Genomic DNA, 115,343 nt, shown 5'->3' on the forward strand with positions numbered 1-115,343 from the left:
ACACCACCGCGTCCACGCGCTGCCGGGATCCGACGATGCGGTCGAGTGCGCGGGCGAGGTTGTCGAGGGTGTCGATCGTGCCGTGGACGAGGTCACCCTCGGCGCGGATGTGGGTGTCCGTCAGGTGAATCACCGTGACGTCGGCGGGGGTCACTGGGTGGGCAGAAGCGCGGTGGCCTGCTTCTGGGCGGCGTCGAGGGTGGATTTCGGGTCGGCGTCCTGGTAGACGACCGCCTCGACGGCGTCCATCATGCCGTCCCGGATCTGCAGGTAGTTGTTGCCGGGCATCGAGATCCACGGCTCCATCGAGCCGAGCTGCGCAAGGTTGGGGGTGAGAAGCGGGTTCTTCTGCGCCCACTCTTGCAATCCGGCGGGATCGTCGACGAGTCCGGTGCGCAGCGGGAGGTAGCCGATTCCCTGCGCGATCTTGGTGTAGGCCTGCTCGCTGGTGAGGAACTTGATCAGTTCCCACGAGGCGCGCTGCTTGGCGGGGTCGGATGCGAATGTGAAGAGGGAGGCGCCGGAGTTGGTGGGAACGGGGGCTGTGCCGTCGAAGGTGGGCATCGTGGTGGCGCGCAGGTCCCACTTGTCCTTGGCGCCCTTGACGAAGGTGCCCTGGATCGCGCTGGTTTCGAGGATCATGCCGATATCTCCGCGGGCGAAGGCCTCGTAGCCTTGCTGCTGGCTGAGCTTCGGGGTGGCACCGGACTGCACCAGGTTCTGAGCCATGTCCGCGACCTGCACCGCGGGGTCGTCAGCGAACGTGAGTGACGATCGGTCCTCGGCGATGACCCGTCCGCCGTTGGACCGGACGAGGCTCTGGAAGCACCAGTCCTTCGCGGTCTTGGTCAGGCAGTCCAGGTAGACGCCGCCCTTGCCGGTCTTCGTCGTGATCGCGGCCGCAGCGGCCGCGACCTCGTCCCACGTCTTCGGTGGTGCCGCCGGGTCGAGTCCGGCCTGCTCGAACAGTGATGCGTTGTAATAGAACACGGGAGTGGAAAAGACGAAGGGCACGCCGTAGGTGGCGCCTCCCCAGTCACCCAGAGTGCGGGCGGTCGGGGCGTACGAGTGCTTCGCGCCGTCGAAATTCTTCTGCACCGCATCTTTGCCGACGAGGTCGTCGAGCGACAGGGCGCCGAGCTGGTGGATCGTGAAGTCCAGGTCGCTGAACCCGAGCTGCGCGACGTCCGGGGGCGATCCGGCCACGGTCTGGCTCTGGATGCTCGAGATCGTGTCGGTGGCCGGGTTCGGGCTGTTGCCCTGCGGCTTCTGCGCTGTGACGTGGATGTTCGGATTCTGCTTGGTGAAGTCGTCGATCAGGGCGTTGAAGGTGTCGGTCCACGCTCCCGCCATACCGTAGTTGTAGCTTTCGAACACGATCGACGCATTCTGGTCCGGAGCGAGTTCCGGCACCGGATCGGTGCTGTTCGCCACGGGATCCGTGGTTGTGGTGCCGAGGCCGCCGCAGGCGGTCAGGACCAACGCGCTGGTCACCAGCACGCCCAGCCCGGGCAGGGTCTTCTTCACTGAGGTTCTCCTGTTGTTCGTGTGTGGGGGCTCGTGAACCGTGCCGGCGCTCATGCCACCGACAGCGGGGCATCGCGTGGCGATGCCCCGTGCTCGTGGGGAACGTGCCAGACCAGCCGGCGGCCGGTCCCGGAGTCGAACAGTTGAATGTCCTCGGGGCTGACACTCAACGCGGCGGCGTCGCCGACCTGCGCGGCAACCGGGCGTGGAGCGCGGACGCGAATGACGGTGCCGCCCACGGTGACGTGCAGGATCTCTTCGCTGCCCAGGTTCTCCGATGCGGTGACGACACCGCGGAGCTGGACATCGGTGCCGTTCAGCCGGATGCGTTCCGGCCGGATGCCGGCGGTCACCTTCTGCGGTCCGATCGCCGGCCCGGCGAACAACCCGAGTGGTGCATCGACGCGGTCGGCGACGAGGTGCAGTTTCCCGGCCCGCTCGATCACCGTTGCGTCGAACAGATTCATCGGTGGCGCGCCGAGGAAGGCGGCGACGAACGTCGAACGCGGAGTGTCGTACAGCTCGGTCGGTGTACCGACCTGCTCGATCGTCCCATTGTTCAGCAACGCGATTCGTGTCGCCATCGTCATCGCCTCGACCTGGTCGTGGGTGACGTACAGGAATGTCGATCTCAGCCGGTGGTGCAGGTCGATGAGCTCGGTGCGGGTCGCGCTACGCAACGCGGCATCGAGATTCGACAGCGGCTCGTCCATCAGGAACGCCCCGGGGTCGCGAACCATCGCCCGTGCGAGCGCCACCCGCTGGCGTTGTCCGCCGGAAAGCTGGGCGGGGCGCCGGTCCAGGTGGTCTTGCAGACCGAGCGCCGACGCCACGGTGGTGATCCGCTCCCGGATCTCGTCCTTCGACCGTCTGCGGGCACGCAAGGGGAAGCCGATGTTCTTCGCGACGGTCAAATGCGGGTATAAGGCATAGCTTTGGAACACCATCGCAACGTCCCGCTGTCGGGGTGGTGTCCTGGTGATGTCGTTCTCGCCCAATAGGATGCGGCCCGACGACGGGCTCTCGAGGCCGGCGATCAGACGCAGCAGCGTCGACTTCCCGCACCCGCTCGGTCCGAGGAGAACCATGAACTCTCCGTCGGCGATGTCGAGGTCGACCTCACGCACTACCTGCGCGGTGCCGAATTGTTTGGACACACCTTCGAGTCTTATTCGCGCCACCCGCATCTCCTCGGTTGTTCCGTGTTTCCCGGAGACACCTCAGCAGCCGGGGGTGGCGGTGCGGTGAACGCCGCGCCGCGAACTCCCGTCCCGGCCCGCGCCGGGGCGGTGGCATGCAGCGACGATAGGAGGAGTACGCCCGCGCGATAGGAAATTCCGCACGTCCGCTGTCGCGTGGCCGATGGGACAATCGCCAGCGCAGTGGAAATGATTGACGATTAGCTACTTTCGCTCAGCGAGCCTTCACCGACTCCGGCAGTTCTGTCGCGAGTCAAGGTGAGGGGTCGAAAGCGGCAGGCGACCCGGCACCGACATCGTGCGGCCTCCGTCGGCCGGTGCAAGTTGACCATTCTCGACGATCCGCTCCGGTGATGCCCTTCGTCACAGATTCGCGCACACCAGTTCTTGCATCCCACGTGATGCGCGCTTCTGACGGGAGCGGCAGGCCCTGGCTTGCGGTGCGTTTGCCCATGTCAGCGACCCGACCCGCGGTGTGAACAGCGTCTCGGCCAGAGCGGGACCCGCCGAGGACGAGGCGAACCGGTGACTTCGGTGCGGCTTGACCCCATCGCCGAATTCGGCGGAACGATGAAGAGCGCCTCCATCTCACCAGGGTCATCGACGGCCTCCAGTCTCGGTACCCGGACGTCTCCCGGGACACCATCGACGAGGTTGTACGCTCTGCGCACAGCCGGTTCGCGGACCGGACGGTACACGACTTCGTGCTCCTGCTCATCGAGCGGGCTGCCCGCGAAAAGATCCAGGAGCTAGTAGCGTGTCGCTGCTAGTGGCGCCATAGGCGCTGTCGCGCCAGGCGAACAACCGCGCCGGGTCGCCATCCACGATCGGGATGGCGACCCGTTGCGTTCCACGGAACCTGTTCCAGCACCGGTCAGTTGAGCTTCTGCGGCATACCGTAGGTCATGACGGTGTCACCGTTGGCTGTGACGGCCTTCGCATACGGTCGGATGGTGACCGGTCCGATCGCTCCGGAGATGGAACCGTGAACGCCCTGCAACCGCACCAGCGCCTCGGGTCCGTCGAACTCCTGACCCTCGAGCAGCGGGACCTCGGTGATACCTCCCGGCTCCAGGTCGATGTCCAGCTCCTGCGACGGGATGATGTCACCCGCCAGCTCCGCGTTGGTCCCCGCACTCAGATCCAGCGTGAAGTCGGGGACGAGCCCCAGGTCGATTCCGGTGTCCGACCCGATCGCGAACCCGAGGCCGGGCGAATTGAGGACGATGGTCGCACCGGCCAGCGCAACCGGGTAACCGATCTGGTATCCGACGGTGAGCTGTGTGCCCTCGAACTCCGCGGCGTCGGGACCGCTGATGTTCACCGCGGCGTATCCGTTGTGGAAGAACTCGACGCTGGTCGGTACGCCGTCGAGCGGCGGGACGACCTGATACTGCGTGTCGCCCTGCAGGACCTCGATGCGGTTGCCGTCCGCGTCGATGACGGAACTGGAGTTATCGACACCGGCCGAGGCGGTGCCGTTACCCATCACCATGGCAAGTACGGCGATACCTGCGACCGCCGCCAGGCGGGTGAAGGATCTGTATCCAGGCCGAGCTGTGCTGATGTTCGTCATGCCGATCCCCATTCAGTACGTACTGCAACCGATACGAAAAAGCATGCAGAGCGTAACCATTCGAGCCCCTCGACGTCTTCGTGTTGTTCAGAAGTTCACGAGCGTTTCGCGGAATCCACCACCGCCGACCTGGTATCCCGTGGCACGATGGGCCGGACGAGGGCGGTTCGACGGCGGCCAGCGCGGAGCGGGTCAGTCGTAGCCGCACCGGGAGTTCGACCACCGAGACGCCCGAAAACGTTCACCCAGACATCCCGGTCGCTTTCTCTCCGACACTTCGGGGCGACGCTTACGCTGAGGGAGTGTCGCGGCAACCGATGTCGACCCATCAGGATGCGACACCTCGACCCCGCCTCGCTGACGTCGGTGCCGAACCGACACCATCGGCTCGGCGGGGTCCCGTATGGCGGGACGTTGCGGCCGACCAGTGCATCCGCGTCGGGAGTGAGCCCAACACCGAACCCGTGCGCTAGGTGTCGTCAGTGAGGGACCTGAGAGCAGCGCGTTCGACGAGCAACGGAACGAAGTCACGTACTGGTCGTCCGTCGAACTGGTGGTGCGCGGTGTCGACCGCCTGGTCGATCACTCCGGAATCGATGGTCGGAAATCGTGCCGCCAGGCGTTGTCGCACCACGCTGATGTGCTGATCTTCGGTGGTGGAGTTCATCTTCGAATTGTCGTCCCAACGGTGGCGTGAATGCACTGTTTCGCCGAGTGCACCCGCCCGCGGGAATGTGGACACCGGCCCGCCCATTCCAGGTGCGCCGCGCACGGTCAGCGCGTTGCCGTCCTGCCAGAGCGGTGCGACCCGGCGTGTGCGAGCGCGTTGGGTGCAGGTGCCGCCCAACCAGCAGCTCAGGCGACACCTGCACTCCACCCCTCGCGTGAACCGACTCGTGTGCCCGAGACGTCCGCGTCGTCATGTGACCACCATGACGAAGCAGACGTTACCAGAAAACGGGCCAATCGGTTTGTTTCATTTCTCGGGGCGGACATGTCATCTGAGGTGAGCATCCGCCCGCCTGCTGCTACAAGTCACCTCGGCGGTAATCGACGCAGTGGGGTCCGCGCGATTGGACGCGACAGTCATGGCGGCCGCATCCTGGCCGAAGAATTACCAACTACCCGCGTGTCGGGGGGAGGACACAACCGCAGGGAAGCGCACTCGGTCCGCTGGGCGGGGTACCTGCGGACCGATCGCGCCGGTGCCGGCTGCTGCAGCCGACTGATCCAGTACTCCCACAGATGGCCGGCGGACCCCGCCATGACGGCATGCCGGCTCGGCGACAGGATTTGTCCTGTCACCGAGTCGGCGTGGTGCGCGGTGTCGCGTGGTCAGGAGGCGCGGGGCCGGGCCCGGTTGTGCGCCGGCAGCGGCTTTCGCTCCCAGTCGACCTGCCGGGGTGGAATGAATGTGGGGTGCCGGTCGGCTCCCATCTCTATCTCCCAGTCGCTGTGGTGCAGCAGCCGGTGGTGGAAGCCGCAGAGCAGCACCAGGTTACCCATGTCGGACGGCCCGCCTGCGGACCAGTGAACGATGTGGTGACCTTCGCACCAGGACGGCGGCGCACCACACCCGGGGAATGCGCATCCTCGATCCCTCGCCACCAACGCTTTTCGCTGCCTCTTCGTGACTGTCCGGGTGGAGAGGCCGAGGTCGAGTGGCGCCCCGTTGTCGTCGAGCACGATCGGCGTGTAGATCGAATCGCAGCTGAGGAGCCGGGCTGCCCTGAGACTCAGTGGCCCCATCCACTCGGTCCACGCCACCCCCTCGACGGCGAAGAGCGAGTCGTCCGGCGAGGCGGCGGCATCCTGCTGCGCTCGTGCACTGCAGTCGGTGTGGTCGGCGAGATCCTTGACGTTCACGTGGACGGAGACGTGCGGTCGTTCGCCGCCTTCTTCGCCGGCGACCCCGGAGTCGAGATAGCGGCGCAGGAGTTCGGTGAACCCATCGGCCCGCCGCTGCCCGGGAGTGCGGGGGTCCTTGGTTCCGTCCTGCGCGGGCCGCGGCTTGGACAGTCCGGAGAGCGCCGACAGCAGCATCTCACCGGTCACGGCATCCAGGTCGCCCTTGACGGCGACACGGCCGTTGAGCGTCTTGGACGCGTGGAACTCGTTGAGGTCGGCGTCTTCACTGGGCGGCGGATCGTCGGACTCGAAGGCGCGTTCCAACCTGGCGATCACGGCGCGCACCGCGTCCGTGTTCGCGGTGGGACCGGTTGCGGCGAACAGCAACGCGTTTCGGCAGTCATCCATCGCTTCGAGTGGCATGCCCTTGGGTGGCCTCTCGCAGAACTTCATGATCAGCGCTGCGTGCTCCGCCGAAATGTTGGTGTCGAAGTACTCGTCCGCGATCTCCGGCTGGAGACGCAAACCTCGGCCCAACAGCACGATTCGCCCCGCCGCGCCCACCTCGAGCAACGTCTTGGAAGCCAGCCACATCTTGGCGTTCGGAAACCCCAGCACATCGACCTTGCAGCGGTGGTCGACGGCCCCGACGAGCTTGACACGCAAGGCTTCGAGTCGCTGAATCTCCTCCGAGATACGCCCGACCGAATCGAGCAACTCCGCCTCGGCCAGACGCCACGCATCACCGACCGCGGTCGCCAGAATCTCGTCCGACAACGCCCCCTGGACATCTCCCCCGAGCCCCATCCTTGAATTTTAGTTCGAACACACTTTCGAGTCAATGGTTCGAGCCGACGACAGGATCGTCCAACAGGTGGCTTCCGCACCGTAAGCCGCCGTCGGGCGCAACCGACAGAATCCGGCGCTCACCGACGTCCGGAAGCCGCACTTCAACCGGGCGAGACGGGCGCCCAGCGCATTTCGGGCAGCAGCCGGCACCCGTCCCGAAACACGCTGGTCAGGAAGCAACCGTGGTCGCGTCGAGGACCAGCTTCCGACTTGTATAGCGGGGCGGCTTCGTGTTCGAACCGACGGGTTCGTAGCGTGCCGTAGGGAGACCGTGGGGATGGCTCGCTGGCTTCCTGCCGCCCGACCGGCCGGAGGGTTGGCTCACAGAGGGTCGTGCTCTTCCTGCGGTCTCCGTTCGCGGCTTGGCTCAACACAGGGACGTCACCCGCGCGGTGGCCGAAAGTCGGAATGCCAGCTGCGGATACCCCCGCCCACCAACAGGAAGGCACGCACCCAGTGTTCGTGATCGGTATCGACCCACACAAGTCGACGCATACCGCGACAGCGGTCGACTCCACCACCAACAAGGACCTCGGCTCGATTCGGATCAATGCCTCGTTCGACGACTACGCCCAACTGATGACCTGGTCCAAGCAGTGGCCCGACCGTATCTGGGCGGTGGAGAACACCTCCGGACTTGGCCACCACTTCACCCAATGGCTCGTCGGCAAAGGCGAGGCGGTCGTGGACATCCCCTCGACCGCCACCGCCCGGGTTCGTGAACTCTCCCGGGGTGGCCGGCGCAAGAACGATCGAATCGACGCCGCCGCGGCGGCCTGCGTCGCGTTCAGTCAGGGCGACTTCCGGCCCGTTGCCCCCGAAGGGCAGACCGACGTCCTGCGCCTCCTGGACGAACGCCGCATCGACCTGGTCAAGCACAACGGCCGCCTGGTCAACCAGCTCCACGCCCTTCTGCGGGAACTCCTGCCGGGCGGTGTCGAGCGGAAATTCGACACCGAAGACGCCGCCACCCAGCTCCGACGGTTCCAGGCCGCGAACCCGGCGGACGTGATGCGCAAGAACATCGGCCTCGAGTTAGTCGGGGATCTGCGCCGCGTCCGGTTTCAGATCGAGGAACTCACCACCCGGATCAAGTCCGAACTCGCTGCTTGCGGCACCCGATTGCCCACGATCCCCGGCGTGGGGCCCATCACCGCCTGCCGCATCCTCGCCCGCACCAGCACCCCGACCCGGTTCGCCAGCGAAGCCGCATTCGCCGCCTACATCGGCACCGCCCCCATCGAGGTGGCCATCGCCGACAAGCAACGACACCGACTCTCCCGCGCCGGCGACCGGAGCTTGAATTCCGCCATCCATGTCGTCGCCGTTACCCAGGCCCGCACCCCGAGCAGCCCGGGCCACGAGTACTACCGCCGCAAGATCGACGACGGCAAGACCCCACGGGAAGCGATGCGCTGCCTGAAACGGCAAGTGACGAAACGTATCTGGCGCGTCATGAGAGACGATCACCTCGACAAACTATCGGCCCTTGCCGCTGAACCCGGGTAGGTCGGTCGGACGGCGGTGGCACTCGCCGATGATTTCGGCGGTCCTTCCGGTCGGCCCGAATGTCGATCCTCGATCGGCCGACTATCGACCGAACGTGAAGCGCAGGTTCGCATTGACGAGTTCGTTCACTCGCTTGCGCATCCGGACGGTCGTCTCCCGGTCCGGGATCGGGTCGTCGACGATCAACGTCCAGGACAAAGTCGTGCTGCCGTGGGGAGGGCCCACTATGTCGAAGCGGATCCGTGCATCCGGACGCCACGGCCAGATTGAAGTCCAAACGACGAGGTTCGGTTCGACCGCTTCTGCGATCGTGGGACGTTGTTCGTCGTTGTGCAGGATCAGCCACCGACGAACTGGGTCACGATCAGGGTCGGTGAGGGCTTCGTAGACGATGTGAGGCGGCGGTGGTTGGGTGCGGCGCCGGCTGGCAATTTCGGGCACCACCGAACCATATCGGTGCCTCGCTTTGCGATTGCACGATCTGTGCCCGATCGGCGATCAGTGACCGGTCAATGCCATATCTGTCGGACTCGAAGCAGTGGATTTTCCAGAATCGGGGTGGCTCGCGCTCACAATGGAGTGGTGTCCGAGAGCCACATCACCACCAGCGGGGACAGACTGCTCGCCTGGTCCGAGTATTCCGAAATTGAGCCGTCTCAGTGGCTCGACCCGTTCGCATACCCGCACCTGTACGACGCGGCCGGGCAGCCATGGATGGGAAACGTCTTCGGCACAACTCTCCGGATGCTGCATCCTGCCCACTACGGTCCCGCTGCAGTTCGCTGGCATGAGGTCGCAACCTTTTACGGAACCTCGCTCTCCCGCCGATCCCGATTTGGCGACCTTGTCGGCGTCCGTCCTGCCAGTGTGCTCGACGATGTCTACGACAGAGAACCGATCCTGGGCGGCCCCCCACCTGAGGTCCTGCGGCCACTCGAAGAACTCCTCGCCAACCGCGCTCGGTTCGGACTCATCTGGGAAGGAAACGCCGAAGTCAGCGTCGAGTGGAAGCAGGCAGCTAGCGTGAAAGGCGTCGACTTCACGTATCGCACCGCCCAGGCCGAACGTGGGGTAGGAACCGAATACGCCGGAAAGGGGCCGCGGCCGGGTGTTGGTGCTGGTCAGGCGGGATGAGGGACTACGTGGGCGCGGCCCGCAGGTAGGCGTAGACGGTTTCGCGGCTGATCCCGAATTCCTTGGCTAGCACGGTCTTTGATTCCCCGCTGGCGGCGCGGTCGACCAGGGCGAGCACCTGGTCGGGGTTGAGGGACTTCTTGCGGCCCTTGTACACCCCGCGATCCTTCGCCTTGGCAATGCCTTCGGCCTTGCGTTCCCGGATCAGCGCGCGCTCGAATTCGGCGAACGCGCCCATCACCGACAGCAGCAGGTTCGCCATCGGTGAATCGTCGCCGGTGAACGTGAGCTGCTCGGTGATGAACTCGACCCGTACGCCCTTGTCGGTCAGGCTGCGCACGATTCGCCGCAGGTCGTCGAGGTTGCGGGCGAGTCGGTCCATCGAATGCATGAGTACGGTGTCGCCGGCGCGGACGAATCGGAGCAGTTCGTCGAGCTGGGGGCGGGCGACGTCCTTGCCCGAGGCTTGGTCGGTGAACTCGCGATCGACCTGGATGCCATTGAGCTGGCGGTCGGTGTGTTGGTCGACAGCGCTGACCCGGATGTACCCGACGCGCATCACCGACTCCTTCGGACGGACGAACATGTCAGGTTGGAATCTATGACCTGACTAACAGGTGTCAATCAATACGCGATCAGACTCTTTTCTGACGCAGTTCTCTGGCGGGTTCGGCGTGGTGTTGGGGTGCACCCCAACCCGACACACCGGGCGGACCGCCGGACGTACCGGTCGCCGCACAGCCTCCCCCAATTTGCTTCGCTCTCCCACACACCCCAGGCAGCCTCCAGGATCGACCACAACCGGCGCAACGACCACCCCGATAGGGAAGACCGACCCGGCGGCACCCGTCCCGGCCGACAACCGCAGGGAGCTACCGCCCCGACCCCGGGGTCGCAAACGAAAAGACGTGTTTGCAGCACCCCCGGACCCGGCACGGTCCAGACGCACCCAGCCGACGGGACGCCCACCACCTCCACACCCGCCCTTGCAGGCACCCTGCAAACCTGCAAAACGACCCGCAACCTGCAAACGCCCCCCGTCGGACCTAGGAGTTCGTCGTAGATACTGCGGCGCGGGGCCGGCTTTTTCGCGCTGAGTGCGACGAGGTTCGCCGTGGTTGCGACGAACTATGGATGCCGGCGAGCCGCCAGGGCAGTAATGGCTGCTATCGCGACCACAGGTGCACACCGGCGGGGCGGAGGCGTTCGGGGGTCTCGCCTTAATTGTGCACCGTGCACTACTGCTCCTATGAAGTTCGTCATCGCAGCCAATGTATTGCGCAGAAGCCCGCCGTAGTGTTCCAAGTCACATACATCCATCTACTGCACAGGAGTGCACATGGCACCGGCTTACCTCCCTTGGCTGCTGGCTGAGCCGTTCGGGTCTGCACCCGCGATCCGAGACGACCTCCGCGAGTTCTCATTCGAGCAACTCGACGCGAGGGTGGCCGCCGTTGCCGCCCAGTTCGCCGGACGAGATGTGGGTCGTGGCGACGTTGTGGCCGTGATGCTGCCCAACCGCAGCGAGCTTGTCGTCGCCATCTTTGCCGCCTGGCGCCTTGGCGCCGCCGTGACTCCGGTCAACCCAAATTTCACCGAACAGGAGGCCACCCATCAGATCGCCGATGCCGGCGCCACGCTGGTCGTGAACGCCGGTCCCGGCGCCCCCACCGGCGGCAAGCCAACAATCGCCGTGGACGACCTCGCCGAACATTCCACCGGGGAGGTGCCTGCACCGGTCGAACTCGCGGACAGCGACATGGCCCTGGTGATCTACACGAGCGGCTCCACCGGCCGACCCAAGGGCGTCATGATCACACATGGCAACGCCGATGCCATGACGGCTTCGATCGTCGAGGTGATGGCGCTCACCACCAGTGACCACTGCCTTCTCATCCTCCCGCTGTTCCACGCAAATGCGCTCATGGTGAGCCTCCTCGCGTCGCTGCGCGTGGGCGCCCAACTGACCGTGGTGGGCAAGTTTTCTCCAGACACCTTCTTCCACGCCGTCGAGAAGCACCGCCCCTCCTACTTCTCGGGCGTCCCCACCATCTTCGCGCTCCTGGTGACCAAGGCCGCCGAACGCGACACCGACCTGTCCTCGCTGCGCTTCGCCATCTGCGGCGCCGCCCCCGCCACCCGCGAACTGCTCCAGGCCTCCGAGGAGATGCTCGGAGCCCCGCTGCTGGAGGGCTACGGCCTCACCGAAGCCACCTGCGCGTCCGCCATCAACCCCCTCGTCGGCCTCCGCAAGATCGGCACGGTCGGCCCATCCCTTCCCGGTCAAAGCATCCGGGTGGTCGACGACGAGCTGCGCGACGTGCCCACCGGCGAGACCGGCGAGGTGCTGATCACCGGACCCGTCGTAATGGCCGGCTACCTCGGGAACCCCGAGGCTACCGAGAACACCATCGTCGACGGCTGGGTCCGCACCGGCGACGTGGGCGTGCTCGACTCCGACGGCTACCTGACCCTGGTGGACCGCATCAAGGACATGATCATCCGCGGGGGAGAGAACCTCTACCCCAAGGAGATCGAGAACGCGATCGGCAGTCTGCCCGGTGTGCTCGAAGTGGCCGTGATCGGCAGACCTGACAACGTGATGGGAGAAGTGCCTGTCGCGTTTGTGGTCCCGTACCCGGACGCCTCACTGACTCCCGAGACCGTGATCGAGCACTGTCGCAACCTGCTCACACGGGTCAAGGTGCCCGTCGCCGTGGACATCGTGACCGAACTCCCCAAGAACCCCGTGGGGAAGATCGACAAGCCCGGACTGCGCAAGGCGCTCGTCGGCTGACCTCGCGCGAGGGCGAGGCCACTCCGTCGTCGTACGACCTCCCCGTGTCCCTTCCGTCCCTTCTTTTCTCATATCGACAGTCGACGATCGTCGATTTTCGTTTCTTCGTGCCCAAACCAACCACTCAACTCGCCCCCAGGAGGAGTCATGGGTTTTCGCCAAGCCGACGTTCCCGACGTGGACCCGGCAGAATTCGAAAAGATACCGACCATGGAGCGGATGAAGCTGCTCTGCCTGCACTGGGTGGACTATGGCTTCGGCGCCCCCAAGATCATGCACTCGTTGTACCTGGTCAAGGGCCTGTTCTTCATCATCGCCGGCTGGCTTCTCATCGGCCTCACCGCTCCCGGCTTGCCGCTGCTCGACCTGGGCGCCTGGTGGGGCGAGATGATCGTCCTACAGAAGTCCATGCTGTGGGTGGTGCTCTGGTCTGCCACCGGCTTCAACGAATCGTGGGGCCCGCTGGCGTTCAAGTTCACACCCAACACTGCCGGGTACCGCTACTGGATCCGCACCGGTACCCTGCGGCTCCCGCCCTGGCCCGGCAAGATCCCGCTGACCGGCGGTGACGAGCGCAAGGCCATCGACGTGTGGCTGTACCTCGGGATGCTCGCCTCCCTCGTCGCGGGCCTGGTGTTGCCCGGCCAGCAGACCGCCGCCGCCTACAGTGAGCCCGGCCTCCTGCCGATGTGGCCCTTCATCGCTTTTATCGCCTTTCAGCTGGTCATGGGACTGCGGGACAAGGTCGCCTTCCTGGCCTCCCGCCCCGAGCAGTACTCCGTGATGCTGCTCGCCTTTGGTGTCCTGACCAACTACGCCGCCGGGCACGTGGACATGATCGTGGTAGCCAAGATCGCGATCTTCGCCGTCTGGTGGGGCGCGTTCCTGTCCAAGATCGGGCATCACTTCACGCCCACCGTGCAGACTATGCTCACCAATTCGCCGATCAACAAGTCCAAGACCCTGCGACGCGCGCTCTACCGCAACGTGCCCGAGGACCTGCTGCCCTCCCGTCTCGCCTGGTTCTGCGCACACGTCCTCGGCACGGTCGTCGAGTTCCTGGTGCCGATAATCCTGCTCTTCACCACCAACTGGGTGGTGGCAGTGCTCGCCGCAGCGTTCATGACGTGCTTCCACGCCTTCATCTACTCGATGTTCGCCGTGGCCATGCCGCAGGAATGGAACCTCTACTTCGGCTTCCTCTCCCCGTTCGTGTTCCTCGGCTTCTTCGCCGGCGACGGCTACGCCGTGTGGGACGCGAGCAATCCCTGGATCGTGATGGCGGCCGCGGTCTTGACCCTCACCCTGCCGATCGTAGGCAACTTCCGACCCGACCTGATCTCGTTCCTGCTGTCCATGCGTCAGTACGCCGGCAACTGGTCGTCCGCCACCATGGCGTTCCGGAACAACGGCTGCGAGGCCAAGCTGGACAGCCCCGACTTCATCACCGAGATCACCTCGCACAAGCACCAGCTGTCCAGCCTGTTCGGGCCTGAAGCCGCCGAGATCTTCCTCCAGAAGACCGCCGCCTTCCGGCTCTTGAATTCTCAAGGACGGGGCCATATGTCGCTGATGATGGATCACCTCGACGACCTGGACAATTACCGGTTTCGCGAGGGCGAGATGATGTGCACGTTCTTCGTGGGCTGGCAGTTCGGCGACGGGCACCTGTTCAACCCCTTCACCATCGCCGCCATCCAGAAGCGGTGCCACTTCGAGCCCGGCGAGTTCATCACCGTCTGGACCGAGTCGCAGCCACTGCACAAGAAAACCCTCGAGTACAAGGTGATCGACGCGGCGCTCGGTGTGGTCGAGACCGGCTACTACGTGGTGAAGGACGCGCTCGCAGAGCAGCCGTGGCTGCCCAACGGGCCGATCAACTACACCGTCACCTGGCGCGATCCCGACTATGTTCCCGCAGGGGCCAGTAGGGATCCCATACCAGAGGTGGCAGGCTGAACTGATGACCACCGCCCTCGTCGTCGGTAGCGGGCCCAACGGCCTAGCCGCCGCCCTGACACTCGCCGCCGAGGGAGTGGACGTGACCGTTCTGGAAGCGTCCGACTCCCCCGGCGGCGGCACCCGGTCCGGCGAGGTGACGTTGCCCGGACTCCTCCACGACCACTGCTCCGGCTTCCACCCGCTCGCGTTTGATACCGGATTCAGCCGACAGTTCGACCTCGCCGCGCACGGTCTCGAGTGGCTGTGGCCCGAGGTCCAGTACGCGCACCCGCTCCACGGCGGGCGGGGGGCCGCGGTGGTGCGGTCCGTCGAAGAGACCGCCGCGGGGCTCGGCGGTGACGGTTCCTCGTACCGCCGGATGTTCGGCCCCCTCTCCGCGCATTTCCACGACATCGTGGGCGAATTCCTCCAACCGATGGTGCACGTGCCGCGCCACCCCTTCGCCCTGGGCTGGTTCGGTGTCCATGCAGCGTTGCCGGCCACCGTGCTCGCGCGGCGCTGGCGGACCGATGGGGCGCGGGCCCTGTTCGGCGGGGTGGCAGCGCACGCGTTCCGGCCGTTCGGTTCGGTGATGTCGTCGGCGATCGGCGTGGCGCTGGGGACCGCGGCGCACCGCTACGGTTGGCCGGTCGCGCGCGGGGGCTCGGCTGCGATCTCGCGGGCGATGGTCTCGGCGCTCGAGTCGTACGGCGGACGGGTGGAGACCGGAGCCCTGGTGCGCGACCACCGCGAGCTGGGCCGGCCCGACATCCTCATGCTCAACACCGCGCCCGCCGCAGCTGCATCGGTGTTGGGCTCTGCGCAGCCCCCGCGGATCGCCCGCGCCTACAGCCGGTTCCGGCACGGGCCCGGCGCGTTCCAGGTGTCGTATGCCGTCGAGGGCGGCATCCCATGGGAGTACGAACCCTCCCGGCGTGCGGGGACCGTGCACGTGGGCGGGAACTTCGAAGAGATCGCCGCCGCCGAACGCGACGTGGTGCGCGGCGTGATGCCCGATCGGCCATTCGTGTTGGTGGGGCAGCAGTCCGTCGCGGACACTGGGCGTGCATCGGACGGGGTGCATCCCGTCGACGTCTACGCCCACGTGCCGTCGGGTTGGAGCGGCGACGCCACCGAGATCATCACCGCGCAGATCGAGCGGTACGCTCCGGGCTTCCGAGCGCGGATCCTGTCGACGCGTTCGCGGTCGGTGGCGCAGATCGAGCAAGCCAATCCCAACTACGTGGGCGGCGACATTATCACCGGTGCGAATACGGCCCGGCAGTTGGTGTTCCGTCCGCGCGTGACTCTGCAGCCGTATGCCACCGGCGTCCCCGGCGCCTACCTCTGCTCGGCCGCCGCCCCACCCGGAGCAGGCGCGCACGGCATGGCCGGCTGGAACGCCGCCCGCGCCGCGCTGGCAGACCTGGCGCGATGACTGAGTCTTGGAGCCTTCCAGGCAAGCTCAGCGTGGATCCGCAGAATCTCGAGCGGCTCCGTGAACTCACCAGGAAGATCGGGGAGCGCCTCCAGCGAGAGACCGATGCGATCAGTCACGGGATGACCGCCGAGATCGCGGCTGCGGTCGGTGAGCTCGACGACCGGGCGATGCGTGACGCTCTCCACTCCAGCGTCACGGACAATGTCGAGGTCATGATCGATCAGCTTGCGCACTCCAAAGAGGTGTCCGACCTGCCTTCGTTGCCGCATGCGCACCGGTACGCCGAGGAGCTCGCGCGGCAGGACGTTCCCGAGTCTTCATTGCGTCGTGCCTATCACGTGGGATCCCACTATTTGCTGGCTCGCATCTTCGACCAGGTGCAGGAGATTGACTGTCCGCCTCACGAGCAGCCGCCGCTCTACCGTCACCTGGCGGGCTGGCTGTACCAATACATCGACGCGATCACGCGCCAGGTGATTGCCACATATCAGGAGGAGCAGCGGTCCTCCCACGAGCGGGCTGCGCGTACCACTTTCACCTGGGTCAATCGTGTCCTCGAGGCCGAGGACGTGTCCCCTAGAGAGTTCTCCGCTGCCACCAAATACCGACTCGACCAGGTACACGTGGCATGCCGAGTGTGGGTCGACGATCGCGCCGACCAGCCCGCGCATACCCCCGCGCTCGCCCCTCTCATCGACCAGGTCCGCGCGATGCTTGGAGGTCGCGACGATCCACTCGTGGTAGTGACCGGTCGGCGCGAGGCGGACGTGTGGTTTGGTGGCGTGCACCGCGTCGACACCCGTGCTTTTGACTCGGTGGTAGCTTCTGCAGGTGGGTCCCGCCTCGCATTCGGTTCACCTGGGTTCGGACCGGACGGATTCCGCGCAAGCCGGTCCCAGGCGCACCAGGCGTCTCGGATCGCGCGCGTCGCAAGTGACCCGACCGCGCGCGTGACCTCCTATGCGGACGAGGGGATCCCGGTGATCTCCCGACTCATCGACGACCTCCCCGCCACCCGCGCCTGGGTTCACGAGGTGCTGGGGGAGTTGGCGGTCGACTCCGACGCCGCCGCTCGTCAGCGTGACACCGTACGCGTGTTCCTCGAGTCCGCGTTCAGCTACTCAGCGACGGCGTCGCAGCTCATGCTCCACCGCAACTCGATCCGCTACCGGCTGGAGAAAGCCTCGCTGCAACTGGGCCGCGGCGTCGCCGACAAGCCACTCGACACGCAACTCGCGCTGGCCCTGTGCCGCGTCCTCGGCTCAGTCGTACTCGTGCCCGAGAGCGGGCCCGGGACAGCCGGCGCATCATCTCCCGCGCGGGAATGAGAGCCACCGGTTATAGCGCATCCGGAAGGGATGGGGCTTGACCTGCGATGCCCTGCGGCGGGATTGCAGGACATCCCAGGTCAGGGAGGTCAGTCGAGCCTGAGTGCCGCCGGTCAGATCGAGTTGACGATTCCCCGCGGCCTGGTCCGCCGGCATGCCCAGCGCCTGGAGTGCGAGAGCGGCGAGGGTTTGCGGCATCTTGAGCGGAACGTTCTTGCTGGTGAAGCACGTTTCGGGCGTGACAAATTCAGGTACTTCGTGGTTCTGGCCATCTGACACCTGTCTCTGTGAGGGGACTTCGGTCAGCGGCGGGCCCGCTCGCTTCTTGTAACCTAACTCATGATGCTCAGGAACCTCACAGGAATCATTTGCCCCTCAAGTAACAAATAGCGAGTTGATTCTCGAACATCGATGACCTGCATGTTCAGCCGGAGGTTCACCCACCATTCCCATCTCCGGCGTGTCGGCGAAACCGGGAGATAGATTGTTATGCAAAGCTTTACGTCATTTAGATGTGGCTCGAGCGCTGATTATCAGGCAAGTATCCGGTCGGCCGTGGTTGCCGCAGTCGGCAGTGGCCTGCTGGACTTCAGGGTCTTCTCTCGGATGTAGTCGCCGTCGAGCTGGGCGGCGACGCCGAGCACGGCGAAGAGCATCGAACCCATGCCGTGCGGGTACTCTTCGCCCGTGCCGGCCTATATACAGACGCTGGGGCCGATCACGCGCGTGATCCGAACAGCACTCGCGGTTCCAGGTCGAGCCGGGTGACCGGCGCTTGTTCGGGTGGGGACAGATTGAGCACGAGGTCGCCCATGCGGCGGATGGTGTGCTGGATGTACGGGGTGATGGTGGCCAGATCGTCGGTGTCGACGGGATAGCCCTCGGCGGCGAGGCCGTTGGCGACGTCGGTGATGTCCAATGCGGTCGAGTAGATCGCGCAGTTGGCCAGCAACTCGTTGAACTTGACCACCCGTTCCTGGTGGTCGGGGTCGTTGTGGCCGATCAGCTTACCGCCGATCATCAGCCATTCCGAGTAGCCGTGCAACGCCTCGGCCTTGTTCGTGACCGCCGTGATCTGCTCCCGCAGAACAGGTTCGGAGAGGTAGCGCAGCAGCGTCACAGTCCGGATGACACGGCCCAGTTCGCGCAGCGCCCGGTACAGGCGGTTCTTGTGCGAGTGGTTGCCGAGGCGCCGCAGCAGCGTCACCGACGACACCCGGCCTTCGCGGATGGAGATCGCGGTGCGCAGCAGGTCGGTCCAATGCCGCTCGATCAGACCCCAGTCGATGGCGTTGTCACCGAACAGGCTGTCGATGTGGGAGTACCGGGTGGTCGGGGCGGGGCGGTAGAAGTTCAGGTCCTGCCAGTTGCGGATGCGCGGCAGCAGCTCGAACCCGAGCAACGCGGCGAGGCCGAACACCGGCAGCGACTGCCCCTGGGTGTCGGCGTGGATGGTGTCCGGTCGGACGTCGGACTCGTTGCGCAGCAACCCATCGACGATGTAGACGGCTTCCCACGCCCCGCACGGCACGAAATGGGAGAACAGCGCGATGTAGGAGTCGGACACGAACCGCATCGCCAGCCCGCCATAGCCGCCGTATCGAATGTGGGACTCGGCGAGCAGGTTGTTCTCCCAGGTGTCGATCTGCGATCCGTCGACGGCGACGATCTGCCCGTCGCCCCACATCCCGGCCACGTCCAGGCTGGTGAACGCGTTGATCACATCCGCCGAGCACCGGTGTACCTTGTCGGCGGTGGAGTGCTTGTTGCCCGCGGTGTAGAGCTCGTGGGCGGAGATCTGGCCGCGCATGTGCCGGGCCACCTCGGTCGCACCGAGGTTCGCGCCGTAGGCGTAGGCGGTGAGCACGTACCGGCCCAGAACATCGCCGCGGATCTTCGGGTCCGACCCGGACGCCGGTCCCAGATGCCGCGGCCACCCGGTCAAATAGGCGGCGCGGGTGAGGATGTCGAGCAGGCTGCGCTCGGGCAGCCGCTGGTGCACCGCCTGCTCCAGTGCCAGCGCGGACGGGCGCCGGTCGGCTCCCTTGCGGCGCTTGAGCACCGGTTTGCCGTCCTCGAGGACCAGATCGGTGTTGGCCGGGTAGCCCGCGTCGACCGCGGCCGCGGTGCCGGTGAGCTGGCGGCGGTAGAACTCGACCAGCGCCGGGGCCTCGGCCGGCCTGCTCGCAGAACTGCGCGGCCAGCGGCGCGCACTCGTCCCAGCTCATCAGCTGCGCGCCCAGGTCGGCGTAGGAATCCGACCCGACCACGGCGACATCGCCGGAGCGCAGTTCGGCGGCCAGGTGGGAGAACACGCACACCTCCAGGTGCCGCCGCGACAGCATCCCCGGCCGGTTCTTCCCGTCTCGCAGCACCTTGCGCCACATCACGCTCGCGAATGCGTCGACGTCCACGGTGACCGGGTGCTGCTGTCCGTCACGGCTGTGGGTGGTCGTCTCCTCGATCCAGTCACCGCGCCGGTGGCGGTTGGCACGAATGAACTCCACCGCGTCCAGCACGCTGCGATCCGCGGTCGCGGGCACCATGTCCAGGGCGTCGACCAGTGTGAACAGCGCCGGGCGGTGCGAGCGGTAAAACCGCTCCAGCAGCGGCAGGTAGTTGTTGCCGTGATACGCCGACACCGCCTCGTACGCCGAGGACAGCTGCTCCAGCCCACCGGCGGAGTCCAGTGTCTTGAGCAGCAACCGCCCGGCCCGTTCGGCCGCTCCGTCTCCGCGCGGTGCGCCTCGCGCAGCTCCTCCAGGCGCTCGCGGCCCTTCTTGTGCAGGGCGGCCATGCGTTTGCAGAACATGGTCACCACCTCGTCGCGGGCCTCCACCCGCTGCTGGTGCACCAGGGCGACCAGCAACGTCACCCGCTTGGCCTCGCCGGTCTTGCGCATGTCATCGACGCCCGCGACCCGCGCCTCACCGGCGAAGTGGGCGACCTTGCCCGGCGGAACACCGTCGAGCCACGCCTCGGTCGGCCCGATCGCGTCCAGTGCCTGCACATGCGCCAGGCGCGCCTTGAACTTGCCCACCGTCGCCGCTTGCACCGGGGTCTTGATCCGGTCGAATTCGCTGCGCCGCGTTGCCGGGTCCACCACCAGCAGCCGGTCCAGTCTGGCCCGCTCGGCCCACGCCGGGCGTCCCGATACCAGGGCGAAGAACTCGCCGTTGACTTCCGCGCGGATCGTCGCGGCCATTGCATCGAGCGTCGTGTACCCCGGTAGTTCGCAGCGGGCCCGGACCAGTTCCTCCAGTGCCACGTTGATCAGGTCGGCCGGGTTGTCCTTGGTCGCCGCCGCCGCCCGGATCGCCTGTTCGGCGACCGCCCGCACCTTCGCCGCCTCGTACCTCACACCCAGGTACTCGCGGACGAACTTACGGTGCCGTTTCGCGGTGCGGTCCGCGTCCGTCTCCGGGTTCACACCGCCGGGCAGGTCCAGCACGCCGCGCACGGTGTCGACGACCACGGCCGGGATGTCATACAGCTTCGGGAAGTACCCGAGCCGCTGATACGCCTTCAGCCGCACCGCCAGGGCAAGCAGGTGAGGATCGCTCTGTGTCTTCTCGCGTGCCCACGCGACCTCGTCAGGCGTCGGCGTGAACGCTTCTGCCAGCTCCTGCGCGGAGACCACCCGCTTGAACCGCGGGTAAGCGGTCCGATCGATCGACGCCAACCCGACACCCCAGCAAGATCACCACCCGGACCGCAAAACCTTATCCACACCCGAAGCGGCCACAGCAGACCGCACCTGACCAGGACCTACAGCGGGCCGCGGCCCCTTTCCGGCGTATTCGGTTCCTACCCCAACGTGAGCTCCCGCGGTTCCCTCACCCGTTCCTATGCCCAAATTTCTGGTGGCCGGACGATCGCACCTGGTGCGTCGCGACCGGAATTGATTCCGACAGCACCCTGTTAGCAACGAACGATGCGGCAGTAGTCGAGGTTGTTCTATCCGATCCTCGATTGGAGACACTCGACATGGAATCCGGGAACCCTGGCTAGGGAGCAATTCTCGCCGCAAGCGGAACCTTCAGCGGCGCGTCCCGCTGGGGGGCGTGGGCCGGTATGGCTCTGAGATGGCAGATTGCTGTTTAACCCGTCCGGTTGGGATGCCCGAATGGGTGCGTCAAGCCGGTGCAGAAATGGTGCGGGCCGACGCTTCCCTCGTCGACCCGCACCATGCTTCTCACCCGAGGTGTTCGAATCCCGTCGCCTTGACAAACACAGGGACCCTCGGACGTGTCCTGCCCGGCCCTCTTCGTGGGCAGCTCGAGCCTCGGCGAGGGATACACCGAGCTGACCGTGGTCCGCACTCTGCCGTTAGCGACGAGCCGGGAGATCTTGGTCAGCGTGTCAGCGTTCGGTTCGACGCTGAAGTATCGCGTCCGTATACCGCGTCGCTCGGCTTCGGCCTTGACCTCGTCCGGGACCTCCGCTGACAGGGCGACGAGAACCCCGTCTCGCTTCAACACGTCGAGGGACCGCTGTTGGACGGTGCCGCCGACCGTGTCGATCACGGCATGCACCCGGCGCCACCGACGTCTCGAACCTCTGCTCGCGGTAGTCGACGAACTCGTGCGCTCCGAGGGCCTTCGCACATTGCACGGCCAGATGGCCGACACCGCCCGCGGCGGCATGGATCAACACGCGCTGCCCGCGTTGTAGACCGGCCTCGTCGACGGGGGCCCGCCACGCCGTCAATCCGGTCATCGGCAACGCCGCCGCTTGTATGTGGTCCAGGAGGGGCGGCTTGGCGACGACCTGACCGGCGGGAACTGCCCGTATTCGGCGTAGGCGTTTCCGGGTTCGGGCAGCTGAACCATTCCATAGACGCTGTCGCCCTGCTGGAACCCGCTGACGCCGTCACCGACCACTTCCACTACTCCCGAGACGTCCCACCCCGGAATCCACGGCAGCGGAACATCGGGAAAGTGTTCGAACCCGCCTTCGCCCAGCAACCAGTCCAACACGTTGACCCCCGCAGCATGCACCCGCACCACGAGTTCGTCCCCGGCACAGTGACGACAGTGACGACAGAAGAGATGTCAGAAGTTTGACACAGGAATGCGGTGGCCAAACCGTAAGACAAACCAGAAACACCCACGTCGCAGCTTCTCCAAGATGCCACCCGTAGCGAGACCCTACGAGAGGGGGCAAGTCCGGCCGTCAGTACGCCTGCGGACAGTCGGTTCCGCAAGGGGATCGGCGTACGGACGGACGGCTACAGACGGGCATTCTGTAACGTTGTCGAGCTACCGCCGCGTCCATGGCGACGGATTGGGTAACGCTCGCGCGTCAGTCGATCTGCTCGAACAGGGACACGATGATCCCTTCGGGCCCACGCACGTAGGCCATTCGCACGCTGTTCTCGTACTCGCCGATGCCGCCGATGAGCCCGTACCCATCCGCCGCCACCGCGTCGACGGCCGCCTGGAGGTCGCCGACCTCGAAGGACACGTTGCGCAGCCCAAGCTCGTTGGCCATCGCCGTGGGCGATCCGGGCACGTGGTCGGGCGTGACGAAGGCCGCGAGCTCCAACCGGGACCCTCCGTCGGGCGGCCGCAGCATCACGATCTCACAGTGCGCGCCTGGGATGCCGCAGACGGTCTCCACGAACTCGCCCTCCACGGATCCGGTGCCCTCGACCTCGAGACCTAGTCCGACGAAGAACGCCGTTACCGGCTCGAGGTCCGCGACGGTAATGCCGATGTGGTCGAAACGTTGTACGTGTGCCATGGATCCATCCTCCAATTGTCGCCTTGCCGATTCGATGCTGGGACGGAGCCGGGGCTCGGATCTCGACATGCTATGCCGCAAAGCTGCGGTCAAACCCGGGTTTCGAAAGATCGTGCGGGACGACAACGAGATGGCTCGAGTAGCGGCCGCGTCGGGGCATGTTGCTGTCACCCGCCAGTACCCGTGCGTGCCGCTGGCCGTACCGCCGGAGCAGAAGGGTGAGTCCCCCGTGGTGGATCCCCGAGCGGCGAGGAACTGGCCTCCGCTGGGCCGTTCTGCTGAGGTCGGGAAGATGCCCATTCTGGGTAGGACGTCCGAATCCGGGAATCACGGCGAGCCACTGGCAGACAGACGCCTTCGATCGAAGTCCCTTACTCGAGCCGATCAGGCGACTGCAGGCTCATGCATCGGCGACGGTCCGCCACCACGCGAGAAGGTACACAACATTGCCAACTTTCCTATTTCCGAGTCACCCTGCAGCGCCAACGAACTGACGTGCCGCCGCGAGGACCTTCGGGCCGACATCGCTGAGGTCGCCTGCGCGCAGCAGCAGCGCCGGTGGTTGGTCGTCGAGGATCGGGTTCGGACCCTGGAACCAGGTCTGCACCACGGCAGGGGTGTCCGGTCGGCGATGAGCCGGGCGGCACGGTAGGCGATGTGGAGTCGTTCGACGTCGGTTTCGTTGTTGATGGCGCGTGTGCCGGCGGCCCACTGTCGTACGGCCCGGGTTTCCTTGACCTTCCCGAGATACGCGGGCACGAGAAGTCAGATCTCGATCTACCCGCGCTCGAATCGCAGTTCGGCACTCAGTGCCGCCGAAGTCGCTCGTCCGCTTCTCATCTAGCTCCGGAACCTACAGCAGCGCAGCAGCAGCAGCCTAACCCCGCGCCATGTCGACGAACTTGGACAGGTGAAGCTGGTGCGCCACAGTGATAGTCGCTGTGGGTCCGTTACGGTGCTTGCCGAGGATGAGGTCGGCCTCGCCGCCGCGCGGGTCGTCGCGTTCGGTGGCGTCGGGACGGTAGAGAAGGATGACCATGTCGGCATCCTGCTCGAGCGATCCCGACTCACGAAGGTCGGCCACCTGGGGACGCTTGTCCTGTCGCTGCTCGGGACCACGGTTCAACTGGCAGATCGCGACCACGGGAACTTCGAGTTCCTTCGCCAAAAGCTTGAGGCTACGGGAGAACTCGGAGACTTCCTGCTGACGTGACTCGACCTTCTTACCCGAGCTCATCAGCTGCAGGTAGTCGATCACGATGAGCTTGATGTCGTGTTTCTGCTTGAGCCGCCGGGCTTTTGCGCGGATCTCCATCATCGTCAGGTTGGGGGAGTCGTCGATGAACAGCGGCGCCTCACTGATCTCGCTCATACGGCGGGCGAGCTTCGTCCAGTCGTCGTCGGTCATCTTTCCGGAGCGCATGTCGCCGAGCTTGATCTTCGCCTCCGCCGACAGCAGACGCATGACGATCTCGGTCTTGCTCATCTCGAGCGAGAACATGACGCTGGCCATGCCGTGCTTCACGGAGCAGGAGCGCAGGAAGTCCATGCCGAGCGTGGAGTTGTGGGTCGGCACCATAGAACGGCCCGCGAGGTACATGTGGTCGGCGTTGTCGACCTCGACGCAACGCACGGGGACACTCGTGATCGGGCGCACCGCGACGATGAGGCGCGAACCGCTGATCTCGCCGCGAAGCTCCTTGTGCCGGATCGCCTTCCGATGAAGCTGGAACACGTCTTCATCTGCGCAGAAGTTGACGTCACCGTCGACACGACGGCAGTCGTATCCCAACCCGACGACAAGTTCGGCGACATCCTCCGACAACGGAAGGTTTGCGGTCTCGAACCGCACCGAGCCGTCGTCGACAACCGACCCCGCCACATCGAGCAGGCCGGCCAGCAACTCGCGACGCTCCGACTCCGAACCGCGCAACAGTTCCGCCGGGATCCGCTTGGCACCAGCCGGAACGGTGAGTTCCTCCGCACCGACGGGCACTTCAGGATCGGGGATGCCCTGGACGGTGAGCGAAGCACCCAGCGCGTAGGGGTCGACGCGCACAGTCGACGTCGGCAACTGCAGCGCACGGGTATGCGCGACCTGGTGCCCGCCATCTACCGAACCGGCGATGTGAGCCGTGGTGCGGACGGCAGCCTGGCCGTCGACGTCCGTCAACCACTGATGCTGCTCGTCGGCGACGAGGACGGTGCCGTCCGAGAATTCCACCTCGTAACAGGGCCTGCCGACCATGACGTCGGTGGCAGCGACGACTCGGGTGGGCTTGCCGTCGGCGTCGATGAGGTGATCGCCGACCTGGACGTCACCCATGGTGGTCCAGCCGGTGGGCGTGGCGAGGGGAGTGTCGAGGGCCAGCGCCTTGCCCACACCGGGTCGGGCCGCGACGATGATCATCTGGCCGGGGTGGAGGCCGTTGGTGATCTCGTCGAGTTCGACGAAGCCGGTGGGCACACCGAGGGAGATGCCGCCGCGGCTGGCGATGGAGTCGATCTCGTCCATCGTGGGCTGCAGGAGCTCTTCGAGGGGGACGAAGTCTTCGGTGGTGCGGCGTTCGGTGACCTCGAAGATCTCGGCCTGCGCGCGATCGACGACCTCGGCGACGTCCTGACCGTCGGCGCCGGTGTAGCCGTACTGGACGATGCGGGTGCCGGCGTCGACGAGGCGACGCAGGATGGCTTTCTCCGCCACGATCTCGGCGTAGTAGCCGGCGTTGGCGGCGGTGGGCACCGTCTGCGTGAGCGTCACCAGATAGGGCGCTCCACCGATGCGGCGGAGCTCGCCACGACGGTCCAGTTCCGCAGACACTGTGACCGGGTCGGCGGGCTCACCGCGGCTGTAGAGGTCCAGGATCACGTCGTACACCGACTGATGCGCGGGACGGTAGAAGTCGCCGGGACGGAGCACCTCGAGCACGTCCGCGATGGCGTCCTTGCTGAGGAGCATGCCGCCGAGCACCGACTGCTCCGCCGCCATGTCCTGAGGTGGCTGCCGGCCGAACTCTTCGCCGGGCTCCGCGTCAGGCGGACCCGGGTATTCGGAACGGCCCCGATCGTCTACTACAGCCACTCGACCGACCTTCCCCATCACTGTTGCGCCACCCCGGAAAATGCTTCCCGGTGTTGGTGCCCCGAACTCTTTGTACTCGCCCCTACCGACAACCTTCGCAGGCTCTTCGCGGCAGCCGGCGTCGTGATCGCGAGACACGCCGGGACGACGTTAGGGATTAGCTACCCGCTGTTCAAACCAGCCTGTGTACACAGTTGGGGACAAATTGTGGAAACTGCTGGGTACGTTTGTTAACCCCATGGGGATAACCTGAGGATAAGTGCATTTCACAATCCCAAAGACCCAGATCAGGGCCGTTTTTTAGATTCTCACCACTGTGGATGAAAACCCGTTCGGCGTGTCTTTCGCGTTGACGACTCGGGCGTGTTGAGTTGGTCGCCCCTGCGTGGCAATATGATTCACCTCACAGATCGTCGGCGGGGCGGCTAACTTCCAGACACAGCTGGAAGCCGCTCCTCTGCGTGCTTCACACCGGTGAAAACGGGGCTCGAGAGGGCGGCTGTAAGCCGGAATCGACAAGCACAGACCCCCCACACGCCGAGGCGTCCGGGGGGCCTGTGAGTAAACGAGTCGACTAGGCGCCGACGACGTTCAGGTGGAACTTCGCAACCACGTCGGGGTGCAGGTTCACGACGATGGCGTGCTTGCCGGTCGCCTTGATGTGAGCCTTCGGCAGCTCCAGGCTGCGCTTGTCGACGACGGGTCCACCGGCGGCCTTGATGGCACCGGCGACGTCGGCGGCGGTAACCGAACCGAAGAGCTTGCCCGAGTCACCGGCGGTCTTGACCGACAGCGAAACGTTCTCGAGGCCCTCGATGGCGTCCTTGAGCTCCTTGGCGTGGTCGAGTCCGCGAACGGCGCGGGCTTCCTGCGCACGACGGATGCCTTCGACCTGCTTCTCGGCACCACGGGTGGCGACGATGGCCAGGCCGCGGGGCAGCAGGTAGTTGCGGCCGTAGCCGTCCTTGACCTCGACGGTGTCGCCAGGCGCACCGAGGTTGTCCACGTCAGCGGTGAGGATGAGCTTCATGTCTTTCCTCCCTTTCCTTAGCGAGCCACGGTGGCGTAAGGCAGCAACGCCACCTCACGTGAGTTCTTGACGGCAATGGCAACGTCGCGCTGGTGCTGGACGCAGTTGCCGGTGACACGGCGCGCGCGGATCTTGCCGCGGTCGCTGACGTACTTACGCAGAAGCGTCGTGTCCTTGTAGTTGATCTGCGTGTTCTTCTCTTTGCAGAAGATGCAGATCTTCTTCTTCATTACCTTGTCGCGCAAGGGCGGCTTCGGCATTAGTTTGCTCTTTTCTGGATGTTCCGATCAGGTACGGATCAGAACGGGGGTTCGTCGCTCCCGCCACCAGAGCCTCCGAAGGAGCCGGACGCCTGCGGCGCACTGCCCCACGGATCATCTCCGCCGGTGTTGGATTGCGGACGTCCGCCGCCCGATCCGCCGGAGGAACCGAAGCCACCGCCGCTGCCGCCACCACGGTTGGCCTTGTTGACCTTGGCCGTGGCGTACCTCAGCGAGGGGCCGATCTCGTCGACCTCGAGCTCGACGACAGTGCGCTTTTCACCTTCACGAGTTTCGTACGAACGCTGCTTGAGCCGGCCGCTCACGATCACTCGCGAGCCACGGGTCAAGCTCTCCGCGACGTTCTCGGCTGCCTCGCGCCAGATGTTGCAACGCAGAAACAGCGCTTCGCCGTCTTTCCATTCATTGGTCTGACGGTCGAAGGTGCGGGGCGTGGACGCGACAGTGAAGTTCGCGACCGCGGCACCCGCGGGGGTGAATCGGAGCTCCGGATCAGCCGTCAAGTTTCCGATGACGGTGATGACGGTGTCGCCTGCCATATGGTTCCTCCTGCAGAATGTGGAGTTCGGTTGGGCACGAGCCTAGGGCTGGTGACCGACAGAAATCACTTGTTGTGGCGCAGAACCTTCGTACGCAGCACCGACTCGTTCAGACCGAGCTGACGGTCGAGCTCTGCGACGGTGGCGGGAGTAGCGCTGATGTCGATCACCGCGTAGATGCCTTCGCTGTGCTTCAGGATCTCGTAGGCGAGACGACGCTTACCCCAGACATCGACCTTGTCGATCTTGCCGCCGTCCTGGCGAACAACATTGAGGAACGTATCCAGCGAAGGAGCAACAGTGCGCTCGTCCAGGCTGGGGTCAAGGATGACCATCAATTCGTAATGACGCATAAGACCTCATCACCTCCTATGGACTAGTGAAAACGGCCACGGACTGTCCGTGGCAGGAGGGTCGTTGCGTCAGCAACCTTTGCAGGTTACACGACGAGCCCCTGACCAGCGAAATCAGGCCGACCGGTGTGACGCCGGGAACCGCGGGGTACGCCGACACGATGGCAGAAGAGAAGAAATTCCGACAGGGCGACGAGGTGGAGTGGAAGACCCACGGCACCACCACGTCGGGGACGGTCGAGGAGAAGATCACCGAGGACACCGAGGCGGCAGGCCGCACGGTGCGGGCGTCCGAGGACGACCCGCAGTACCGCGTCGTCAGCGACAAGAGCGGGCGGGACGCCGTCCACAAACCCGACGCCCTGCGCCGGCCGAGCGACTGACCTCCGCACCCGCGGCGTTTCCGCTTCGCACGCGGAGGCCCGCGCACCCTAATGTGGATTCATGCATATCGGAGCTCGGCAGCGGTCGCCGATCACGGCGCTCGTCGTCGGGTTGGCGGGCCTCGCCATGCTCGCCGGCTACCTGCAGAAGGCGCGGTGCGCCGGGGCGCCGTTCGACGGCGTCGGGCGAAGCCTGATCTTCGACCGCATCAAGGACACACAGGTCTGCTACTCCGACATCCAGTTCCTGTGGCTCGGACGCGACGTCAACCTGCACGTTTTTCCGTACGTCACCGGGGGAATCAACGCCGACGGCATCCTCACCGGCGGCACCGTGGAGTACCCGGTGCTGAGCGGTGTGCTGATGTGGCTCGGCGGCATCGGTTCACACACCGACGCCGAGTTCCTGCTGCACTCGGCGCTGATCCTCGCTCCGTTCGGCCTGCTCACGGCGTGGATGCTGGGACGGCTGGCCGGCTGGTGGGCGCTGCTGTGGTCGGCCACTCCGCCGCTGGTGCTGTACGCGTTCCACAACTGGGAACTGCCGGTGGTCGCGACGTCGGTGGCCGCGATCTTCGTCATGACACTTGAACGGGTCCCGCTCCGCGGCCGGGCCGTCCTCGCGGCGGTGCTCCTCGCCGTCGGTTTCTGCCTGAAGGTGTATCCGGGTGCGTTCGTGTTGCCGCTGATCGCCTACGTCCTCACCCGGAACGGCATCGCCGGGCGGCGCTACGACGTGCGCGGCGCGGTGATGGTCGCGGTGGCCGCGATCACCACCGTCGTGGCGGTGAACCTGCCGTTCGCCCTCATCTCCTACAGCGGATGGCGGGCGTCGTTCACGTTCCAGGAGAACCGTCAGGCCGACCTCACGACCAACTCCATCTGGTACTGGGGCCTGCGGCCGCTGTTCGGTCCGGTCGCCGACGACGTCCCGCTCCCCGCGTACGACCAGACGGTGAGCCTGCTGTCGCCACTCCTCGTCTGCGCCGCGTTCGCGATCGCCCTGCGGCTCGGCTGGCTGCGGTTCCAACGCGACGGCGTCTACCCGTGGATCGCGGTCAGCGCCGCCATGCTCTGCGGATTCCTGCTGCTGCACAAGGTGCATTCGCCGCAGTACACGTTGTGGCTCATCCCGTTCTTCGTCCTGCTGCGCGTCCCGTGGGGGCTCGTCGCGGCATATCTGGTGGCCGACCTGTCGATGGGGATCGGCGTCTTCAAATACTTCGGCGCCCTCGCCGCCCAGACCGACGCGTCGACGTTCGAGGTTCTGGTGGAGTTCGGGGTGTGGGGCCGCGCGGGACTGCTGGTGGTGCTGTTCTTCGTGTTCCTGCGCGCCGCCCAACGGCATCCGCCCGTCCGCGGGCGCACCGGTCCCGAATCCGGCAGGCGGCCGGTGCTGAAATCTCCCGAGCCGGTGCGATGAGCGAATCCTGGTTCGCGCACCCCACGCTGACCGGACGGCACGTACGACTCGAACCACTGGGCGAGGACCACGTCGACGGCCTGCTGGACGCCGTCGACGACCCCCGCATCTTCCACTGGACGTCCGCAGCGATCGCCGACCGCGACGACGCGGTGGCGTTCGTCCGCACCGCCGACGAAGATCCGACCCGCCTCGCGTATGCGCAGATCGACATCACCACCGAGAGGATCGTCGGCTCGACGTCGCTGTATCTGATCGACCCGAAGAACCGCAGCCTCGCGATCGGGCACACCTGGTTGTCCCGTTCCGCGCAGGGCACGCTCATCAATCCGGACGCGAAATTGCTGTTGCTGCGGCGGGCGTTCGAGGATCTCGGCGCGGTCCGCGTCGAATGGCACACCGACGAGCGCAACGCCCACTCCCGCGGCGCCATCGCGAAACTGGGGGCCGAGTTCGAGGGAATCCTGCGCAAGCATCGGCGTCGCCGCGACGGGACCTGGCGCAACACCGCACTGTTCTCGATGATCGACGAGGAGTGGCCGCGCATCTGCCCCCGACTCGAGGCACGAGTCGAGGGCTGACACGGTCGGATCACGTCACCCGACGGGAGCGGGGGCCGTCACCCTCTTCACGAACTCGATGACCGCCGAGCGCATGTCGGCACTGCGCGGAACCGCCCCGGACATCCAGAACGCGCCGTGAATCAGACCGTCGAAGCGGATCGCCTCGGTGTCGACCCCGGCCTTCCGCAGCGATTCGGCGTACGCCTCCGCCTCGTCGCGGGCCACCTCGTTCTCGGTGGTGAGCACGAGGGCCGGCGGCAACCCCTCGAGGCAGTCGGCGCAACTCGGCACCGCGTACGGGTGTTCCGCGTCCTCGGGGGAGGACAGGTAGTTGCTCCAGAACCAGTCGAGGTCCCCGGCTCCGATCACGTACCCCTCGGCGAACTCCTGCCGGGACGGGAAGTCCGCGTTCGGGTTGATCACCGGGTAGATCAGCACCTGTCCCCGCAGGCGCGGTCCGCCCTCGTCCCGGGCCCGCAACGCGGTGACGGTGGCCAGGTTGCCGCCGGCGCTGTCACCCATGACGACGACGTTGCCTGGGTCACCTCCGTAGCTGTCGACATGGTCGGCCACCCACCGCAGGGCGGCGGACGCGTCGTCGGCGGCGGCCGGGAACCGGTGTTCCGGGGCGCGGCGGTACGTCGCGGCGACGACGATCGCGCCGGCGCCGTTCGCGACCGCGCGCGCCGGTTCGTCGATGACGTCGAGGTCGCCGGCGACGAACCCACCGCCGTGGAAGTACAGGACCACCGGGTGCGGTGCCTCACCCTCCGGCACGTAGACCCGCAGCGCGATCTGCGCTCCGCCGCTCTCGTAGTGCCCGTCCGCCACCCGGGCGACGGGTTCGGGCGGCGCCTGCAGTCCGGCGAACGTCGCCACGACCGCCCGCACCTCCTCCACGGTGCTGTGCTCGAAAGCCTTCAGCCCCTGCGCTTGTAATCCGGCGATCAGGTCTGCTGCGTGTGCGTCGAGTGCCATGTCGGTCTCCTTCGTCGGGGTTCGGGGTTCGGGGTTCAGGACACGGTGGAGGCCACGCGGGCCTCCGCCCGGGTGAGCGCGAAACCGGAGTAACCGCCGGCCACCACCTCTGCGCACGTCGCCCGATAGGTGGGGGCTCCGCCGAGGTAGACCATGCAGGCACGAGGCTTGCCGGGAATGTTCGCGCCCATGTACCAGGAGTTCGTCTCCGGCAGCAGGGTTTGGTTGGCGATGTCGTTCGTCAAAGCACCCCAATCGCTTTCGGCCTGCACGGTGGGCTCGATGACGTCGAGGTCGCGGCGGTCCAGGTAGTCGATCGCGTCGGTCGCGAAGTCGACGTGGTCCTCGATGGCGAGGGGCATGTTGTAGAGCACCGACGGCGACTGCGGTCCGGTGATGAGGAACAGGTTCGGGAACTCGTTGACCATGATGCCGAGGTAGGTCTTGGGACCGTGCTCCCACTTCTGCGCCAGCGATAGCCCACCGCGACCGCGGATGTCCATGGCCATCAGCGGTCCGGTCATCGCGTCGAACCCGGTTGCGAGCACGATGGTGTCGACCTCGTAGACGCGGTCACCGACCCGGACCCCGGTCTCGGTGATCTCGTCGATCGGGGTGGACTTGACGTCGACGACGCTCACCGAGTCGCGGTTGAACGCCTCGTAGTAGTTGGTCTCGAGCGGGGGACGCTTGGTGCCGTACGCATAGCCCGTCGGCGCCAGCGTCGCGGCCTTCTCCGGATCCTGCACCCGCTCGCGGATCCGATCCCGGATGTAGTCGGCGATCGTGTCGTTGGCCTTCTTGTCGAACAGGATGTCCTGGTAGGAGTCGATGAACAACCGGAACCCGCCGGCGTTCCAGCGCGCGTCGAACGTGCGGCGACGCTCGTCGGTGCTCACCGCCAGCGCGGAGGGCTGCACCTGGTCGAACGGGACCCCGAGGAAGTGGTTGCGGGCGGCATCGCGCACCGCACCGTAGTTCGCCTTGACGCCGGCCATCTCGTCCGGGTCGATCGGACCGTTGCCGAGGGGGGTCGCGAAGTTGGGGGTGCGCTGGAAGACCACCAGTTCGGCCGCGTCCTCGGCAATGAACGGGATGGCCTGGATGCCGCTGGCTCCGGTCCCGATCACGGCCACCCGCTTGCCGGTGAAGTCGGCGCCCTCACGCGGCCAGTTGCCGGTGAGCAGCACCTCCCCGCGGAAGTTGTCGATGCCGCCGAACTCCGGCGTCTTCGGCACGGACAGGTTGCCCGCCCCCGAGATGAAGTACCGGCTACGCACGACGGCGCCGTCGTCGGTGTGGACCGTCCACACCGAGTTCTCGTCGTCCCAATGCACGCCGACCACGCGGGTGTCGAACGTGATGTCCTTACGCAGGTCGAAGCGGTCGGCGACGTGTTCGAGGTAGCGGAGGATCTCCGGCTGTCCGGCGAACTTCTCACTCCACTGCCATTCCTGCTGCAGATCCTCGTCGAACGAGTACGAGTAGTGAACGCTCTCGATGTCGCAGCGGGCACCGGGGTACCGGTTCCAGAACCAGGTGCCGCCCACGTCCGAGCCGGCCTCGAATACCCGCGTCGACAGCTTCATCGTGTCGCGCAACTTGCGCAGCGCGTAGAGGCCGGCGAATCCGGCACCCACGACGACGACATCGACATCGGCGGAAAAATGGGTCTTTGACATGGTGTTGAGCTCCTCGAGGCGATGGGTTCCGGCTGGAGTCGAGCGGGCAACCGGGGTATGCCAACGACAATGACCCACGTCACATCACCCCCACACCGGGTAAACCACCCCCTTGGTTACCTGTGTTGTCCGTCACAACCGGTGGGGGTAGGTTCGTGCCACCTGGCCAACCGGACACGGGAGAGATCCACTGACTCGCTCGAGAGAACTCACGAGGTCGATGACCAGCTTCGTCGGCCGGCGCCGCGAGATCGAGGAAGCCCGCGCACGACTGCAACAGTCCCGGCTCGTGTCGCTGCTCGGTGCCGGCGGCGTGGGCAAGACACGGCTGGCCGAGGAACTCGCGGTCCGCTCCGCGCGCGCCTTCCGCGACTCCGTCCGGTGGATCGACCTCGCGCCCGTCCGCGATCCCGCCGCGCTGCCCTCCGCGGCCGCGGCCGCCCTCGGCGTCACCGACCAGTCGAGCCGTGCGGTGATGGACAAAGTGATCGACCAACTGCAGTCCCGGCACCTGCTGATCGTCCTCGACAACTGCGAGCATCTACTGTCCGCGGCACGCGACTTCGTCGGTGCGGTCCTCGCCTCGGCGCCGGAGGTCAGGATCCTCACCACGAGTCGCGAACCGCTCGGGATCGCCGGCGAATTCACGTACGTCCTTCCGCCGCTGAGCACTCCGGGTGACATCGAGGATTGCCGCGCCGCGGACATCGCCCCGTTCGAATCGGTGTCGTTGCTCGTGGAACGCGCGCAGGGCGTCGTCGCCGACTTCCGCCTCACCGACGCGAACGCCCCCGCCATCGCGCAGCTGTGCAATCAGCTCGACGGGATCCCGCTCGCGATCGAACTCGCCGCGGCACGGCTGCGGTCGCTGTCCGCGTCGCAGCTCGTCGAACGCCTCGACCAGCGTTTCACGCTCCTCACCGGTGGCGACCGGGCGGCGATGCCCCGGCAGCAGACGCTGCGCGCCCTCATCGACTGGAGTTACGAACTGTGCTCGGACACCGAGCGGCTGCTGTGGTCCCGGCTCGCCGTGTTCCCCGGAAGCTTCGATCTCGAAGCCGCGGAGGCGATCAGTGGGTTCGGCGCGCTGACGGACACGCCGGTCATCGACGTCCTCGATCGGCTGGTCGGAAAATGTCTTGTCACCGTGGACCGTTCGACCGAGCGACTCCGCTACTCGCAGCTCATGACGGTACGGGAGTACGGGCACGAGCTCCTCGAGCTGAGCGGGGAGCACGACGAGCTGTACCGGCGACATCTCGAGCACTATTCGGAGCGCGCCCGCCGGTCGTCGCTCGACTGGTGCGGGCCAGGACAATCCGAGATCCTCGCGGGACTGCGGATCGACCACCCCAATCTCGTGGCCGCCCTTGACTGGGCCCTGCACGACGACTCACAGCGGGCGGCGGCCGCGGAACTGGCCGTCGCCCTGCGGTACCACTGGATCGCAGGCGGCAACCTGTCCGACGGGCGGATTCGGCTCGAGCGGATACTGCTACGGCTCACCGAACCCACCCGGGAGCGGGGTGACGTGCTGTGGGTGACCGCGTGGACCGCACTCATCCAGGGCGACCGCGACGCCGCGCGCGAACACCTCGACGAATGCACGGCGATCGCGACCGCGCTCGGTGACGAACGACTGCGCGCGCACGCCGACCACTGGGCGGGGATCCACGCCGTGTTCTCCGGCCACCCCGACGACGCCATCCGGCTGTTCCGTGACGCCATCGCCGTCCACCGCGCCGTCGGCGACACCGCCTCGGTGCTGACCGCGTCGTTCGAGATGGGCATGGCGCAGACCTACGACGGCCGGCTCGACGATGCCCTCGAGACGTGCCGTGACGTGATCGCAGTGGCGGATGCGCACGGTGAGAAGTGGAACAAGGCCTACGCCCTGTGGGTTTCGAGCGTCGCGTACTTTCACCTGGGCCGGGGTGACGACGCCGTCGATGCCGCCCAGCAAGCTTTGCGGATCCAACGCGACTTCAAGGACAAGATCTGCACGGCCCTGTCGATCGAGGTGCTGTCGTGGGTGGCCACGTCGAGCGGCGACGCGAACGCGGCGGCGAGGCTGTGCGGAGCCGCGAAAGGTGTATGGCATCGGCTCGGCACGTCCGTCGCGGCGTTCGGCCCGCACATCACCGACGACTCGCTGTCGTCGGAGCGCGACGCTGCCCGCATCGTGGGACCCGGCGAGTTCGCCCAACTCGCAGCGCCTGCGGTCCGGCTCACGATCGAGGAGGCCGTCGATCTCGCGCTGGGAACCCCCACCGAGAACAGGGCGCCACCCCGCGCCGAGGCGTCGCCGCTCACCAAACGGGAACAGGAGATCGCCGGCCTGCTCGCCCAGGGCCTCAGCAATCGGCAGATAGCCGAGTCGTTGGTGATCTCGCGGCGCACCGTCGACGGACACGTCGAGCACATCTTCGACAAGCTGGCCGTCAGCTCCCGCACCCAGGTGGCGGCGTGGGTCGCGGCCCGGGCACATCCACCCGTAGTGGAGACCGGCCGATAGCCGGGACGTAACCGCCGACAGCGCGAAAGGCCCTGCACAGTCGGGAATCTCGACGGTCTATACTCCACCTCGTCGCCCACGGTCGTGGGCTCCACCACGGGGAGGCAACGCATGACGTCGCAGCAGCAGGATACCTCGGCGGACCTCGGCGGACCGCTGGCACCGCCGCCCGCCAGCAGTCTGCCGCTCGCCATTCTTGCGATCATCGCGTTCGTGCCGTTCGGCGTCGTCGCACTGCTGCGCTCGCTCACGGTCCACCGACTGTGGGAGCGGGGCGAGTACGACCTTTCGGTGCGCGCCGCCGCCGACGCCCGTCAGTGGTCGATCCGCGCGATCGCCCTCGGTCTGTCGATCGCGGTGTTCGCGGTCGGGGCGGCTCTGGTGCTGTCGAAGCCCTAACCGGTTGCCGGCGAAACGCTGTGAGCGGGAGCCGCTTCGACCGGCTGCCGCGGCCGTAGCCAGGCGGGCAGCCACCGTGGCTGTGCATCGGTCGCCTGGTCGAGCACGCCGCCCGCCGGATCGTCGATGAAGCCGTACCGCACGAGGTCCTCGTCGGGCCGGTAGATCTGGCGGATGACGAGCGCGCAGATGACCACGACCGCGACGTCGCGGACCACCACCGCGGCGGTGAACCACTGCTCGGGGAGTCCCTTGTTGGACACGCCGAGGTAGTAGAGCATCCGTGGCACCCACACCAGCGCGTCGATCGTCATCCAGGCCAGCAGGATCCGCCGGTGCGGGAACGCGAGCACGGCCAGCGGCACCAGCCACAGCGAATATTGCGGGCTCCACACCTTGTTGGTGAGGAGGAAACCCGCGACCAGCAGGAAACACAGTTGGATCAGTCGCGGCCGTCTCGGTGCCGTCAGCGCGATGTACCCGATCCCGACGCACACGACGGCGAACAGCAGGAAGGACACGGCGTTGAGCACGGTGGGCACCTGACCGGCCGACAGGATGCCGTCGAATCCGGTCCAGCCGGTGAAGGACGAGATCACGTTGTAGACGGAGTCCGGGTCGGCGCCGCGTTCGGAGTTGAGCCGGAAGAATTCGGCCCAGCCGCGTGGGAACAGTAGGGCGATGGGCAGATTGACCGCCAGCCACGCGCCGATACCGGTCAGTGCCGTCACCGACCACTCGCGGACCTTGCCCGTGCGCAGGCACAGCACCAGCAGAGGTCCGAGGAGCAGCAGCGGATACAGCTTGGCGGCACCACCGAGCCCGAGCAGGATCCCGGCGAGCACCGGACGTTTCCGCGACCACGCAAGCAGCCCACCCGCCGCGAAAGCCGTTGCAAGGGGATCGAAATTCGTGAACGCGTGCACGATCACCAGCGGGGAACCGGCGATCAGCGCGGCGTCCCAGATGCGGCGTCCGGCCAGAAGCGCACTCGCCCAGACGGTGACCAGCCACGCCAGCGCCAGACCGAGCGCGACGACGTTGAAATAGATCGCGACCTGCAGCGCACCGGGCAGCCAGTGCACCGCATCCCACGACTTCGTGATCGTCATCGCACCGTACTGGTAGAGCCCGGAGATCACCGGGTACTCCATGTAGCGGCGCTGAATCTGGCCGTTGCCGGCGTCTTCCTCCCACCACTTCTTGTAGGGGAAGGCGCCCTCGTTCAACCGTTCCGCCCCGTACAGGGGCACCGTGTCCGAATAGCACATGGCGACGTACTGCCGGCTGCCACTCCAGTCGAGCCCGAGCGCGCCGTTCTCGCCGACCGGCGCCTGCTGGATGCACGGCGCCTTCGCGAACCAGCCGAGCGCGAGAAACACGATCGCCAGCAACAGAATGGCGCGCATCGGCGTGAAGAACCGGCTGCGCCCGACGACCGCATGCCGTCCGACGGGACCGCCGATCACCCCGGAGAGGTCGGCGGTCAGCGGGTCGGTGCGCCCGGGAAGGTCCCGCCAATCCGCGGAACGCCGATCCTTCGCCAGCGGCGCGGGCGAGACGAATCCCGTCTCGCCCGCGTCGCGGACGGCGTGCGCGTCAGGGTTGTCGGCCACTCCGCGAGGCTACCGGTCGCCGTTAACGGGCCGGAACCTGCTGCTGGCCGTTGCCGGCGTTCGGCGGCGTCGTCGTCTCCGGTTCCGCCGGAACCGCCGGGGCCGCCGTGGTCGGCCTCGGGGCCAGACCCGGAATCGGAATGGTGATCCCGGGCAGGATCTCCACCGGCGACGGTGTCACGACCACCGGCGGCACGAGCTCCGTCGGCAGCTGGAACGTGCTCGTCGGCGGCGCCGACGTCTTGGTCGGTGCCGGCGCCGAATAGGCCGGGATACCTGACTGGCCACCGATCGCACCCGGCTTCGGGAACTTCTCGACGTCGGTGCCCTCGAGGGCGCCGTCCATCGTGTCCTTCCAGATGTCGGAAGGCAGACCGGAACCGTAGATCATGGCGCCGCTGCTGTTCTCCAGCGCCTGACCGTCGGTGGTGCCCACCCAGACCGCCGTGGACAGAGACGGGGTGTACCCGACCATCCAGGCGTCCTTGTTCTTTCCGGTGTCACCGAGCTGCGCAGTACCCGTCTTAGCCGCCGACGGGCGTCCGCCCGCCAGGTTGTGGCCGCGCGAGTACCCGGCGATGGGCTCCATCGCCGACGTCACGTTGTCGGCGACGTCCTTGTCGATGCGGTCCTCACCGGTGTCGCCACCGCGGTCGAGCAGGACCGTTCCGTCCGCGCTCACGACCTTCTGCACGAAGTGCGGGGCGTGGTACGTACCCGAAGCGGCCAGCGTGGCATACGACGACGCCATGTCGAGAACCCGCGACTGGTACTGGCCGAGCACGATGCCGTTGTTCGGACCACTGCCGTCCGGCTCGGTCAGCGACGGCCCGACGCCGGGGATCTCCTTCGGGATGCCCGCCTTGTGGGCCATGTCGGCGATCGCCTGCGGTCCACCGTCGAGCTCGAGTTCCTGACGGTAGAAGCTGGTGTTCAGCGACCGCTTCAGCGCCTCGGCGATGGTGCAGGTGCCGCAGCCCTCGCCCTCGACGTTGCTGATGGTGATGCCGTTGACCGTCAGCTCCGAGCTGTCGTACATCTGCGACAGCGGGATGCCCTGATCCAGGGCCGCGGCCAGACCGAACACCTTGAACGACGAACCGGTCTGCAGTCCCGCGTTCGCGAAGTCGTAACCACCGCCGTCCTCGCCGCCGTAGTACGCGCGCACCGCGCCGGTCTTCGGGTCTACCGACACGACACCGGTACGCAGGTTCTCCGGCTCACCCTCCATGTTGGAGCGCGCCGAATCCACCGCCGCCGCCTGGGCGACCGGGTCGATCGTCGTGGTGATCTCGAGGCCCTCGGTGTTGAGCAGCTGTTCGCTGATCCCGGCCTCACCCAGCTCACGCAGAACCTGATTTTTGATCAGGCCCTCCGGTCCGGAATCCTGGTTGCCGTTGTCGACCTGCGCGATCGGCACGTACGGCGGGTACTGCATCACGGACCGGGCGGACTGCTCGAGCGTTCCCGCCGACACCATGCCGTCGAGCACGTAGTTCCAGCGCGCCTGCGCACCCTCCGGGTTGGTCTCCGGATCGAGCAGCGACGGCAGCTGGATCGACGACGCCAGCACCGCGCTCTCCTCGACCGTCAATTGGTCGACGGGCTTGTTGAAATACGCCTTCGACGCGGCCGCGATGCCGTATGCCCCACGCCCGAAGTAGATGGTGTTCAGATAGGCGGCGAGGATGTCGTCCTTGGACCACTCGCGGGCCATCTTCGACGAAATGACGAGTTCCTTCATCTTTCGCGTCAGCGAACGCTCGGAACCGACCATCGTCTTCTTCACGTACTGCTGCGTGATGGTCGAGCCACCGCCGGCACTGTCCTTACCCAGGACGTTGTCGCGGGCGGCACGCGCGAAACCACCGATCGAGAAGCCGGGGTTCGAGTAGAAGTCCCGGTCCTCGGCAGCGAGCACCGCGTCACGGGTGTGCTTCGGTATCTGGTCGAGCGTCACCTCGGTGCGGTTGCCCTCCGGCGGCACGACCTTGCTGAGCACCGACGTTCCATCGGACGCGTAGATCGTGGCCACCTGGTTGGTCTTGAGGTCGCCGGGCCGCGGGACGTCCTGGACGACGTACGCCGCCATGAACAGCAGGATCGGGATGATCAGACCCATCGCGACGCACGCGTACGCCGTCCGGCGAACGATCTTCCACCGCGACTTCTTCACAGCCGTCTTTCTTCCACCCTTCGGCGGTTCACCACCGCGGCCGCCGCCGGTCTTGCGACCGTTCGACGGCGGAGGTCCCGGCGGGCGCCCACCGGGGCCCGACTGGTTACGCGCCACCGGGGGAGCGCCTGCGGGACGTCCGGGCGGCGGGCCCGGACGACGCGGCGGGGGACCCGGCGGACGGCCACCACCCTGTGGCGGCGGACCGGGACGACGAGGCGGCGGGCCGGGGGGACGGCCACCACCCTGCGGGGGCGGAGGCGGCATCCGTCGCGGCGGCGAGCCGCCCGATCGGCCCGGCGGGGGCCCACCCGCAGGCTGTCCGCCGCGGGGTGGTGGACCTCCGGGGCGTCCCTGTGGCGGGGGGCCACTCGGTCGTCTCGGTCCGTTCGGTCGATCACCCGGGGCGTTGCTGCGGGGGGAACTCACGTACAAATCTCCAGTGGTTGTGGACCGGCTTCAGTCCTGCGTTACGTCTGTGGGCACTCTTCTGCCCGCGTCCGTGTTCGGGCGTGTCTACTCGCTCGCGGTTCGACGGCTCGGAGGCCGTGGCCGTGGCGACGAACGCCTGGGCCGTTTCGGTTCGGGCACGGTACCGAGAACATAGGACTGGACCAAATGGTTCCAGCTGCATGTCCGGCACACCTCGACCACGTGAACCGAGAACTCCTCCTGAGTGGACGCGAGACGCACCAGCTCCTCGGCCGTACGAGCCGAACCCGACACCGGGCCCAACTTGTCACCGAAGACCCAGGAGACCAGAGTCAACTGCTCCTTACGGCAGATCGGGCACACCACATCACTGCCCTTGCCGTGGAACTTTGCGGCACGAAGCAGGTAGGGGCTGGCGTCACACACCTCCGTGACACCCGTCCTGCCCGAGTAGACCTCGGCCAGGAGTGACCGGCGCTGAAGCGCATAGTCCACCACCTGCCGCTGTATCCGCACGGAGACCAGAGTACGTGCGTCGCGTCCGGAGAGAAGGGGTCGGTCGAGTGACGCTGGTCAAACACGGTTGCCGCACTACGATGCCGGTGTGGCCTCAGGACCGTCCTCGCAGACTCGCGCACGTGACCTCGATCGGGTCAACGCATGCAGCCAGCTCGACGCCGCCTACGCCGATGGACAGCTCGGCGCCGGCGAGTACCACGACCGCACCGTCCAGGCCATGTCGGCGAAGACTCTCGCCGAGCTGAACCTGCTGATCAGCGACCTGCAGCTGCCGTCGTCGATCACCGCCCAGGCACCTGTCCGGACATCGGGTGCACCCCGCCGGGCGCTGCGGATCGCGGTCGCGTGCGGGGCGGTGATCGCGGTCGGCGCGATCGGTCTCGCGCTCACCGAGCAGGACGGCCCGGATCCCGTCACCGCACCTGTCCCGGCGCAGGTCGAGAGACCGCTGGCCCAGCCGGAGGTCGAGGTGCCCGCGGTGGAACCGATCATCGTGGGACAGGCGCAGCCCCTCACCCAGGACGGGATCCACGCCCTCTTCGAGCAGTACCGGCAGAGGTTCGGCGATCTCACCGTCCACGAACTGGGGTTGTACAACGAATACGCGATCTTGTCGCGGACGGCCCCGGACGCGCCCGACAAGGTCGACCGGTACGACTTCCGCGGCGGGTTCAAGCCGTCGGGCATCCGCACGCAGCGCCTTCCCGGAACCGGTGAGGTCGACCTCGCGCAGGTAAATGTGCCGGCACTCGTCGCGCTGATCGCCGACGCACCCCGGCTGGTCGGAGTCCCCGACGGCACCATCGGGCACGTTCTCCTCGCCGACGGCGGCAAGGGCCCGACGATCAATGTGTACGTCTACGACAGGGACCAGACCGGCGGAGGCTATCTGCGGGCGACGCTCGGCGGAGACGTATGGCAGGTGAACCCCGCGAACTAGCTCTAAGATCCACCCGTGGCCAGCCGATACCCATCGAACACGCGGGCACGCGACGTCGATCGAACCAACACGTCCGCACTGCTCGACGCCGCATTCGGCGACGGCCAGATCAACGAGTCGGAACACCGCGCGATGTCCGACCTCGCCGCGGAAGCTCGCACCCTCGCCGACCTCGAGGTCCTGGTCAGCGACCTGCAGCGACCCTCAGACGCACCACCGGACGCACGTCCCCCACGCGACACCGCCAAGCACTGGTTCCCGGCCGCCGTCGCCGTCGCCGCAATCGTGGCGGCCGTCGGCGCCTTCACTCTCGTCGACAGCGACGACGCACAGGCCACCGTGACACCCGTCGCGCAGCAGGTCGATTTCGATTCCGTCGAACCGCTGGTCGTCGCGACGCCGAATCCCGTCACACCCGAGGGCATGAAGGTGTTCCTCGACCGGTACCGCGCCAAGTTCGGCGATCTGATCGTCGACGACCTCACGCTCTACGAGGGCGGCCACGCCAGCCTCGAACGTGCGCTTCCCCTCGAACCGAACCGGATGGTGAGCTACGACTACCGCGGCGGGTTCACGCCGTCGCGAACCCCGACCACCCGGAAGGTCGACACCCCCGTGTTCGACCTGTCGACGCTGAACCTCGACCGGATCGGCGGAACGGTCGTAGGCGCCCCGGTGAGCCTGGGCGTCCCCGACGGAGAAGTCAGCCACATCTCGTTCGAAGCCGACGAGGACGGCCCCACCGTGTCGATCTACGTGACCAACGAGTTCAGCGAGAGCGGACACATGGAACTCGACCCGTCCGGTGCACCACTGAGCGTCTACCCCTTCGGCCGATAGGACGTAGATGCCCAGGACCACACTCGCGGGAATCCGCGCCCGCGACTCCGACCGCGCCGACGCCTGCGGGATGCTCGACGCCGCACTCGCCGACGGGCAACTGTCCGCGGACGAACACGCCTCCCGCACTTCCACGGCGATTCGGGCGAAGACGTTCGACGAACTCGACCGCCTCATCGGGGACCTCCAGATCCCCAGCCGGCTCGCGGCGAGCCCCGTCGTGTCGCCGCGCCGCCGCCGCCGGTCGTCGCGACGGTGGGTGTACGCCGCGGTCCTCGTCGCCGCCGCAGCTGCCGCGGGCGGCATCGCCGGAGCCGTCGCGAACAGCGACCTCGGCCCGTCGAAATCGGTGCCGAACCTCACCACCGGTGCCGGGCTGCACTTCTTCCTCGACGAGTACCGCGCCGAGTACGGCGACACCGTCGCCGACGAACTCGGCCTCTACCCGGCTCACGCCGTCTTCGACCGGCCGTCCTCCGGCAACGCCCGGCAATCCGACTCCTACCTCTACGACGGCGAATTCGACGACTGGGGCAGCTCGTCCACCCGATCCGACGACGAGAAGTCCTTCGACCTCGGCACCGTCGACCAGGTCGCGATCGCCCGCCTGCTCGCCGGGGCACCCGAAACCCTGCGCGTCCCCGACGGCGCGGTGGAGATCGTCTCCTTCCGGTACGAACCCGGGTCCGACGACGGACCGCCGACCATCTCCATCCACGTGAAGAACGCCGCCGGCCACACCGGACACATGGTTGTCGGATTCGACGGCGAACCGTTCGACATCTACCCCTACGAGGACTGAGCGTCCAGGGTCGTTGCCCACCAGCCGCCGTCGGGTGCCGTCGGCCGCGGTTGGTCGCCCGATGTGACATTCGTTCAGTCAGACGGTACCGGTGTGACATTCGGCGACGCAGCCGGACACCCGGACCTGGGTAAACAACCTGTGACGGCTTGTCTCATGTATCGAGCGCGCGTATCCTCCTATATATCGGTGCGATACAGTTTTGAATCGCATCACGCGGTTAGGTCGGGCGACTCAGGGGGTGGACGTGCTCGAATTGGCAATTCTCGGGCTGCTCCACGAGTCACCCATGCACGGATACGAGCTGCGCAAACGGTTGACGGGACTGCTGGGTGCATTTCGCGCCTTTTCGTACGGTTCCCTCTACCCGACGCTTCGACGCATGCAGGCAGACGGTTTGATCGCCGAGGACGCAGGCCCTCCGGGGACCGTCAAGCGTCGCGCCCGCCGCGTCTACCAGCTCACGCCGATCGGCAAGGAGCGGTTCAAGGAACTGGTCGCCGACACGGGTCCGCAGAACTACACCGATGACGGATTCGGCGTTCATCTCGCCTTCTTCAGCCGCACTCCCGCAGAGGCGCGGATGCGGATTCTCGAAGGCAGACGACGCCAGGTCGAGGAGCGCCGTGAGGCGCTTCGCGACGCGATCGGAAAAGCGAGCGGCACGCTGGATCGCTACACCAAGCAGCTCCACCAGCTCGGTCTCGAATCCAGTGAGCGTGAAGTGCGCTGGCTCAACGAGCTGATCGCCGCCGAGCAATCGACAGCAACACCTAAGAAAAAAGGAGAACCCGACCATGGGTGAGAACAGCACCGCGGTGCGCGTGGCCATTGTGGGCGTGGGGAACTGTGCCTCGTCCTTGGTTCAGGGCGTGCAGTACTACAAGGACGCCGACGAGACGGCGACCGTTCCCGGCCTCATGCACGTCAAGTTCGGCAAGTACCACGTGCGCGACGTCCAGTTCGTCGCCGCGTTCGACGTTGACGCCAAGAAGGTCGGATTCGACCTGTCCGAGGCCATCTTCGCCAGCGAGAACAACACCATCAAGATCGCCGACGTCCCGCCGGCCGACGTTCCGGTGCTGCGCGGCCCCACCCTCGACGGCATCGGCAAGTACTACGCCGAGACCATCGAGATCTCCGAGGCCGAGCCCGTCGACGTCGTCAAGGCCCTGAAGGACGCCAAGGTCGACGTGCTGGTCTCGTACCTGCCCGTGGGTTCCGAGGACGCCGACAAGTTCTACGCCCAGTGCGCCATCGACGCGGGTGTCGCGTTCGTCAACGCCCTGCCCGTGTTCATCGCCTCCGACCCCGAGTGGGCCGCGAAGTTCAAGGACGCCGGCGTCCCGATCGTCGGTGACGACATCAAGTCGCAGGTCGGCGCCACCATCACCCACCGAGTGATGGCGAAGCTCTTCGAGGACCGCGGCGTGCAGCTCGACCGCACCATGCAGCTGAACGTCGGCGGCAACATGGACTTCAAGAACATGCTCGAGCGTGATCGCCTGGAGTCGAAGAAGATCTCCAAGACGCAGGCCGTGACGTCGAACCTGACCCGCGACCTCGGTCCGGGCAACGTGCACATCGGCCCGTCGGATCACGTCGGCTGGCTCGACGACCGCAAGTGGGCGTACGTCCGCCTCGAGGGTCGCGCCTTCGGTGACGTTCCGCTGAACCTGGAGTACAAGCTCGAGGTCTGGGACTCCCCGAACTCGGCCGGCATCATCATCGACGCCGTCCGCGCAGCCAAGATCGCCAAGGACCGCGGCATCGGTGGACCCGTCTACCCTGCGTCCGCGTACCTGATGAAGTCCCCGCCGGTCCAGATGGCGGACGACAAGGCTCGCACCGAGCTCGAGGCGTTCATCATCGACGCGGAGTAACCACCGCGCACCAGCAGTAGCCGAATGCACCTTTCGACGTCTTCACGGCGACGAAAGGTGCATTCGCCTTTGTGTTCGATTTCTTGTCAGACCCTCCCTCTACGGTGACACCCAGGATTCATCGAGGGAGGCGTGATGTCCGACAACACTTTCGATCGAGAGATCGACGACGCCTGGACCGAACTCCAGGACCGTCTGACCGGGTACGTGCACGTGATGGAGGACGACGACGAGCTGGTGCTGCAGTCGCAGTACGACAGCGTCGACGACGGTCTCGTCGAGACCGCCGCGTGCGTGCGGTTCTTCGCGTGGGCCGGCGACAAGGTGCGGTGCGAGGTGCCGTCCAACCGCTTCCTGCACCCGGCGCGGGCACTCACCGAGGAGGAACACGATCGGCTGATCGAGCTCGGCTGGAATCGCCCCGACCTGTGCGAGCATGTCGACGAGGGCAACGGTTCCGCGTCGTACTACCTCGACGCCGACCGGGAGGACGCCCACCTGCTGGCGTCGATGACGGTCACCGTGTTCCGGGAGATCTGGGACCTTCTGCATCCCTCGTTCCTGAAGGCGATCACCGGTGGCCGGGGCGAGACCCCGGAGTTCGGTACGGCCGATGTCCCGGCCCAGCTGCGCGACGGCGCCGGGCTGCGCGACCGTGTCGATGCCGCGGTCGAATCCATGCTCGAGCAGGCACCGGGCAAGGACGCGGACGGCGACATCCTCGTCTGGGTCGGCGACCTCCCCACGTATGTGCGGGTGATCGAGGAGGACGCCCGCGTCGAGGTGTTCGCCCGCGTGGTCCACACGATCAGCGATCGCACGCGCACCGCGGAGGCGCTCGCCGATCTCAATCGCCAGTGGCCCGACATCAAGTTCCTGCTCATCGTCGACAACGTGGTCGCCGTCATGCGCGTCGACGGATCACCGTTCGTCGCGGATCACCTGGTGTCGGTGTTCCGGATGTTCGAGCATTTCGTGGACACCGTCGACGACGCGTTCGCCGAAAAGCTCGGCGGCAAACTCAATTCCACACCCGGCGCCACGTCCTCGTACGCCGAGCACGAATGCGAGGACGAGTTCCCCGCCGCCCTCGTGACCCTGATCCACCTCGACTCCGAGAGCGGGCTCGACCCGGACGACGTCGCGGAGATCTGCGGACGCGACCGCGACACCATCCTCGAGTTCCTCCGGCTCTGCACCGAGCAGGAGATCGAGTGGCGCCACAACGCGGAACTCGCCCGCGAGGAAGAGCCCGAGGAGGCCGACATGTGTGAGGACGAGGCGAGTGCCTGGGCCAAGACGACGGAAAGCCTCCGCGCCGCGCTGCGGGTTGTGGTGCTGCCGAACAGGACTCCGCCGCGCGGCGGGTTTCAGAACCTCGGCTAACCCGGCAGCGGGATGATGACGCCCGGCAGGATTTCGATCTGGGTCGGCGCCGGGACGGGTGCGGGCACCGGGGGGACGGGCGGGACCGGGACGGCCGGGGGCGGAACCTCGACGGGTGCCGGGGTGGGAGCACCGGGCGGCGGGACAACCCCGCTGGTGCCGGTTCCCGTTTCGTCGCCGCTGGTTTGACCGGTCCACGTGGGCACACCGGCCTGGCCGCCGATCGGGTCGGGCCACGGGAAGTCTTCCCAATCGGTGTCTTCGAGGGCGCCGTCCATCGTGTCTTTCCAGATGTCGGACGGCAGACCCGAACCGTAGATCAGGCCGCCCCAGCTGTTGTTGATGGCGGTGGCATCGGCCTTGCCGATCCACACCGCCGTCGCCAGCGACGGCGTGTAACCGACCATCCAGGCGTCCTTGTTCTCGCCGGTGTCCCCGAGCTGCGCCGTGCCGGTCTTCGCCGCGGACGGGCGTCCCCCCGCCAGCGCGTGGCCCCGCGAGTACGAGGCGATGGGCATCAGTGCCTGACTGATGTTGTCGGCCACCGCGGCATCGAGCCGGCGCTCACCCGGACTGGGCGCACGGTCCAGGAGCACGACACCGTCGGCGGTCACGACCCGCTGTACGAAGTACGGCTGGTGGTGGATGCCCGACGCCGCGAGCGTCGCGTACGCGGACGCCATGTCGATCGGCCGCGACAGGTACTGGCCGAGGACGATGCCGCCCTCGGGTTCGCCGCCGTTCTCGCTGAGCGTCTTACCCTGCACCCCGGGAATGAACTCCGGGATCCCCGCCTTGTGGGCGGCGTCGGCGATGGCCTGCGGACCGTTGTCCAGCGACATCATCAACCGGTAGAAGCTCGTGTTCAGCGACCGCTTCGTCGCCTCGGCGATGGTGCACGTGCCGCAGGACTCGCCCTCCACGTTGCCGATCTGCACGCTGCCGACGGTCAGCGGTGCACTGCTGAACCGGGCGGAGAGGGGGATGCCCTGCTCCAGCGCCGCGGCCAGGCCGAACACCTTGAACGACGACCCCGTCTGCAGCGGCGCCTGGGCGTAGTCGAAGCCGGCGCCGTCCTCGCCGCCGTAGTACGCGCGCACACCGCCGGTGCGGGGATCGATCGACACGACCGCGGTCCGCAGCCCCGGGTCCTCCCCTTCGAGGTTGTCGTGGACGGCGTCGATCGCGGACTGCTGCGCCCTCGCGTCGATCGTGGTGGTGATCTGCAGTCCCTCGGTGTTGAGGGTCTGCTCGGAGATTCCCGCATCCGACAACTCGCGCAGCACCTGGTTGCGGATCAGGCCGTCGGGGCCGGGCGCGGAGTTGGCGTCGGTGGGCCGGTTGGACGGGGCGGTGACCGGGAATTCGGCCGCACTGCGGTCCTGCTGACTGAGCACACCCATCGCGACCATGCCGTCGAGCACGTAGTTCCAGCGCGCCTGCAGCTGGTCGAGGTTGGCCTCGGGGTCGAGGTAGGACGGGCTCTGGATCACGGAGGCGAGCACCGCGCCCTCGGCCACCGACAGGTCGCCGACCGGCTTGTCGAAGTAGGCGCGCGACGCCGCCTCGATGCCGTACGCGCCGCGCCCGAAGTAGATGGTGTTCAGGTAGGCGGCGAGAATTTCGTCCTTGGACCACTCGCGGGCCATCTTGGTGGAGATCACGAGTTCCCGCATCTTGCGGTACACGTTGCGGTCCGCACCGACCAGCACGTTCTTGACGTACTGCTGCGTGATCGTCGACCCGCCGCCCGCGCTTTCCTTGCCGAGGACGTTGTCGCGGGCGGCACGCATGAACCCGGTGACGGAGAAGCCGGGGTTGGAGTAGAAGTTGCGGTCCTCCGCCGACAGGACCGCGTCGCGAACGTGCTGGGGAATGGCGTCGAGCGCGATCTCGGTGCGGTTGCCCTCCGGCGGGATCACCTTGGTCAGCTCGGTGGTGCCGTCGGCGGCGAAGACGGTGGCCACCTGATTGGTCTTCATGTCCGACGGGCGCGGGACCTCGGCGCGGACGTAACTGACCAGGAACCCGACGAGCGGGACGACCAGCAGCAACGCGATCACAACCAGGCTGACCCGGCGGACCGTGCGCCACCGGTTGCGCTTCTTCTTCCCGTCCGGTGGTGGAGTGGTCGTGTCAGCCGAACCGTCGTCCACGGGCGGTGTGCCCCCCGGATCGGAGGCATGGTTGCCCGTCGCGTCGTTGCCAGAACTCACTTCCACACTCCCGGTCAGTTATCCGGTCACGGAGGATCATCGCACCCACCCGTACGTATGTTATGTGAATGGCCTCGAGTGTGACGCGCGCCGCGCTAACGCTCAGCAAATATCATACCGACCGTACTGTTTCAGTACATCCGGTTCCGGGCGACGACCGCCAGCCCCGACAGCACCAGGCATCCGAGCAACACCAGCGCAGGGGTGACGCCGGGGTCGCCGCGGACGACCTCGACGACCGCGGCGATGAACGCCATCACCGTGAAGAACCCGAGGATGCCGATCAGAACCTCGAGCCGCTGCCGCTTCGCCACCGGATGCATGACCGACACCTCTCCCCTCGCTCCGCTCGACCGTTAACTCTTCACGCCGCCGGCCGTCAGGCCCGACACGATGCGACGCTGGAACAGCAGCACCATGATCACCAGCGGAATGGTGACGATCGTGCCCGCCGCCATGATCGCCGCGTACGGCACCACGTGCGGGTCGTTGCCGGAGAACCGGGCGATCGCGACCGTGACCGGTTCGGTGGCGTCGCTGGAGAGCTGGCTGGCGAGCAGGTACTCGTTGACGGTCGCGATGAACGCGAGGATGGCGGTGGTGAACAGGGCGGGCGCCGCCAGCGGCAACATCACCAGCCGGAACGCCTGACCGCGGCTGGCGCCGTCGATCCGCGCCGCCTCCTCGAGCTCCCAGGGAAGTTCCTTGAAGAACGACGTCAGCGTGTAGATGGTGAGCGGCAGGACGAACGAGATGTTCGGGATGATCATCGCCTGGTAGGTACCGATCCAGCCGATGTTCGTGAACAGCTGGAACAGCGGGGTGACGAGGGCGACGACTGGGAACATCGACGCGCCGAGCACGATGCCGACCACCACGTACTTGAACCGGAACTCGATGCGGGCCAGCGCGTAGGCGGTGAAGATGCCGACGGCGAGGGCGACGACGGTGGTGATTCCGCCGATGATCATGCTGTTGACGACGGCCCGGGTGAAGTTGTTGCCGCTGCTCGTCGACAGCGCGTTCTGGAAGTTCTCGAGCGTGACGTGCGTGGGCCAGGGTGTGGTGTCGAACGTGTAGTCGGGGTCGCGGAACGCCGTCACCATCATCCAGTAGAACGGCGCGAGCCCCCAGACGAGGATGATCGCGACACCGATGTAGATGCGGGAGTTCTTGAAAGCGAATCGCTTCGGACGGTTGCGGCGGACGGGCCTGCTCGGGAGTTCGAGCTCCGGGGCGCGATGGGTCACGGCTTCGGCCCCTTTCGCTGGGCTTCCTGAGTCTCGACGGCGTTGGCGCCGAGGAATTTCACGAGGACGAACGCCACCGCGAAGATCAGGAGGAACGTGATGGTGGAGAGCGCGGACGCGCTGTTGAACCCTTGCCGCACCTGGTCGACCACGAGGATCGACACCGTCGTGGTGGCCGGGTTGCCGCCGGTCAGGATGGCGGGCAGGTCGTACATGCGCAGGGCGTCCATCGTGCGGAAGAGGATCGCGACCATCAGCGCCGGCTTCACCAGCGGGAGCGTGATCTGCCGGAACCGCTGCCACGCGGAGGCGCCGTCGACCCGCGCCGCCTCGTACACGTCCTGCGGGATCATCTGCAGTCCGGCGAGGATCAGCAGGGCCATGAAGGGTGTGGTCTTCCAGACGTCCGAGATGATCACCGCGAATCGGGCGGGCCACGCGTCCGACGTCCACAGGATCTCGGTGCCGAGGAGGCGGTTGGCGATGCCGTCGTAGGCGAAGATGAAGTACCAGAGCTTGGCGGTGACCGCGGTCGGGATGGCCCACGGGATCAGGACCGCCGCACGCAGCAGGGCGCGGCCCTTGAACGTCTTGCCCATGATGATCGCCATCCACAGGCCGATCGCGACCTCGAGGCCCACCGTGACGACGGTGAAGAACGCGGTGTTCCCGACGGCCGACCAGAACTGCGAGCCGAGCGTGCCGGGCGGGCACGCCACGGCCACCCCGCTCGGGGAGGTGCACTGCTGCAGAATCCAGTGCGTGTAGTTGGTGAATCCGGCCCAGCCGCCTTCGACGAACATGCCGGTCGACGGATCGAGTCCCGCGTCCTTCTGGAACGACATCACCACTGCCCGGATCACCGGGTAGCCGATGACGACGGCCAGCACGGCCAGCGTCGGCACGACGAACAGCCACGCGCGGCGACTGCTCAGCCCAAAGCGTCGCCTGTTCTCGCTCTTCTCACGCGAACCGCGGCCGGGGTCGTTATCCCCGGCCGCGGGACGGGCCGGCGCTCCACTGGTGGTCCCAGTCGGAACGGCCATGTTCACTCCTGTGCTCTACGAGCCTGCGGACTGGATGCCGGACTGCATGTCCGTGATCGCCTGATCCACCGACTTCTCACCCTTGATGGCAGCGTAGGCGTTGTCCTGCACGGCCTTCGACACAGCGGGGTAGAACGGCGTGACCGGACGGGGGACGGCGTTCTCGATCGACACCTTCAGCGTCGGCATGAACGGGTAGGCCGCGATGATCTCCGGGTCGTCGTACAGTGCGGCGCGGACCGGCGGCAGCGAACCCATGGCGATGATCCGCTGCGCCTGCTCACCCTGCAGGAAGGTGAGGAAGTCGCGGGCCGTGGCCTTGTTCTCGGAGTACGCGCTGATGGCGGCGTTGTAGCCACCGAGGGTCGAGGCGCCGATGCCGTCCTTGCCGGGCAGCGGGGCGACCGCGAACTTGCCCTTGACCGCGGACGAATCCTTGTCGGCGGTGCCGTACACGTACGGCCAGTTGCGCAGGAACAGCGCCTTGCCGTCCTCGAACGCCTTCTGGCTCTCGGGCTCCTTGAACGTGGTGTCCTGGGCCGGGATGTCACCGTTCTTGAAGTTGTCGACCAGCACCTGCAGGCCGGCGCGGGCCTCGGGGCTGTCGACGGTCGGCGTCTTGCCGTCCTCGCCGACAAACGAGCCGCCGTACGCGTTGATGACCTCGGCGGTGTTCACCGTCAGGCCCTCGTACGGTGCGAACTGACCGGCGTAGCAGTCGATGTTGTTGGTCTTCGCGACCTCACACGCGGCGGCCAGCTCGGCCCACGTCTTCGGTGCGGCGGGCAGCAGGTCGCTGCGGTAGTACAGCAGGCCGCCGTTGGTGTTCTTCGGCGCCGCGTACTGGGTGCCGTTGTAGGTGGCGCTGTCGACCGTGGCGGGGAGGATTCCGGTGTTGTCCACCGCGAACTCGCCGGTCAGCGGCTGCAGCCAGCCCTTGGCCGCGAACTCCGCGGTCCAGGGGACGTCGAGTGCGACGACGTCGTAGTCGGACTGCTTGGCCTGCAGGTGCTGGACCAGGTCGTCGTGCGCCTGATCGGCGTCGTTCGACTGCTCCTTGAACGTCACCTGCTCGTCCGGGTGCTCGGCGTTCCACGCGTCGATGATCTGGCGGACGACACCGGTCTCGGTGGTGTCCTTGCCCTCGACGTACGTGATGGGTCCGCGACCGTCGAGGTTCTCCGACGTGGAGTCGCTGCCGCTGTCGCTCGAGCAAGCGGTGAGCGTGACCAGCGAGGCAGCGGTGGCAAACACCGCGGCGCGCCGGACCGCTCTCGAAATCTGAACCATGGAGTCTCCCCGTAGGTAGATGTGGATGAACCCGTTACCGGCACGACAGAACTCGCGGCACCGGCGCGGTGTCGGAACATACTGTGGCATGGAACACCGCAGAAGTCCGGCATTACCCCCGACCTGAATCGGTCAGGAACCGCACCGGCCACCGCCGGGTCAGCTCAGCCGGTAGCCCTCGGACACCGAGAACAGGTGCACCTGGGACGGGTCGACGTGCAATTTCACCAGGTCACCCTTGCGGGGCGGGTTCCGCCAGTCGGCGCGGGCCACCAACTGCTGCGTCTCCCCGTTGACGGTGCTGCGGCCGTAGATGTAGGCGTCGGATCCGAGTTCCTCCACCACAGCGACCTCCATCGGGATGCCGGTGGTCGACAGTTCCAGGTGTTCGGGGCGGATCCCGACGACGACCTCGCGTTCGTCGGTATCAGCGCGCAGCTGCCGGGGCAGCGGAATGGTCGCGTCGCCGAGCAGGACCCCGTCGGGGGTGATCGGCAACGTGAAGAGGTTCATCGACGGTGATCCCATGAAGCCGGCGACGAACACGTTGGCCGGCCTGTTGTAGAGGTCGCGGGGCGACGCGCACTGCTGCAGCACCCCGTCCTTCAGCACCGCCACCCGGTCGCCCATCGTCATGGCCTCGACCTGGTCGTGTGTCACGTACACCATCGTCGTCTCGAGGCGACGCTGCAGCTGCGCGATCTGGGTGCGCGTCTGCACGCGGAGCTTGGCGTCGAGGTTGGACAGTGGCTCGTCCATCAGGAACACCTGCGGCTGCCGGACGATGGCACGTCCCATCGCGACACGCTGCCGCTGACCGCCGGACAGCGCCTTCGGCTTGCGGTCCAGGTACGGCTCGAGGTCGAGGAGTTTCGCCGTCTCCTCGACGCGCTTGCGGATGTCGTCCTTCGCGGCGCCGGCGAGCTTGAGCGCGAAACCCATGTTCTCGGCCACCGACATGTGCGGGTACAGCGCATAGTTCTGGAACACCATCGCGATGTCGCGTTCCTTGGGTTCCTGGGTGGTGACGTCGCGGTCGCCGATGAGGATCCGGCCGCTGTGGACGTCCTCGAGCCCGGCCAGCATCCGCAGCGACGTCGACTTGCCGCAGCCGGACGGGCCGACGAGGACCAGGAACTCACCGTCCTCGATCTTCAGGTCGAGCGTGTCGACGGCCGGGTTGTCCGAGCCGGGGAACAGGCAGGTGGCACCGTCATAGGTCACTGTGGCCATGAACGTCGAAGTCCCTTCTACCCGGCGCCGCGCACAGGTGCGTGAAAATGTACCTGTTGACACACTTTCTCACTCACCTACGGGTCGGTGGATGATCGGCTCGCACAATCGCCGTCAGGCCTCGTCGCGAAGCCGCCGATGACAATTCGGCCGAATTACCCTCGGTCCGAAACATGTTGGCGGCATTCATGTACAGGTTTCTCCACAGCTGGGGATGAATGTGCCGATGAATCGGGGCGGTGAATTCCGCGTGAACGCCACGAGTCGCCGGCGCAACCGCAGCGAGACCTCCTGCCGCATGGGGCGCTTCGCACCCGTGCGCCTTTTTGGTTGCCCTAGCTACCAGAACGGCGCACGGGTGGCGGAGCCGCCTCGAACCGGTCCGGGCTGTCCACGACACCCGCGCTGCAGGCGGTCAGGCGGGGTTCGGCGCTGGTCGTACGAACCCGGACCAGGTCGGTCCCGGCCGGGTGCCGGACCAGGACGTCGGTGTCGCCGTCCGGCCGCGGGGTCGCCGACAGCGGGATCACGTCGTCGAGTCCGAGCAGCGACCGCTCGACCCGGACGGTGTGCTCGGCGAACTGCAGCACCGGGACGTCGGTGCACCGGCCGCGGTAGTGTTCGAGCACCACGCGTCCGTGATCATGTTCGGCGACAATGTGTTCCGCCGCCTCCGCGGTGACCCGGCCGTAGTAGATGCCCGACGGCAGGCACACCATGGTCGCGGCGAATCGGTCGCCGCCGACGTGCGTCGATTCCCACACCCGTCCGTCGCGGTGGCCGAGGCCGGTGACGACGGGGCGTCCGAACGACGCGCAGCACGCGTCCTTCTTGCCGTGAGTGCAGACGAGAAACAGCGATTCGGCGGGGTCGAGACGTTCCCCCACTCCGGGTGACAGGTCGAGGTCGAGCAGCTCCCGGTCGTCACGCACCAGCAGCCGCTCCGCCCAGCCGTCGGCTCGTCCGGGACGCACGAGGTAGACATGACATCTGGCGGCGACGTCGCGGCGCTCCCGGGTGCGGATCAGCACCGGACGCACCCCGCGTCGGCGCACCGGGCGGCGAGTGCGTCGCCGAGGACCGGGTCGAGTCGACTCTGCCGGAGCCGGTCGCGTCCCCAGGGTCCGGGTTGCTCGATCAGCAGCCAGCCGCGCACCCGGGGCGCGGTGCCGCACAACGGCTCCTGGAGTGACCGGGAGAGCGCCGCGCAGGCCGGTGGCGTCCACCCCTCGGGCGACATCGTCGTCTGCACGCTCACGCAACAGACTGTATAAGGTTAGGTTCACCTATCTTCTACCCCCTTCGAGATCGAGGTCCAGGATGCGTTCTCCTACGTGCTCCCCGAATGTCACAGACGTCCAATGGCAGGAGATCGTCGACGCCCTCACGCGACGAGAATTCGGAGCCGGGCTGGGAGCAGCCGCACTGGCCGCGCTCACCGCCGCCTGCGCGCGACCCGACGCGGCAACGGGCAGCGACAGCGGCGCCCAGCGCACCGTCACCCACGCCATGGGCACGACGACGGTGAGCAACCGGCCGAGTCGCATCGTCGCCCTCGACAGCCTGCCCATCGACACCGTCGTCACGCTCGGGAAGACCCCGGTAGGCGCTGCTCAGGCCGGTTCCGCCGACGCGCTGCCCGCCTACCTGGGCGGCGGACTGGACAGCACCACCGTCGTCGGGTCGATCGCCGAACCGAACCTCGAGGCGATCGCCGCGTTGCAGCCCGACCTCATCCTCAGCAGCAAGCAGCGGCACGGCGACCTGTACGACGCGCTGTCCGCGATCGCGCCGACCGTGTTCTCCGCGTCGCCGGCGGTCGACTGGCAGGGGACGCTGCGGTTGTTCGCCGAGGCCATGGGTGAGACGGACGCAGCCGAGCAGAAGCTGTCGGCGTTCCACGCCCGCGCCGCCGCGTTGACCGAAACCAGCCGGGGCCGCACCGCGCACGTAATCCGCGTGATGGACGACGGCCTGCGCCTGCACGGGCCCGGCACGTTCTCCGGTTCCGTGCTGACCGCGGCCGGCTACACCGTCACCGGGCAGCCGTGGGACGCGAAGAACGACATGTCCGAGATCTCGCTCGAGAACGTCGCCCGGATCGACTCCGACATCGCGTTCGTCGCCAGCACGTCCGCACCGGGAGAACTGGGGATCGACCCTGTACTGATCGGGCAGATGGGGCCGTCACGACGCGACGGAGTCCGCCAGACCGACTACCGGGTGTGGATCACCGGCATCGGCCTCACCGGCGCAAACCTGATCCTCGACGACCTCGAGCGGCTGTAGGCGGCTCCGCCGCCCGTGCGCCTTTTTGGTAGCGCCGACGACCAGAAAGGCGCACGGGGGCTAGCCTGCCTGGGTGAGTTCCGACAAGATGCTGACCCGCATCGGTGGGCTCCTCCGGCAGGCGGAATCCACCGACAACCCGCACGAGGGCGAGGCCTTCATGGCCGCCGCCCAGCGCCTCGCCACCGCCTCCTCGATCGACCTCGCCGTGGCGCGCGCCCACGCGGCAGGCCGGGAGAAGCGCGCCACTCCCACGCAGCGCCTGATCACGATCGGTGAACCGCGCAAGAAGGGTCTCCGCACGTACGCGCAGCTGTTCCTGGTGATCGCCGCCGCCAACGACGTCCAGTGCGACATCGCCCAGACGTCTGCCGTCATCTACGCGTACGGGTTCGCCGGCGACATCGACGTCTGCGAAGCCCTGTACGCGAGCCTGCTGATCCAGATGGTCCGGGCATCCGACGCCTACATCAGGTCGGGCGAGTACCGCAGCGAGACGACGGTACGGACGCAGGTCGAGAAGCGTGGACGCCGCCGCGTCGCGACACGGGTGCGACGGCCAGTCGCCGGTGTGACCGCCCGGTTGAACTTCCAGCTCGCCTACGCCGCGCGGATCGGGCAGCGCCTCGCCGACGCCAAGCAGGAGGCCGAGGAGCAGGCGGTGTCCGTGCCGGAGTCCTCGGCGGAGACGGCACTGGTTCTGCGCGACAAGCAGCTCGAGCTGAAGGACTACTACTCGGAGAACTCGCAGGCCCGCGGCACGTGGCGAGGAGGACGGGCGTCCGCCGGACATTCGTCGAACGCCCGCCGGGCCGGCGACCGCGCCGCCCGGACCGCCCGCCTGAGCAACTCACCCGAACTGTCGACCGCCCGCAAGCAGATCCCGTCGTGAAGCGGCCCCGCGACACACAGCGGACCGCCGTGTACGACGCGGAAGCCCTCGTGCGCACCATGTTCGACCGCGCCGACGAGCGCGGGCTGCGCGTCGTCGACGTTCTGGGGTCGCAGGTGACGCTGCCGGTGGAACGCAAGTTCGCGTCGATCGATTCGGTGCAGGATTACGTGGACCGGGTGCTCGCCCTGAACTGGGTGCGGTCGACGTGGACGCGGGCGGCCACCCCGGTTCACGTCCGCGCGCGGTCGGGCAACAAGGCCGCCCACTACGAAAGCGATTGCGCGACAATCGCAGTACCCGAGCATCGGAACGGCAACGCCTGGGCGTTCCGCGAACTGGTGGTGCTCCACGAGGTCGCCCATCACCTCGATCCGTCCGACCCCGACTACCCGACGGTCGCCCCGCACGGACCGGAGTACGTGGACCGCTACCTCACCCTGGTCGGGGAGATCATCGGCCCCGAGGCGGCATTCGTCCTGCGCACCATGCTGCTCGCGGGCGGGGTGCGGCTGAACTGAGGTGCCTCAGGCGCGGGGGCGCAACCGAACGAAACGGATTTCACGGCCCGCCGCCCGGAAGTCGGCCGCGCTGCCGTCGACGTCGAAGCCCATGCCTTTGGCGATCCGCAGTCCGAGTTTCGGATGCTCCGCCGCGTAATGCGCCATGAAGTCCGCACCGGTCTCGGAATCGAGGAATTCGGCTGTCACCGAGCGTCGCCGGCGGCCCACCTGAATCTTCGCGCTCGGTTGTGCACGCAGGTTCCGGTACCAATCGGACTTGGGACCGAACCCGGCGGCCAGCACGTACCCGTCGCCGACGGCGTCGTGGTTGACCACCTCGAGCACGACCTGCCGCCGGACGCCGGTCTTGCGCCCCACGTGTTCGAGGAGCAGGAATCGGCCACCGAGGAGAAAGCCGAGGTGGACGCGGTAGAGGTAGATCGGCGCGCGGAAGAACGCCCGCCGGATCCCGGTCGGCGGGTCAGGCCTCTGCGTGACCTTCACACACGCAGTCTTCCACGTCCGCCGTGTGGTCGGGCGGTGATGCGTCCTCATCCGTTACGGAGACGATGGGCGGAAGACGCGCCGACAACCGGGTGAATGTACCGCTTGGCGTATCTGGGGCGCCGGACGGTACATTCGCCCGCTCGGCGGGTTCGTTGTGCGCCCGACCGTCGCGCGAGCACTATGGATCGGGAAGGCCCAACGTCTACTCCGAGGAGCCACGAATGACTCGTCCAGTTCGCATCGGTGTCCAGCTTCAGCCGCAGCACGCGCCCGACTACGGGCTGATCCGCGACGCGGTGCTGCGGGCCGAGGACGCCGGCGTCGACATCGTCTTCAACTGGGACCACTTCTATCCGCTGTACGGCGATCCGGCCGGCGCCCACTTCGAGTGCTGGACGATGCTCGGGGCGTTCGCCGAGCAGACGGAGCGAGTGGAGATCGGTGCGCTCGTCACGTGTGCCGGCTACCGGAACCCGGATCTGCTCGCCGACATGGCCCGGACCGTCGACCACATCAGCGGCGGACGGTTGATCCTGGGCATCGGCTCGGGCTGGTTCGAGCGCGACTACGACGAGTACGGCTACGAATTCGGCACCGCGGGGTCGCGGCTGAACCTGCTCGCCGAGTACCTTCCGCGGATCACCGCCCGGTTCGCCAAGCTGGAACCCGCACCCACCCGGCACATTCCGATCCTCATCGGCGGCGGCGGCGAGAAGAAGACGCTGCCGCTGGTCGGGCAGTACGGCGACATCTGGCACAGCTTCAGCGACATGGACACGTACAAACGTAAGTCGGGGATCCTCGCCGGATACGCACGGGATGCCGGACGCAGCCCCGACAGCATCCAGCACTCCACGTCGTGGCCGGGTGTCGACGATGCGGCAGCCCATGTCGACGCAGGCGTCACCCTGTTCACCGTGGGCGTGGGTGGTCCCGACTACGACCTCGGCACTCTGAAGGAGGCCATCGCCTGGCGTGACGAGAACACTCCGCCGCCGCTGTCGGGCCTGGCGTAGGCGCTTCGCACCCGTGCGCCCTTGTGGTTGTTCTGGCTACCAAAAAGGCGCACGGGCGGCGGAGCCGCCTACAGCCGCTCGAGGACCATCGCCATGCCCTGTCCGCCTCCGACGCACATGGTTTCGAGGCCGAACTGCTTGTCGTGGGTGGTCAGGTTGTTCAGCAGGGTCGCGGTGATGCGGGCACCGGTCATGCCGAAGGGGTGACCGAGAGCGATCGCGCCGCCGGAGACGTTCAGCTTGTCCTCGTCGATGCCCAACTCACGGGCGGAGCCGATCACCTGCACCGCGAACGCCTCGTTGATCTCGACGAGGTCGATGTCGGAGATGCCCAGTCCCGCGATCGCCAGGGCCCGCTTGGACGCCTCGATCGGGCCCAGCCCCATGATCTCCGGCGACAAACCGGACACCCCGGTGGACACGATCCGGGCCAGCGGGGTCAGCCCCAGCTCCTTGGCCTTGGTGTCGGACATGATCACCAGAGCGGCGGCGCCGTCGTTGAGCGGGCACGCGTTACCGGCGGTCACGGTCCCATCCGGACGGAACACCGGCTTGAGCTGACTCACGGCCTCATAGGTGGTACCGGCGCGGGGACCGTCGTCGGTGGACACGACGGTGCCGTCGGGCAGGGTCACCGGGGTGATCTCCCGCTCGAAGAAACCGGCGTTGATGGCCTCCTCGGCGCGGTTCTGCGAGCGCACCGCCCACCGGTCCTGCTCCTCACGGGTGATGCCGGTGATCTGCGCGACGTTCTCCGCGGTCTGGCCCATCGCGATGTAGGTGTCGGGGACCAGCCCCTCCTCACGCGGGTCGACCCACTGCTGGCCGCCCTGCGCGAGCTTCTCGGTGCGGGTCTGCGCGTCGGCGTACAGCGGGTTCTGGGTGTCGGGCAGCGAGTCGGAGTTGCCCTTGACGAACCGGGAGACGGTCTCGACGCCGGCGGAGATGAAGACGTCGCCCTCACCGGCCTTGATCGCGTGCAGTGCCATGCGGGTGGTCTGCAGCGACGACGAACAGTACCGGGTGATGGTGGTGCCGGGGATGAAGTCGTAGCCGAGCTGGACCGCGACGTTGCGGCCCATGTTGAAACCCTGCTCGCCGCCGGGCAGGCCGCAGCCCAGGATGAGGTCGTTGATGTCGGTGGGATCGAGCGCGGGCACCTTGTCGAGTGCCGCCTGGACCATCTGCGCCGCGAGGTCGTCGGGGCGCATGCCCTTGAGCGATCCCTTCATGGCGCGACCGATCGGGGAACGGGCGATGGAGACGATAACGGCCTCGGGCATGAGTAACTCCTACCGATTGACGTGGTGGACGGCAGTCGGTGCGGACCTGCAGCCCCTCAGTTCTAAGCATCTGCTTATTTTCTAAGCGTTTGCATATATTGACCACGCCCGCGGCACGGTGTCAACCCCCGGACGGTCGCGATTGTGCTCAACCGACAACGAACCGCCCGAACTCGAGCCCCAGAGGCCGTTTCTTGCACGAAAACCCCTCGATAGTGTTGTGGATCACACCACAACGAAAGGGCGGACGAAATCGTGTCGCACATCGGCTATTTCGCTTGGGACCTCGCCACACAGCGTGCTGACGCGCCGTGCCTGCGCGACGACCGACTCGAACTGACGTACCGCCAGTTCGCGGAGCGGGTCGACGCCTTCGCCGCACAGTTGTCCGAGAACGGTGTCGGACGTGGCGACGTCGTCGCGATCATGCTGCCGAACCGGGCGGAACTGCTCATCGCCCTGATGGCCTCCTGGCGGATCGGTGCGGCCGCCACCCCGGTCAATCCCACGTTCACCGCAAGCGAGGCGGAGTACCAGATCGACGACGCCACAGCGGTTCTCGTCGTCAACGAGGGACCTGACGCACCGACCGGTGGCCGTCCGGCGATCGCCGTCGGCGACATGGCGACCACCCCCGACCCCGCCTGGGCACCCGGCACCACCGCCGGCGGAGACGACCTCGCCCTGCTGATCTACACGTCCGGGTCGACCGGACGCCCCAAGGGCGTGATGCTCACCCACGACAACCTGCAGTTCATGAGCTCCTCGATGGTGCAGCATTTCTCGCTGACCGCCGACGACCACTGCCTCCTGATCCTCCCGCTGTTCCACGTCAACGCGATCTGCGTCAGCTTCCTGACCCCGATGCTCGCCGGCGGTCAGCTGAGCGTCACGGGGCGCTTCTCACCGGCCCGGTTTTTCGACGACGTCGCCCGCCTGCGGCCGACGTACTTCTCCGCGGTCCCGACCATCTACGCCCTCCTGGTCTCCCAGGACACCGTCGGCGACACCTCCTCGCTGCGGTTCGCGGTCTGCGGGGCCGCACCGATCTCCAAGGAACTCCTCGACCACGCCGAACAGCGTTTCGGACTCGTCATCGTCGAGGGCTACGGGCTGACGGAGGGCACGTGCGCGTCCGCGTGCAATCCGCCGGAGGGCCTTCGCAAGCCGGGCACCGTCGGCCCCGCGCTGCCGGGGCAGACCATCGCGATCGTCGACGAGTCCGGGGCACCGGTGCCGGCGGGGGCGGTCGGCGAGGTGGTGATCCGGGGCGCGAACGTGATGCGTGGCTACCTCGGCCGCCCCGAGGAAACGGAACGCACCGTCGTCGACGGCTGGTTGCACACCGGCGACGTCGGCCGACTCGATGAGGACGGCTACCTGACCCTCGTCGATCGCATCAAGGACATGATCATCCGCGGCGGGGAGAACATCTACCCCAAGGAGATCGAGAACGCTCTCGCCACCCATGACGACGTTCTCGAGGCGGCCGTGATCGGTGCCCCGCACGACGTGTACGGCGAAGTGCCGGTCGCCTACGTGGTGACGTACCCGGACACCGCCGTCACCCACGATGTCCTGGCCGAGCACCTGAGTAGCCGGCTCACGAAAGTCAAACTGCCGGTGGCCATTCACATCGTCGACGCGCTGCCCCGCAACCCTGTCGGCAAGATCGACAAGCCGGGACTGCGGAGTCGCCACCGACCTGCCGCCGTCAGCTGATCCAGTAACACCCCACACCTCGGGAGCACCCGAGGCGATGCCCCCTACCCTCAGGAGCCTCCCATGGGATTCAAGACCGGGAACTTCCCCGAAGTCGACCCCGCCACCTTCCTCGATCTTCCGTTCCGCGATCGCCTGCACGCCATGTCGACCCATTGGGTCGACTACGGCTTCGGAACCCCGAAGATGGTGCACACCATCTACATTCTGAAACTGCTCGTCCTCTATCTCGGCATCGGACTGTCGCTCGCGACGTTCACGTCCGGCCTGAACGTCCTCGACGTCGGCGCCTGGTGGAACCAGCCGATCGTCTACCAGAAGCTGATCCTGTGGACGGTGCTGCTCGAATCGGTGGGTCTCGCCGGTTCGTGGGGTCCGCTCGCCGGGCACTTCAAGCCGATGACCGGCGGCATCCTGTACTGGCTGCGCCCCGGGACCATCCGGCTCCCACCGTGGCCGGGCAAGGTGCCGTTCACCTCGGGCGACACCCGCACCGTCGGCGACGTCCTGATCTACGCGGCGTTACTGCTCAACATCATTGTGGCGCTGATACTTCCGGGAGTACACACGCCGTCGATCGACGCGGCTATCACCGACAACTCCGGACTCGTCCGCCCCGCGGTGCTGTTTCCCCTGATCGCGCTGCTGGTGCTGATCGGTCTGCGCGACAAGGTCATCTTCATCGCGGCTCGCAGCGAGCAGTACCTGCCCGCGATCGTCTTCTTCGGGGTCCTGCCGTTCGTTGACATGATCATCGCGCTGAAGCTGCTGATCGTCTCGGTGTGGGTCGGGGCGGGCGTCTCCAAGCTCGGGCACCACTTCTCGATGGTGGTGCCGCCGATGCTGAGCAACACCCCGTGGATGCCGTTCAAGAAGATCAAGCGCGCGCACTACCGCAACTTCCCCGAGGACCTGCGACCGTCGATCGTCGCCGGTGGTGTCGCCCATGTGCTCGGGACGGTCGTGGAGGTGGTGACCCCGCTGGTGCTGCTGTTCTCCACCAACCGCACGCTGACGCTGCTCGCAGTCGCGCTGATGGTCGCGTTCCACCTGTTCATCCTGTCCACGTTCCCGCTGGCGGTGCCGCTCGAGTGGAACCTGCTGTTCGCCTACGCGTCGATCTTCCTGTTCCTCGGATTCCCCGCCTGGGACGGGTACGGCGTCGCCGACATGTCCTCGGTGTGGCTGACCGCGGTGATCGTCGCCGCCCTGGTGTTCTTCCCGATCCTCGGCAACCTGCGCCCCGACCTCGTCTCGTTCCTGCCCTCGATGCGGCAGTACGCCGGCAACTGGGCGTCCGCCACCTGGGCCTTCGCACCGGGCGCCGAGGAGAAGCTCGACGAGCACATCATCCGTCCCACCAAGAACACGCGCACCCAGCTGCTCGCCACCTACCCGCCGGAGGTCGCGGACGTGGTGATGCACCAACTGCTCGGCTGGCGGTCGATGCACAGCCAGGGGCGGGCGTTGTTCTCGCTGATGATGCGCCACCTCGGCGACGACATCGACACCTACTCGCTGCGCGAGGCGGAGTTCAGCTGCAACTCGCTGGTGGCATTCAACTTCGGTGACGGTCACCTGCACAACGAGTTCCTGATCGCGGCACTCCAGCGGCGCTGCAACTTCGCTCCTGGCGAGTTCGTCGTCGCGTGGATCGAATCGCAGCCCATCCACAGGGGCACTCAGCAGTACAAGGTGATCGACGCCGCCCTCGGCGTCATCGAGCGGGGAACCTAATGGGAGTCGATCAGCGAGCCTTCGACAGGAAACGGATCACGAGGGGGAAGCTGATCACCGAGCCGCCGGCCGGTGAGCACTGCGAGAGCCTGGAGTGAGGGTCGATTCAGATTCCTGATTGTAGAGCGTGCCCCGGCCGGTCGGTGAGGTCGCCTGTAGCGCTGATGGGATGTCGTGCCAACCTCGAGCACTGGTCCATTAGGTAGCCGCCGGGTGTCCTCGAGCTCGAAATTGATTGAGCGAAAACCGAAGGAAGGGGCGGTGATCGATGATCTTCGTCGGCGACGATTGGGCCGAACAGCATCACGATGTGTATCTGATGGACGAGGCCGGGCGGAGGTTGGCATCTCGGCGGCTGCCGGAAGGGCTGGCCGGCATCCGGCAGCTCCATGAACTGGTAGCCGAGCACGCCGAAGAACCAGGTCAAGTAGTTGTCGGCATCGAAACCGACCGCGGCCTGTGGGTACAGGCGCTGACCACCGCCGGCTATCAGGTGTACGCGGTCAACCCGCTCGCGGCCGCGCGCTACCGAGACCGGCACCACGTCTCGGGCGCGAAGTCCGACGCCGGTGACGCCAAGCTGCTCGCGGACCTGGTGCGCACCGACCGGCACAATCATCGCCCGATCGCCGGAGATAGCGCGGACGTGGAGGCGATCAAGGTCCTCGCCCGCGGACACCAGAATCTGATCTGGGCCCGCACCCGGCAGACCAACTCACTGCGCTCGGCACTGCGGGAGTACTACCCGGCCGCGCTGGAGGTGTTCGACGACCTGCACGACCGCGACGCGCTCGCCGTGCTCGGTCGCGCCCCGACTCCCGCCGAGGCCGCGCACCTGACCCTGCCGGCGATTCGATCCGCCCTCAAAAAGGCTGGCCGGCAACGCAACCTCGACACCCGGGCCCGCGACATCCAGGCCGGACTGAGGGTCGAACATCTCGCTGCTCCGCCGCCGGTCGCTGCCGCGTTCGCTGCCACCACCAGAGCTGCGATCGGCCTCATCGTCGAGTTGAACCGGCAGATCACCGAACTCGAGGCCGAATTGGCAACACATTTTGAGTCACACCCGGACGCCGACATCTACCGCTCCCTGCCAGGACTTGGTGTCATACTCGGCGCCCGGGTGCTCGGTGAATTCGGGGACGACCCCGACCGCTACACCACCACCAAGTCTCGCAGAAACTACGCCGGCACCTCCCCGCTAACTGTCGCGTCCGGCAAAAAACGCGCGGTGCTCGCCCGCCACGTCCGCAACCGGCGCCTCTACGACGCCATCGACCAATGGGCATTCTGCGCACTCTCGTCCAGCCCCGGCGCCCGCGACTTCTACGACCAGAGACGCGACGCCGGCGACCTCCACCACCAAGCTCTCCGCGCCCTGGGCAACCGCCTCGTCGGCATCCTCCACGGCTGCCTCCGCCACCGCACCCACTACGACGAACACATCGCCTGGGACCACCGCCGCACCACCCGGGCTGCTTGACGACTTGCGCCCCTGGGATGTCTACAAGGTGTCCGACGCTATCAACGAGCAGCCGTGGCTGCCGAACGGTCCCATTCCGTTCGACGTGCAGTGGACACTGGAAGGAGACGGCTCGAACGTGCGGACACGGGAGGCGAGGATGCAGGAGACAGATCTGGTGGTGCGGCCGTGACCACCGCAGTCGTGGTCGGCAGCGGGCCCAACGGGCTCGCCGCCGCGGTCCACCTCGCCCGGCACGGCGTCGACGTCCAGGTCCTCGAGGCCGCCGACACCATCGGCGGCGGCACCCGCTCCGGCGAACTCACCGTCCCCGGACTCCTGCACGACGAGTGCTCGGCGTTCCACCCGATGGGTGCCGGGTCACCGTATCTGCAGACACTCGACCTCGGCCGGTACGGGTTGACGTGGAAGTGGCCGGAGATCGACTGCGCCCACCCCCTCGACTCCGGTGAGGCAGGGTTGCTGCACCGCTCGATCGCGGCCACCGCCGCCGGACTCGGCGAGGACGGCGCGCGCTGGCAGCGCATGTTCGGCGGGCTCGCCGACGGATTCGACGACCTCGCCGCCGACCTCATGCGTCCGATCGCGAACGTGCCCCGGCACCCACTCCGGCTCGCCAGCTTCGGACCCCGGGCCCTGCTCCCGGCGACCACGACCGCCCGCTGGTGGCGCACCGACAAGGCCCGCGCACTGTTCGGCGGCGCCGCCGCGCACGCCTACTACCGCCTCGACCGGCCCGCGACGTCCGCGGTCGGGATGATGATCGTCGCCGCCGGGCACCGCTACGGCTGGCCGGTCGCCGAGGGCGGATCGCAGTCGATCACCGGCGCACTCGCCGCCCTGCTCACCGACCGGGGCGGCAAGATCACCACCGGTGTCCACGTCCGCGATCGGACCGAACTTCCGCCCGCCGACGTCGTCCTGCTGGACGTCGCGCCGTCCGCCGCGCTCGGCATCCTGGGCGCTCGCCTGCCCGACCGGGTGGCCCGTGCGTACCGGCGGTTCAAGCACGCGCCCGCCGCCTTCAAGGTCGACTTCGCTATCCAGGGCGGGGTGCCGTGGGCCGATCCCGAATGTGGACGCGCCGGGACCGTCCACCTGGGCGGCAGCTTCGCCGAGATCGCGGCCGCCGAACGCGACGTCGCCGCGGGCCGGATGCCGGAGCGGCCGTTCGTCCTCCTCGGTCAGCAATACCTCGCCGATCGCAGTCGTTCGAACGGCGATCTGCATCCGCTGTACGCGTACGCCCATGTCCCGCACGGCTACACAGGCGACGCGACGGCGGCGATCACCGCGCAGATCGAACGGTTCGCCCCTGGCTTCCGGGACCGCGTCGTCGCCACGGTGAGTAGCGGACCGGCGCGTCTGGCCGCGTCGAATCCCAATTACGTCGGCGGCGACATCATCGGCGGAGCCAACACCGAAACCCAGGTAGTGCTGCGGCCGCGCATCGCCCTCGACCCGTACAGCACCGGGATCCCCGGCACGTACCTGTGTTCGGCATCGACTCCGCCCGGCGCCGGGGCACACGGCATGTGTGGGTACAACGCGGCGCAATCGGCCCTGCGCTATCTGCGGAAGGGCGGAGGGGACGTGCTGTGAGCAGTCCCGCCCCCGGCGACCGCGGCGCCGGTGCCAGGCGCCGCATGGCGCGGGTGCCCGCGATGGCGGAAGCCGAGGTCCTCGACATCGTCGCCGGTATCGCCCGGAAACTCGATGTGCGGCAAGCGGAGATCACCCGCTCGATGAGCGCGCTGCTCGCGCACGAGATCGACCAACTCGACGAAGACCCGCAACTCGTCGAACTGCTCGAGGCGAGCGTGAACGGCAATGTCTCGACGATCGTGCACGTCCTCGCCAACGACATTCCCGTCGATCACCTGCAGCCCACCACCGCCGCCGTGGAGTACGCGCTACGGCTGGCGCAACGTGACGTGTCGTCGAACTCGCTGGTCCGCGCGTACCACATGGGCCAGGACGACCTGATCAAGATCTGCTACGACGAGGTCAGCTCCCTCCAATTGTCCGGACCGCTGACCCTCGCTGTGCTCAAACACATTTCGGAGGTCGTGTACAGCTACATCGACTGGATCACGCTGTACGTGTTCGACGCCTACGAGCAGGAACGACGGCGCTGGCTGGGTGCCCGCGGCAACGTCCACTCGTCGACCATCCACACCCTCCTCACCGGAACGGGCGACGACGGGTCCGCGTTCGAGGCCGAAACGCACTACCGGCTCGAGCAGACGCACGTCGCGATGATCCTGTGGTCCACCGGTCCCGACACCGAGGCGAGCCTCAACACCCTCGACCACTACGTGCGGGATCTCGCCCGCCACCTCGCCACCGACTCCGCACCCATCGTCACCGCCATCGACCGCCGAACCCTGTGGGCCTGGCTCCCTTTCGGCCGCCGGAAGCCCGTCCTCGACACCACCGAACTCGCCGCAGCCCTGCCCGCGAACCCGGGCATCCGGACCGCGATCGGACTGCCCGCAACCGGGGTCGCGGGATTCCGGCGGTCACACGAACAGGCCCGCGCCGCCTACTCCGTCGCCACCGTGCCCAACACCCCGGCCCGGCCGATCGTCGGCTTCGGCGACCGCGGCGTCGCCGTCGTCTCGCTCCTCGCCGAGAACCTGGACTCCACCCGGGCCTGGGTGTGGGAGGTCCTCGGCCCGCTCGCGGAGAACACCGACCAGGCCGCGACACTGCGGACCACGCTGAGCACCTACTTCGCGACCGGCGAGAGCCACCTCCACACCGCCCAGCAGATGAACCTGCACCGCAACACCGTCAAATACCGCATCACCAAAGCCCTCGGCGAGCCCGCCACCGGCACCCACAGCAAGCTGGATCTCGCTCTCGCCCTGCAGGTGTGCGAGTTCCTGGGTCCGACGGTACTGAAGTAGGCCCTCCGGGCTTGTGCGCCTTTCTGGTTGTTCCAGCTACCAAAAAGGGGCTCTACTGCTGTGATCGTGGGTGGTAGCTGGGCATTGTAAGGGCGCACGCCGTTGTCCCAGTAGCGTTCTGGCTTGTCTAGGGTCAGTCGGCTACATGTGTGGGAGAACGGCGTGCGCGAAGCCAGGATATGGCGTCAGGTGTTGGGTGTCGAAAAGACGGTGATCGAGCACGTTGATTTCGATGCCACGGCCGTGGCGGTGATCGTCGCGGTCCGGCCGCAGGCCCGGGCCCGGTCCCGGTGCGGGCTGTGCGGTCGGCGTAGCCCCGGCTACGACGGCGGCACCGGGCGGCGGCGATGGCGCGGCCCGGACTGCGGCCTGGTCCGCACCTTTATCGAGGCCGACGCCCCACGGGTGTCCTGCCGCGAACACGGGGTCACGGTGGCCGCTGTGCCCTGGGCCCGGCACCGCGCCGGGCACACCCACGCGTTCGACCAGACGGTGGCGTGGCTGGCCACGCACACCTCGAAGGCCGCGACCTGCGAGGTGACGCGCACCGCCTGGCGCACGGTCGGGGCGATCGTGGACCGGGTGTGGGCCGACACCGCACCCGCCCGGGACCCGCTGGCCGGGCTGCGTCGGATCGGGATCGACGAGATCTCCTACAAGAAGGGCCACAAGTATCTGACGGTCGTCGTCGACCACGACTCCGGCCGGCTGGTGTGGGCCGCCCCCGGCCGCGACGCGGCCACCCTGTCCGGGTTCTTCGACCGGCTCGGGCCCGAACGCTGCGCGAAAATCACCCACGTCACCTCGGACGCGGCCGGGTGGATCGGATCGGTGGTGGCCCGGTACTGCCCGGATGCGATCCGCTGCGCGGACCCGTTCCACGTGGTCGCCTGGGCCACCGAAGCCCTCGACGCGGTCCGCCGGGCCGCGTGGAACCGGGCCCGGGCCACCGAGAACGCCTCCCGCGGCGGCGGCTGGAAACCACGCCGCCGCCCGAAGGGCGGACCAGCTCAAACGGTGAAACGCAGCCGGTGGGCGTTGCTGAAGAACCCGGACACCCTCACCACCGGGCAGCAGGCGACGCTGCGGTGGATCGAACTGCACGACCCGGTGCTGCACCGCGCCTACCTACTCAAGGAAACCTTGCGGTTGATCTTCCAACTCCCGGCCGAGAACGCCGCCACCGAACTCGATCGATGGATCGGCTGGGCGAGACGGTCCCGGATCCCGGCCTTTGTCGCGTTGCAGAAAAGCATCCGCGCCCACAAACCCGCCATCCTCGCCGCCATCGAACACGGCCTGTCCAACGGGCGCATCGAATCGGTCAACACCAAAATCCGCCTCATCACCCGACGCGGATTCGGGTTCCACACCCCCGAGGCCGTCATCGCACTCGCGATGCTCAGCCTCGGGGGCGCTCGACCACAACTACCCGGCCGAACCCACCCACGAATGAGTCAGTAGAGCCCAAAAAGGCGCACGGGCGGCGGAGTCGCCTACGCCCGACTGAGGATGGTCCCGAGATCGGCGGCCGGGGACAGGGTGCCGTACTCGTGGGTGCGGTCGGGGCCGAGGCGGGCGTCGACGAATGCATCTGCGACGGCGGTGGGCGAGAACCGGGTCAGCAGCGACGCCTGCAGGGCGAGGGCCATCGATTCGACGACGGTGCGGGCGCGCAACTGGGCGGCCGCAGGGTCGAGTCCGGCGAGTTCGCCGAGCTGACGACGGACCCGCTCGAGGTGCTCGTCGAGCACCACGCTGCTGCCGCGGGCCAGGTTCACCTCGGCGTCGAATGCGGCGACGCTGTCGGGTTCGCGGGTCATCGCGCGCAGGACGTCGAGGGCGATGACGTTGCCCGACCCCTCCCACACGGCCATGACGGGCTGCTCCCGGTAGCGGCGGGCGAGCGGGAAGTCCTCGGTGTAACCGTTGCCGCCCAGGCATTCCAGCGCCTCGTAGGCGTGGTGCGGGCCGCGCTTGCAGATCCAGTACTTCGCGACCGCGGTCGCGAGCCGGCGGAAGCTGCGTTCCTGCTCGCTCGCGTCCTCGTCGTGCGCCCGGGCGAGGCGCAGCGCGGTGACGGTGCCCGCCTCCGACTCCAGCGCCAGGTCGGCCAGCACCGACGTCATGGCCGGCTGATCGGCCAGGACCTTCCCGAACGCCGAGCGGTGCCGGGCGTGCCACACCGCCTCGGCGACGGACTGCCGCATGCCCGCGGTGCTGCCGAGCACGCAGTCGAGGCGGGTGCGCGCGACCATCTCGAGGATGGTGCGGACGCCGCGTCCCGGTTCGCCGACCATGACGCCGACGGTGCCGTCGAGTTCGATCTCGGACGACGCGTTGGACTTGTTGCCCAGCTTGTTCTTCAGCCGCTGGATGCGGAAGACGTTGCGGGTGCCGTCCGGGAGGATGCGCGGCAGCAGGAAGCACGAGAGGCCGTCGCCGCCCGCGCCTTCCGCCTGCGCGAGCACGAGAAACGCGTCGGACATCGGCGCGGAGCAGAACCACTTGTGCCCGGTCAGCAGGTAGTCGGCGCCGGGACCGCCGCGTCCGGCGGGTGTCGCGACGGTGGTGTTGGCCCGGACGTCGGAGCCACCCTGCTTCTCCGTCATGGACATGCCGAAGATCGCGGACGCCTTGCCGGGTGCGTCGAGTTCGGGGGTGTAGCTGCGGGACAGTGCGCGGGGTTTCCAGATCGCGGCGACGTCGGGTTGCAGGTCGAGGGAGGGGATGACGGCGTTGGTCATCGAGATCGGGCAGGAGTGTCCGGGTTCGATCTGCGCGAACATCATGAATGCCGCTGCGCGAGCGACATTCGCACCGGCCTTCGGGTCGGCCCACGCCGACGTGTGCGCCCCGTGCGCGACGGCCGCGGAGATGATCCGGTGGTACGCGGGATGGTATTCGACCTCGTCGATCCGGTTGCCCCAGCGGTCGAACGTCTTCAGTTCGGGGATGATCGTGTTGGCGAGTTCGGCGTCGTGCTGGAACGTGGCGCTGCCGACGAGTGCGCCGATGTCGGTGAGTTCGCCGGTGGCCCAGTCGGCGTCGTGGCGGCGCACGCCCTCGGCCAGCACCGTGTCGAGGGTGAACTCGTTGACGTCGGCGCGGGGCACCGACTGGTTGAGCACGGTGTGCGTCCGGTGGGGTGCGGGATGGGTGATATCCGTTTCGGAAAAAGTAGTCATGACAGTGTCTTTCGTGAGTCAGCTCGCGGAGCGGATCAGGTGCTTCTGGATCTTGCCGGTGGGGGTGCGGGGCAACACGGTGGCGAACACGTAGTCGCGGGGAATCTTGTAGCGCGCCAGCTTGTCCGACAGGTAGTCGCGGATGTCGTCGGCACCCACGACGTCCGGTTCACGCCACACGACGTGCGCGACGACGGTCTCGCCCCACTCGGGGTGCGGCCGGCCCACCACCGCGACATCCACGACGTCGGGATGGCCGGAGATGGCGTCCTCCACCTCCTTGGAATAGACGTTCTCGCCGCCGGTGATGATCATGTCTTTCGCCCGGTCGACGATGAAGAGGTACCCGTCGTCGTCCTGGCGTGCGAGATCGCCTGTGCGGTACCAGCCGCCGTCGGCGAACACAGCTGCGGTGGCGTCGGGATCGTCGAGGTACCCCTGCATCACGGTCTCGGTACGCAGCCAGATCTCGCCGATCTCCCCGGCGGGCACGTCGACGCCGTCGGGCCCGGCCAGGCGCATGTCGACGCCGGCGAGCGCCGCCCGGCCGATCGAGCCGGCCTTCGCGAGCTGTTCCTCCGGGTAGAGGACGGCCCCGACGGGACCGGTCTCCGTCATCCCGTACACCTGGTAGAAGCGGGTGGTCCGGTACGACTCGACGAGTCGGCGCGCCACATCGGCGCCGATAGGTCCGCCGCCGTAGAGCCAGGCCCGGACGCTGGACAGGTCGTAGTCAGCGAAGTTTGGTACCGCATTCAGCGCCGTGGTGTAGATGACCGGCGGCCCGAAGCACAGCGTGATGCGTTGCTGCTGTACCGCATCCAGGAAGTGGACGGGATGATAGTCGCGGACGAGCACGACGGTGCCGCCCATGTACAGCGTCGCCATCAGCCAGTTGTTGAGCGGCGACGCGTGCCAGATCGGGACGGCCATCAGCAGTCGCTCGTCGCGGGTGATCGACAGACCGAGGGCGGCCGTGGTCGCCACGAGCACGACGTTGCGATGACTGTGCACGCAACCCTTGGGCGCGCCGGTGGTGCCGGACGTGTAGAGGATTTCCGCGGGGTCGTTCTCGTCCGGCTCGATGCCGTCGATGCCGTCCAGGTCCGCGATCGCGTCGTCGAAGAAGGCGTGGCCCTCCACGGCGGTGTCGGTGGACAGCAGCTGCACCGGCGTCTCGAGTCGCTCGATGACGGGTGCGAGGTCGCCGTCGAAGACGCATACCTTCACCTGCGCGTGCCGCAGGATGTAGTCGACCTCGGGTGCCTGCATCTTGTGGTTGACCGGCACCACCACCGCGCCGATGCGCCAGGCGCCGAGCACCGCGTAGACGAAGCCGGGGGTGTTGAAACACATCAGAGCGACGCGGTCGCCGTGCCCGACCCCCAGTTTCCGTAGCAGGGCGGCGGCGTGGCGGCTGCCGTCCTGCACGGAACCATACGTATGGTCGCGTCCCTGAAAATGGAGAAAGGCCTTGTCGGGCGTCTTCCGGACGTTGCTGTCGAATACGCGAACGATGTTCATCGCGCTCCTTGGAGGAGAGAAGGTCAGTCGATGGAGGTGTTGCGGACGGTCTCGGGGATCTGGAGGTTCGCGAAGATGACGGCGACGGCCTCCTCGAGCGAGTAGCCGAAGCTCTCGCCGGTGGCGGTCTTCTGGATCACGAGGCCGAAGATCGCCGACCAGAACGCCTTCGATTCGACGTCGATGCCGGCGCGCAGTTTCCAGCCGGTGCGCATCAGGGTGCGGATCAGCGCGTCCTCGCCCGAGGAGTGCAGGGTGCGGAGGGTGTCGGTGATGAGGTCGCGCAGTTCGCCGCGGCGTCCCGTCATCAGCATCGCCGAGGTGAAGAGTTCGACGCTGGGCGCGCCGGGCCCGAGGAGGGAGCCGACGAGCTTCTCCGTGTAGTCGCCGACGGTCTCGGCGGTGGCCGCGTCGTCCTCGGCCCGTTTGCCGGCACGCAGGACGGCAGCGCACGCGACCTCGACGAAGAGCCGCTCCTTGGAACCGTAGTAATAGGTCACCTGGTTGGGGTGGGCCCGCGCGGCGGCACAGATCTGCGTGATGGGGACGCCCTCGCCGTGCTCGAGAAAGAGTTCGGTGGCGGCGGTGAACAGGGCGTCGCGAGTCTGGCGACCGGACTCCCGAGTGGCACGCGCTGCTCGGCCCGTCTGCGACACCATGACCGCCTCCCGCTTGTTTGTATGACAAACAATAACTGGACTTTGTTTGTATGACAAACAAGGAGAGTGACGGGCGTCGCCCCGCACGTCCTCCGACCCCGGAAATACCGACCGCCAGGGTTACGCTGCTCACCATGTTTTCTTCCGTCGGAGCGAAGATCCGTGTGGTGGTGGCGCTACTGCTCACCGCCCTGCTGGCGCTGACCCTGTCGTCGTGTTCGAGTGACGGGGAGACGTCGGGGGCGGCACCGCAGGATCTGTGTTCGCCACCCGGCGTCGGCGCGGCCACCGCCGCCCCGACCAATCTCGCCGCCTCCGGCGCCGTGGCCGAGGACCGCTACACGACGCCCTCGACCACCCCGATCGACCAGATCGACGCGTCGAAACTGAACCTCATCACCCCCGGCGTGCTCACCGTCGGCACACTGTCCGACGCACCGCCGAGCATCTGCGTGAACTCCGAGAACCAGTTCACCGGCTACGACAACGAACTGCTGAAGGCCGTCGCCGACAAGCTGGGCCTGCGCGTCGACTTCGTCGGCACCGAGTTCGCCGGACTACTCGCCCAGGTCGCCGGACGCCGCTTCGACGTCGGATCGTCGTCCATCACGACGACGGACGAGCGCCGCAACACCGTCGGCTTCACCAACGGCTACGACTTCGGCTACTTCTCCCTCGTCGTTCCCAACGGCGGTCCGATCCAGGGCTTCGACGACCTGACCGCGACCACTCGGATCGGTGTCGTCCAGGGCACCGTCCAGGACGACTACGTCGTGAACACGCTGAAGCTGAACCCGGTGAAGTTCCCCGACTACGCCACCGCGTACGCGAACCTGAAGTCCGGGCAGATCGACGCCTGGGTGGCGCCGTCGCAGCAGGCCGAGGGCGCCATCGCGCCGGGCGATCCCACGTCGATCGTCGAGAACACCTTCAGCGTCAACAACTTCGTGGGCTGGGCCGTCAACAAGGAGAACCAGCCGCTCATCGACGCCCTCAACTCCGGGCTCGACGCCGTCATCGCAGACGGCACCTGGGCGCAGCTGTACTCCGACTGGGTGCCCCGCGAACTGCCCGAGGGCTGGAAGCCCGGCAGCAAGGCGGCACCGGTGCCCGACCTGCCGGACTTCGCCGCGCTGGCCGCCCAGAACTCGCAGAACACGACCGAAACCCCGGTCGCGGAGCCCAAGTCGACACTCCAGCAGCTGAAAGACACGTTCTTCAACTGGGACCTCTACACGCGGGCGTTCCCGGATCTACTCAAGACCGGTCTGCCGAACACGCTGATCCTGGCGTTGGCGTCGGGCATCGTCGGCACCGTCCTCGGCATGCTGCTCGCGATGGCCGGGATTTCCCGCACCCGCTGGCTCCGCTGGCCCGCCCGCGTCTACACGGACGTGTTCCGCGGCCTGCCCGCCGTCGTCATCATCCTCATCGTCGGTCTCGGCGCCGGCCCCATCGTCAAGGGACTCACCGGCAACAACCCGTACTGGCTCGGTGCGGCCGCGCTGTCACTGCTCGCGTCCGCCTACATCGGTGAGATCTTCCGGTCCGGCATCCAGAGCGTCGAACCCGGACAACTCGAGGCGTCCCGGGCGCTCGGTTTCAGCTACCGGAAGTCGATGACGCTGGTCGTGGTTCCGCAGGGTGTGCGACGGGTGCTGCCCGCGCTGATGAACCAGTTCATCTCCCTGATCAAGGACTCGTCGCTGATCTACTTCCTCGGCCTGCTCGTCAGCCAGCGGGAACTGTTCGCCGTCGGCCGCGACCTCAACGCCCAGACCGGCAACCTGTCGCCGCTCGTCGCCGCCGGCCTGTTCTACCTGGCGCTCACCATTCCGCTGACGCACCTCGTCAACTACATCGACAACCGCCTGCGCACCGGCCGCGCCGACACGTCCGGCACGCTCGACCCGGTGGAACAGTCCATCGTCGTGGAAAGGGGATAAGGCGATGGCCGTCTCTCTCACTGGCACCGACCTGCACCTCGCGTTCGGCACCAACAAGGTGCTCCGCGGCGTCGACCTCCACGTCGACGCCGGCGACACCGTCACCGTGATCGGACCGTCCGGCTCCGGAAAGTCCACCCTGCTGCGGGTCCTCAACCGGCTGCACGAACCCGATCAGGGCGACGTCCTGCTCGACGGGAAGTCGGTGCTGAAGGACAACCCGGACAAGCTGCGGCAGCGCATCGGCATGGTGTTCCAGCACTTCAACCTGTTCCCGCACAAGACCGTCGTCGACAACATCGCCCTCGGGCCCCGCAAGCTCAAGGGGATGTCCAAGGACGAGGCGCGGTCGCTGGCGCTCGAACAGCTCGAACTCGTCGGGCTCGCCAACAAGGCCGACTCGCGGCCCGGGAACCTGTCGGGCGGGCAGCAGCAGCGCGTCGCGATCGCCCGCGCCCTGGCGATGAAGCCCGAGGTGATGTTCTTCGACGAGGCCACCTCGGCACTCGACCCCGAACTGGTGAAGGGTGTCCTCGCGCTGATGGCCGACCTCGCCAAGGGCGGCATGACGATGGTCGTCGTCACCCACGAGATGGGCTTCGCCCGCGAGGTGTCCGACACCGTGCTGTTCATGGACCACGGCGCCGTCGTCGAGACCGGGAAGCCGGACCAGCTGTTCGACAAGCCCGAAACCGAACGGCTGCAGCAATTCCTGTCCCAGGTACTGTAGGCCGCTCCGCGGCCTGTGCGCCTTTTTGGTAGCTGGAACAACCAGAAAGGCGCATGGGCGCGAAGCGCCTACCGCGTCATCGCCCGGATCCGCCTGGCCGCGACGGAGATCAGCGCCAGCGTGGGTTCGTTGGCGACCTCCGACTCGATTTCCGTCAGCAGTGCCCGCGCGCGGGCGAGCCGGGCGGCGTTGTGCTGTTCCCACTGGTCGACCTTGTCGGCCGCGTCATCGCCGGGTTCGCTCACGGACAGCGCGTCGAGGGTGATGGCGCGCAGCGAGCTGTAGAGGTCGTCGCGCAGGGCGAGACGTGCAAGGGCGTGCCACCGGTCCAGCCGGGGGAGCGCCGTGACGGCGGTCAGCGCGGTGTTGATGTGCAGGTGCGCCGACAGCGCGAAGTACAGTTCGGCGACGTCCTCGGGGCGGTGCTGTGAGATCTCCGCGATGTCCACGATGTCGAGGAGGCAGTACGTGTGCAGCAAGTCCGCCACGTCGGCGGCGAGCCCGGCCTCCGCCCCGCGCGATGTGAGGGCCTCGGTGCGCCGCTCCACCGCGGTGATCTCGTCGCCGCGCAGCCATTCCCGGACCCGCGGGCGGAGGTCGCGGACGACCGGCCGGTAGCGGGCGATGGTGGCCTCGAGCGGCAGCGGTTGCGGCCGGTGCGTGGTCAGCCACCGCGACGCGCGGTCGATCAGTCGCTGGGTCTGCACCGTCAGCGCGTTCGTCCCGGCCGTCGGCGTCGTGTCGGCCGCCGCCCGGATCCGCTCGAAAGTCGCTCCGAGGTCGAAGATCTCGGTGACCGCGGTGAAGGCGTTCACCGCCTCCGCGGAGTCGGCGCCCGTTTCCTCCCGCAGCCGGAAGGCGTACGTCATCCCCGCTCGGTCGACCATGTCGTTGACGACCGACGTCGTGACGATCTCCCGGCGCAGCGGATGCGCGGCGACCGTGTGCGCGAACTCCCGGCCGAGGCGCGGCGGGAAGTAGTTGTGCAGCCGGCCGGCGTAGACCCCGTTGTCGGGGAGGGTCGTGCCCGACACTTCGCTCTTGATGAAACGCTTGACCTGCGCGGTGAGCTGCGCCAGCTCCGGGCTCGTCAGCCCCTTCTGCTCACGTTCGAGCGCGCCGAACTGCGCGGACGTCGGGAGCACGTCGATCGCGCGGTCCACGTGGCCGCGCCGTTCCAGGTCGTCGACCATGCGGGAGTGGAAGCTGACGAGAGTGCCGGCCTGTGCCCGGTTCAGGCTCATCATCTCGTTCTGGCTGCGGTTGTCGGCGAGGACGAGCCTGCTGACGTCGTCGGTCATGTCGGACAGCAACTCTCGCCGGTCCTGCGCGGCGAGAGTGTTGTCGGCGGTGGCGCCTGCCAGGGCGATCTTGATGTTGACCTCGTGATCCGAGCAGTCGACTCCGGCCGAGTTGTCGAGCGCGTCGGTGTTCACGCGACCGCCGTTGCGCGCGTATTCGATCCGACCGAGCTGGGTCAGGCCGAGGTTGCCGCCTTCGCCGACCACCCGGACGCGCAGTTGGGGCGCGTCGAGCCGGACCGCGTCGTTCGACTTGTCGCCGACGTCGGCGTGGCTCTCCGTCGTCGCCTTCACGTACGTGCCGACCCCGCCGTTCCACAGCAGGTCCGCGGGCGCACCGAGGACGGCACGCACGAGTTCGACGGTGGTGAGGACCCGATCGTCGTCGATCCCGAGAACGCGCCGGGCCTGCGGTGTCAGCCGAACGGACTTCGCCGACCGGTCGACGATCATCGCGCCGTCGCTGAGGACCGCCTTGTCGTAGTCCTTCCAGCTCGACCTGCCGAGCCCGAAGAGCCGTGCCCGCTCGTCCCACGACCGCTGCGGGTCCGGATCGGGGTCGATGAAGACGTGCCGATGGTCGAATGCCGCGAGCAGGCGGATGTGGGGGCTGAGCAGCATCCCGTTTCCGAAGACGTCGCCGCTCATGTCGCCGATGCCGACGACGGTGAAGTCGTCGGTGCGGGTGTCGACGCCCATCTCGCGGAAGTGCTGCATGACGCTTTCCCACGCGCCGCGGGCGGTGATGCCCATCGCCTTGTGGTCGTAACCGACGGAACCGCCGGACGCGAATCCGTCGCCGAGCCAGTACCCGCGCTCGAGTGCGATCGCGTTGGCGACGTCCGAGAATGCCGCTGTCCCTTTGTCTGCGGCGACCACGAGGTACGTGTCGTCGCCGTCGCGCCGGACGATGCCCTCCGGCGCGATCACCTGCCGGGTCGTGATGTCGAGGTTGTCCGTCATGTCGAGGAGGCTCGAGATGAATTCGCGGTAGCAGGAGATGCCCGCCGAGTACATCGCCTCCCGGTCGGCGGCGGCGTCGCCGGTGGGCACGGGCGGGTTCTTGACGACGAAGCCGCCTTTCGCTCCCGCGGGGACGATGACGGCGTTCTTGACCGCCTGCGCTTTGACGAGTCCGAGGATCTCGGTGCGGAAGTCGTCGCGGCGATCCGACCACCGGATGCCGCCGCGGGCGACGTCGTCGAATCGCAGGTGCACGCCCTCCATCCGGGGCGAGTACACGTAAGCCTCGTATTTCGGTCGGGGCAGCGGCAATTCGTCGATCGACGAGGAGTCGAACTTGAATGCGAGAGCGCGCGCGGCCCGACGGTCTTCGGCGTAGTACGTCGTCCGGGTGGTGGCGCGGATCAGCGAGAGCAGTGCCCGCAGAATCCGGTCGGCGTCGATCCCGGCGACGGCGTCGATCGCGTCGACGGTGCGGCCCTCGAGCGCGTCTTCCGCGGCGGCGTCGCGTTCGATGCCCGGGTCGAGGCGGAGCGCGTGGAACTCGACGAGGAGTTTCGTGATTGCACTGTTGCTCAGCAGGACTCGTTCGACGTTGCTGCGGCTGTACGGAAGCCCGGCCTGACGCAGGTAGGCGGCGTACGCGCGGAGGACGGTCACCTGACGCCACCCGAGCCCGGCGTGCAGGACGAGCGCGTTGAACCCGTCGACCTCGGTCTCACCCGTCCACGCGGCCCGGAACGCGTCCGCGATCCGGCTGTCCCGGGTCACCCCGTGACCGTCCGTCACGGCGACCAGATCGACGGTGAGGTCGTAGATCCAGGCACGGTGCCCGTCCGGGCGGGTCAGCGCGGCCGGTCGTTCGTCGAGCGCGTTGACGCCGAGGCTGGACAGGATCGGCAGAACCTCGTTGAGCGGCGCGGGTTTCCCGACCGCGTAGATCTTGAGGTTCTCGTACGGCGTGGACGCCTCGGTGGTGGTGAACGTCAGCGCCACACTGTCGACGTCGAGGCGCTCCACTTCGGCGACGTCGCGGATCGCCTGTGCCGGATCGGTTTCGGTGGCGTAGCTGATCGGCAGCGCGGACGCGTAGTGGCGCGCGACCGCGGTGTCGAGACAATGCGGTTCCGTGAGCAGCGTGCTGCGCCACAGCTCGTGGGACCAGGGGGTGTCGAGTTCCGTGCCGATGCTGTTCATGACGATGGGGTGATCTCCTGTAGTGGGATCGGAGCGAGGCCGATCACGCAGTGGTGAAGCGAATCAGTTGACCGGGTCGAGCCTGGGCGATCCGGTCGATGTCCTCGTCCGCGACGACGCCGATGACGGGATACCCGCCCGAGATGGGATGGTCCGCGAGGAAGACGACGGGCTGTCCGCTCGGCGGAACCTGGATGGAGCCGAGCGCGACACCTTCGGTGGGGAGTTCGGCCTCGGACGTCCGCACCAGTGCCGGCGAGTCGCCGTGCCGGTTCAGGCGCGCCCCGATGCGATCGGTGTCCGGGGACACGGCCCACACTCCCGTGGTCAACGCTTCGGGGTTGGTGAACCAGTCGTCGCGGGGGCCGTCGATGACCCGCACCGACAGCGTTCCCGCGTCCATCGGGGGGACGGGCGCGACGTCGACGTTCGGGAAGTTCGTCGCCGCGGTCCCGACGGGCAGAACATCGTTGGGTTTCAACGCTTCCGGACCGATTCCGGAGAGGGTGTCGGTGCTGCGGGAACCGAGCACGTCCGGCACCGCGACGCCACCGCGGACGCCGACGTAGCTGCGCAGGCCGACCTGCGCGTACTGCAGGCGCAGCGTCTGTCCCGGCTGCATCACGATGACGCTCGCGTGCCCCATCGGGATTCCGTCGAGCAGCGCCGTCGCGGGTGCACCGGTGACGGCGACGATGGTCACCTGCGGCGCCCGGAGGGCGAGGCCGCCCATCAACACCTCGATGCACGCGCTGTTCTCGTCGTTCCCGACCAGCCGATTGGCCAGCTTCGCGGACCCGCGGTCGGCGGCGCCGGACACGCCCACACCCGAACTCAGGTAGCCGGGGCGGCCCAGATCCTGGATCAGGCTGAGCGGACCCGTTTCGAGTACTTCGAGTTCACTCACAGTGTTTCCTCGTCGACGAATCGGACGCGACGCCCCGGCTGCAGCAGCGCCGGAGGGTTCGCGTCGAGGTTCCACATCGGGGAGTCCGTCGTTCCGATGATCTGCCACCCGCCGGGTGAAGACCGGGGATACACCGCGCCGTAGCCACCCGCGAGGGCCACGGACCCGGCGGGCACCACGGTGCGGGACTGGGCCCGCCGTGGCACGGTGAGCCGGTCGTCGCCGCAACTCAGGTAGGCGAAACCCGGTGCGAATCCGATGAACACACAACGCCAGGTGGACGCCGTGTGGGCAGCGATCACGTCCTCGCGGCTCACCCGCAGATGGCCGGCGACGTCGGCGAGATCGGCGCCGTCGTAGCGGACCGGGATGGTGACCGGCTCGGATTCGGATGCGCGGCTGTCCTCGTGGACCTCGAGTCCGACGGTCATCGTCCGCAGCGCGCGGCGCACCTCGTCGAGGTCGGTCCGCGGTGTCGTGGTCACGAGCACCGTCCGCGCCGCGGGAAGCACGTCCTCCACACCCGGGACCGGGGTGCGGCGGAGGCGTTCGGTCAGCGACACCACGAACGGTTCCGACTCCAGTTCGACGAGGAGGGCCCGGTTGCCCGCCGGAAGGATTCGAGTGCCGGCGCTCGGGGTGGTCATGCGAAGGCCCCGAGCGTGACGTCGGCACTCTCCAGGGCGTGCCGGACCTGGCGGGCCGTGCGCACGGATCCGGGCGAGTCACCGTGCACGCAGATGCTGTGCACCGACACCGCGACGTCGTCACCGTCGATCGACTCCACCGTTCCGCTGGACACCATGCGCACGGCCTGGGCGGCGGCGACATCGGGATCGTCGATGACGGCGCCGGTCACCGAGCGCGGGGTCAACGTGCCCGCGGCGGTGTAGCGGCGGTCGGCGAAACCCTCGGCGACGAATTCGATGCCGTGGGTTTCCGCCGCGCGCTGCAACTGCGAGCCGGGTGGGCCCATCAGCGCGAGCGGTTCGGTGAACCGGTCGATGGCCGACGCGATCGCCTCGGCCCGCCCATAGTCGAGCGCGGCGGAATTGTAGAGCGCACCATGCGGTTTGACGTACGACACACGGGACCCGGCGGCACGTGCGAACCCGGCGAGCGCGCCGATCTGGTACAGCGTCTCGTCGCGCAGATCCGCCGGCGACACCGAAAGTTCCCGACGGCCGAATCCGGCCAGATCCCGGAAACCCACGTGCGCACCGATCGCGACGTTGCGCTCGGCCGCACCCTCGCAGGCCCGGCGGATGATCATCGGATCCCCCGCATGAAAACCGCACGCGATGTTCGCGCTGGTGACGATGTCGAGGAGGGCCTCGTCGTCCGCCAGGGCCCACTGCCCGAAACCCTCACCGAGGTCGCAGTTCAGATCAATGCGCATCGGGAACCTCCAGGACGTACTCGCTGTCCGGGGTGTCGGTGATCAGCATGTACCCGGGCGCATGGGTGATCGCGAACGGCAACCGGGACGCCATCACCGCCGCCTGCGGGGTGACCCCGCAGGCCCAGAACACCGGCACGTCACCGGGCTCGAAGTTCACCGGATCACCGAAGTCGGGGGCCGCGACATCGGCGATGCCGAGTTCCGCGGGATCACCGATGTGCACGGGCCCACCGTGGACAGCAGGCATCCGCGCCGAGATCGCCACGGCGAGAGCCACCTGATGTTCGGGAACGGGTCGCATCGACACCACCATCGGTCCGCTCATCCGGCCTGCGGGCCTGCACTCACGGTTGGTCACGAACATCGGGACGTTGCTGCCCTGCTCGACGTGCCGCAGCGGCACCCCGGCAGCGGCCACCGGGTGCTCGAACGTGAAACTGCACCCGATGTGGAAGGCCACGAGGTCGTCCCGCCACAACCCCGACACGTCCGCGGTCTCGTCGGCCAGTTCGCCGTCCTTCCACACCCGGTACAGCGGCAGGTCCGTGGTGATGTCGGCGCCGGGGGCGAGCATCGTCGTGCGGGAGCCGACGTCGCCGACGTCGAGGACGGGGCACGGCTTGGGGTTCCGCTGCGTGAACAGCAGAACATCGTAGGCCCAGTCCTCCGGTACGGCGATGAGATTCGTCTGGGCGAATCCGGGCGCCAGACCGGCGGTCGGGGTGACGCGTCCCGAACGGAACGCGGAGCGGAGGTCGGCCGGTGAGTCAGTCAAGTTGGATCCCGCGGGTCTCGGGGAGGAAGAACAGGGCGAAGACGGCGATGGCGTATCCGAGCGCACCGAAGATCATCGCGCCGCCGATACCCAGCTGGGTGGCCGCCAGGAAACCGACGACCGCCGGGAACACGGCGCCGACCGCGCGGCCGAAGTTGTACGTGAAGCCCTGGCCCGTGCCGCGGGACTGCGTCGGGTACAGCTCGGACAGGAACGATCCGAATCCACTGAAGATCGCCGACGTGCAGAAGCCGAGGGGGAAGCCCAGGATGAGGATCAACGTGTTCGCGCCCTCGGGCACCTGGGTGTAACCCACCATGAAGACGGCCGACAGTGCCGCGAACAGCTGCATGGTCCGCTTGCGTCCCAGCTTGTCGGTGAGGATGCCGCCGCTGACGTAACCGAGGAACGCACCCGAGATCAGGATGGCGAGGTAGCCGCCGGTGCCGACGACGTCGAGTCCGCGTGAGGTCTTCAGGAAGGTGGGCAGCCAGGACGCCAGCGTGTAGTAGCCGCCCTGCACGCCGGTGGCGAGCAGCGACGCGAGCACGGTGGTCTTGAGCAGTCCGCCGCGGAAGATCGCGGCGAACGAGCCGGTCTCCTTGCCTGCGGACTCACGACGTTTCGTGACGACCTCGGGATCCTTCAGATTCCGGCGAACCCAGATGATGAGGAACGCGGGCAGGACACCGGTGAAGAACAGCACTCGCCACGCGACGTCCGGATCGAACAGCTGGAAGACGACCGTGTAGACGATCACCGCCAGCGCCCAGCCCACTGCCCACGCGCTCTGGACGAACGCCACGGCCCGGCCCCGGTACTCGGCCCGGGCGTACTCGGCCACCAGAATCGCACCCGCCGCCCACTCGCCGCCGAAGCCGAGGCCCTGGAAGGCGCGGAAGACGAGTAGCGTCTCGAAGTTCTGCGCGAAGCCGCACAGCACCGTGAAGACCGTGTATGTCGCGACGGTGACCTGGAGGGTCCGAACTCGGCCGATCTTGTCGACGAGGATGCCGGCGAGGGCTCCGCCGAGCGCGGACACGACCAGCGTCACCGTCGTCAGCAGCCCGGCCTGTCCGGTGGTGAGGCCGAAGTAGGCGGCGATGGCCGCGAGGCCGAGCGGGAGGACCTGGAAGTCGTAGGAGTCGAGTCCGTACCCGCCGAACGCGCCGATGAAGGCTCTCTTTCCCTTCGGTCCGAGGGTGCGGAACCAGTCGAAGGGGCGCGCCTGCGCGACCTCGGTCTGTGTATCTGTGGTCATGGCACCTCGCCTGAAGAAGGGATGTAACTGCCGGAAGAAGCGGTGTAACTCCCATCACGTTACAAATCGTTCAACGATCCTGCAATACCCTGAGAGGATCGTTTAACATGGAAGTCATCGCGGAACCGAGCTCACAACTATGATTGCGGTCGAGATCGAAACCTGAGGAGTGGACTTGACCAGCTCGAATGCCCTTCGCGGCGATGCGCATTCCCGCCTGGCCGCTCACCGCGGCCTGCTCGAACGCACCAGCAGGACCACCCGGGTGGCCGGCATTCTGCGGGACGCGATCATCGACGGAACGTTCCGACCAGGGGCGCGTCTCTCCGAACCCGACATCTGCGCCGCCCTCGACGTCTCCCGCAACACGGTGCGCGAGGCCTTCCAGATCCTGATCGAAGACCGACTGGTCGCGCACGAACTCAACCGCGGCGTCTTCGTCCGCGTGCCCACGGCCGAGGACATCACCGAGCTGTACATCTGCCGCCGCGTCGTCGAATGCGCGGGCGTCAACGGATTCGACCCCGCCACCGGCGACCTGTCGCGCGTGGCCGAGGCCCTGGACCTGGCCGACGAGCGGTACGCCGTCGAGGACTGGACCGGAGTCGGCACCGCCGACATCCACTTCCACAGCGCCCTCGCGAGCCTCAACAACAGCAATCGCATCGACGAACTGATGCGCAGTGTGTGGAACGAGGCGCGGCTCGTCTTCCACGTCATGGACGACGCCCACCGATTCCACGGCCCGTACCTCACCCGCAATCACGAGATCTACGACGCACTGGTCGCGGGCAACACCGAAGCCGCAGGTCAGCTACTCAAGACCTACCTCGAAGACGCCGAGGCGCAGATCCTCGAGGCGTACTGAGGCGCTTCGCGCTCGTGCGCCTTTCTGGTAGCTGGAGCAACCACAAAGGCGCACGGGTGCGAAGCACCTAGCGAATCAGCCCGTAGAAGCCCTCGATGTGCGCCCGCACCAGGCCGGCGGCCTCGGCACCGTGGCCGTCACGAAGGGCGGCGACGATGCCGCGGTGCTCGCAGCGGAGGTGGGTCGCGACTGCAGGCCAGTCGTCGAGAAGCGGAACGGCCTGCATGACGTAGCCGTGAATGGAGTCGCGGAGCGAAACCATCATCGCCTCGACGAGGACGTTGCCCGCGAGTCCGGCCATCGCGACGTGCAGGTCGGCGTCGAGCCGATGGAACGCCTCGGGTGAGAGCCCCTCGTCGTCCATTGCGTCGAGCAGCGTGTCGATGGCCGAGAAGTCGAGGTCGCGGGCCTGCCCGGCGGCTTCCTGCACCGCCCACGACTCGAGCAGCGTGCGCGTCTGGACCACATCGCGGATCGGCAGCGTGCGCGTCGCCATGTGCAGTCGGAGGGCCGCGCCGATGGATGCGGCCGGGTCGGCGGCCACGATCGCGCCTGCGTCCGGTCCGGACCCGACGGCGGTGCGGACGATGCCCATCGCCTCGAGCACGCGCATGGCCTCGCGGACGGACGAGCGTCCGACGCCGAGTTCCTCCGCGAGTGCGCGTTCGGCCGGTAGGCGCCCGCCGACGGTGAGTTTGCCGGCCGCCAGATCCTGCTCGATGCGGTGCAGGACGACCTCGTGTGTGCGCACGAAGAAAGTTTACCTGGTGTGGTCTGACCACAGTGCGCTAGTGTGGTCAGACCACAGCCCAGCCCGGTTGGAGTACCCGATGAGAATCGCCCTGTTCGCCACGTGCCTGGCGGATGCCCTGTTCCCCGAATCCGCCAAGTCGACGGTCCACCTCCTCGAGCGACTCGGCCACGAGGTCGTGTTCCCGCCGAAGCAGACGTGCTGCGGGCAGATGCACGTCAACACCGGCTACCAGGCCGAGGCGCTGCCGCTCGTCCGTCACCACGTGGAAGCGTTCGAGAGCGGACCGTCCTGGGATGTCGCGGTGGCGCCGTCCGGTTCCTGCGTCGGATCCGTCCGGCACCAGCACGCCATGGTCGCCCGCCGGTACGGCGACGAATCGCTCGCGACGCGCGCCGAGGAGGTCGCATCCCGGACGTACGAACTGTCGGAACTGCTCGTCGACGTCCTCGACGTCACCGACGTCGGCGCCTACTACCCCCACCGGGTGACGTACCACCCGACGTGCCACTCGCTGCGGATGCTCCGCGTCGCCGACAAGCCGCTGCAACTGCTACGCGCGGTGCGGGGGATGACGCTGATCGAGCTCCCCGCGGCCGAATCCTGTTGCGGTTTCGGCGGAACGTTCGCGCTGAAGAACTCCGAGACGTCGACCGCGATGCTCGCCGACAAGATGGGCAACGTCCTGAGCACGGGCGCCGAGGTGTGCAGCGCCGGCGACTCGTCCTGCCTGATGCACATCGGCGGCGGACTGTCCCGGCTGCGCAGCGGGGTCCGCACCGTCCATCTCGCCGAGATCCTGGCGAGCACCGAGAAGATCGGGAGCAACGCATGACCACGTTCCTCGGCTCACCCACCTTCCATGCGGGCACCGGAAACATCCGGGGCACAGAATCTTTCCCCGACGCGGCGCGGAAATCACTCGCCGACACCCAGCTGCGCGCCAATCTCGGCGCGGCCACCACCACCATCCGCAACAAGCGCATCGCCGCGGTCGCCGAGGTCGACGACTGGGAGGAACTGCGCCGGGCGGGCAGCGCCCTGAAGGCGAACGTGATGGCGCGACTCCCCGAACTGCTCGTGCAGTTCGAGGAGAACGTCACCGCCCGCGGCGGCACCGTCCACTGGGCGCGCGACTCGGAGGAGGCGAACCGGATCATCACCGACCTCGTGCGGGCCACCGGCTCCGACGAGGTCGTGAAGGTCAAGTCGATGGCCACTCAGGAGACGGGCCTCAACGAGCACCTCGAGGAGAACGGGATCGCGGCGATCGAAACCGACCTCGCCGAACTCATCGTCCAACTCGGCGAGGACAAGCCGAGCCACATCCTCGTTCCCGCCATCCACCGCAACCGTGCCGAGATCCGCGAGATCTTCCTGAAATCGATGCCCGGCATCGACGAGGACATCACAGACGACCCGCGGGTGCTGGCGATGGCCGCGCGGGCACATCTTCGGCGAAAGTTCCTCTCCGCGAAGGTGGCGATCAGCGGCGCGAACTTCGGGGTCGCGGAAACCGGGACCCTCGCGGTGGTGGAGTCGGAGGGCAACGGGCGGATGTGCCTCACCCTCCCCGACACCCTCATCACCCTCATGGGCATCGAGAAACTGGTCCCGACGTTCACCGACCTGGAGGTGTTCATGCAACTGCTGCCACGGTCGTCCACCGCCGAGCGGATGAACCCGTACACCTCCATGTGGACCGGGGTGCATCCCGGCGACGGCCCGCAGAACTTCCACGTCGTCCTCCTCGACAACGGTCGCACCAACGTCCTCGCCGACGACGTCGGGCGGTCGGCGCTCCACTGCATCCGCTGCAGCGCCTGCCTGAACGTGTGCCCCGTCTACGAGCGGGCGGGCGGTCACGCGTACGGGTCGGTGTACCCCGGCCCGATCGGCGCGATCCTCAGCCCGCAACTCACCGGGACCACCGGTCACGACGACCCGAATGCCTCGCTGCCGTTCGCGTCGACGCTGTGCGGCGCCTGCTTCGATGCCTGCCCGGTGCGCATCGACATCCCCAGCATCCTGGTGCACCTGCGCGCGGAACAGGTCGACTCCGAGCGGCACGGGCTTCCGGGCGGCCAGGACCTCGCGATGAAGGCCGCGGGCTTCGTGATGGGGTCGGAAAAGCGGTTCGCCGCCGCCGAGACGGCGTCCAAGATCGGCCGGGTGCTGGGCGCCAAGAAGGGACGCATCACGTCGCTCCCATACCCGGGGTCGAAGTGGACCGCGAGCCGCGACCTCCCCTCACCGCCGAAGGAGACCTTTCGGCAATGGTGGGCCCGCACTCACGAGGACACGACACGATGACCGCACGCGAAGAGATCCTGACCCGGATCCGGTCGGCGCTCGCCGAAGCGCCCGCTCCCGAACCCGTTCCCCGCGACTACCACCGGCAGCCCGCGTCGAGACCCGGGGACGTCGAGTTCTTCGCCCACACCGTCGACGACTACCGTGCGCAGGTCCACCGCGCCGAGGAGGGGACGGTCGCCGAGGTCGTCACCGGGCTGATCGCGGAGGGGGCGCGCGCCGTCGTCCCGCCGGACCTGCCGCTGTCGTGGCGGCCGCGACGTGACGTCGTCGTCGACGGGGAACCCGCCGAACTGTCGACGCTCGAACTCGACGCGCTCGACGTGGTCGTCACCGGCTGCACCCTCGGGATCGCCGCCACCGGGACGATCGTGCTCGACGGCGGCGCCGGTCAGGGGCGGCGGGCGCTGACCCTGGTCCCGGATCACCACATCTGCATCGTGCGCACCGATCAGATCGTCGACACCGTGCCGCAGGCCTTCCAGACCCTCCAGGCGACCAAGCCGCTGACGTTCATCAGCGGTCCCAGCGCCACCAGCGACATCGAACTCAACCGCGTCGAGGGCGTCCACGGTCCCCGGACGCTGGACGTCGTCATAGTGCGCTGACGCGCCTGTGCGCCCTTTTGGTAGTCCCGGGTACCAAAAAGGCTCACGGGGCGCGGAGCGCCCTCGCGGCCAGATCGGCGGTGGCGCGGACGATCTCCGCGCCGCCGAACATCACGTCGTCGTTGTGTCCCGCCCCGGCCAGCACGACCGTTTCCACCGGGCCGAGCGCCGCATCGGCCACGCGTGCACTGTGCTCCGGTGGGACGACGATGTCGGCGGTGCCGTAGACGACGGTGGTGGGCACACCGAGGCGTGCGACGTACTCCGCGACGGGGAATCGATCGCGCAGCAGCAGCCGGACCGGCAGGAACGGGTAGTGCGCTGCGCCGACGGACGCGAGGTCGACGAACGGCGACCGGAGCAGCAGGCCCGCCGGTGGATGCTCGCTGGCGAGTTCGGTGACGACGCCGGTGCCGAGGCTTTCCCCGAAGTAGAGCAGCCGCTCCGGCGGCACGCGACGCTCGTCGACGAGGTACCGGCGGGCCGCCCGGACGTCGAGTGCCAGCCCGTCCTCGCTGGGGTGCCCGGGGTTGCCTCCGTACCCGCGGTAGTCGAAGAGCAGCGAGGCGAAACCGGCGGCGGCGAGGTCCGACGCCAGCAGCGCCCGGTCGGCCCTGTTGCCGGCGTTCCCGGCGGCCACGAGCACGGTCATCAGCGGATCCCCGCTCGCGGGTGGGACGTACCAGGCGCCGAGTTCGAGGCCGTCCGACGTGGTCAGCGTGACGTCCTCGGCCCCGGCGATCAGCCGGTCCGCGGGCGGCACCGGGGAGGGGTCGGGGTAATAGATCAGTCGTCGCTGCAACACCCACACGGCGGCGACCAGCAGAGCCACGACGAGGAGCGCCCCAACGCCGACGCGGATCATTGCCGAATCGGTGTTCCGGCCCACTCCAGCAACTCGGCGACGGGCAGGGTGTTGATCACGTCCGACGGCTCGACTCCGCGTTCGGCGGCGCGCTCGCAGGCGTAGCCCTGCCAGGCGAGCTGACCGGTGGTGTGCGCGTCGGTGTCGATGGAGAACTTGCACCCGCTGTTCAGCGCGAGGTCGATCAGGCGTCCCGGCGGGTCGCGGCGCTCGGGGCGGGAGTTGATCTCGACCGCGGTGCCGTACTCGCGGCACGCCTCGAATACCCGTTCCGCGTCGAACTTCGATTCGGGCCGCGGCCCCCGCGCACCCTCGACGAGCCGGCCGGTGCAGTGCCCGAGGACGTCGACGTGCGGGGACTTCACGGCCTGCAGCATCCGCTTGGTCGTCGTCGCCCGGTCGGTGTCCAGGTGCGAGTGCACGCTGGCCACCACGATGTCCAGGTCGGCGAGCAGGTCGTCGTCCTGGTCGAGGGAGCCGTCGACGAGAATGTCGACCTCGATGCCGGTCAGCACGCGGAACGGAGCGAGCTCCGCGTTCAGTTCGGCGACGACGCTCAGCTGGGAGAGCAGCTGCTCCGACGACATCCCGTTCGCGACCGTCAGTCGCGGCGAATGATCGGTGATCGCGCAGTACTCGTGGCCCAGGGCGGCCGCGCGGCGCATCATCTCCCGGATCGGGCACCGGCCGTCCGACCAGTCGGAATGGGTGTGCAGGTCGCCGCGGAGCGCGTCGAGCAGCTCCGTCCCGCCGAGGCCGATCGGCTCGGCCGCATTGCGCAGGTACGTCAGGTACAGCGGCACCGACTCGGCGCACTCACGGATGATCGCCGCGGCCTCGGACCCGATGTCGGGCGGCGACACCCAGCCGCGCTCCTCCAGATCGGCCAGCGCGTCCTCGTCCGCGTACGTCAGCACGTCGGCCGCCCGCCGGAATGCGGCGATCCTCGGTGCCTCGTCACGCGAGCGCTCGAGCCAGAACGCAATTTCCCGCAGCGCTTCGACGGGGTCCATCTTTCAATGGTGCACGGCTGCCGGGCTGCTGGCTAGGAGCAATTTCTGCCAGAACTTAGGCTCCCCTCGTTGTCCACACGTTCATACGAATGTTCCCTTCGTCTCGCTTACGACTTCTACGGTGCCGGAGTTGTCCACATTCGAATCGGGAGCCACGGTGAGCTTGAAACCCCTCGCACTGTTCGTCAATCACGACGGAGTGTCCTCGCGCGCGTCCGTCACCTGTCAGTACAAGTGCGGAAACGCGTGCTCCCACGACGTGCCCAACACCTCGCACGGCGAGTACTTCCGTGACATCGCCCGTACCGCGCTGTCGCGGCGCGGGATGCTGCGCGGGACGGGGATGGCCGTCCTCGCCGTCGGCGCGGGCAGTGCGCTGGTGGCCTGCTCGGACGACTCCGGCAGCGGAAGCGTCTCCGGCACGGGCGGTTCTGACGGTTCCGCGCCCGCCGGGACGAACTTCGACGCCGTCGCCCCCAACACCGAGGACGCCCTCGTCGTCCCCGAGGGGTACGAGCAGGCCGTCGTGATCCGCTGGGGCGACCCGGTGCTGCCCGGGGCTCCCGCGTTCGACTTCGACAACCAGACGGCGCAGGCGCAGGCGCAGCAGTTCGGGTTCAACAACGACTTCGCCGGTCTCCTGCCTGTCGAGGGCCAGCCGAACACCTTCCTGCTGGTGGTCAACCACGAGTACACCACCGAGCCGTTCATGTTCAAGGGCTACGACGCCGAGAACCCGTCACCGGAGCAGTTCCAGACCGCGCTCGCCGCCCACGGGCTGTCCGTGGTGCAGGTGAAGGGCGAATCCGCCTCCGGCACGCTCACTCCCGACTTCGGACCGTACAACCGGCGCATCACGGCGACTACGGAATTCGTCGTCACCGGCCCCGCCGCGGGCAGCGACTTCCTGAAGACGTCCGCGGACCCGACGGGCACGAAGGTGCTCGGCACGCTGAACAACTGTTCGGGTGGCGTGACTCCGTGGGGCACGGTGCTGTCGGGGGAGGAGAACTTCAACCAGTACTTCGCGAACGCCGAACTGGTCACCGATCCCGCCGTCGCCGCACGGCTGAAGCGGTACGGCGTCGAAGGCGCTGCGTCCGAGCGCAAGTGGGAACGGTTCGACAAGCGTTTCGACCTCGCCTCGGAGCCGAACGAGGTCAACCGCTTCGGGTACGTCGTCGAGCTCGACCCGTGGGACGCGGCGTCCGCACCCGTCAAGCACACGGCACTGGGCCGGTTCAAACACGAGGCCGCCACCATCCACGTCACCGACGACGGCACCGTCGTGGCGTACAGCGGCGACGACGAGCGCTTCGACTACATGTACAAGTTCGTCTCCAGCCGCAAGGTGATGGACGGCAGGAGTCAGGCCGCCGTGCGCCACAACATGACGCTGCTCGACGCGGGCACCCTGTACGTCGCGAAGTTCAGCGGCAACTCGGCGGACGAGATCGACGGGTCGGGCGCGCTGCCGGCGAGCGGCACGTTCGACGGCACCGGCGAGTGGATCCCGCTGCTGCGCACCGGTGAGGACGGCCGGGGCGAGTCGCTCGTCGACGGCATGAGCGCCGAAGAGGTGGCGGTGTTCACCCGTCAGGCCGGCGACAAGGTCGGTGCCACCAAGATGGACCGTCCCGAGGACTTCGAACCCAGCCCGACGACCGGCAAGGTGTACGTGGCGCTGACCAACAACACCAAGCGCGGCGTCGACGGCGCGGCGGCGGCCGACGAGGCCAACCCGCGGAACACCAACAAGAACGGCCAGGTCCTCGAACTCGCCGACGACCACGCCGGCACCGCGTTCACGTGGAACCTGCTGCTCGTCTGCGGTGACCCGAAGGAGGCCGACACCTACTTCGGCGGCTTCGACAAGGAGAGCGTCAGCCCGATCTCCTGCCCCGACAACCTGGCGTTCGATCCGCACGGCAACCTGTGGATCTCCACCGACGGCAACGCGCTGAAGTCCAACGACGGCCTGTTCAGCGTCGTTCTCGAGGGCCCGAACCGGGGGGAGACCAAGCAGTTCCTCACTGTGCCCAAGGGCGCCGAGACGTGCGGTCCGATCGTCGGCGACGAGCGGATCACGGTGTGCGTGCAGCACCCGGGGGAACTGGACGACGCGAGCGCCGACAACCCGGCGTCGCACTGGCCCGACGGCGGCGACGCGCAGCCGCGTCCCGCCGTCGTGGCGGTGTGGAAGTCGGGCGGCCGGATCGGCGTCTGACCCCATGTGAGTGGCAAAGTGTGCCCCCGCACGCTTTGCCACTCACATGGCGGGGGTGGGCGGACGCCCGAGCAGCGACTCGAGCAGCGCGCCGCCCGCGAGGAACCCGTACCGATCGTAGAACTCGAACATCGCGGCCAACCGGGCGCGACCGTCGTCCGTCAGGTTCCGCCCGTGCCGCGACATCCATTTGTCGACGGACACCTGCTTCACCGACACCGGCCCTCCCGACCGGTCGCACAGATCCCGGACGCTGAGGGCCTCCGGGCCGCCGAGTTCGTAGGTGGCGCCGTGGTGAATGTCGAGGCCCTCCAACAGCACTCGCGCGGCCACCTCCGCGACGTCGGCGAGCCGGACGAACGAGAACGTCGCGTCGGGACTGTAGGGCAGTTCGACGGTGCTTGCCGAACCGTCCAGGACCGCACCGAAGTTCTCGGCGTAGGCGCACGGTTGCAGGACGGTCCATCGCAGTCCGGAGGTCCGCAGGAGGTCCTCGCACACCGCCTTGTCGACGTGGTGGGGCATCGCCGGGGTGTACGGCCACGCGACGGAGTGGTAGACGACATGCTCGACGCCGGTATCGGCGGCGGCCGCGAGAACACGCCGCACGATCGCCGGCTCGTCGGGATGCACGTTGGGGGCGATGACGTACACGCCCCGGCAACCCGACAGCGCCTCGTCCAGTCCCGTACCCGTTTCGAGGTCGACGGCGAAGTCGCCGGGACGCCGGGCGGTGTGCACCACCCGGCGTACGTCGGCGAGCCCCTCGAGCGCCGCCACGACGGCGGCTCCGGTCTTCCCCGCGGCGCCGATGACGGCGATCTCGGCGCCGCGGGAGAGTGACTCGGTCATCGGATCACCGGTCGATGAAGTCGAACTCGGCGAACTTCGCACCGCCGGAGAGACGTTCGTAGCCGGGGCCGCGGTCGAAGAACGGCTCGTCCAGACCGCGATCCGCGCGCATCTGCTCGCGCAGCGCCTCGGTGGCGTCGACGTCCGGAACCGGTTCCCCGGTCGACGACGCGAGCACCACACCGTAGTCGACGCGTGCGCCCTCCGCGGACACCTTGCCCCACAGCACGTCCCGGACGACCTCCTCGATCGGACGGTCGAGCGGGTCGCCCCAGCCGCCGCCACCGGTGGTACGGATGCGCACCACTTCGCCGGCCTTGATCGGTTCGGCGTCGGTCAGCGCGTCGAACTCGCGCTCGTTCGGACCGCCCGGGTCGAGGACCACCGAGAAGGGGCGTCCGGCCTTGCCGCCCTTGACTCCCCAGCAGGAGAGGATCGAGCGGTCGGCGATGGACATGAAGTTCGCGTCCTTGAGCATCCGGATGTGCTTCTCGTAGCCGAGACCGCCGCGGTAGCGTCCGGCGCCGCCGGAGTCCTTCGCCAGGCCGAGCTTCTCGACGATGAACGGGAACCGGCTCTCGGTGAATTCGGTCGGCAGGTTCCGTGAGTCGGGGACGACGTGGATGGTGTCCTCACCGTCCGCGTAGTGCCTGCCGCCGGACCCGCCGCCGAGCACCTCCCGCATCAGGTACGAGTGCCCGTCGAAGTCCTCGCCGTACACCCCCGTGTACCGGATGGTCTCCTGGTCGGCGGGCATGTTCCCGTCGACGGCCTTGGCGACGACGCCGGCGAGCACGCCGAGCAGCCGCAGGATCACGAACGTCCGGGCGTTGGTGGGCGCCGGGAAGATCGGGGTGATCAGTGTGCCCTTCTCCGGGAACTTCATCTCGATCAACGGCACGACACCCTCGTTGACGTCGAGTTCCGCCATCCGCTCGGGACTGTCGGCGAGGTTGCGGAGGATCGGCGCGAGCCACTTGATGAGGAAGTTGCCGTCGGCGTAGTCACCGCAGTGGTTGATGGGCCCCTTGGCCTGCGGGCCGGTGCCGTTGAAATCGAGGATGAGGCGTTCGCCGCCCTCGTCCTCGGGGCCGGTCTTGGTGAGCGTGATCCGCTGCCGGTGCAGCATGGGCTCGTCGACGCCGTCGTGTTCGGCGTAGTCCTCCCACGTGTACTCGCCCTTGGGGATCTTGCTGAGGATCTCCCGCCGGTACGTCTCGGTGGTCGCGTCCATCATCGCGTCGAAGCAGGCCTCGACGGTGTCGCAGCCGTACCGCTCGAACAGTTCGGTGAGGCGACGGGCACCCATGAGGCAGGCCGAGCACTCGGCGTCGAGGTCTGCGGCCAGCGCGTCGGGCATCCGCGAGTTGCGGGTCATGATGCGCAGCGCCGCCTCGTTGGGCACACCCTGATCCCACAGCTTGATCGGCGGGACCATCAGGCCCTCCTCGTACACCGTGGTCGCACCCGAGGGCATCGACCCCGGGCAGCAGCCGCCGATGTCGTCGTGGTGGCCGAACGCCTGCACGAACGCGACGACGGACGGTTCCGTATCACCCGGCCGGGTGGCGAACACCGGGACGGTGACGCACAGGTCGGGGAGGTGGCCGATGCCGCCTTCGGACAGGTAGACGTCGTTGTGGAAGTAGACGTCGCCGGGCTTCATCGTGTCGAGCGGGAAGTCCCGCGCCACCGGATGCACCAGCGCCGAATACGAACGGCCCGTGAGCTTCCGGAGGTTGCGGTCGTGGATGCCGGCACGGAAGTCGTGCGCGTCGCGGATCATGGGGGAGCGGGAGGTCCGCGAGATCGACGTCTCGACCTCCATCTCGACGCTGGCGAGGTAGCCGGCGACGATCTCCACCAGCACCGGGTCGGGCGTCGTTCCGTCGACCGGTGTCAGCCGGTAGGGCTTGACCGCCTGCACTGCAACGGGTTCGGTGGTGACGGTCATCGGTTCGCTCCGTTCGAGTCGGCGATCTTGGTGATGCGGATGTTTCCGAAGGTGTCGATCCGCGCCTGGAAACCGGGGTGCACGGGGATGGTGGAGCTGAATTCCTCGATCACCGCAGGGCCCTCGAGCACATCGCCGGCGCCGAGCCGGGCCCGGTCGTAGACCTGGGTGGTGACCCACTCGTCGAAGTACGCCGGACGGGTGCCGGTCACGGCGGATTCGGCTCCGGCCCCCGCCGCGATCTCGTTCAGCGTGGGGCGCTTTATCGGGCCGATGCCGCTGACACGGAGGTTGACCCACTCGACGTGCTGGTGCGGGTCGCCGCGGAAGTCGTAGCCGTACAGCTCCTGGTGTGCCTGGTGGAACCGTTCGGCGGCCTCGTCCATCAGCTCCTGCGTGACGGGACCTTCACCGACGGGCACCCGGACCTCGAAGGCCTGGCCGAGGTAGCGCAGGTCCGCCGAGCGCGCGTACTTGCGCTCCGCCTCGCCGAAGCCTTCGTCGGCGAGTGCGCGTTCCGCCTCGGCGTCGAGCGCGTCCAGCCCGGACTGCAGTTCCTCGATCTCCAACCGGTCGTGCCTGCAGACGTGGGTCTGCACGTAGTCGTTGCGGACGTCGACCGTGAGCAGCCCGAATGCGGACACGTTACCCGGGTTCAGGGGGACGAGGACGTCCTTGAGCCCGAGGATGTCGACGAGCCGGCAGGCGAGCAGCGAACCGGATCCGCCGAACGTCACCAGGGTGAAGTCGCGGACGTCGAGACCGCGCTTGACCGTGATCTGCCGCAGCGCGTTGGCCTGGTTCCACGCCGACACCTCGAGGATGCCGGTGGCGCACGCCTCGAAGTCGAGCTTCAGCTGGTGGGCCAGCTGCTCGACGCCCTTGCGGGCCAGTTCGGTGTCGAGGGGGATCTCGCCGCCGAGCAGGTGGGGTGGGATGCGGCCGAGCAGCACGTGGGCGTCGGTGATCGTGGGCTCGCTGCCGCCCTTGCCGTAGCAGAGCGGGCCGGGGTCGGCGCCCGCCGACTGCGGTCCGACGCGGAGCGTGCCCTCGGGGGTCTGCCAGGCGATGGAGCCGCCACCGGCGCCGACGGTGACGACGTCGATCATCGGGATCTTCGACGGGTACGCCCCCACCCGGCCCTCGGTGGTGAGCGCGGGTTCACCGCGGACCACGACGGTGACGTCGGTCGACGTTCCGCCGCCGTCGCACGTGAGGACCTGCTCGACACCCGCGACACTCGCGATGAGCGCCGCACCGAGCGCGCCGGCCGCGGGGCCGGACAGCACCGTCGTGATCGGCTGGTGCACGACCTCCTTGGCGGAGAGCACGCCACCGTTCGACTTCATCACGTAGAACGGGATGTCACGTGTTTCGCCCTCGTCGGAGGAGAACTCGCGCAGCCGGTTCGCGATGTTGTTCACGTAGTTGCGGATGTTCGGCTTCACGGCCGCATCCACCAGGGTGGTGATGGACCGCTCGTATTCGCGGTACTCGCGCAGCACCTGGCTGGAGATGCTCACCGTGGCCTCGGGGTATTCCTCGAGCAGAAGATCCCGGACGCGGTTCTCGTGGCTCGGGTTTGCATAGGAGTGCATGAGGCACACGCCGATGGTGCGGATGCCGCGCTCGGCGAAGAACCGGGCCGCCTTGCGGACGTCGTCCTCGACGAGGGGGCGGATCTCGCTGCCGTCGAACGCGAGCCGGCCGCCGATGGTGCGGACGCGGTCGGCGGGAACGATGCGGTCGGGTTTGACCCAGAAGTAGGAGTTGCCGTAGCCGTCGGGGACGGACTGGCGGGCGATCTCGAGGACGTGCTCGTAACCCTCGGTGGTGATGAACCCGAGGTTCTCGACCTTGCCTTCGAGGAGCTTGTTGGTGGCGACGGTGGTGCCGTGGCTGACGGCACCGATCGCATCACCGGTCTCGCCGAGCTTGGCGAGCACCTTCTCGATTCCGGTGAGGAATCCCTGCGCCGGGTCGGCAGGCGTCGAGGGTGTCTTGGTGGTGACGACGGCTCCGGACTCCTCGTCCACAGCCACGACGTCGGTGAATGTTCCGCCGGTGTCGATACCGACCCGAATCTTTCTGGATTCCACGATTCCTCCTGGGCTCGTCTCGCGTACAGCAATTGCACCGCGTCCGCCGCCCGGTTTCTTTGTCACATATCGCCGAACTCACCGGTCCTCGTTCGGCGCTGCCCGCGACCGCAGGCCCCGGACAGACGACAGCACCCCGAACCGGACGGTTCGGGGTGCTGTGTGACGAGGTGTTCGCGGCGCTACTTCGAGCAGGTGCCCCGCACGAGGATGCCGCCGACGAGAACTCCGGCGAGGGCGATGCCGGCGCCGAGTGCGGCCGACGCGAGAACGGTTGCCGTGGAGGTGCCCTCGGGCACCCGCACCGGCCCTGCGGCCGCCGCGGGAACCGGGGCCGCCCCAGCGACGCCGGCGACCGCCGGAACCTCGCCCGGCGCCGCCGCGACCTCGGCCGCCGGGATGCCGTTGGCGATCACGCCGTCGATGCCCTTGAAGAACACCCCGGCCATCTTCTTCGCGACGCCGGTGATCATCCGCTGCCCGACGCCGCCGACCATGCCGCCGACGACGGCGTCCGCGTCGTAGCTGAGCAGGGTGCCGCCGTCGCGTTCCTCGAGCCGCACCGTCACGTCGGCCTTGACGGTGCCGGGGGCACCGGCTCCCGATGCCGTCATCACGAAAGACTCGGGCCGATTCTGCTGCGACAGAATCACTTCGCCGTCATAGGTGCCCTTGATGGATGCGACACCCGCCGTGATGGACAACTTGTAATGGTTGTCGCTGAGCTGCTCGAGGGACTGCACCCCGGGGATGGTCGCCGCGAGGACCCGTCCGTCCTGCAGGTTGTCGTACACGGCCTCCGGTGGGGCCGTCAGTAGGGCGGTGCCGGCGATTCTCATTCGTTCTCCTTGCTCTGTGACGACGCGTGCGCGAGGCGAAGCTCGAACAACTCTGACGGGGATATCGGCATGGAGGTGATCGGGATGCCTTCGGCGTCCTCGATCGCTGCCGCGATGACGGCGGACGTCGGGATCACGCCCGCCTCGCCTGCGCCCTTCATCCCGAGGGGATTGAGGCCGGACGGGGTGACGGTGTGGTCCATCTCGAGCGAGTCGGGCATCTCGGTGACGAACGGCATCAGGAAATCCATGTACGACGCGTTGAGCATCTGGCCGTGCTCGTCGTAGACGATCTTCTCGTACAGCGCGCCGCCGACACCCTGCGCGACGGCGCCCATGACCTGGCCCTCGACGATCCGCGGGTTGATGACGTTGCCGCAGTCGTGGATCACGGCGTACCGCCGCACGTGGATCTCCGCCGTCACCGGATCGGTTTCGACGATCGCCGCGTGCACGCCGGACGCGAACGTCGACGTCGGCGGCGAGTAGTAGCCGGTGGCCTCGAGCCCGGGTTGTTCACCCTCCCGGACCGGCGGAATCGTCATGTCCGTGTCGGCTTTCGCGAATCCGGTGGCCTGCCTCGACGCGTCGTCGAACGCATAGCGCAGCGGGTTCGACAGCACGGCGACCACGCCCAGCGAGATGGACGTGCCCTCGGCGCCGGGCAGCGTGCCGATCTTGCACACGTGCCCACCGCGCAGTTCCAGTTCGGCGGGATCGAGGTTCAGCGCCTCACCGGCGATCGTGCGGGCCTTCTCCGCCACCATCTGCGCGGCCACGTGGAACGCCGAACCCGACATCACGGCGCCGCGGGACGCGAACGTTCCGACGGCATAGCCGAATCGGCGGGTGTCGCCGGTGACGATCTCCACGTCGGTGACCGGCACGCCGAGATCGTCCGCGACGATCTGCGCGAACGCCGTCTGATGGCCCTGACCCTGGGTGGTCAGACCCGTTGCGGCCTTGACCTTCCCGGACGTCTCGACGAGAACGTGGGCGCCCTCGTACGGTCCCGGCCCGGTGCCCTCCACGTAGGCGCCGATCCCGATGCCCACGGCCCGGCCTTCCGCCTTCGCCTGCTTCTTGTACTCGGCGAACCCGTCCCAGTCGATGAGCTTCTTCAGCTTGTCGATCCCGGCCTGGTAGTTGCCGGTGTCGTAGATCAGCGGGCGGCCGTCCTGGAACGTGAGGTGGAAGTCGTACGGCATCTCCTCGGGCCGGATGAAGTTGTGTTCGCGGACCTCGATGACGTCCTTGCCGAGATATTTCGCGATCGCGTCCATCGCCCGTTCCATCGCGAACACGGCCTGCGGGCGGCCGGCACCGCGGTAGGGCGTGACGATGACCGTGTTCGTGTACAGCGAGTACGCGTCCACCCGGAACGATTTCGGCTTGTACGGCCCGAGCACCTGCGTCGACGTGTTCAGCATGACGATGATGCCGTACGGCAGGTAGGCGCCGTTGTCGTGCCAGAACGTGAAGTCGAACGCGAGGAGTGTGCCGTCGTCGTCGAATCCGACCGTCACTTCCTGGATCTGGCCGCGCTCGTGCGCGCTCGACACGAAGTGCTCGCGCCGGTCCTCGACCCATTTGACCTCGCTCGAGATGCCCGCCGTCCCGAGCCGCCGCGCGGCCCAGGTGACCATGACCTCCTCCGGCCACGGGTGGACGATCTTGACGCCGAAGCCGCCACCGACGTCGGGTGCGATGCAGTGGACCTTGTTGTGCGCCATCTTCAGTCGTGCCGCGATCGCCGCGCGGGCCGACGTGGACGTCTGCGTGGACGTCCAGAACGTGAGCGCCTGCTCGTCGGTGTCCCAGCGCGCGTAGACGCCCTTGCCCTCCATCGGCATCGACGCCGACCGCTCGATCTCGAGGTTCAGGGTCAGCCGGTGCGGTGCGTTCGCCAGTTCCGCGTCCACGTCGCCGAATCCGTGCTGCAGGTGCGCCGCGACGTTGTCGGGGACGTCCGCGTGCACCGCGTTGTCCGCCTGCCGCGCCACGTCGATGCCCACGACCGGTGGGAGCATCTCGTACGTGACGTCGATCTTGGCGCACGCGTCCTCGGCGATGTACCGGTTGTCGGCGACCACCATCGCGATCGCCTCACCGACATGGTTGACCTCGTCCTTGGCGAGCGGATACCCGTTGCGCGGGGCGGTGATCGCCGGGTGCGGGATCAGGAGGGGCAGGTTCTCCGCCATCTCCGGGGAGTCGTCCACCAGGTCGTCGTACGTGTAGATCGCGTGCACACCGGGCAGATCGAGCGCGGCGTCGATGTCGATCCCCGTGATGCGGGCATGCGCGTGCGGTGACCGGACGAACGCGGCGATGAGCGCGTTGTGGCCCAGATCGTCGAGGTAGCGGCCGTTGCCGGACAGGAGCCGGGCGTCCTCCGTGCGGGGAATCGGCTTGCCGAACAACTTCTCGGATTCGACAGTCTCCGGACCGCTTTCCTTCGTGCGCGCCGGCGTGGTCCGGGGTTTCGTGACGCTCATGCTCGCCCTGCCCTTCCACCGACCGGGTTGGTCGTTCCGCGGACCTTCGGATCGAGTGAGGCCCGCGACGACTCGTCGTCCTGGCCGAGCGGGAACTCTCCCGAACGTTCGCGCTTGATCTCCGCGGCACGCAGCACGGCCGCCCTGATGTTCTGGTATCCGGTGCACCGGCAGAGGTTTCCCGCGATCGCGTCGGTGGCCTCCTCGCGGGTGGGCGAGTCGTTCTCCTCGAGGAACGCGGCGATGGTGGTGACGAAGCCGGGCGTGCAGAATCCGCATTGCAGGCCGTGGCAGTCGATGAACGCCTGCTGCACCGGATGCAGGGTGCCGTCGGGTTCGACGAGACCCTCGACGGTGGTGACGGCCCGGCCCTCGAGGCTCGCCGCGAGCACCAGACAGGACCGCACGGGTTTGCCGTCGAGCAGCACGGTGCACGCGCCGCAGACCCCGTGCTCGCAGCCGACGTGTGTCCCCGTCTGGCGCAGATGGTGCCGGATCGCGTCGGACGCGAGCGTGCGCGACGGCAGCACCACCGTCTGCGTCACCGCGTTGAGCGTGAACGTCACCGCGACGTGCTGTTCGCCCGTCTCCTCCTGCAGTTCGGCGAGTTGCTCGTCGATGCTGCCCGTTGCCTTTGCCATGGTCACCTTCCTCCCGCCGACGCGTGCACGGCGGCACCGTCGAGCACTGCATCCTGCGCGGCCGCGAACCCGACCCGGGCGGTCAGCGCCGCCACCAGCTGCGACCGGTACCGCGCGGTGGCGTGAATGTCGGGCTCGGTGTCGATCCGCTCCCGCGCGAACTCGGACAGATTCCGCCACAACGGGTCCCGGTCGTCCGTCGCGGACGCACCTCGCAGCACATCCGTGTAGTCGACGACCTCACCGAGTTCGCCGGCCGACACATATGTCATCCGGGCCTCCGCGACCGCACCGCCTTCGACCCGCACCTGCGCCGCGACCCCGACGAGTGCGTAGTCGCCGTGCCTGCGGGCGATCTCGTCGATCGCCGTCCCGACACCGGGCTCGGCGGCCGGGACAGTGACGCTCGTGGCGATCTCGTCCGCCTCGAGCGTGGTTTCGAGCGGCCCGGCGAACAGGTCGGTCGAGCGGATCTCCCGGACCCCGCGCACCGAACGCACGCTGACCGAGCCACCGAGCAGCGCGAGCACGGCCGGCATCTCGGCGGACGGGTCGGCGTGGACGATCGAGCCGACCGTCGTGCCGCGGTTGCGGATGGTCGGGTGTGCGACGAGACGCAGCCCGCGGCCGATCAGCGGCTGCACCTGTGCGGCGCCGCGGTCGGCCTCGAGCACCGAGTGGGGGGTCAGGGCGTCGAACGTGACACCGAGCTCGCGGGACGACGACACCGCGTCCAGCCGGGGGATGGATCCGATGTCGACGAGGTGCGCCGGCGCGGCCAGCCGCATGGACAGCAGCGGGATCAGCGACTGCCCGCCCGCGAGCACCTTTCCCTCGTGAGCCACGTCCGCGAGGATCTGACAGGCCTCGTCGATCGACCGAGGTCGGTGATAAGTCAGTGGCGACGGTTTCATTCCTCAGATCCTGCCCGTATCGTACGCTCGACGTTTCGTGAACTAGTGACAAAACTCACGTCCCACCGATGGCAGATCACGTGAGCTGACCGACCCGATCCGGGGCCGTTCCGTCGTCCGCGGTCGGCTTCGGGTGGTGACGGCCGGTGCCGACGTCGTCAGCATCCTTGGGGGCGATGACGCGGCACAGGTGGTACATCCCGATCACCACGATCGTGCCGAGCGCGATGCCGCTGAGGGAGAAACTGTCCGTGAACGTCAGCTCCGTGTCACCGATCGCAATGATCAGGCCGGCGGCGATGGGCATCAGGTTGAGCGGGTTGCCGAAGTCGACGCCGTTCTCCTTCCAGATCTTCGCGCCGAGCAGGCCGATGATCCCGTAGAGCACCACCGTGATTCCGCCGAGCACACCGCCGGGCGTCGCGGAGATGACGGCACCGAACTTGGGGGAGAAGCCCAGCAGCATCGCAATGACGCCTGCCGCGGCGTACGCTGCCGTCGAATACACCTTCGTCGCGGCCATGACGCCGATGTTCTCGGCGTATGTGGTCGTCGGGGATCCGCCGACGCTGGTCGCGATGGTGGTGGCCAGGCCGTCGCCGATCAGGGCGCGTCCCATCATCGGGTCGAGGTCGATCTTGGTGATCTCGGCGACGGCCTTGACGTGTCCGGCGTTCTCCGCGATCAGGGCGATCACACCGGGCAGCACGAGGACGATGAACGTGAGACTGAACGACGGCGCGTGGATGCCCACGATGCCGTTCGCCTCGTCGGAGAACGGCGGCAGCCCGATCCACGACGCCGCGGAGACGCCGTCCCAGTTGACGCGGAAGTGTTCGGTGACCCCGCCGGCGACCGGGTCGTACGACGTGATCATGCCGGTCGTCACGTCGAGCACCCACGACAGCGCGTATCCGAAGAGCAGCGTCAGGAAGATCGCGACCCGCCCGAGGAATCCGCGGAGCGCCACGCTCGCCACCACCAGCACCACCATCACCGTCAACGCGACCCACTGATCCTGCGGCCAGTACGTTCCGGCCACGACCGGGGCCAGGTTGAACCCGATCAACATGACGACGGCGCCGGTGACCACGGGCGGCAGGATCTTGAACACCACCCCGCCGCCGAGGAAGTGGATCAGCACGCCGATCCCGGCGAGCACGAGACCCGACACCAGGATCGCCCCCGTCACCTGCGCGGAGGTGCCGCCCTGGGCGCGGATGGCGGCGATGCCGCCGACGAACGCGGCCGACGTCCCCAGGTAGCTGGGAATCCGACCCTTGACGACCAGCAGGAAGAAGAGGGTGCAGGAACCCGACAACATTACGGCCAGTTGAGGATTGAGACCCATGATGATCGGGAAGACGAACGTGGCCCCGAACATCGAGACCACGTGCTGGCCGCCGAGCCCGATCGTGCGACCCCAGCTGAGCCGTTCGCTCGGAGCCACGACCTCCCCGGGCGCGATGGTCTTGCCATCTCCGTGCAGTGTCCAGATAGGCATAGGGGGACCTTTCAGACAGGTGACGGTGCAGGGGTGCCGGCGGCCAGCTTCGATGATGTGCCGCATGTCACAGTTGCACCTCGATAGGAGGGAAACGTTATTACAGCGTCAGCCACCCGGCGTGAGAAGAATCTGCCAGTGCGTGCCCGGCGAAATTGGCAACTTTAGGAATTGATGCCGCGCATCGCCATGATCTTGAGGGCGAGCGACAGGTCGAGGCGCAATTCGGGGTGATCGGTGAACGACCCGAGCATCTTCTCCAGCTTCACCACCCTGTACCGCAGGGTGTTGTAGTGAAAGTGGAGTTGACGTGCGGTTTCGGCGATGTTGATGTTGGTGGCGAGCAGCACCTCGAGGGTGCGCCGCATGTCCTGCGCCTCGGGTGTGTCGGCGGTCAGTTCGCGGAGGGTCTCGGAGGCGAACGACTCGAGTTCCCGGTCGTCCTCGACGAGGCTCAGCAGCCGGTAGACGCCGAGGTCGTCGAAATGCGTCACTGCCCAGGCGCCGGTGATCTGCCGTCCCACCTTCAGCGCGGTCCGGGCCTGGCCGTAGAGGGCCGGGATGCCGTCCACCGAATCCGTCGGCCGGGACACCCCCACCCCGAAGGGCCTGCGCCCACCGCCGCCGTCGCCGCGCACGTACGCGACCAGTTCGTGGACCAGGTTCATCGTGTCGGTGCCGACACCCATCAGGATCACCGTCTCCGTCGCCAGTGCGGTGACGGCGGCGCCCGTGTCCCGGCCCGCGACGGCGCTCGTGAATGCCCGCGCCTGCCGCTCGACAAGCGGCATCCGGGTGGGCATCGACGGCTCGTCCTCACCGACCGGATCGGGTTCGATCACCACGACGACCACGGGACGGTCCAGGTCCCAGCCGAACGTCTTGGCGTGCGCGACGACGTGCTCGTGTTCGCCGCCGCGGCCGAGCAGCAGGTCCCGCACGAAGTTCGCGCGGTGCTTCTCCTCCACCGAGGACACGACGAGTTCGCGGGCGACCACCAGGGCGCACACCGCCGCAGCCTGCTCGACGAGATACAGGTCTTCGCTGCGCAGCGGGTGCCCGGTGCTGAAGTGCACCAACCGCCCGTGATCGATGCCGTTGGCCGAAATCGCTGACACCGCAATGAACTCGTCACCCAGCCGGTGCAGGCCGAGCCCGCCCTCCGTCGAATCGGTGCGGACCCGGCCGGTGGAGTCGAGCGCCGCACTCGACGCCAGCCGGTTCAGCTCGGACTCGTCCCCGGCGCGGCACAGCTGACGTCCGTCGGGTGTCGTGATCAGTACGGCCCCGCCCAGTTCACCGTGGACGGCGACGGCGAGTTCGGCGAATCCACCGCCGGCCATCACGACGTCGACGAGCACTCTCCGCAACCGGTCCGCCTCGAACACGGCGTCGACCTGCCGGGCCGACAACTCCGCGAGCGCTCCCGCCAGCGGGTGTGCCTGCGAGTACAGGTCCGCGACCACGACGACGGGTAGCCCGAGTTCGTCGGCCGCGTCGGACATCTCGGCCGGCAGCGTCGCGGTGGGGTCGTCGAGCCGGACGGCGAGCCCGGAGACGCCCCGCCTGTCGAGCCGGGCGAGAAACGCGTCGATCGGCTCGACCAGCCGGCCGAGAACCGTGGACGTGGTGAGCAGCAACTGTCCGGTCCGGAGCCACGGTCCGATGTCCGGCACCGCCATCACGGCGACGTTCGACACCTCACGCGAGGCGCCGGTCGCGCCGGCGACCAGGGTCGGGGAGACGAGGAGATCGGACACCAGCACGTCGGCGAACGATTGCGGCGCAACGCCCGGACCAGGCCCGTCGCCGGTGTCGGCGGCTGCGCGGAACCCGGGAGCGGAACTACCGACATCCCTCGTCGTCACTGCAACACCCTGCTCACCTGATACGACACTCGCCCCGGACGGCGCGAAAGTGTGACCTTAAGTCGCGACCCGAATACCCGTCAAACGGTGGTCACGCGGTGCACTCGAGCGGCCGGCCGGTCCCGGCCGGCGCATCACGGTGGATCGGACCGCTCAGCTGCTGGAGTCCGAGCCCCGACGTGCCCCGGGTCGTCTTCATCATCTCGGCGAGGATCGACACCGCGGTCTCCTCGGGAGTGCGGGCACCCAGGTCGAGGCCGATCGGGGAATGCAGCCGCGCCAGCTCCGCCGCGGTCGTCCCCTGTTCCCGCAGCAGCGTGACCCGGCGATCGTGCGTGGCCCGGCTGCCCATCGCGCCGATGTACGCCGCGTCCGATCGCAGGGCGAGCCCCAGCAGCGGGATGTCGAATTTCTCGTCGTGGGTGAGCACCGCGAGGACCGTCCGGTGGTCGACCGGCGCGGTCTCGAGGAACCGGTGCGGCCACATCACGACGACGTCGTCGGCGTCCGGGAACCGGGCGCGCGTCGCGAACACGGCGCGGGCGTCGATCACCGTGACGTGGTAGCCGGCGAATGCGCCCAGCGAGCACATGGCCGCGGCGAAGTCGATGGCCCCGAAGATGTACATCCGCGGTGGGGGCGCGAAGATCTCGACCATGCACACCGTCTCGGACTGCAGTTGATACACCAGCGACTCACCGGTTTCGAGACGACGGCGGACATTCTCGACATCGGTCTCGGGCAGGTCGAGGTCGCCCGCGAGTGCGTCCCCGGTGATCACGCTGCGCCGGGTCCGTGATCCGTCGCCGGTCTCCGTCACGACGGCGATCGACTCACCGCCACGGATCCTTCGCGCCACGTCCGCGAAGTCCGGGAAGTCGCTGCTCCCGATGCGCTGAACGAACACCTCGATGGTTCCGCCGCACGTCAGACCGACACCGATCGCGTCGTCGTCCGCCACGCAGAACACTTCCGTCCGGCTGCGCCCTTCGGCCAGCACATCCCGCGCCGTCTCGTACAGCGCGCTCTCGACACACCCACCGGACACACTTCCGAGCACCTCACCGGATTCCGACACGGCCATCGCCGCGCCCGGTGCCCGCGGAGACGACTTCCAGGTGCGCACCACCGTAGCCAGGACGAAATTCTCGCCGCGGTCGAACCACGCTTCCAAGCCCGCCAGGATGTCGCGCATCGTCTCGTACTCCTCGGGTGATTCGTCGGGAACCTCACGCTAACCGGCGACGACCGGCCGCCGCGGCACACAATGCGCCGAAATCCCCAGCGGCCGCTTGTGCATTCTCGCCATCGCTATCGTTCGGCGACTCCGCAATTCTCGGACGGTCCCCCTTCCTTCACAGAGAACCGAGGATCCACCATGAATCAGTTGCTCAGCGGGATCCGGGTCCTCGACCTCACGCGGGCCCTCGCCGGTCCGCTGTGCACGGCACTGCTGTCGGATTTCGGCGCCGACATCATCAAGGTCGAGACCCGTTCCGGTGGCGACAGTTCCCGGCAGTGGCCGCCGTTCGACGGCAGCGACAGCCTGTACTTCGCGTCCGTCAACCGCGGCAAACGCTCCGTCGCGCTCGACATGCGCAGCGAGCAGGGTCGGAAACTGCTGCGCCGCATGGCCGTCGGCGTGGACGTCATCGTGGAGAATTTCCGTCCCGGCGTCCTCGCGGACATGGGACTCGACCAGGAGTCGCTCGCCGAGGACAATCCCGGGGTGATCGTCATGAGTGTCAGCGGTTTCGGCCCGACCGGACCCGAGCAGTTCTCACCGGGTCTCGATCAGGTGGCGCAGGGCATGTCGGGTCTGATGTCGGTGACCGGCGCCGGCGACCACACGCCGATGCGCGTGGGCATTCCGATCATCGACACGGTGTCCGGTATCTATGCGGCGCTGGGCATCACGGCGGCACTCGTGTCCCGGGGTCGTGACGGCGCCGGTCATCACGTGCAGACGTCGCTACTCGAATCGGCCCTGTCGATCATGTCGTTCCAGGCGCAGAACTACCTGAGCACCGGACGCGTCGCGGAACCGAACGGAAACACACACCCCACCATAACGCCGTACGGCACGTTCGACACGGCCGATTTCCCCATCATCATCGCGACCGGCTCCGACCGGCACTGGGTGTCGCTGTGCCAGGTTCTCGGGGATCCCGAACTCGCCGACCGGACCGAATACCGCACCGGCCAATCACGACTCGCACACCGCGATCGGCTCACCAAGGAACTTCTCGAACTGCTGTCGGTGCGGCCGGCCGCCGAATGGGTGACGTCGATTCGCGCGGCGGGCATCCCGTGCGGTCCCGTCCACACGATCGATCAGGCCTTCGCCGACCCCCAGGTGCAGGCGCTGAAGATGGTGCAGCCGGTAACCACGCCGGACGGCGGTGAAGTGCCCCTGGTCCGGGGTCCGTTCTGGGTGGACGACGAGACCCTGCCGATCCGGAATGCGCCGCCGATGGTGCTGGGGCAGGACACGGCCGAGGTGCTCGGTGAATTCGGGCTGAGCGACGAAGATATCGAGGGCCTCCGGCGCGACCGGGTGATCTGACACCCGCGTCGGCCGTGGTCGCCTCACAACCGGGCGGCCACGGCCAACGCCACGTGCTCGCACCACGGCCGCGCGACGACCTGCACGCCGATCGGCAACCCGGACCGGGTGCTTCCCACCGGAACGACGACGGACGGCAGACCCGTCACGCTGATCGCGCGGCAACTCGCCAGGGCCTGAGACCACGTGAGCGACTGCCCACCGACGTCGAACACTTCGTCGCCGAGCGGCGGCGCCGGGATCGAGGCGACGGGAAGGACGAGGACGTCACCCATCTCGCCGAGCAGTCGGTGCACGAGTTCCGCTCGCTGCGCCCACAGTCGCTCGACCAGGCGCCGGTCCACGTCCCGCGCGTCGGCGAGCATCGTGGCGATGTTGTTTCCGAAGTCTGTGCCGAGTTCGATGATGTCGGTGTGGGTTTCGACCGCACGCAACCTGCCGAACAGAGCGTTGCCCTCCGACAGCGCCCCGCCCTCGTACGGGCGGGCACCGAGCCGTCCGGCGGCGCGGGCGACGGCCGCGACAATCTCCGTGTCCACCGGGACGGTCCCGTCGCCCGGCGCCCACGTGATGTCGAGGCGTGAGAGGTCCACCGAACCCGGGTCCGTCCAGCGGTACTGCGGGGACGACAGCACCCGCAGCACCAGGGCCGCGTCGTCCAGCGTCCGCGCCATCGGGCCGATCGTCTGCAGCGTGCCGTGCATGGTCGCCGGATTGGTCAGCACGTGATCGCCCGACGGGACGCCGGGATACTGTCCGTCGGGGTCCACCCTGCCGATCGTCGGGCGCACCGAGCGCAGTCCCGTGCAGTGGGCGGGCCAGCGCACCGAGCCGCCGAAGTCGGTGCCGAGACCGACCACGCTCATCCCGGACGCGACCGCCGCCGCCTCGCCGCCGCTCGACCCACCAGGTGAGCGGGGAACACCGTCGGGCCGGAGCGGGTTCACGGTGTACCCGAACAGGTCGTTGTGGGTGAGCCCGCTGGCCCCGAACTCCGGGGTGTTCGTCTTCCCGACGAGAATCGCGCCGGCCGCCCTCATCGCGGCCACCGCGGGCGCGTCGACACGCGGCACGTTGTGCTCGAGCGCGCGCGACCCCGCCGTCGTCCGGACATCCGCGGTCGCGATCAGGTCCTTCGCGGTGAACGGGACCCCGGCCAGCGGACCGACGTCCTCCCCTCGGCCGATCCGGGTGTCGAGGTCGTCGGCGGCCCGGATCGCCTGATCCTCGGCGACGGTGACGACGGCGTTCAGCTCCGGGTTCCGGGCCTTGATGTGCGCCAGGTGGTCGTCGAGCACCTGACTCGCGGAGACTTCCCGGTTCGTCACCGCGCGGGCGATCGTCTGCGCGTCCGAGCCGACCCAGCTGCCGTCGTTACCCCACACATGTCCTCCTCGGCTCGTGCTCAGGGGTCGACGCTAGACATCCCCACACCCGCCGCACACGGCCAGTGTGCACAGGAATCCGTCGCCCGAGCTGTGAAGAGTTGATACTTCGCCGCGCTACGGGCTCTGGGAGGATCAGGTGATGCTCTCGCCCTGGGTCCGCCTCGCCGCCGCGCTGTTCGCGGTCAGCTGGGGTGCCAACCAGTTCGCCCCGATGCAGCTCGTCTACCGCGAACATCTCGGTCTCGGAAACGGCGCCTTCACCGCGATGCTCGCGTCGTACGTCGTCGGGCTGGTGCCCGCCCTGCTGTACTTCGGCCGCGTGTCCGACCGGTTCGGCCGGCGCGCGGTGATCCGCCCGATGATCCCCGTCGGCATCGTCTCCTCGCTCGTGCTCATCGCGGGCGCCGCCGTCCCCGACCTGCTCTATCTGGGCCGGGTGCTGGCCGGACTCGCCTCCGGCATGGCGTTCGGCGCCGGAACCGCCTGGATGAAGGAACTCAGCTCCACCGCGCCCGACGGGGCGGGTGCACGCCGCGCCGCCGTGTCGTTGTCCGCGGGATTCGGCTGCGGGGCCCTGTTCGCCGGCGTGATCGCGCAGTGGCTCCCCGCCCCCGAACTGCTCCCGTACCTGGTGCACGTCGCGTTGATGGTCGGTGCCCTGGCGCTGGTGTGGGCTGTGCCCGACGTGCGGGTCCGGGCCACCGACCTCACCGCCAAACCCCTGTCGGTGCTGGCGACACCCCAGTTCCGGTGGGGCATCGCCCCCTGGGCGCCGTGGGTGTTCGGCGTGGCGACCGTGTCGTTCGCGACCCTTCCGCCGCTCGTCTCCGAGTCGCTGCGCTCCACGTCGGTGGCGTTCACCGGGCTCGTCGCGGCGCTGACGCTGATCACCGGGGCGGTGATCCAGCCGTGGGCCAAACGGTGGTCGCAGCAGGACGACGCCGCCGGGGTCCGGGTCGGCATCGCCCTCGGAGTGCTGGGCTTCGGCGCCGCGACCGTGGTCGCATACACGGACGGCGCGCTGTCCGTCGCCGCGATCGTCGTCGCGGCGTTCCTCCTCGGATCCTGCTACGGCATCCTGCTCGGTTCCGGTCTGGCGTCCGTCGAAAAATTGGCACCGGCAGACGAACTCGCGCAGACCGTCGCGGTGTTCTACTGCCTGATCTACATCGGCTTCGCAGTCCCGTTCGTCATCTCCCTCCTCGCCCCGCACCTCGGCTACGCCACCTGCTTCGTCGGGGCGGCACTGCTGATGCTGCTGTCCGTGGCAGTGGGCCGGAAGGTGAAGGACCGGCACCTCACCCCCACGTGAGTGGCGAAGCGTGCCCGGGCACGCTTCGCCACTCACCTAGGAGCCCGCTGATTTATCGAGGCGGTGGGGGCGGCCGTGTGGGAGAATCCTCCGGTCTGGGTGTCGATGATGTGCCGAAAATGGTGTTCGGGCATGGTGGTTTCGGCTCCGGGCGGGGATCGAGCCGTTGCGTGGCGGGTGGCCGCGGTGGGCGACCCCTACCGGCTATCCCAGGGCCCACGTCCCGTCCTCGAGGCTCAATCCGAGGCCGGTGAGCCGCTGCAGGTTCACCGCCGCCGCCCGCAGGTTCCACCACGAGTCGTTCTTGGCGACGCCCCGGTACCGCAGCGTTCGTGCCCCGCGGGTCATCCACGCGATGCTGCGCTCGATCATCGAACGATGCTGCCGGTAGTCCCGGCGCATCTGCTCATCACGGGCCCACCGGGCCCGGTGGGCCCGCACCCGCCGATCGTGTTCCCCGATGTGGACGGTGCGGCCCCGCACGGAGTTGGTGCAGCGTGACCGGAATGGGCATGTGGTGCAGGCCCGTCCGAACGTCGCGGTCCGGGACTTGTTCGCGAACAACGCAGTCTCGCCGTTCGGGCAGGTCACCGTCTCGCGGTCGTGATCGACGGTGAACTCGTCGGCGGTGAACGCCTCCGTCAGACCCGACGGGGTATGGACCGGTTTGGGTTTGATCACCGCATCGTGGCCTGCTTCGGCGAGGGCGTCGAGCATCCGGCCGCTGCCGTACGCGGAATCACCGAGCACCTCGGCCGGGCCGTCGAGGGTGCCATCGGCAGCGAGCAACTGACCGCCGACCTCCGCGTCGCCACTGCCCTCACCTGCGGCTTTCGTCAGTTTCGCGGCGGTGATCAATCCGGTGTCGGGTTCGGCGGCGATGTGGCCCTTGTAACCGTCCTGCCGGCGCGAGCGGGTCTTGCGGGCGTGCCGGGTTTCGGGATCGACGGTGGAGATCACCCGGTCGGCGGCGACCTTGCGGGCGATCCGCCAGCGGCCCCCGCCGCCGGCGGTGTCGTTGTCGTCGGTGATCCATTCAACGTCCTGGCCGGCGACCAGCGCGAGCAGTGCCAGGGCCTGACCCGCCGGCGAGTCCGGGTCGACCGGGTCGGTACCGGGTCCGGTCAGCGCGGCGAGGATGCTCAGCGCGTCCCGCACGAGGGCGTCGACCAGCTGATCACGCGCGGTCTTGTCGTCCCAGGCGATGTCGGGTTTGCCGGGGCGGGTGTAGTCGGCGGCCGTGCCGAGCCGGGTGACCACCTCCGCGGCGCCGGGCACGAGGGCGGCGACCCGGCGGATCGCCGCGACCAGCTGGGTGACGGTGTCCTGGGTGGCGACCGCGTCATCGAGGACGGTCGAATCCAGTGCCCGCCGGGTTCGTCCGTTCAGCACACCGGTGTCGGCGATCACCTCCTTGACCACCTCGAAGATCCGGTTCGGGTGCTCGGAGGCGGCCAAACGCCGTCGCCAGTACGTGAGCACCGTCGGGTGGAACGCAGCCCCGTCCACCGGGAGCCCGCACGCCGCCTTCCACCGCAGATCGAAGGTGACCGCCTCGGCCGCGGCCCGATCCGACAGACCGTGCAGGGCTTGGAGCACCAGCACCGAGGCCACCACCTCGGGGGCGATCGAGGGCCGTCCCCTCCGTGACGGGAACAGGTCGGTGAACATCTCCGGCGGGAACAGCTCGAACCGGTGCTCGGCGAGGAACGAGAACACACTGCCCTCGGGGAGTAAATGCCCCGCCACCGACGAGACGTCCCACAGATCACCTTGCGAATCCGAATCACCCTGAACACCAGCATTATCGCAGGTCAAACACCCAAAATGCGGCTCGACACGGCGGCGGTCGGCTGTCGGATAATTCAGCACCCTCCTAGGGAGGGTTCCTACCGTTCGGTCGCGCCGCACTCGCCGCACGCGGGCACCAGCGCCTCACTGCGCGGCCGTGGCGCACCGGCCCGCGACCGCACCGGGAGCAGCGGCGGCCACGGCCAGTGCTGCCCGAGGCGGCCCCGGGCGCGCAGGAAGCCGAGGCCGAGCACGAGCCCGAAGATCAGGTGCCCGATCAGCGACAACGTGATCGTCGTCGGCGTGAGCGGAAACATGTCGTGCTGTCCGTGCGGCGACAGGGCGACCGTTCCGATGAGCCCGGCCCACACCGGGAACACCGCGAAGGTGACGAACGCGAGGAGGACGACACGGCGCGACCGGTGCTGGAGGCCGAGTGCGAGGGCGATGAGGAAGAAGGCGATTCCGATGCCGCCGCCGTCGCCGAGGTACCGCCACAGGTAGCCGACGATCGCGCCGGTCCGGGTGTCGGTTCCCGAGTGCAGCCACGTACCCATTTTCGGAATGAAGTCGCCCCACAGCCCGAGCAGATACACGGTGTCGAGGCGGAAGACGTCGTAGGCCAGACACGCGAACATCCCCCAGCCGAGGCCATGGCCGACGATGCGGTCGATCGGGTGCGGAGCGAACACGCACAACACGGCGAGGGTGGCGGCGAGCGGAATGATCACCAGCGCACCGGTGGCATTCATCGGCACGACGCCGAACACCTGCGCCGAGATCGCGAGCAGTGGTAGGGAAGCGAGCAGCAGGTACAGGCCGATCCGCGCGAAGGCCCAGTGGTGCCGGACCTCTTTGTGGACGGATTCGACAGCGGGCATGGCGGCGCCCGGTGGATCGTGTTCGTGAACGTCGGGGACGGTGGTGCCGAGGATGCGGGGCATAGCGGGGTTCCTTTCGGTCGAGGGCCGTCTCTCTCCGAGTGGTCGGTTTTCGAGATCCCCAGCGTCCGTCGAGTACCCGGCATGCGAATAGTCCCCCGAGGGGTGGCGAAAGCCACCCCTGCACACACCGTGTGCGCCCCGTCAGTAGGCGCGCCCGAAGATCACCCGCCTGCCGTACGCCGACGCCGCGCCACATTGCACGCACACACCTGTGTCCGGCTCGCCGCCGAGGGGAACACATCGCGGGGTGGCAGCGGTGAGGGACTTGATCTCCTCCTCGCACGCGGCGATCCCGCAGTGCAGCGCCAGTGCCCACCCCGTCGAGACCGCGTCCGCGAAACCCTCCCAGTTGTCGACGGTCCGAGTGTGGCTGTCGCGGAACGCGGTCGCACGAGCGAGCAGGAAGGCCTGAAAGTCGTCCAGGACCCCAGGCATGGTCTCGGGCAGGGAGTCGATCGGCACGGACTGCTTGCCGTCGTCGCCGAGCCGTTTCACCATCATCACCGTGCCGGCCTCCAGATCTCGCGGCCCGAGCTCGAGCCGGACCGGGACGCCGCGCAACTCCCACTCGTTGTACTTGAACCCCGGGGTGAGCTGGGGGCGGGCATCGACATGGGTCCGCACCCCGACCGACCGCAGGCGGCGGGCAAGCTCGTCGGCCGCTTCCTCGACCGCAACGTTGCCGCCACGGGTGATCGGCACGATCACCACCTGGTGGGGCGCCAACCGCGGCGGGAACACCAGGCCCTTGTCGTCGCCGTGAGTCATGACGAGGCCACCGATCATCCGGGTGCTCATACCCCACGATGTGGTGTGACACAACTCCTCTCGTCCCGACTCGCTGGTGAAACGGATGTCGAAAGCCGACGCGAACTTGGTGCCCAGGTAATGCGAGGTGCCGGACTGCAACGCACGGCCGTCACGCATCATGCCCTCGATCGTGTACGTCGCCACGGCACCCGCGAACCGTTCACCGGGCGTCTTCTCGCCCGGAACGACCGGGATCGCGGCCAGCTCACGTGCCACCTCGCGATAGATGTCGAGCGCCAGCATCGTCTCACGGCGGGCGGCAGCCTCGTCGACGTGCGCGGTGTGGCCCTCCTGCCACAGAAATTCTGTGGTGCGCAGAAACATTCGCGGACGCAACTCCCACCGCACCACGTTCGCCCACTGGTTCAACAGCAGCGGCAGGTCGCGGTGCGAGCTGATCCACTTGGCCATCATCTCGCCGATGATCGTCTCCGACGTCGGCCGCACCACCAGCAGTTCTTCGAGTTCCTTCCCGCCGGCATGGGTGACCACCGCCAGTTCCGGGGAAAACCCTTCGACGTGTTCGGCTTCCCGGCCCAGGTAGCTTTCCGGAATCAGCAACGGGAAGTATGCATTCTCGTGACCGGTGTCCTTGATGCGGCGGTCGAGTTCGGACTGCAACAGTTCCCACAGCCGGTACCCGTACGGTCGGATCACCATGGTGCCCTTGGCCGGACCTCGATCCACAAGGCCGGCCTTGAACACCACCTCGTTGTACCAGGCAGCGAAGTCCTCACTCTGGGCTGTCACACCGCGCTCATCCCGTGCCA

General features: G+C 67.7%; 98 protein-coding genes and 2 pseudogenes (2 of these 100 only partly in view). 39 read left to right on the forward strand and 61 right to left on the reverse strand.

The annotated features are described in order from the left end of the window. The 3 genes in view from FND50_RS35340 to FND50_RS35350 are tightly spaced (at most 50 nt apart) and all read right to left on the reverse strand, a layout consistent with a single transcriptional unit that may run on beyond the window. A protein-coding gene (locus FND50_RS35340; RefSeq protein ID WP_144288853.1) for a metallophosphoesterase crosses the window boundary here: on the reverse strand, positions 1 to 154 show its start. 710 nt of this gene lie to the left of the window's left edge; 154 of the gene's 864 nt are visible here — the first part of the coding sequence; the start codon lies at positions 152 to 154; its stop codon lies off the left edge, out of view. After that, entirely contained in the window at positions 151 to 1,527 is a 1,377-nt protein-coding gene (locus FND50_RS35345) for an ABC transporter substrate-binding protein (protein ID WP_144288854.1), read from the reverse strand. Before FND50_RS35345 ends, FND50_RS35340 begins: the two co-directional genes overlap by 4 nt. A 50-nt stretch (positions 1,528 to 1,577) precedes the next feature. After that, positions 1,578 to 2,708 carry an ABC transporter ATP-binding protein gene (locus FND50_RS35350; RefSeq protein WP_186301208.1) on the reverse strand — a complete coding sequence of 377 codons (1,131 nt, stop codon included), beginning with the start codon at positions 2,706 to 2,708 and terminating at the stop codon, positions 1,578 to 1,580. 617 nt (positions 2,709 to 3,325) lie between these two features. Here FND50_RS35350 and FND50_RS38020 point away from each other — a divergent pair. Continuing rightward, positions 3,326 to 3,496 (forward strand): three-helix bundle dimerization domain-containing protein, encoded by a 171-nt coding sequence (locus tag FND50_RS38020; RefSeq protein ID WP_397494251.1) that lies wholly within the window; start codon positions 3,326 to 3,328, stop codon positions 3,494 to 3,496. A gap of 104 nt (positions 3,497 to 3,600) precedes the next feature. Here the strand turns inward: FND50_RS38020 and FND50_RS35360 are convergent, their stop codons facing one another. The 3 genes from FND50_RS35360 to FND50_RS35370 all read right to left on the reverse strand — a co-directional run bounded on the left by FND50_RS35360 (position 3,601) and on the right by FND50_RS35370 (position 6,957). Continuing rightward, the gene (locus FND50_RS35360; RefSeq protein WP_144288856.1) at positions 3,601 to 4,302 is read right to left on the reverse strand and encodes an MspA family porin; all 702 of its coding nucleotides are present in this window, start codon (positions 4,300 to 4,302) and stop codon (positions 3,601 to 3,603) included. Between the two features lie 469 nt (positions 4,303 to 4,771). Next, entirely contained in the window at positions 4,772 to 4,969 is a 198-nt protein-coding gene (locus FND50_RS35365; RefSeq protein WP_144288857.1) for a three-helix bundle dimerization domain-containing protein, read from the reverse strand. Between the two features lie 668 nt (positions 4,970 to 5,637). After that, a complete protein-coding gene (locus FND50_RS35370) occupies positions 5,638 to 6,957 on the reverse strand; it encodes an HNH endonuclease signature motif containing protein (RefSeq protein ID WP_144288858.1) in 1,320 nt (439 codons plus the stop codon). Positions 6,958 to 7,461: 504 nt separating this feature from the next. Here FND50_RS35370 and FND50_RS35375 point away from each other — a divergent pair. Continuing rightward, entirely contained in the window at positions 7,462 to 8,508 is a 1,047-nt protein-coding gene (locus FND50_RS35375; RefSeq protein WP_260850844.1) for an IS110 family transposase, read from the forward strand. Between the two features lie 81 nt (positions 8,509 to 8,589). Here FND50_RS35375 and FND50_RS35380 read toward each other — a convergent pair whose 3' ends face one another. Continuing rightward, positions 8,590 to 8,949, reverse strand: coding sequence for a hypothetical protein (locus FND50_RS35380; protein WP_144288859.1), 360 nt, complete (start codon positions 8,947 to 8,949; stop codon positions 8,590 to 8,592). Between the two features lie 141 nt (positions 8,950 to 9,090). Here FND50_RS35380 and FND50_RS35385 point away from each other — a divergent pair, with 141 nt between their 5' ends. Then, a complete protein-coding gene (locus FND50_RS35385) occupies positions 9,091 to 9,642 on the forward strand; it encodes a hypothetical protein (RefSeq protein ID WP_144288860.1) in 552 nt (183 codons plus the stop codon). A 4-nt stretch (positions 9,643 to 9,646) separates the two neighbouring features. Here the strand turns inward: FND50_RS35385 and FND50_RS35390 are convergent, their stop codons facing one another. Continuing rightward, entirely contained in the window at positions 9,647 to 10,201 is a 555-nt protein-coding gene (locus FND50_RS35390) for a recombinase family protein (RefSeq protein ID WP_144289265.1), read from the reverse strand. A 780-nt stretch (positions 10,202 to 10,981) separates the two neighbouring features. Between FND50_RS35390 and FND50_RS35400 the strand changes: the two genes are divergently transcribed. The 4 genes from FND50_RS35400 to FND50_RS35415 all read left to right on the forward strand — a co-directional run bounded on the left by FND50_RS35400 (position 10,982) and on the right by FND50_RS35415 (position 17,149). After that, complete coding sequence (locus FND50_RS35400; protein ID WP_144288861.1) at positions 10,982 to 12,439, forward strand: class I adenylate-forming enzyme family protein; 1,458 nt, start codon at positions 10,982 to 10,984, stop codon at positions 12,437 to 12,439. Positions 12,440 to 12,586: 147 nt separating this feature from the next. Beyond that, positions 12,587 to 14,398 carry a DUF3556 domain-containing protein gene (locus tag FND50_RS35405; RefSeq protein ID WP_144288862.1) on the forward strand — a complete coding sequence of 604 codons (1,812 nt, stop codon included), beginning with the start codon at positions 12,587 to 12,589 and terminating at the stop codon, positions 14,396 to 14,398. A gap of 4 nt (positions 14,399 to 14,402) precedes the next feature. Continuing rightward, positions 14,403 to 15,818, forward strand: coding sequence for an NAD(P)/FAD-dependent oxidoreductase (locus tag FND50_RS35410; RefSeq protein ID WP_144288863.1), 1,416 nt, complete (start codon positions 14,403 to 14,405; stop codon positions 15,816 to 15,818). Next, positions 15,815 to 17,149, forward strand: coding sequence for a CdaR family transcriptional regulator (locus FND50_RS35415; protein ID WP_144288864.1), 1,335 nt, complete (start codon positions 15,815 to 15,817; stop codon positions 17,147 to 17,149). The genes FND50_RS35410 and FND50_RS35415 overlap by 4 nt, the downstream gene beginning before the upstream one ends. 533 nt (positions 17,150 to 17,682) lie before the next feature. Here the strand turns inward: FND50_RS35415 and FND50_RS37475 are convergent. The 4 genes from FND50_RS37475 to FND50_RS37490 all read right to left on the reverse strand — a co-directional run bounded on the left by FND50_RS37475 (position 17,683) and on the right by FND50_RS37490 (position 21,675). Beyond that, positions 17,683 to 17,814: a hypothetical protein gene (locus FND50_RS37475; RefSeq protein ID WP_257226303.1), complete on the reverse strand. Its 132-nt coding sequence runs from the start codon at positions 17,812 to 17,814 to the stop codon at positions 17,683 to 17,685. Positions 17,815 to 17,867: 53 nt separating this feature from the next. Further along, a complete protein-coding gene (locus FND50_RS37480; RefSeq protein ID WP_260850846.1) occupies positions 17,868 to 19,211 on the reverse strand; it encodes a transposase in 1,344 nt (447 codons plus the stop codon). Between the two features lie 324 nt (positions 19,212 to 19,535). Continuing rightward, complete coding sequence (locus tag FND50_RS37485; protein ID WP_260850847.1) at positions 19,536 to 20,831, reverse strand: DUF4158 domain-containing protein; 1,296 nt, start codon at positions 20,829 to 20,831, stop codon at positions 19,536 to 19,538. A 418-nt stretch (positions 20,832 to 21,249) separates the two neighbouring features. Next, positions 21,250 to 21,675: a zinc-binding dehydrogenase gene (locus FND50_RS37490; protein ID WP_260850848.1), complete on the reverse strand. Its 426-nt coding sequence runs from the start codon at positions 21,673 to 21,675 to the stop codon at positions 21,250 to 21,252. Here FND50_RS37490 and FND50_RS37495 point away from each other — a divergent pair. Further along, on the forward strand, positions 21,665 to 21,823 hold the full coding sequence (locus FND50_RS37495) for a hypothetical protein (protein ID WP_260850849.1): 159 nt from the start codon (positions 21,665 to 21,667) through the stop codon (positions 21,821 to 21,823). The two genes, FND50_RS37490 and FND50_RS37495, sit on opposite strands and share 11 nt — an antisense overlap. A 41-nt stretch (positions 21,824 to 21,864) precedes the next feature. Here FND50_RS37495 and FND50_RS37500 read toward each other — a convergent pair whose 3' ends face one another. The 8 genes and pseudogenes from FND50_RS37500 to rpsF form a co-directional block, all read right to left on the reverse strand. Next, positions 21,865 to 22,158: an alcohol dehydrogenase catalytic domain-containing protein gene (locus FND50_RS37500; protein WP_260850850.1), complete on the reverse strand. Its 294-nt coding sequence runs from the start codon at positions 22,156 to 22,158 to the stop codon at positions 21,865 to 21,867. 295 nt (positions 22,159 to 22,453) lie between these two features. Next, on the reverse strand, positions 22,454 to 22,894 hold the full coding sequence (locus FND50_RS35435) for a VOC family protein (protein ID WP_144288865.1): 441 nt from the start codon (positions 22,892 to 22,894) through the stop codon (positions 22,454 to 22,456). 469 nt (positions 22,895 to 23,363) lie between these two features. Further along, positions 23,364 to 23,653, reverse strand: a pseudogene (locus FND50_RS35440) (hypothetical protein). 118 nt (positions 23,654 to 23,771) lie between these two features. After that, positions 23,772 to 25,976: a replicative DNA helicase gene (dnaB, locus tag FND50_RS35445; RefSeq protein ID WP_144288866.1), complete on the reverse strand. Its 2,205-nt coding sequence runs from the start codon at positions 25,974 to 25,976 to the stop codon at positions 23,772 to 23,774. A gap of 574 nt (positions 25,977 to 26,550) precedes the next feature. Beyond that, the gene (gene rplI / locus FND50_RS35450) at positions 26,551 to 27,006 is read right to left on the reverse strand and encodes a 50S ribosomal protein L9 (RefSeq protein ID WP_005249695.1); all 456 of its coding nucleotides are present in this window, start codon (positions 27,004 to 27,006) and stop codon (positions 26,551 to 26,553) included. Between the two features lie 17 nt (positions 27,007 to 27,023). Beyond that, positions 27,024 to 27,266: a 30S ribosomal protein S18 gene (gene rpsR, locus FND50_RS35455; RefSeq protein ID WP_005249686.1), complete on the reverse strand. Its 243-nt coding sequence runs from the start codon at positions 27,264 to 27,266 to the stop codon at positions 27,024 to 27,026. A 38-nt stretch (positions 27,267 to 27,304) separates the two neighbouring features. Further along, on the reverse strand, positions 27,305 to 27,826 hold the full coding sequence (locus FND50_RS35460) for a single-stranded DNA-binding protein (RefSeq protein ID WP_005249678.1): 522 nt from the start codon (positions 27,824 to 27,826) through the stop codon (positions 27,305 to 27,307). Positions 27,827 to 27,891: 65 nt separating this feature from the next. Then, positions 27,892 to 28,179: a 30S ribosomal protein S6 gene (rpsF, locus tag FND50_RS35465; protein WP_005249677.1), complete on the reverse strand. Its 288-nt coding sequence runs from the start codon at positions 28,177 to 28,179 to the stop codon at positions 27,892 to 27,894. Positions 28,180 to 28,340: 161 nt separating this feature from the next. Between rpsF and FND50_RS35470 the strand changes: the two genes are divergently transcribed. From FND50_RS35470 to FND50_RS35480, 3 genes are all read left to right on the forward strand, one after another. Next, the gene (locus FND50_RS35470; RefSeq protein WP_157792784.1) at positions 28,341 to 28,562 is read left to right on the forward strand and encodes a DUF2945 domain-containing protein; all 222 of its coding nucleotides are present in this window, start codon (positions 28,341 to 28,343) and stop codon (positions 28,560 to 28,562) included. 61 nt (positions 28,563 to 28,623) lie between these two features. Beyond that, on the forward strand, positions 28,624 to 29,985 hold the full coding sequence (locus FND50_RS35475; protein ID WP_144288867.1) for a glycosyltransferase family 87 protein: 1,362 nt from the start codon (positions 28,624 to 28,626) through the stop codon (positions 29,983 to 29,985). After that, positions 29,982 to 30,566 (forward strand): GNAT family N-acetyltransferase, encoded by a 585-nt coding sequence (locus FND50_RS35480; protein ID WP_144288868.1) that lies wholly within the window; start codon positions 29,982 to 29,984, stop codon positions 30,564 to 30,566. Before FND50_RS35475 ends, FND50_RS35480 begins: the two co-directional genes overlap by 4 nt. A 15-nt stretch (positions 30,567 to 30,581) precedes the next feature. Here FND50_RS35480 and FND50_RS35485 read toward each other — a convergent pair whose 3' ends face one another. Beyond that, positions 30,582 to 31,526, reverse strand: coding sequence for an alpha/beta hydrolase (locus FND50_RS35485; protein WP_144288869.1), 945 nt, complete (start codon positions 31,524 to 31,526; stop codon positions 30,582 to 30,584). A 35-nt stretch (positions 31,527 to 31,561) separates the two neighbouring features. Continuing rightward, positions 31,562 to 33,208: an NAD(P)/FAD-dependent oxidoreductase gene (locus tag FND50_RS35490; RefSeq protein WP_144288870.1), complete on the reverse strand. Its 1,647-nt coding sequence runs from the start codon at positions 33,206 to 33,208 to the stop codon at positions 31,562 to 31,564. A 220-nt stretch (positions 33,209 to 33,428) separates the two neighbouring features. On the opposite strand from FND50_RS35490, the gene FND50_RS35495 reads away from it, so the two are divergent. Together FND50_RS35495 and FND50_RS35500 are read left to right on the forward strand one after the other, a co-directional pair. Then, the gene (locus FND50_RS35495) at positions 33,429 to 35,723 is read left to right on the forward strand and encodes a LuxR C-terminal-related transcriptional regulator (RefSeq protein WP_144288871.1); all 2,295 of its coding nucleotides are present in this window, start codon (positions 33,429 to 33,431) and stop codon (positions 35,721 to 35,723) included. Between the two features lie 111 nt (positions 35,724 to 35,834). Further along, positions 35,835 to 36,122, forward strand: a complete 288-nt coding sequence (locus FND50_RS35500; RefSeq protein WP_144288872.1) for a CD225/dispanin family protein — start codon at positions 35,835 to 35,837, stop codon at positions 36,120 to 36,122. Here FND50_RS35500 and FND50_RS35505 read toward each other — a convergent pair. The 3 genes from FND50_RS35505 to FND50_RS35515 form a co-directional block, all read right to left on the reverse strand. Next, entirely contained in the window at positions 36,119 to 37,738 is a 1,620-nt protein-coding gene (locus FND50_RS35505) for a glycosyltransferase family 87 protein (RefSeq protein WP_144288873.1), read from the reverse strand. The genes FND50_RS35500 and FND50_RS35505 overlap by 4 nt on opposite strands. 22 nt (positions 37,739 to 37,760) lie before the next feature. Further along, positions 37,761 to 40,031 carry a transglycosylase domain-containing protein gene (locus tag FND50_RS35510; RefSeq protein WP_144288874.1) on the reverse strand — a complete coding sequence of 757 codons (2,271 nt, stop codon included), beginning with the start codon at positions 40,029 to 40,031 and terminating at the stop codon, positions 37,761 to 37,763. A gap of 399 nt (positions 40,032 to 40,430) precedes the next feature. Further along, positions 40,431 to 40,841 (reverse strand): DUF5318 domain-containing protein, encoded by a 411-nt coding sequence (locus FND50_RS35515; protein WP_005264437.1) that lies wholly within the window; start codon positions 40,839 to 40,841, stop codon positions 40,431 to 40,433. 109 nt (positions 40,842 to 40,950) lie between these two features. Between FND50_RS35515 and FND50_RS35520 the strand changes: the two genes are divergently transcribed. From FND50_RS35520 to FND50_RS35545, 6 genes are all read left to right on the forward strand, one after another. After that, positions 40,951 to 41,805, forward strand: a complete 855-nt coding sequence (locus FND50_RS35520) for a DUF1707 domain-containing protein (protein ID WP_144288875.1) — start codon at positions 40,951 to 40,953, stop codon at positions 41,803 to 41,805. 15 nt (positions 41,806 to 41,820) lie between these two features. Beyond that, positions 41,821 to 42,645 (forward strand): DUF1707 domain-containing protein, encoded by an 825-nt coding sequence (locus FND50_RS35525; RefSeq protein WP_144288876.1) that lies wholly within the window; start codon positions 41,821 to 41,823, stop codon positions 42,643 to 42,645. Between the two features lie 7 nt (positions 42,646 to 42,652). After that, positions 42,653 to 43,447 (forward strand): DUF1707 domain-containing protein, encoded by a 795-nt coding sequence (locus FND50_RS35530; protein WP_144288877.1) that lies wholly within the window; start codon positions 42,653 to 42,655, stop codon positions 43,445 to 43,447. A gap of 247 nt (positions 43,448 to 43,694) precedes the next feature. Continuing rightward, the gene (locus tag FND50_RS35535; RefSeq protein ID WP_005264441.1) at positions 43,695 to 44,252 is read left to right on the forward strand and encodes a PadR family transcriptional regulator; all 558 of its coding nucleotides are present in this window, start codon (positions 43,695 to 43,697) and stop codon (positions 44,250 to 44,252) included. Next, entirely contained in the window at positions 44,245 to 45,330 is a 1,086-nt protein-coding gene (locus FND50_RS35540; RefSeq protein ID WP_144288878.1) for an inositol-3-phosphate synthase, read from the forward strand. The genes FND50_RS35535 and FND50_RS35540 overlap by 8 nt, the downstream gene beginning before the upstream one ends. Before the next feature lie 135 nt (positions 45,331 to 45,465). Beyond that, positions 45,466 to 46,716 carry a T3SS (YopN, CesT) and YbjN peptide-binding chaperone 1 gene (locus FND50_RS35545; protein WP_144288879.1) on the forward strand — a complete coding sequence of 417 codons (1,251 nt, stop codon included), beginning with the start codon at positions 45,466 to 45,468 and terminating at the stop codon, positions 46,714 to 46,716. Here FND50_RS35545 and FND50_RS35550 read toward each other — a convergent pair. The 8 genes from FND50_RS35550 to FND50_RS37505 form a co-directional block, all read right to left on the reverse strand. Continuing rightward, positions 46,713 to 48,932, reverse strand: a complete 2,220-nt coding sequence (locus FND50_RS35550; protein ID WP_144288880.1) for a transglycosylase domain-containing protein — start codon at positions 48,930 to 48,932, stop codon at positions 46,713 to 46,715. The two genes, FND50_RS35545 and FND50_RS35550, sit on opposite strands and share 4 nt — an antisense overlap. A 131-nt stretch (positions 48,933 to 49,063) precedes the next feature. After that, positions 49,064 to 49,255 carry a hypothetical protein gene (locus FND50_RS35555; protein WP_144288881.1) on the reverse strand — a complete coding sequence of 64 codons (192 nt, stop codon included), beginning with the start codon at positions 49,253 to 49,255 and terminating at the stop codon, positions 49,064 to 49,066. A gap of 33 nt (positions 49,256 to 49,288) precedes the next feature. Then, positions 49,289 to 50,182, reverse strand: coding sequence for a carbohydrate ABC transporter permease (locus FND50_RS35560; protein WP_005249640.1), 894 nt, complete (start codon positions 50,180 to 50,182; stop codon positions 49,289 to 49,291). Then, on the reverse strand, positions 50,179 to 51,228 hold the full coding sequence (locus tag FND50_RS35565; protein ID WP_065492653.1) for a carbohydrate ABC transporter permease: 1,050 nt from the start codon (positions 51,226 to 51,228) through the stop codon (positions 50,179 to 50,181). Before FND50_RS35565 ends, FND50_RS35560 begins: the two co-directional genes overlap by 4 nt. Before the next feature lie 15 nt (positions 51,229 to 51,243). After that, a complete protein-coding gene (locus FND50_RS35570) occupies positions 51,244 to 52,518 on the reverse strand; it encodes an ABC transporter substrate-binding protein (protein WP_005264448.1) in 1,275 nt (424 codons plus the stop codon). Positions 52,519 to 52,677: 159 nt separating this feature from the next. Next, a complete protein-coding gene (locus FND50_RS35575; RefSeq protein ID WP_144288882.1) occupies positions 52,678 to 53,751 on the reverse strand; it encodes an ABC transporter ATP-binding protein in 1,074 nt (357 codons plus the stop codon). A 335-nt stretch (positions 53,752 to 54,086) separates the two neighbouring features. Further along, on the reverse strand, positions 54,087 to 54,782 hold the full coding sequence (locus FND50_RS35580) for a sucrase ferredoxin (protein WP_260850851.1): 696 nt from the start codon (positions 54,780 to 54,782) through the stop codon (positions 54,087 to 54,089). Next, positions 54,776 to 55,009 (reverse strand): hypothetical protein, encoded by a 234-nt coding sequence (locus FND50_RS37505; RefSeq protein WP_260850852.1) that lies wholly within the window; start codon positions 55,007 to 55,009, stop codon positions 54,776 to 54,778. The genes FND50_RS35580 and FND50_RS37505 overlap by 7 nt, the downstream gene beginning before the upstream one ends. 62 nt (positions 55,010 to 55,071) lie before the next feature. Here FND50_RS37505 and FND50_RS35585 point away from each other — a divergent pair, with 62 nt between their 5' ends. The 3 genes from FND50_RS35585 (at position 55,072) to FND50_RS35595 (ending at position 57,453) form a co-directional block, all read left to right on the forward strand. Further along, on the forward strand, positions 55,072 to 56,040 hold the full coding sequence (locus tag FND50_RS35585) for an ABC transporter substrate-binding protein (RefSeq protein ID WP_144288883.1): 969 nt from the start codon (positions 55,072 to 55,074) through the stop codon (positions 56,038 to 56,040). A 73-nt stretch (positions 56,041 to 56,113) separates the two neighbouring features. Next, positions 56,114 to 56,932, forward strand: a complete 819-nt coding sequence (locus FND50_RS35590; protein ID WP_144288884.1) for a DUF2786 domain-containing protein — start codon at positions 56,114 to 56,116, stop codon at positions 56,930 to 56,932. Beyond that, positions 56,929 to 57,453 (forward strand): TIGR04338 family metallohydrolase, encoded by a 525-nt coding sequence (locus FND50_RS35595; RefSeq protein WP_005264453.1) that lies wholly within the window; start codon positions 56,929 to 56,931, stop codon positions 57,451 to 57,453. Before FND50_RS35590 ends, FND50_RS35595 begins: the two co-directional genes overlap by 4 nt. A 6-nt stretch (positions 57,454 to 57,459) precedes the next feature. Here the strand turns inward: FND50_RS35595 and FND50_RS35600 are convergent, their stop codons facing one another. Continuing rightward, complete coding sequence (locus tag FND50_RS35600) at positions 57,460 to 57,939, reverse strand: nitroreductase family deazaflavin-dependent oxidoreductase (protein WP_144288885.1); 480 nt, start codon at positions 57,937 to 57,939, stop codon at positions 57,460 to 57,462. A 224-nt stretch (positions 57,940 to 58,163) separates the two neighbouring features. Here FND50_RS35600 and FND50_RS35605 point away from each other — a divergent pair, with 224 nt between their 5' ends. Continuing rightward, on the forward strand, positions 58,164 to 58,958 hold the full coding sequence (locus FND50_RS35605; RefSeq protein WP_005570362.1) for an LLM class F420-dependent oxidoreductase: 795 nt from the start codon (positions 58,164 to 58,166) through the stop codon (positions 58,956 to 58,958). Positions 58,959 to 59,026: 68 nt separating this feature from the next. Here the strand turns inward: FND50_RS35605 and FND50_RS35610 are convergent, their stop codons facing one another. Then, positions 59,027 to 60,241 (reverse strand): acetyl-CoA C-acetyltransferase, encoded by a 1,215-nt coding sequence (locus FND50_RS35610; RefSeq protein ID WP_144288886.1) that lies wholly within the window; start codon positions 60,239 to 60,241, stop codon positions 59,027 to 59,029. A gap of 255 nt (positions 60,242 to 60,496) precedes the next feature. On the opposite strand from FND50_RS35610, the gene FND50_RS35615 reads away from it, so the two are divergent. The 7 genes and pseudogenes from FND50_RS35615 to FND50_RS35640 all read left to right on the forward strand — a co-directional run bounded on the left by FND50_RS35615 (position 60,497) and on the right by FND50_RS35640 (position 69,559). Next, the gene (locus FND50_RS35615; protein ID WP_054248111.1) at positions 60,497 to 61,963 is read left to right on the forward strand and encodes a class I adenylate-forming enzyme family protein; all 1,467 of its coding nucleotides are present in this window, start codon (positions 60,497 to 60,499) and stop codon (positions 61,961 to 61,963) included. A 63-nt stretch (positions 61,964 to 62,026) separates the two neighbouring features. Then, positions 62,027 to 63,697 (forward strand): annotated as a pseudogene (locus FND50_RS35620) (DUF3556 domain-containing protein); the annotation flags it as partial. 271 nt (positions 63,698 to 63,968) lie between these two features. Further along, positions 63,969 to 65,183 (forward strand): IS110 family transposase, encoded by a 1,215-nt coding sequence (locus FND50_RS35625; RefSeq protein ID WP_144288887.1) that lies wholly within the window; start codon positions 63,969 to 63,971, stop codon positions 65,181 to 65,183. Positions 65,184 to 65,211: 28 nt separating this feature from the next. Continuing rightward, entirely contained in the window at positions 65,212 to 65,355 is a 144-nt protein-coding gene (locus FND50_RS36445) for a hypothetical protein (RefSeq protein ID WP_186301365.1), read from the forward strand. Then, positions 65,352 to 66,785 (forward strand): NAD(P)/FAD-dependent oxidoreductase, encoded by a 1,434-nt coding sequence (locus tag FND50_RS35630; protein ID WP_144288888.1) that lies wholly within the window; start codon positions 65,352 to 65,354, stop codon positions 66,783 to 66,785. Before FND50_RS36445 ends, FND50_RS35630 begins: the two co-directional genes overlap by 4 nt. After that, on the forward strand, positions 66,782 to 68,095 hold the full coding sequence (locus FND50_RS35635; protein WP_397493102.1) for a PucR family transcriptional regulator: 1,314 nt from the start codon (positions 66,782 to 66,784) through the stop codon (positions 68,093 to 68,095). The genes FND50_RS35630 and FND50_RS35635 overlap by 4 nt, the downstream gene beginning before the upstream one ends. A 162-nt stretch (positions 68,096 to 68,257) precedes the next feature. Then, a complete protein-coding gene (locus FND50_RS35640; protein ID WP_144288889.1) occupies positions 68,258 to 69,559 on the forward strand; it encodes an ISL3 family transposase in 1,302 nt (433 codons plus the stop codon). A gap of 32 nt (positions 69,560 to 69,591) precedes the next feature. Here FND50_RS35640 and FND50_RS35645 read toward each other — a convergent pair whose 3' ends face one another. From FND50_RS35645 to FND50_RS35655, 3 genes are read right to left on the reverse strand one after another with little or no spacing between them, the layout of a single operon-like run. Then, positions 69,592 to 71,283, reverse strand: coding sequence for an acyl-CoA dehydrogenase family protein (locus tag FND50_RS35645; protein ID WP_144288890.1), 1,692 nt, complete (start codon positions 71,281 to 71,283; stop codon positions 69,592 to 69,594). Positions 71,284 to 71,301: 18 nt separating this feature from the next. Continuing rightward, complete coding sequence (locus FND50_RS35650; RefSeq protein ID WP_144288891.1) at positions 71,302 to 72,807, reverse strand: class I adenylate-forming enzyme family protein; 1,506 nt, start codon at positions 72,805 to 72,807, stop codon at positions 71,302 to 71,304. A 23-nt stretch (positions 72,808 to 72,830) separates the two neighbouring features. Beyond that, positions 72,831 to 73,466, reverse strand: coding sequence for a TetR/AcrR family transcriptional regulator C-terminal domain-containing protein (locus FND50_RS35655; RefSeq protein ID WP_144288892.1), 636 nt, complete (start codon positions 73,464 to 73,466; stop codon positions 72,831 to 72,833). A gap of 134 nt (positions 73,467 to 73,600) precedes the next feature. Between FND50_RS35655 and FND50_RS35660 the strand changes: the two genes are divergently transcribed. Next, entirely contained in the window at positions 73,601 to 75,412 is a 1,812-nt protein-coding gene (locus FND50_RS35660; protein WP_144288893.1) for an ABC transporter substrate-binding protein/permease, read from the forward strand. A 4-nt stretch (positions 75,413 to 75,416) separates the two neighbouring features. After that, positions 75,417 to 76,142 carry an amino acid ABC transporter ATP-binding protein gene (locus FND50_RS35665; RefSeq protein ID WP_005249317.1) on the forward strand — a complete coding sequence of 242 codons (726 nt, stop codon included), beginning with the start codon at positions 75,417 to 75,419 and terminating at the stop codon, positions 76,140 to 76,142. 68 nt (positions 76,143 to 76,210) lie between these two features. On the opposite strand, the gene FND50_RS35670 is transcribed toward FND50_RS35665, so the two are convergent. From FND50_RS35670 to FND50_RS35695, 6 genes are read right to left on the reverse strand one after another with little or no spacing between them, the layout of a single operon-like run. Then, on the reverse strand, positions 76,211 to 79,603 hold the full coding sequence (locus tag FND50_RS35670) for an NAD-glutamate dehydrogenase domain-containing protein (protein ID WP_144288894.1): 3,393 nt from the start codon (positions 79,601 to 79,603) through the stop codon (positions 76,211 to 76,213). Between the two features lie 43 nt (positions 79,604 to 79,646). After that, on the reverse strand, positions 79,647 to 80,510 hold the full coding sequence (locus FND50_RS35675) for a biotin-dependent carboxyltransferase family protein (protein ID WP_005570381.1): 864 nt from the start codon (positions 80,508 to 80,510) through the stop codon (positions 79,647 to 79,649). Further along, positions 80,507 to 81,157, reverse strand: coding sequence for an allophanate hydrolase subunit 1 (locus tag FND50_RS35680; protein ID WP_144288895.1), 651 nt, complete (start codon positions 81,155 to 81,157; stop codon positions 80,507 to 80,509). Before FND50_RS35680 ends, FND50_RS35675 begins: the two co-directional genes overlap by 4 nt. Continuing rightward, a complete protein-coding gene (locus tag FND50_RS35685) occupies positions 81,154 to 81,909 on the reverse strand; it encodes a LamB/YcsF family protein (RefSeq protein WP_144288896.1) in 756 nt (251 codons plus the stop codon). Before FND50_RS35685 ends, FND50_RS35680 begins: the two co-directional genes overlap by 4 nt. Continuing rightward, on the reverse strand, positions 81,899 to 82,687 hold the full coding sequence (locus tag FND50_RS35690; RefSeq protein WP_144288897.1) for a putative hydro-lyase: 789 nt from the start codon (positions 82,685 to 82,687) through the stop codon (positions 81,899 to 81,901). Before FND50_RS35690 ends, FND50_RS35685 begins: the two co-directional genes overlap by 11 nt. Continuing rightward, positions 82,680 to 83,948: an MFS transporter gene (locus tag FND50_RS35695; RefSeq protein ID WP_144288898.1), complete on the reverse strand. Its 1,269-nt coding sequence runs from the start codon at positions 83,946 to 83,948 to the stop codon at positions 82,680 to 82,682. Before FND50_RS35695 ends, FND50_RS35690 begins: the two co-directional genes overlap by 8 nt. 169 nt (positions 83,949 to 84,117) lie before the next feature. Between FND50_RS35695 and FND50_RS35700 the strand changes: the two genes are divergently transcribed. Beyond that, positions 84,118 to 84,816, forward strand: a complete 699-nt coding sequence (locus tag FND50_RS35700) for a GntR family transcriptional regulator (RefSeq protein ID WP_144288899.1) — start codon at positions 84,118 to 84,120, stop codon at positions 84,814 to 84,816. Between the two features lie 67 nt (positions 84,817 to 84,883). On the opposite strand, the gene FND50_RS35705 is transcribed toward FND50_RS35700, so the two are convergent. Beyond that, positions 84,884 to 85,567, reverse strand: coding sequence for a FadR/GntR family transcriptional regulator (locus tag FND50_RS35705; protein ID WP_144288900.1), 684 nt, complete (start codon positions 85,565 to 85,567; stop codon positions 84,884 to 84,886). A gap of 79 nt (positions 85,568 to 85,646) precedes the next feature. Between FND50_RS35705 and FND50_RS35710 the strand changes: the two genes are divergently transcribed. Genes FND50_RS35710 through FND50_RS35720 form a run of 3 tightly spaced genes read left to right on the forward strand, consistent with a single transcriptional unit; the run spans position 85,647 to position 88,488 of the window. Beyond that, positions 85,647 to 86,402, forward strand: a complete 756-nt coding sequence (locus FND50_RS35710) for a (Fe-S)-binding protein (protein WP_144288901.1) — start codon at positions 85,647 to 85,649, stop codon at positions 86,400 to 86,402. Beyond that, complete coding sequence (locus FND50_RS35715; protein WP_144288902.1) at positions 86,399 to 87,880, forward strand: LutB/LldF family L-lactate oxidation iron-sulfur protein; 1,482 nt, start codon at positions 86,399 to 86,401, stop codon at positions 87,878 to 87,880. Before FND50_RS35710 ends, FND50_RS35715 begins: the two co-directional genes overlap by 4 nt. Continuing rightward, positions 87,877 to 88,488, forward strand: coding sequence for a lactate utilization protein C (locus tag FND50_RS35720; protein WP_144288903.1), 612 nt, complete (start codon positions 87,877 to 87,879; stop codon positions 88,486 to 88,488). Before FND50_RS35715 ends, FND50_RS35720 begins: the two co-directional genes overlap by 4 nt. A 43-nt stretch (positions 88,489 to 88,531) precedes the next feature. On the opposite strand, the gene FND50_RS35725 is transcribed toward FND50_RS35720, so the two are convergent. Both FND50_RS35725 and FND50_RS35730 read right to left on the reverse strand, forming a co-directional pair. Continuing rightward, on the reverse strand, positions 88,532 to 89,353 hold the full coding sequence (locus FND50_RS35725) for an alpha/beta hydrolase (RefSeq protein ID WP_144288904.1): 822 nt from the start codon (positions 89,351 to 89,353) through the stop codon (positions 88,532 to 88,534). Next, positions 89,350 to 90,366: a PHP domain-containing protein gene (locus FND50_RS35730; RefSeq protein ID WP_005571238.1), complete on the reverse strand. Its 1,017-nt coding sequence runs from the start codon at positions 90,364 to 90,366 to the stop codon at positions 89,350 to 89,352. The genes FND50_RS35725 and FND50_RS35730 overlap by 4 nt, the downstream gene beginning before the upstream one ends. 157 nt (positions 90,367 to 90,523) lie before the next feature. Here FND50_RS35730 and FND50_RS35735 point away from each other — a divergent pair, with 157 nt between their 5' ends. Further along, a complete protein-coding gene (locus FND50_RS35735) occupies positions 90,524 to 92,593 on the forward strand; it encodes a PhoX family phosphatase (protein ID WP_144288905.1) in 2,070 nt (689 codons plus the stop codon). A gap of 42 nt (positions 92,594 to 92,635) precedes the next feature. Here FND50_RS35735 and FND50_RS35740 read toward each other — a convergent pair whose 3' ends face one another. The 10 genes from FND50_RS35740 to FND50_RS35785 form a co-directional block, all read right to left on the reverse strand. Further along, positions 92,636 to 93,445, reverse strand: coding sequence for an NmrA family NAD(P)-binding protein (locus tag FND50_RS35740; protein WP_144288906.1), 810 nt, complete (start codon positions 93,443 to 93,445; stop codon positions 92,636 to 92,638). Between the two features lie 4 nt (positions 93,446 to 93,449). Continuing rightward, complete coding sequence (locus tag FND50_RS35745; protein WP_144288907.1) at positions 93,450 to 95,399, reverse strand: hydantoinase B/oxoprolinase family protein; 1,950 nt, start codon at positions 95,397 to 95,399, stop codon at positions 93,450 to 93,452. Further along, a complete protein-coding gene (locus FND50_RS35750) occupies positions 95,396 to 97,498 on the reverse strand; it encodes a hydantoinase/oxoprolinase family protein (protein ID WP_144288908.1) in 2,103 nt (700 codons plus the stop codon). The genes FND50_RS35745 and FND50_RS35750 overlap by 4 nt, the downstream gene beginning before the upstream one ends. A 182-nt stretch (positions 97,499 to 97,680) precedes the next feature. Next, positions 97,681 to 98,337 (reverse strand): carbon monoxide dehydrogenase subunit G, encoded by a 657-nt coding sequence (locus FND50_RS35755; RefSeq protein ID WP_144288909.1) that lies wholly within the window; start codon positions 98,335 to 98,337, stop codon positions 97,681 to 97,683. Further along, positions 98,334 to 100,835, reverse strand: a complete 2,502-nt coding sequence (gene cutA, locus FND50_RS35760) for an aerobic carbon-monoxide dehydrogenase large subunit (protein WP_144288910.1) — start codon at positions 100,833 to 100,835, stop codon at positions 98,334 to 98,336. The genes FND50_RS35755 and cutA overlap by 4 nt, the downstream gene beginning before the upstream one ends. Further along, positions 100,832 to 101,476: a (2Fe-2S)-binding protein gene (locus tag FND50_RS35765; protein WP_037203495.1), complete on the reverse strand. Its 645-nt coding sequence runs from the start codon at positions 101,474 to 101,476 to the stop codon at positions 100,832 to 100,834. Before FND50_RS35765 ends, cutA begins: the two co-directional genes overlap by 4 nt. A gap of 2 nt (positions 101,477 to 101,478) precedes the next feature. Then, positions 101,479 to 102,390, reverse strand: a complete 912-nt coding sequence (locus tag FND50_RS35770; protein ID WP_144288911.1) for a xanthine dehydrogenase family protein subunit M — start codon at positions 102,388 to 102,390, stop codon at positions 101,479 to 101,481. Between the two features lie 76 nt (positions 102,391 to 102,466). Beyond that, positions 102,467 to 103,894 (reverse strand): uracil-xanthine permease family protein, encoded by a 1,428-nt coding sequence (locus tag FND50_RS35775; RefSeq protein WP_144288912.1) that lies wholly within the window; start codon positions 103,892 to 103,894, stop codon positions 102,467 to 102,469. Positions 103,895 to 104,058: 164 nt separating this feature from the next. Then, on the reverse strand, positions 104,059 to 105,762 hold the full coding sequence (locus tag FND50_RS35780) for a PucR family transcriptional regulator (protein ID WP_144288913.1): 1,704 nt from the start codon (positions 105,760 to 105,762) through the stop codon (positions 104,059 to 104,061). Positions 105,763 to 105,853: 91 nt separating this feature from the next. Continuing rightward, entirely contained in the window at positions 105,854 to 106,957 is a 1,104-nt protein-coding gene (locus FND50_RS35785; protein ID WP_144288914.1) for an XdhC family protein, read from the reverse strand. Positions 106,958 to 107,140: 183 nt separating this feature from the next. Here FND50_RS35785 and FND50_RS35790 point away from each other — a divergent pair, with 183 nt between their 5' ends. Continuing rightward, complete coding sequence (locus tag FND50_RS35790; protein WP_144288915.1) at positions 107,141 to 108,328, forward strand: CaiB/BaiF CoA-transferase family protein; 1,188 nt, start codon at positions 107,141 to 107,143, stop codon at positions 108,326 to 108,328. Positions 108,329 to 108,351: 23 nt separating this feature from the next. Here FND50_RS35790 and FND50_RS35795 read toward each other — a convergent pair whose 3' ends face one another. Continuing rightward, the gene (locus FND50_RS35795) at positions 108,352 to 109,713 is read right to left on the reverse strand and encodes an amidase (RefSeq protein WP_144288916.1); all 1,362 of its coding nucleotides are present in this window, start codon (positions 109,711 to 109,713) and stop codon (positions 108,352 to 108,354) included. 142 nt (positions 109,714 to 109,855) lie between these two features. On the opposite strand from FND50_RS35795, the gene FND50_RS35800 reads away from it, so the two are divergent. Further along, positions 109,856 to 111,028: an MFS transporter gene (locus FND50_RS35800; protein WP_144288917.1), complete on the forward strand. Its 1,173-nt coding sequence runs from the start codon at positions 109,856 to 109,858 to the stop codon at positions 111,026 to 111,028. A 204-nt stretch (positions 111,029 to 111,232) separates the two neighbouring features. On the opposite strand, the gene FND50_RS35805 is transcribed toward FND50_RS35800, so the two are convergent. The 3 genes from FND50_RS35805 to proS form a co-directional block, all read right to left on the reverse strand. Continuing rightward, on the reverse strand, positions 111,233 to 112,846 hold the full coding sequence (locus FND50_RS35805) for an IS1182 family transposase (RefSeq protein ID WP_397493114.1): 1,614 nt from the start codon (positions 112,844 to 112,846) through the stop codon (positions 111,233 to 111,235). Between the two features lie 71 nt (positions 112,847 to 112,917). Then, complete coding sequence (locus FND50_RS35810; RefSeq protein ID WP_144288918.1) at positions 112,918 to 113,763, reverse strand: hypothetical protein; 846 nt, start codon at positions 113,761 to 113,763, stop codon at positions 112,918 to 112,920. 141 nt (positions 113,764 to 113,904) lie between these two features. Beyond that, positions 113,905 to 115,343, reverse strand: partial view of a proline--tRNA ligase gene (proS, locus tag FND50_RS35815; protein ID WP_144288919.1) — the 3' portion only. 1 nt of this gene lie beyond the right edge of the window; the window shows 1,439 of its 1,440 coding nt (coding positions 2-1,440); its start codon straddles the right edge of the window (only 2 of its three bases are visible, at positions 115,342 to 115,343); it ends in the stop codon at positions 113,905 to 113,907.

Origin of the sequence: Rhodococcus sp. WB9 (genome assembly GCF_007558985.1) — a bacterium.
GTDB classification, from domain to species: domain Bacteria; phylum Actinomycetota; class Actinomycetes; order Mycobacteriales; family Mycobacteriaceae; genus Rhodococcus_F; species Rhodococcus_F opacus.

What these genes read in the sequence shown, in the direction of transcription:
- FND50_RS35390 (WP_144289265.1), bottom strand. Translation starts at nt 10,201, where the DNA reads ATGCGCGTCGGGTACATCCGGGTCAGCGCTGTCGACCAACACACCGAC.
- FND50_RS35725 (WP_144288904.1), bottom strand. Translation starts at nt 89,353, where the DNA reads ATGATCCGCGTCGGCGTTGGGGCGCTCCTCGTCGTGGCTCTGCTGGTC.
- FND50_RS35680 (WP_144288895.1), bottom strand. Translation starts at nt 81,157, where the DNA reads ATGACCACCCCGAGCGCCGGCACTCGAATCCTTCCGGCGGGCAACCGG.
- FND50_RS35540 (WP_144288878.1), top strand. Translation starts at nt 44,245, where the DNA reads ATGGGTGAGAACAGCACCGCGGTGCGCGTGGCCATTGTGGGCGTGGGG.
- FND50_RS35470 (WP_157792784.1), top strand. Translation starts at nt 28,341, where the DNA reads ATGGCAGAAGAGAAGAAATTCCGACAGGGCGACGAGGTGGAGTGGAAG.
- FND50_RS35360 (WP_144288856.1), bottom strand. Translation starts at nt 4,302, where the DNA reads ATGACGAACATCAGCACAGCTCGGCCTGGATACAGATCCTTCACCCGC.
- FND50_RS37475 (WP_257226303.1), bottom strand. Translation starts at nt 17,814, where the DNA reads ATGGGTTCGATGCTCTTCGCCGTGCTCGGCGTCGCCGCCCAGCTCGAC.
- FND50_RS35610 (WP_144288886.1), bottom strand. Translation starts at nt 60,241, where the DNA reads ATGCCCGAGGCCGTTATCGTCTCCATCGCCCGTTCCCCGATCGGTCGC.
- FND50_RS35570 (WP_005264448.1), bottom strand. Translation starts at nt 52,518, where the DNA reads ATGGTTCAGATTTCGAGAGCGGTCCGGCGCGCCGCGGTGTTTGCCACC.
- FND50_RS35710 (WP_144288901.1), top strand. Translation starts at nt 85,647, where the DNA reads ATGAGAATCGCCCTGTTCGCCACGTGCCTGGCGGATGCCCTGTTCCCC.
- FND50_RS35460 (WP_005249678.1), bottom strand. Translation starts at nt 27,826, where the DNA reads ATGGCAGGCGACACCGTCATCACCGTCATCGGAAACTTGACGGCTGAT.
- FND50_RS35740 (WP_144288906.1), bottom strand. Translation starts at nt 93,445, where the DNA reads ATGACCGAGTCACTCTCCCGCGGCGCCGAGATCGCCGTCATCGGCGCC.
- FND50_RS35765 (WP_037203495.1), bottom strand. Translation starts at nt 101,476, where the DNA reads ATGGCAAAGGCAACGGGCAGCATCGACGAGCAACTCGCCGAACTGCAG.
- cutA (WP_144288910.1), bottom strand. Translation starts at nt 100,835, where the DNA reads ATGAGCGTCACGAAACCCCGGACCACGCCGGCGCGCACGAAGGAAAGC.
- FND50_RS35770 (WP_144288911.1), bottom strand. Translation starts at nt 102,390, where the DNA reads ATGAAACCGTCGCCACTGACTTATCACCGACCTCGGTCGATCGACGAG.
- FND50_RS35730 (WP_005571238.1), bottom strand. Translation starts at nt 90,366, where the DNA reads ATGGACCCCGTCGAAGCGCTGCGGGAAATTGCGTTCTGGCTCGAGCGC.
- rpsF (WP_005249677.1), bottom strand. Translation starts at nt 28,179, where the DNA reads ATGCGTCATTACGAATTGATGGTCATCCTTGACCCCAGCCTGGACGAG.
- FND50_RS35475 (WP_144288867.1), top strand. Translation starts at nt 28,624, where the DNA reads ATGCATATCGGAGCTCGGCAGCGGTCGCCGATCACGGCGCTCGTCGTC.
- FND50_RS35400 (WP_144288861.1), top strand. Translation starts at nt 10,982, where the DNA reads ATGGCACCGGCTTACCTCCCTTGGCTGCTGGCTGAGCCGTTCGGGTCT.
- FND50_RS35410 (WP_144288863.1), top strand. Translation starts at nt 14,403, where the DNA reads ATGACCACCGCCCTCGTCGTCGGTAGCGGGCCCAACGGCCTAGCCGCC.
- FND50_RS35370 (WP_144288858.1), bottom strand. Translation starts at nt 6,957, where the DNA reads ATGGGGCTCGGGGGAGATGTCCAGGGGGCGTTGTCGGACGAGATTCTG.
- rplI (WP_005249695.1), bottom strand. Translation starts at nt 27,006, where the DNA reads ATGAAGCTCATCCTCACCGCTGACGTGGACAACCTCGGTGCGCCTGGC.
- FND50_RS35695 (WP_144288898.1), bottom strand. Translation starts at nt 83,948, where the DNA reads ATGACCACAGATACACAGACCGAGGTCGCGCAGGCGCGCCCCTTCGAC.
- FND50_RS35500 (WP_144288872.1), top strand. Translation starts at nt 35,835, where the DNA reads ATGACGTCGCAGCAGCAGGATACCTCGGCGGACCTCGGCGGACCGCTG.
- FND50_RS35775 (WP_144288912.1), bottom strand. Translation starts at nt 103,894, where the DNA reads ATGCCTATCTGGACACTGCACGGAGATGGCAAGACCATCGCGCCCGGG.
- FND50_RS35585 (WP_144288883.1), top strand. Translation starts at nt 55,072, where the DNA reads ATGCGTTCTCCTACGTGCTCCCCGAATGTCACAGACGTCCAATGGCAG.
- FND50_RS35665 (WP_005249317.1), top strand. Translation starts at nt 75,417, where the DNA reads ATGGCCGTCTCTCTCACTGGCACCGACCTGCACCTCGCGTTCGGCACC.
- FND50_RS35495 (WP_144288871.1), top strand. Translation starts at nt 33,429, where the DNA reads ATGACCAGCTTCGTCGGCCGGCGCCGCGAGATCGAGGAAGCCCGCGCA.
- FND50_RS35405 (WP_144288862.1), top strand. Translation starts at nt 12,587, where the DNA reads ATGGGTTTTCGCCAAGCCGACGTTCCCGACGTGGACCCGGCAGAATTC.
- FND50_RS35645 (WP_144288890.1), bottom strand. Translation starts at nt 71,283, where the DNA reads ATGACTACTTTTTCCGAAACGGATATCACCCATCCCGCACCCCACCGG.
- FND50_RS35785 (WP_144288914.1), bottom strand. Translation starts at nt 106,957, where the DNA reads ATGCGCGACATCCTGGCGGGCTTGGAAGCGTGGTTCGACCGCGGCGAG.
- FND50_RS35415 (WP_144288864.1), top strand. Translation starts at nt 15,815, where the DNA reads ATGACTGAGTCTTGGAGCCTTCCAGGCAAGCTCAGCGTGGATCCGCAG.
- rpsR (WP_005249686.1), bottom strand. Translation starts at nt 27,266, where the DNA reads ATGCCGAAGCCGCCCTTGCGCGACAAGGTAATGAAGAAGAAGATCTGC.
- FND50_RS35655 (WP_144288892.1), bottom strand. Translation starts at nt 73,466, where the DNA reads ATGGTGTCGCAGACGGGCCGAGCAGCGCGTGCCACTCGGGAGTCCGGT.
- FND50_RS35435 (WP_144288865.1), bottom strand. Translation starts at nt 22,894, where the DNA reads ATGGCACACGTACAACGTTTCGACCACATCGGCATTACCGTCGCGGAC.
- FND50_RS35720 (WP_144288903.1), top strand. Translation starts at nt 87,877, where the DNA reads ATGACCGCACGCGAAGAGATCCTGACCCGGATCCGGTCGGCGCTCGCC.
- FND50_RS35545 (WP_144288879.1), top strand. Translation starts at nt 45,466, where the DNA reads ATGTCCGACAACACTTTCGATCGAGAGATCGACGACGCCTGGACCGAA.
- FND50_RS35485 (WP_144288869.1), bottom strand. Translation starts at nt 31,526, where the DNA reads ATGGCACTCGACGCACACGCAGCAGACCTGATCGCCGGATTACAAGCG.
- FND50_RS35565 (WP_065492653.1), bottom strand. Translation starts at nt 51,228, where the DNA reads ATGGCCGTTCCGACTGGGACCACCAGTGGAGCGCCGGCCCGTCCCGCG.
- FND50_RS35555 (WP_144288881.1), bottom strand. Translation starts at nt 49,255, where the DNA reads ATGCATCCGGTGGCGAAGCGGCAGCGGCTCGAGGTTCTGATCGGCATC.
- FND50_RS35660 (WP_144288893.1), top strand. Translation starts at nt 73,601, where the DNA reads ATGTTTTCTTCCGTCGGAGCGAAGATCCGTGTGGTGGTGGCGCTACTG.
- FND50_RS35650 (WP_144288891.1), bottom strand. Translation starts at nt 72,807, where the DNA reads ATGAACATCGTTCGCGTATTCGACAGCAACGTCCGGAAGACGCCCGAC.
- FND50_RS35605 (WP_005570362.1), top strand. Translation starts at nt 58,164, where the DNA reads ATGACTCGTCCAGTTCGCATCGGTGTCCAGCTTCAGCCGCAGCACGCG.
- FND50_RS35810 (WP_144288918.1), bottom strand. Translation starts at nt 113,763, where the DNA reads ATGCCCCGCATCCTCGGCACCACCGTCCCCGACGTTCACGAACACGAT.
- FND50_RS35790 (WP_144288915.1), top strand. Translation starts at nt 107,141, where the DNA reads ATGAATCAGTTGCTCAGCGGGATCCGGGTCCTCGACCTCACGCGGGCC.
- FND50_RS35575 (WP_144288882.1), bottom strand. Translation starts at nt 53,751, where the DNA reads ATGGCCACAGTGACCTATGACGGTGCCACCTGCCTGTTCCCCGGCTCG.
- FND50_RS35365 (WP_144288857.1), bottom strand. Translation starts at nt 4,969, where the DNA reads ATGAACTCCACCACCGAAGATCAGCACATCAGCGTGGTGCGACAACGC.
- FND50_RS35625 (WP_144288887.1), top strand. Translation starts at nt 63,969, where the DNA reads ATGATCTTCGTCGGCGACGATTGGGCCGAACAGCATCACGATGTGTAT.
- FND50_RS35670 (WP_144288894.1), bottom strand. Translation starts at nt 79,603, where the DNA reads ATGAACAGCATCGGCACGGAACTCGACACCCCCTGGTCCCACGAGCTG.
- FND50_RS35480 (WP_144288868.1), top strand. Translation starts at nt 29,982, where the DNA reads ATGAGCGAATCCTGGTTCGCGCACCCCACGCTGACCGGACGGCACGTA.
- FND50_RS35685 (WP_144288896.1), bottom strand. Translation starts at nt 81,909, where the DNA reads ATGCGCATTGATCTGAACTGCGACCTCGGTGAGGGTTTCGGGCAGTGG.
- FND50_RS35490 (WP_144288870.1), bottom strand. Translation starts at nt 33,208, where the DNA reads ATGTCAAAGACCCATTTTTCCGCCGATGTCGATGTCGTCGTCGTGGGT.
- FND50_RS35745 (WP_144288907.1), bottom strand. Translation starts at nt 95,399, where the DNA reads ATGACCGTCACCACCGAACCCGTTGCAGTGCAGGCGGTCAAGCCCTAC.
- FND50_RS35755 (WP_144288909.1), bottom strand. Translation starts at nt 98,337, where the DNA reads ATGAGAATCGCCGGCACCGCCCTACTGACGGCCCCACCGGAGGCCGTG.
- FND50_RS35800 (WP_144288917.1), top strand. Translation starts at nt 109,856, where the DNA reads ATGCTCTCGCCCTGGGTCCGCCTCGCCGCCGCGCTGTTCGCGGTCAGC.
- FND50_RS35530 (WP_144288877.1), top strand. Translation starts at nt 42,653, where the DNA reads ATGCCCAGGACCACACTCGCGGGAATCCGCGCCCGCGACTCCGACCGC.
- FND50_RS35715 (WP_144288902.1), top strand. Translation starts at nt 86,399, where the DNA reads ATGACCACGTTCCTCGGCTCACCCACCTTCCATGCGGGCACCGGAAAC.